The following is a 115,343-nucleotide window of genomic DNA, read 5'->3' as shown; positions in this document are numbered from 1 at the left end:
CACTCAAAAAACTGAGTGCCGCTGATTTTATCGAACTTCAACTTGAAGGACGGCTTGCGCCAGAGGCTCAATTGGTCATCCGCATCCAGGCCAGCCAAGGCGGCCGCGTCCGTTCACTGACGCCCCCCCTGCCCTTGCAACCAGCCGATCAGATCTCACCCACAGAGCAAGGTGTGCTGATTCAGCTCAGTGGCAACAGGCCGCTTCACCACTCATCAGCACAGCCTGAAAACGCCTTCACCCTAGAATAGATCGACTTCGCCCACTTCTGGCTTGTACTCGACCTGTTTCAAGTAACGGCTTTCGCGCTCGATCAGCGTGTTGTTATGCAGGCTGTTGATCTTCTTCAGCATGACACGCCCAGTGCGTGGAAAAAAATGCACCTTGCGCGGATAGGTATTCAGCACATCCTGCGCCGCAACGGGGATGCCCTCATCACGCAGATGCTGCATCACAAAGCGCACATTACGCTCGCCAACATTGGCAAAACTAAAATCTTTAATAACGCGACCACCACCAAACACCTTGGCTTCAAGCCTTTTTCTTTGTGCACCAAGCTTTAAAAGATGGTTCACCAACAGCTCCATCGCATAAACACCATAGCGCGCAGATTCAGTCAGTGGAGAAGCATCAGCAGAGCGGTCTTCTGGCAGCAGAAAGTGGTTTAACCCGCCGATGCCTGAAGAGCGATCGCGCAAACACACGGCGACACAGGATCCGAGCACTGTGACGACCATTTCTTCACCCTGGGTCGCATAGTACTCACCTGGCAAAACCTTCACTGCTTCAGTCTCGAAATGACGATCATAATAGTGAGAGAGCGCAAAGTGCTTGTCTATCTCCATGCTAGCCTACCCGAGCGCAAGCTTTACGCCCACCCTGCTCAAACGTGAGTTGTGTTGTCAGGCTCTTCACCAGCTGAAGACCTCGCCCAGACAAGGCATCCTGTGGCTGGGCCAGCACCGCTTCTGCATCAAAGCCAGCGCCACTTTGTTCAACCTCAATTTCTAAATAGGCCTGCTGCTGATCCCTGACCCAGGCCAGAGAAAGGCGCAGCTGATCCTGTGCAGTCAGCTGATTCAACCTTTCCAAACGCTGAATATAGTAGTGAGAAAAGCCATCCAGATCATTCTTTAAACTCGAAGACAAACCCAGGATACCGTGATCGATCGCATTATTGACCAGCTCACTGATCACCGTAAAAGCACGCTGACAAAAGGGCTGATTCAAGCCAAAACCTTGCAGCATATCGTTACACAGAGCTGGCAGCTCCTGATCACCTATCTGTCGCCCTTGCAAGGTCAACGACCAGACAAAGGGATCGATACGCTGCCGTTGCTGTGTCTGCTGATCCATCTCTTGTTGCTGCTGCACAAAATGCGCCAGCTCACCAAAATGAAGATAAAAGAGCGAAACATCATCATCAAAATGCGGCAGACCAGAAAATTCTTTTAAATCAGCAATCAAGCTACTCATCATGCTATGACGCGAACAGCCCGCCAAACGCTGCTGCAAGCGCGACTGAGCAAAGCTCTCCCCCTGTGCATTACACTGCTCCAGCAGGCCATCACTACAACCAAAAATCCCGCCACTTTTCGGCAGAGGAAAGCGATCTACCGCTGAATCAAAATCAGCATTACTGAGCACCCCTAGCGCCATAAAGCGTGATGGATAGCTAGCTTCTACCTGCCCTTGCTCAGACAACAAATAGATCGGCGGCATGCCACCATTCCACAAGCTCACCTGATCATGGAGCAGATCCACCTCGATCAAACTGGCCGCCACAAAGCGATCAGGGGGGAGCTTATAGTTCAGCTTACGGTTCATCTCGCGCACGATCATCGGCAGGGCATAGCCCTTATCCACCATGCTGTGAAAAATATCGACCAACGGCAGCAGAGTCACTGTCGCAGATAAGCCATGTCCCATCGCATCCGCATGCAACACAAAAGTGCTGCCAGAAGGCGAGCTTTTGGCCAGCACCAGATCACCGCAAAAATCAGAACTGGAGTGAATATAGCGATTAAAACCCAGCAGGTGATCCGAGACCTGATCCAGCAAATTATTGTAAAAGAGATAGGAGGCCATCTCGGCTTCACGATGGCTATGCTCTAATAGGCGCTCAAGATACTGACTTTGCTGATTCAGCTGACGACCCAAACACACTCGCTCGGCCAAAGAGCGCGCCTTCAGCAGCAAATGCGAGGCCAAAATCGGCTTATGCAGCACATCATCGATACCGAAAAAGGTGCAACGTAGATAAAGTGCTTCATCTGGCTGAGATTCCGTCAGTAACAACACTGGAATACGACCAAAAGCAGGATGATGGGGCAAGGTTGCCAAGAGTTGGCGTAGCTGAACCTCCTCTAACGCTTGATCAATAATCAGCAAATCGGCTGTTTGCTGCTCAAGCAAGGTCACTGTGTGCGACCAGCCACAAGTGCGTAAAGCAAAATGGGGCGTCAAGGCATGCAGATAGTCCGCATTCGGCTGCTCGGTAATAATCAGAACCGAATAGACCAGATCAGTATCAGTCATGAATTTCTATAAACTGGGCAATATTGGCGACCTTAAGAATATCCTTGGCCGTCCCATGAGCATGTTGAATGATGACTTTACGCTGCACTGCCTTGGCCTTTTTTTGCAGGTAGATCACCATCCCCAACGCCGCGCTATCGAGATAATGCACGGTTGAGAAGTCCAGCGCGATCACGGTGACTTCTGGGTCCTTCAATAACTGGTCTGTCTGAGCGTTAAAGTTCTTATGACAGGAAAAGTCGAATTTTTCAGGTACACGTAATACTTTTTGTGTCATGGGTATTCTCACAGGAAATTAGAAAAGATCGATATCGCCACTGCTCATCGAGCTACTCGACACAGGGTTGGATTTACGCGCTTCACGCGCACGACTAAAGGCTTCAACACTCTGACGCAGTGCCTCGTGGAAGCGATGGGGATCATCTGCACCCTGCCTGAGTGCCTCGACCAGCAAGAGAAGATGCTGCTGTTCTGCCACCGTATGCTGAATCGTCTGCGAACTCATATCCTCAAACTGCATGGCACGCATGGCATCATATAGAGCGCTTTCCAAACCTTGTGAGAGCTGTTCCAGCTCCTGAGTCACCAGCTGATCACTTTGTGATTTGCTCATCAGCAGCTGGATCGCGCCTTCCACTTCTTTTTTGGCATGCAGAATAAAACTCATATCCTGTGAGGCGATTTTACCCACATCCTTCACCAGAGTTTCAATGCGGCGATTCATGGCATTCAGATTATCTTGAATGGTACGGCTGAACTCTGAGGAGCGCCCTGAGAGGGTGCGCACTTCATCGGCCACCACCGCAAAGCCTCGCCCATGCTCACCGGCACGCGCAGCCTCAATGGCTGCATTCAAGGCCAGCAAATTGGTTTGCTCGGCAATATTGTCGATATCATCTAAGGCCCGCATCAATTCCGGCATCCCTTCAGATAACTCGGAAACACGATCGAGCATTTCCATCAGGTCTGCGCTGGTCTGAACAGAGCTTTCAACAAAGTTATTCAGTGTTTTCATCGTGTCTTCGGCAAAGTTGCTCATCTGTTTATGAGCTGAATTCTGTGCCTGGGCATCCGACTGATGACTTTCACTGCTGCCATACAACAAGCTATGCACTAGACTCTGCTGCTGATCAAGATCAGACTTGAGTGCATTAAAAGCCTGACCAAGAGTCGCCAAGGCATCACTTTGCATAGATTGCAACGCATCCATATCGTGCAAGGACTCTTTCACCACTTCAGAAATCGTCTGCCCTACCTGATGATAGTCTTCCTGCAAGTCCACCTCAGAAATACCGATCACCTGTTTTTCCGGTATTCTCTGTGTTTGGACCTCTTCAGAAACGCAAGACAAGGCCTGTCCAAACAGTCCCCCTGCAAAAAGACCGAGAAGAGCCATCAACCAACCCGCCGCCTGCTGCATGCCTAGCCAAATCAGCAGGACCAGCAGCGCCATCGAGAGTCCAAGCAGTATCTTATTGACCTTCATATCCATACCTTCCTTTTAGACCCGGTTCATTCTTTGTCCAACCCGCTCGATGACCGCTGTGGCAAGCTGATTCAAAGGCAGTACCCGATCAACACCACCCGCTGCAATCGCTTCTTTGGGCATCCCAAAAACAATACAACTGGCCTCATCCTGCGCTAAAGTATAGGCACCCGCCTGATGCATTTGCAAAAGCCCTTGCGCGCCATCCCGCCCCATCCCAGTCATAATGACACCGATGGCATTTTGCGCGACCACCTGTGCCGCTGAGGCAAAGAGCACATCAACAGCAGGACGATGCCGGTTCACCAGCGGCGCATCGCTTAAACAAGTCAGATAATTGGCGCCACTGCGCTGAATAGACAGATGCTGGTTACCGGGCGCAATATACACATGACCAGGCAGCACCCGCTCACGATGCTCTGCTTCTTTAACGCGCAAAGAGCAGAGGCTATCCAAGCGCTCGGCGAAGGTACGCGTAAAGTTTTCAGGCATATGCTGAGTAATCAGAATACCCGGCATGTCGGCAGGCAAATCGATCAGAAACTCCTTAATGGCTTCTGTACCGCCTGTCGAAGCACCAACAAAAATCAGCTGCTCGGTTGAACGGTAGCCTAACTGAGGACGTGGTGATGAGGCAGGTGCTTTATGGTACTGAGAGCCCACCTTAGCCTGAGCACAGATGCGAATTTTTTCAGCGATCTGCTCTGCATAGGCTGTCAAACCTGAGGCAATATCAATCTTCGGTTTGGCGATATAATCCACAGCACCCAGTTCCAGCGCACGCAGCGTGACCTCAGAGCCCTGCTCAGTCAGTGATGACACCATCAATACCGGCATCGGGCGTAAGCGCATCAAGCGCTCAAGAAAATCCAGGCCATCCATGCGCGGCATCTCAACATCCAAAGTCAATACATCCGGGTTATGGCGCTTAATTAACTCGCGCGCGACCAACGGATCTGGCGCTGTATCGACAACACACAGATCAGGTTGATCATTAATAATTTTAGTCAGTAGCTGGCGAATCAAAGCCGAGTCATCGACGACAAGGACACGCGTTTTATTTTTGCTTTTCATTCGCTAAACAACTCGATATTCCCTGAAATATGAACCTGGAGCAATTGCTCACAATAGGCCGCCTCACGCTCAAAAATAGTATTATTATTCAATCTTTTAAGCTTTTTGACCAGCACCCGCCCTGTAGCGGGGAAAAAATAGATCTTTTGTGGGTAGGGACCAAGCAGACTTTCACTGATCAGCGGGATCTGCTCTGCTGCCAAATAACTGCGCATAAAGTCGACATTGCGCTGCCCGATCATTTGGCTGTCTGGTGCGGCCAACACATCACCACCACCAAAGGCTTTGGCCTGCAAGCGCTCGCGCACTGCCCCACGCTTAATCAACTGATTGACTAGAATTTCAAGCGCATAACCACCATACACCAGCCCTTGGTCAATCAATTTAGGGGCCCCAAAATCCAGTGGACACATAAAATGCGTCATGCCACCTAGGTTCAAGTGTGGATCACGCAAACACACCGCAACACAGCTACCTAACACTGTCACCAGCATTTTATCCTGCCCAGTGACATAGTACTGACCTGGCAGGAGCTTCACGGCTGGCTGGTCAAAATACGGGTCGTGATAAGTGGTCGGCGTCAGTATATGCGCTTCTGGCTGTCCATCCACACGCGCGCTCCAACTAGAGTCCTGCACGCACTGGTGCAAACACAGTTTTACCCTTGAGCTTGAACAAATCAGCCGCATGCTGGAAGCTTTCTGAGTGCCCAGCATAGAGCAAACCCTGCTCAGTCAACAGGGGATGAAAGCGCTGTAATACCTGATACTGCGTTGGCTTATCAAAATAAATCATGACGTTACGGCAGAAAATCGCATCATAAGGCCCTTTCAGCGGCCACTGGGGCGCGAGAAGATTCAACGTATTAAATTGCACCAACTGGGCGAGCTGTTCACGCACCTTGACCTTGCCAAGACGGGAGCCTTTGCCCTTCACAAAGAAGGTTTTGATGCGCTCTTTCTCGAGCTTACTGATTCGATCCGCTTCATAGATGCCCTGTTGAGCATGACGCAGCACTTGCGTATCCACATCAGTCGCCAAAATCTTCACTGGGGGCGTCCAGCTGCCAAAGGCTTCAACTGCTGTCATCGCCAAAGAGTAGGCCTCTTCACCTGTGGAGCAGGCGCTTGACCAGATCTGAATCGGGCGCTTAAGCCCCACCTCTGCCAACTGCTGTAGCTGCTCACTCAGCAGATCAAAGTGATGCGCCTCACGAAAGAAGGCGGTCAGATTCGTAGTCAGCGCATTAATAAAATCCTGCGCTTCATGCTCTTCCTGCTCTAAATAATGCAGGTATTCTTCAAAGCGGGTTAAACCCAAGCTACGCAAACGACGTGCAATACGGCTATACACCATATCGCGTTTACGGGGGCTTAAGAAAATACCGGCTCGCTTATGGGCAAGAATACGAATCCGATCAAAATCCTTATCTGTAAAATCAAACTCGCGTTGTTTTTCTGTCACTGCGCTCTCGCTCTTAATCTAACAACCTCAGAATTCTTCCCACTCATCGTCCTGATGACGCTGAGGTGCCGGTACGGGGGCTTTTTTGGCTTGGGGCAAGGCGGCTGTCCTCGACTGAGCTGGAGCGGCAGCTGAACGCTGAGCGCGTGACGGCGCAGCAGAGCGCATCTTTGGGGTTGGCGCGAATACCGCAGGTTTTCTTGGTGCAGGTGCGCTGCGCTGAACATCCTGCACTTTGAAGATCGACACAGCTGCTGCGAGGCTTGAGGCCTGCTCCTCCAGTGATTCAGCTGCTGCAGCGGCTTCTTCAACCAGAGCGGCATTCTGCTGTGTCACGCCATCCATTTGCATCACCGCCTGATTAACCTGCTCGATACCTTGGCTTTGCTCATCTGAAGCCGCTGAGATCTCACCCATAATATCGGTCACACGCTGTACCGAAGTGACGATTTCTTCCATCGTTTCACCGGCATCCTTCACAAAACGGCTGCCACGGTCAACGATCTCACCATCAATACGAATCAGCTCTTGAATCTCTTTGGCTGCACTGGCCGAACGCTGCGCTAAGGAGCGCACCTCGCCTGCCACGACAGCAAAACCTCGACCTTGCTCACCCGCCCGCGCCGCCTCCACAGCGGCATTCAGCGCCAGAATATTGGTCTGAAAGGCAATGCCATCTATCACGGAGATAATATGGCTCATCTTCTCGGCGCTGGCCTTGAGTTCATCCATCTCGCTGACAGCCAGACGGACTTTATCACCGCCTGCCGTTGCCACCTGACTGGCACTGGCGCTCAGCTGATTGGCCTGACGGGCATTATCGGCATTTTGGCGCACAGTGGAAGTCAGCTCTTCAAGGCTGGAAGCGGTTTCTTCAAGGCTCGAAGCCTGTTCTTCAGTACGCTGAGATAAGTCTGTATTGCCTGTCGCAATTTCTTGTGCCGCCGTTGTGATGGCATCCACCGAGCCTTTAATCTCTGTGACCAGCTCACGCAGCCGGGTTTGCATCGCATCCAGTGCTTTCAGCACCCGACCAATTTCATCATCGTTATCGATCTGAATGCGATTATTCAGATTACCCTGTGCGATCTGGTCAAAATAAACGACTGCACGCTCTAAGGGACGTGCAATAGCACGAATCAGCAACCAGCCCACCAGGCTGGCCAGCAGGATACCGACAACGATCATGATGATGGCGAGATTTCTTGTGGCCTGATATTCAGCGATGGCTGCACGGTACTCTTGTTCTGCAACCCGTTGCTGTAAATCCATTAAAGCATTTGCAGCCTGATAGGCTTCAGTAAATGCAGGGTTCACAACGCGAACCATATGCATATTGGCAGCCATATAGCGTCCAGCTTCAAAATCCTCTATGGCGGGCAGCAAGCCTTGATCAATAAACTGCTGATTTAAGCGCTCTAACTCTGCGGCCAGCCTAGTCTCTTCCGGCGTCAGGTAGGTCTGAAGGTAGCGTTGCCAAATATCTTGTGCACTTCTTATATTGGCGCGCACACGATCAGTATGCTGCTGTATTGGATGATCATGCAGCACATGCTCATCGAGTCGCGGGTCATGCATTCCCGCCAGCTGCAGTTCAATAATATTACGCTGCATCATCACTTCAATAGCAGCGATTTGATGGCTGGGTATGAGGCGGTCTTCATAGACGGTGGCCAGACGCTGAGAAGCATGATCCATCCCTCTGAGCCCCATCAGGCCCATCACGACCAGCAACAAAGACAAGAAACCGATCACAAAGATCAGGCGTGCTTTGACAGTCAGTTTATTAAGCATGCTTCTGTCCTTTTTAGAGTTAGACTTATACCTGCCAAACCAGCCCACTTTTCTGGCTAAGACCGATCAACAGATGCCGCTGAGTTTAGGCCGAGGCCACGGCATCCACCAGTCCCATTTCTTGGCTGGTCATCAGACGTTCAATATCCACCACGATGACCATGCGCTCTTCCATACTCACCAGCCCTTTGATGTACTGGGTATCCAGCGCAGCACCAAACTCAGGCGCTGGCCGAATCTGCTCAGCATTCAGCGCAACAACATCAGAGACGCCATCGACCACCATGCCCACAACTCGCGCACCCAGATTCAGGATAATCATCACGGTAAACTGATTGTAAGTTGCCTCGCCAACATGAAACTTCAAGCGCATATCAACCACAGGCACGATGACGCCACGCATATTGATCACCCCCTTGATATAGTCGGGTGTATTGGCAATACGCGTGACGCCGTCATAACCACGAATTTCCTGTACCTTCAGAATATCAATGGCATATTCTTCTTCACCAAGCGTGAAGGTGAGAAACTCTTGTTGCCCACTGGCGATAAAATCCTGTTCTTCCATTACTTCACTCATACGTCACCCCAAACTAGCTTGTGCCTGCATCAACGGACGGTTCATCCGTGCGAGTTGCTCTATATCGATAATCAACGCCACACGCCCATCACCCATAATCGTGGCCCCCGAGATCCCTTGGACCTTACGATAGTGGGCCTCTAGGCTTTTGATCACCACCTGCTGCTGCGCAATCAGTTCATCCACAAAAAGTGCTAGTTTGCCTTCAGCACTTTCAACCACCACCAGGATGCCTTCTTCTGGACGCGTCACACGAGATTCCAAGCTAAAGACTTGATACAGCGGCACCAGCGGTAAATACTCACCACGAATATGGACAACACGGCCCTTGCCTGAAACACTCTTGAGCTGACTTGATGTCGGCTGCAGGGATTCGATGATTCTGGTCAGAGGCAGAATAAAGACCTCTTCACCAACTCGCAGCGACATCCCATCCAGAATCGCCAAAGTCAGTGGCAAGCGCAGCCCAAGGCGCGTCCCAACACCTGGCTCGGAATCAATTTCTATCTGGCCTTTCATTTCGGTGATATTGCGCATGACGACATCCATGCCCACGCCGCGCCCTGACACATCGGTGACTTCCTTGGCTGTAGAAAAACCAGCCGCAAAAATCAGTTGCCAGACTTCTTTATCGGTGGGATTTTCGCTCAGTGGGATGCCTTTTTCCTGCGCTTTTTGCAGTAGCTTTTCGCGATTGAGGCCAGCACCATCATCGATCACCTCAACCAAAATACTGCCACCTTGATGGCTGGCACTGAGGGTGATGGTCCCCTGCTCAGGCTTACCCGCCGCCAAGCGGGCTTCAGGTGTTTCGATACCATGATCAATCGAATTACGCACCAAATGGGTCAAGGGATCAGAGAGCTTTTCAATCAAGCCTTTATCCAGCTCGGTTTCTTCTCCAATCATCTTCAGCGCGACCTTCTTCTCCATTTTATGGGCCAGATCGCGGACCACGCGAGGAAAGCGCCCAAAAACAAAGTTGATCGGCAGCATACGGATCGACATCACCGCTTCTTGCAGATCACGCGAATTACGCTCTAAATTGGTGAGGCCATTATGGATGGCTTCATATTCGATGGGATCAAGCGCAGAGGCGGATTGGGCCAGCATTGAGCGAGTAATCACCAGCTCACCGACCAGGTTGATCAGCTGATCCACCTTTTCAACGCCTACACGGATCGAGGTTTCAGCCGGCGCCGCTTTGGCAGGTGCTGCAGTCTTGGCTGGAGAGGCTTTCTTTGGGGCCGAGGTAGCCAAGGCCGCAGGCGGCGACACTTCAGTTTCCGCTGCTGACGATACGGGCAAACTCGCCTCATCGACGAAAAAGCCAAAACCCTGCGCCTCTTCCTGAACCGCCTGTTGTGCGGGCAATTCTGCCTGATCAACAAAAAAACCGAAGCCTTGATCATCCTCTTGTGCGCTTTGCTGCGCGGGGAGTTCCGCCTCATCAACAAAAAAGCCAAAACCCTCTTCTGCTGAGTCTGCTGCACCAGCCGTGACATCATCCAGCGGAGCAAAGAAACCAAAGCTCTCGTCTTCGATGACTTCAGGCAGGATCTGAATCTCCTGCGCCTGACACACATAGCTAAACACTTCTTCTATCGCCGCACGATCTTGTGACGTAGTTAAACGCCAGAGTGCACACCCCTGATTCAGCGGTTCAAGCAATTCAAGCTGACCCAGGGCAGCCAAGTCAGCGTTTAAAGCGTCCCAAGAAGCGCCTTGGGTAAAAATATCTTGCTCTGGAGAGAGGCGCAGCTGCCAGACTTGCTGGGGTAGATCGGATGGAGTGGTTTGGCTTACAGCCGCTGAAGCGGCTTCTCCTGCGGCCAGACCGATCAGGCGTGCTTTCATCTCTTCACGTGGGGCCGCTTCAAACTCGGTTCCTTGTTGATGCGCATCAAGCAAAGAGCCGAGTAAATCACAGCAGCTGAGGAAGGCATCGATCATCTGCTCAGTGGGATCCAACTCTTCCTTGCGCAGACGATCCAGAAGGGTTTCTAGCGCATGAGTCAGATCGGCGATATCAGTAAAACCAAAGGTTCCTGCGCCCCCTTTAATGGAATGCGCCGCACGAAAGATCGCATTCAGATCATCCAGGCTTGGCGCACTCAAATCCAATGCAAGCAAGAGCTGCTCCATCGTCGCCAAGTGTTCATAGGCCTCATCCATGAAGACTTGGTGAAACTGGCTTAGATCGACACTCATCCGTTCAACCTCGTTGATTTAGGGGTGGAATCAGCCTCAGCCGATCACTTTTTTAACAACATCGATCAGCTTTTGTGGATCAAAGGGCTTCACCAGCCAACCTGTCGCGCCAGCAGCACGCCCTTGCTGCTTCATCGCATCGCCTGCTTCGGTGGTCAGCACCAAAATCGGGGTGCGGCTGTAAGCTGGCAGAGTGCGCAGATTTTTGATCAGCGTTAAACCATCCATGTTGGGCATATTCTGATCTGTCAGTACCAAATCAAAACGCCCAGCCTTGGCCTTATCCAACCCCTGTTTACCATCCACGGCTTCCACCACAGTGTAGCCTGCGCCCTTTAAAGTAAAAGACACCATTTGACGAATGGATGCTGAGTCGTCAACTGTGAGTATCGTTTTTGCCATAACCAAATGATCTCCAATGATTTTTTATTGCGGCAAGATGATCCCCTATCTCACCGATAACTGCAAATACTGACGGATCAACTCTGCTCTATCGATGCTGAAACGGTAAAGCTCGCCACAGCTTCACGCAAGGCGACGGCCTGCTCTTCAAGCGACTCAGCGGCGGCAGCAGCTTCTTCGACTAAAGCGGCGTTTTGCTGCGTGACATTATCCATCTGCAGTACAGCTTGATTCACCTGCTCTATACCTTGACTCTGCTCGACTGAGGCCGCCGAAATCTCCGACATAATCTGACTGACCTGCTTCACCGAGCCTAGCGTAGCGGCAATGGTGTCGCCAGTCGCATCGACTAATCCGCGTCCTTGCTCTACCTGCGCAACCGAGGCATCGATCAACTGCTTAATATCTTTGGTCGCTGCAGCCGAGCGCTGAGCCAAAGCACGAACTTCGGCTGCCACTACGGCAAAACCACGGCCTTGCTCGCCAGCACGCGCGGCCTCTACCGCTGCATTTAAGGCCAGAATATTGGTTTGAAAGGCAATGCTATCAATCAAGCTGGTGATATCGGCAATCTTGGCAGAAGAAGAGGAGATGGCTTCCATCATCTGTATCGCCTGTTGTGACTGCTCACCGCCCTTCACTGCATTCTGATGCGCCTGCATCGCCAACTGCTTCGCCTGACCGGCATGCTCAGCGTTATGCTTCACTGTTGCTGTGAGCTCTTCAAGGCTTGAGGCTGTTTCTTCCAAACTCGAGGCCTGCTCCTCGGTGCGCTCTGATAAATCGGCATTGCCTGCCGCAATCTCTTGAGCCGCGATCGTGATGGTGGAGACGGAGGCCTTCACATCCGCCACAACCATCTCTATTTTGCCAACAAAGTGATTGAAGTGCTGTGAGAGTTCGGTAATCTCATCCCGGCCTTGCACAGGCAGCCTCACCGTTAAATCACCATCTCCTTGGCTGATTTCTTCTAGCGTGCGCGCCACTTGCCGCACTGGCCTGATAATGGCCAGGCTCAGCCAGAAAGCAAACACAGCGCCAACCAACGTAAAGATCAAGGTGGTGAGCAAAAGTGTCCATCTCAGTGCCACCAGCCCTGCCAGCACCTCTTCTTCTTGGGCGACCACAGCCAACACCCAGCCGCGTTCAGGCAAGCGCACGGCGCCGACCCATTGACGCCCAGTGTGACCCGTCATCTGCACGACCAGTTGATCTTCTGCCAACAGGCGACGATAAGCCTCTCGGTTCACTTCATCCGTTGCACTGAGCGCCTCCATCGGACGCTCTTGGGCCATCACCCGCTCGCGATCAGGCGAGGCGATCAGCTCACCACGCTGATTCAACATAAAGGCTGAACCTTGCTCACCCAAACCTAAATCATCGGTAATATCACTGAGCAAGGTAGCATCCATCCGAGCAATCAACACCGCCACAACCTCGCCCTGATGCTCAATCGGCGCAGCCAGCATGATCACCGGACGGTTAATGACACGGCTAATCAGCACTTCTGAAATATTGGCCTCTCCAGCAAAAGCGCGCTGTATGTAATCCCGCTGGGCCAGATCGGCGGTGGTGCCATCGGGATAGTGTGCGACACCCTGACGATCGACCCAACCCATACCGAGATAACCCAGGCGCGCCGAGCTGGCCTCCAAAAAGGCCATCTTGCCAGCACTGCCTGCCTCAATCAGCATTTCACGACGGGCCAGCTCGCTTAAACGCCCGAGCTGAGTCTCGATCCGACTTGAAACCAACCGAGCGGCATCCTGTGCCATCAGGGGCAGCGTTTGCTCGACTTGATCGATCAACGCACTCGTGGCCCTTTGTGTGGCCATCCACCCTAGTCCACCCGAGGTCGAGAGCAACAGCAGCAGCAAACCCAGCATTAAGCGCTGGCGCAGACTCAAAGACCAACGCCAAGAAGGCGGCACTGCTTCTAAAGAAGATAAACGCGTCATACTGTCCCCTGTTTGCTATCGACTGGTTGACCTTCATGCGACCTAGGTCGAATAAAATGAGCGCACTATAGCAAAAAAATGAGCGCCCTAGTCAAAAGTCAGATAAAAACAAGGGACTAAGCGATTAAAACTCCTCCCACTCATCTTGATCTTGACGGACTGGAGGAGGCGGGACTTTCTTGGGACGCGCCACGACCGCTGTAGGACGAGGTGCTGTAGCAGGCACAGCTCTCTGGGGTGCGGCTGCGGCTGAAGGCGTGCGCCGTGCCGGGCTCTTGGCCTGTGTTTTAACATCACGGCTGATTTTAAACATCGCCACGGCATCACTCAGGGATTGCGACTGCTCTTCCAAAGACTCAGCCGCTGCCGCCGCTTCTTCAACCAGCGCGGCATTTTGCTGGGTCACATCATCCATCTGGATCACAGCCTGATTGACCTGCTCTATCCCTTGACTTTGCTCATCTGAAGCAGCCGAGATCTCACCCATAAGATCCGTCACACGCTGAACCGAAGCCACAATCTTCTCGATCGTCTCTCCCGTTAAGCGGACCTGATCGCGACCGTGACGCACTGTTTCGACCGAATCAGTAATCAGCTCTTTGATTTCTTTGGCCGCTGCCGCAGAGCGCTGTGCCAACACGCGGACTTCACCCGCCACAACAGCAAAACCTCGCCCTTGCTCACCGGCGCGTGCAGCCTCAACAGCGGCATTCAGCGCCAGAATATTGGTCTGAAAGGCAATGCTATCAATCATGGTGGTGATATCCGCAATCTTGTCCGAGCTGGCGCTGATCTGCTCCATGATCGTCACCACCTTGCGCGCGCCCTCACCCCCTTGAGTGGCAACCTGACTGGCATCTTGCGACAGCTGGTTGGCCTGACGGGCATTATCGGCATTTTGGCGCACCGTCGAGGTCAACTCTTCAAGGCTGGAGGCTGTTTCTTCAAGACTGGAAGCCTGCTCTTCTGTGCGCTGCGAGAGATCGGTATTACCAACCGCAATTTCTTGCGAGGCAAGGGTGATCGCGCCCACAGCTTCTTTAATCTCGGTCACCAAATCTTCAATCTTTTGCACAAAGGTATTAAAGTGCGTGGTCATCGCCGTGACTTCATCGCGCCCATCGGTGTTCAAACGTACTGTCAGATCACCGTCGCCAGAGCTAATTTCTCTCAGTGCTTCGGCTGTCTGACTGATCGGACGGATAATCGAGCGCGCAATCAAGGTGGCAAAAACCAGCATCACCACCAACACAGCCAAGGCAATACCCAGCAAGGTGATCAGGCTATTACGGAACATCTGATCCAGATCATCGATATAAACACCCGTGATCAAAATCCAATCCCATTGGGTGTTGTGGCGCGCAACAGAGAGCTTAGGAATCAGGTCGTCATTGCCGGGACGGTTCCATAGATAAGGCACCACAGAGCTACCCTGCTGCACCGCGCCATCAGCCAGCGCGCGAACAAAATAAGCACCAGTTGGATCTTGAATGCCAAAGGAAGGATTCCCACGTAAGCGGTCGCTAGGATGCACCAGCATGATGCCCTGACGATCAAGCACCCAAATATAATCATCTTCTGGGCCAAAGATCATTGCGCCTAGCGTGGCCGAAGCCCGGCGCTGAGCTTCATTCAGAGACAGCTGACCACGCTGCACCTGTTGCTGGTAAGACGCGATAATACCCTCTGCTGTATCGAGAATATTATTTAGCTCCTGAGTCTTCATCGACTCCATATCGGCATACTGACGATTCATCGCGACCGTCAGTATGACCAGCATACCGATAACCGCGAGCAGGTTGATAATCCAAATACGGTGATTGATCTTCAAGTTTCTTAGCAGCATGTTATTCATCTTTCATCTGGTGAAGATACATTGACGCTCAACGACTTAACCTCTAGTCAATGACGCATCCCTGGCGATTCTATTCAGGTTCAGTATAACGATTTCATGACAACAGCCCAGTTAGCCTTTAGCACTAGCTCTGCTCACAAGCCTTGGTTTCTACTGACATTTCTGAGCAGCCATGTCAAACGACGATCAGCTGGTGTTATCCCTTTGCTTCGGCTCTCTCATCCACAAGCTCCCAATAAAAGAGTATAATCGACACCAGCTTGGCTTTTTTAAGCCCAGCTGGCAAGGCAAGTCCTCCGATGCGGCACCTTGCCTCGTCTCCTTAATGCGCTACGTCCGTTAGACTCGCTGTTCTTTTCTATTATTTTGGATTTCGGCATGACTGAATACTTTTTACTTTTAATCAGTACAGTGCTAGTCAACAATTTCGTTCTTGTCCAGTTCTTGGGCCTCTGTCCTTTTATGGGTGTCTCCAACAAGCTGGAGTCGGCGTTGGGTATGGCCTTGGCGACCACCTTTGTTTTAACTCTCGCTTCGGCACTTAGCCATCTGGTTTATCACGGCCTGCTGCTGCCTCTCAATCTGGAATATCTGCGCACGATTAGCTTTATTATCATGATTGCGGCAGTGGTGCAGTTTACTGAGCTGCTGATCCAAAAAACCTCACCTGTCTTACACCAGACACTCGGCATTTTCTTACCGCTGATCACCACCAACTGCGCCGTACTGGGTGTTGCGCTGCTCGCCGTAACACAAGAACTGAGCTTTGTTCAATCGATCGTCTATGGCTTAGGAGCCGGCCTGGGTTTTGCGCTGGTGCTGGTGATGTTTGCTGCCTTAAGAGAAAGAATTGCGCTGGCCGATGTTCCCCTTCCTTTTCAAGGGGCGGCTGTGGCAATGATCACAGCGGGAATGATGTCTCTAGCTTTTATGGGCTTGACCGGCATGATTCAGCTCTAGCGCTTGAGCGCACTGATGAGCTGGGACTCTGCTGATTTTTTACTCGACCAATAGAAACACTGAACATGCCATTTGCTTCTTTACCATCTTTACACCCCTTGCTTGCTGCGCTACTGGTGCTAGGTCTGCTCGCGCTGTTGATTGGGCTGCTGCTCGGCTATGCGCAGGTGCGCTTTTATATTGCCGGTGATCCTCTGGCGGAGAAGATTGATCAGCTGCTGCCTCAGACGCAATGCGGCCAGTGCGGCTACCCGGGCTGCAAGCCCTATGCTGCGGCCATTGCGCAGGGCGAGGCCATCAACAAATGTCCTCCAGGCGGTGAAGAAACCATGCTGAATCTGGCCGACCTGCTTGGCCGAGAACCACTGCCATTGGAAGAAACCACCGCAGAACTCGGCGGCAAAAAGGTGGCCTGGATTCGTGAAGAAGAGTGTATTGGCTGCACCAAATGTATTCAGGCCTGCCCCGTTGACGCTATCTTAGGGGCCGCCAAGCAGATGCATACGGTGATTGCCGAGGAGTGTACTGGCTGCGATCTTTGCGTTGCGCCCTGCCCGGTGGATTGCATTGATATGCTGGATATCACACCGCCTCGCTATCCGCGCCCTGCTGGCCCTTGGTCCAGCCAGCAAGCGCGACTGATTGCCACCGACCTCTCGCCCTTAGGGAGCCAGCCATGAGTCTTTCCGTGCGCCGTCAGCCCATTGGCCGCTTTCATGGCGGCATCCATCCCGCTGAACACAAGGCCATCTCAGCCAAGTCCCCCTTGCGCTCTGCCCCACTGGCAGCAGAAGTCATCCTGCCGCTAGGCAAGCGCCCTGATCGTCTTGCTACGCCCTGTGTGGCGATCGGAGAACAGGTTCAGCGCAATCAAGTCATCGCCTCCAGTGACCAGCTGGATATCCCCTGGGTGCATGCCAGTCTCAGCGGAGAAGTCATCGCGATAGAAGCTCGCCCTGTTGCTGGCAGCGCACAACCTCTGCCCTGTATTGTGCTGCACAGTGATGGACAGGATCTCGCCCGACCCAGTCAGCCTCTTGCCGCTTGGTCAACCGCTGATCCTGCTGAGTTATGGCGACGGATCATGCAAGGCGGACTCAGCGGCCTTGGCGGTGCAGCCTTCCCCAGTGCGCTCAAGCTACAAGGCGCGCACCAGCAGGGCATCCGTGCGCTGATCATCAATGCCGCTGAGTGCGAACCCTATATTACCGCCGACGATGCGCTGATGCGGACGCGCCCAACAGCGCTCCTCGAGGGCATGGCGATCCTCAATCATCTACTGCAACCTGAGCAGCTGATGATCGGCATTGAAGACAACAAGCCAGAAGCCATCGCGGCACTAGAAACCGCCTTACAAACAGAAGACTGGCAAGCTCTGGCCGCGAAAACCCAGCTGGTGATCCTGCCCACCCTCTATCCTTCTGGCGGTGAAAAACAGCTCATCCAACTGTTAACTGGCGAGGAAGTCCCTGATCGAGGCCGACCTCTGGATCTGGGTCTACTCTGCCATAATGTCGGCACTCTGGTGGCCCTTGCCGATGCGGTGATACGCGATCAACCGCTGATCGAGCGACTGGTCACCGTCACAGGGGCGCAGGTCGCCCATCCCGGCAATTATCTGGTTCGTCTGGGAACGCCGATGCAGCACCTTTTGGACCTGGCTGGCTATCGGCCCAGCCCAACGCCTCGCCTGATTCTCGGTGGCCCGATGATGGGGCAGGCGCTGCCCAGCAGCCAGTTTCCGATCACGCCAGGCTGCAACTGCCTTTTGCTGCCTTCAGTGCAAGAACTCCCACTGCCTGGGCCAGAGCTGCCTTGTATTCGCTGCAGCCGCTGCGAAGAAGTCTGTCCGGCTCAGCTTTTGCCACAGCAGCTGTACTTCTATGCCAAGGGGCAGGACTGGGAGCAACTGCGCGCCCAGCAGCTCCAAGCCTGTATCGAATGCGCGGCTTGCGCCTGGGTCTGCCCAAGTGAAATCCCCTTGGTCGACTACTATCGCCATGCCAAGGCTGAGCTGGCGCAGCGTGATCAAGACGCATTGAAAGCCGAACAGGCCAAACAGCGCTTTGAAGCTCGCCAAGCTCGTTTAGAACGCGATGCCGCTGAAAAAGAAGCCAAGCGCCAAGCTCGTGCCGCAGCCGCGCAGGCTGTACAGCAGCAAGCCGCGCCAGCCGTCAAGGCCGTCACGCCAACCACCACGGCCGCTGTCTCGACACCACCCAGCGAGGCCGCAGCAGCCATCAAAGAAAAAACGAGCGCGACGTCGACGATCCAGCCTCAAACGCCCCCCCAGACAGTCGCTGCTTCAGCGCCGGTGGATGAAAAACGCCTCAAGCAGCTGAAAATCGCTCAGGCTGCTGCACAAGTTGCGCTGAAAAAAGCACGCAAGACCCTGCAGAATCTGCAAGCGGATAGCCATACACCCGCTGAGCAATTGGCAGAACAAGAAGCACGCGTCGCCGCTGCAGAAGCCCAGGCGGCCAAAGCCGCCGCTCAACTGGCTGAAGCCGAGACAACCACAAGTGAGACTCCCTGATGCGCTGGATGCAACTTGCCTCTCCCCACACTCTGCATAGCCTGACGACAGCACAGGTGATGCGCCAAGTGATGCTCGCCTGCCTTCCTGGCATTGCCGCATTGAGCTTTTTCTTCGGGCCAGGTGTGCTGATCAACATCCTGCTCGCCTGCTTGAGCTGTGTCGCGTCTGAAGCGCTGGTTCTTTACTGGCGTCAGCGTTCGTGGCGCTGCCTGCATGATGGCTCAGCCCTACTCACCGGCTTGCTGCTGGGGATTTGCTTACCCGCCACGGCACCTTGGTGGATTCCAATCAGCGGTGGTTTTTTTGCCATCCTCTGCGCCAAACAGCTTTTTGGTGGTCTGGGCCAGAACCCCTTTAATCCGGCCATGGCCGCCTATGCACTGCTGCTGATTAGTTTTCCGCTGCCGATGAGCCAATGGCCACTGCCCTTGACGCTGGATTCTATCGAGGGCTGGCGCTCTGTCGCACAGCTGGATGGCTGGACAGGGGCCACAGCCCTCGATGCCTGGCGGAACAAGGGCCTGTTGATGGCCGATGAATTCTGGGCCAGCGGGCAGCTTTTGCCAGAGATGCTCCATGCCTGGGCCTGGATCGCCGGTGCTTGGTGCCTCGGGGGTGGCTATCTGCTCTGGCGTCGACTCATCCCTTGGCAGACTCCCGTGGCTTTTTTTGCCACTATTTTTCTTGCCGGAGCGCTGGTGTGGGGATGGGATACCAGTCACCAAGCCCCGCCTTGGCTTCACTTTGCGGCTGGCTCTGTGGTCTTTGCTGGCTTTTTTATTCTGACCGATCCAGTCAGCGGTGCCACCAGTCTGCGCGGCAAGGTCTACTTTGCGATGGGTGTGGGCCTGCTGGTGATCAGCATTCGCACCTGGGGCAGCTACCCTGATGGCGTGGCCTTCTCGGTACTCTTGATGAATGCCGCCGCACCAGCACTGGATTACTTCACACGTCCGCGCACCTATGGTCAACGCAAGGCGGCGCGCACAATGGGGCATCGGGAGCCAAAAGAATGAGCAACACACCTCCACAACTGGGTCGCAGCCTCTGGCAAAGCAGTCTCAGCCTGGTCGTCTTTGCACTGGTCACCGCAGGGCTGGTCGCCAGCACCGCCCTGCTGACCAGTGAACGGATCAGCGACAATCGCGCCCAGGCGGCGGCCCGTCTGATGCATGAACTCCTGCCTGAAGACCAGCAATATCAGCTCGATTTGCATCACCCGCTGCAACTTCCAGCCGCCCCCACTCTGGGACAAGACCAGCCATTTCAGGCTTATCTTGCCCGATCGGCTAGAGACGCCACCCAGAGCGCGCTGATTTTGCCACTGATCGCCCGCGATGGTTATAGCGGCCAGATCCATCTGCTGATCGCGCTGAATTCACAAGGCGAAGTCCTTGGCGTGCGGGTGGTTGAGCATCAGGAAACCCCAGGCTTAGGGGATAAGATCGAAAGGCAAAAATCAGCCTGGATCTTAAGCTTTAACGGACGCAGCCTCAGCAACACTTCAGGCTGGGCCGTGCAGCGCGATGGCGGCGAGTTCGATCAGTTTACCGGCGCCACCATCACCCCGCGCGCGGTCGTCCGCGCCGTGCACCGTGCCTTGATCTGGCAGGAGCAGCACTCAATGCTACTCGATTCAGCCTTAGCTGACTGGCAAGCCGAAGCCGAACGGCGCGATCAGGAGACATCACCATGACGCACTACAGCAAAATCGCACAAGAAGGCTTGTGGAAGAACAACCCAGCTTTAGTGCAACTGCTTGGCCTCTGCCCGCTACTTGCGGTTACCAATAGTCTGGTCAATGCACTGGGCCTTGGGCTGGCGACCCTACTGGTGCTGCTCGGCTCTAATCTGGTGATCTCTCTGTTACGCCACCAGATTCCTGCCAGTGTGCGCCTCCCTGCTTTTGTGATGATCATTGCTTCTTTCGTGACCTGTGCCGAGCTGCTGATGCAGGCCTTCACCTATGAGCTATATCAGATTCTGGGGATCTTCATTCCGCTGATTGTCACCAACTGCATGATCTTAGGGCGAGCAGAGGCCTTTGCGAGCAAAAACACCCCTTGGGCAGCCCTATTTGATGGCCTGATGGTCGGCTTGGGCTTTGCGGCTGTGCTACTGCTTTTGGGTGGTCTGCGTGAAGTCTTGGGGCAAGGCACGCTATTCAGCGGTATGGATTTGCTGCTCGGGGCTTGGGCAGCTGACATGCAGGTCACTTTATGGAGCGATTTTCAGGTGCTGATTTTTTTGCTTCCGCCAGGTGCTTTTTTTGGCATGGGTTTATTAATCGCCGCCAAAAACGGTATCGATCTGCGCCGCAAAGCCAAGGCTGCCAAGTCGATTCTCGCCAGTGATCGGGATACCGCCTTATGAATGCACAAAAGCGCTATCAAATTTTTAGTCGGCTCAGAGAGGCCAATCCACATCCCACCACCGAGCTCAACTGGACCACACCCTTTGAATTGCTGACAGCCGTTCTTCTTTCTGCGCAGGCGACGGATGTGAGCGTCAACAAGGCCACAGCCAAGCTCTTTGTACTGGCCAATACTCCCCAAGCTCTGCTGGATCTTGGTTTAGAAGGGCTAAAGGAGCAGATAAAAACCATCGGCTTGTATAACACCAAGGCCGAAAACCTGCTCAAAACCTGCCGCATCCTGCTGGATCAACACCAAGGCGAGGTGCCCAAAACCCGTCGTGCGCTTGAGGCCCTGCCCGGTGTCGGTCGCAAAACGGCCAATGTGGTGCTCAACACCGCCTTTGGTCAGCCTACTATCGCGGTGGATACGCATATTTTTCGCGTTAGTAACCGCACGGGCATCGCGCCGGGTAAAAATGTCGATCAGGTTGAGCAAAAGCTGCTGCGTCATGTGCCGCGTGAATTTAAGCAGGATATCCACCACTGGCTGATTCTGCATGGGCGCTACACCTGCTTAGCGCGCAAGCCTCGCTGTGGATCGTGTCTGATTGAAGATTTATGTGAATTCCAAGATAAAACTGAGTAAGATAAAACAATGCAAAAGGCCTTGACGCTTGGCCTTTTTTTATGACTGTGATCCAACAAAATCCATGAGGCCCACCGTGAACCAACAACAACTCGCGACTGCTCGCCGCTCACGCGCGATCACCACTGAAGAAGTGCTGCTGATTTTGTGCCACTCAGTAACTCAGGTATTAAATAACGCCGGAAACGAGCAGGTCACCTACTCCCCAATGGTGCAAAAGATCAATAAAACCTGCTTACGTCCAGATATCGGCTGCTTTGTGCTGTTTGATGGTGGTTTTTCTGGCTTGGTCATCATCAACTTTACCGCTGAATCTGCGATGGAAATCTATCGCAAATATCTGCTCAGTATGGGCATGCCAGAAAGCGAACTGGCCCAGTTTCATACCGCTGATGAAGTGGGCAATGTGATGGGTGAGATCATGAACCAGATCGTTGGCGACTTCACCAACAAGGTTCGCGTTCAACTGCGCACTTCAATCACCCAAAGCCAGCCCAAGATGATGGCGATCAATAAACAGGTGCAGATTTCGGTCAACACCACGCTGGATCAGCCTCAATCACGCCGAGTGACTTTCAGCACTGAAAACCATAATATCTTCTATCTCGAGTTATCTATGGATAAAACTGAATTTATCAAACTCCATGATTTTGAAGATTCAGAGCTTGAAAACCCAGATGATATTCTTGAGGAAAACCACCGAGATCGTCACTCATCATCTCACGCCGCTTCTCGCGACGATGCACACGATGATCTGATGAACGACCTTGGTATCTAATATCCGCGCCTCACAAGGGCGCATCCAAGCTGTGATATAAGGAAAATAAGAATGGCTACTGCATTTGGTACTGTTTTTATGCCAGAAATGGCAAGAGTTGATTTTAATGGTCAAGAATGGGGCCGCGCAGCCATGGTGCCGAGCGACCAGCTCGTCCTCCACCCCGGTGCACATGTATTACACTACTCCAGCACCTGCTTCGAGGGGCTAAAAGCCTTTCGTCACCAAGATGGCTCTGTCCATGTGTTCCGCATGGATCGCAATATCGCACGTTTAGCACAAAGCAGCCGCCTGCTGGCACTGCCTGAGATCGATGAAGCACAGGTGGCCCAGATGATTCGGGACACTGTGGCACGCTTTGCCGATGAAGTGCCTGCCCCCCCTGGCTCACTCTATATTCGTCCTACGCATATTGGTACAGAACCCGCCATCGGCAAGGCTGCCGCGCCTTCTACCCAATCCTGCCTCTATATTCTTGTCTCACCTGTTGGCGATTATTTTGCAGGCGGGGCCACAGCACTGCGCTTGTTACTCGAAGATCAAGGCATGCGTTGTGCGCCTCATATGGGCATGATCAAAAGTGGTGGCAACTACGCCAGTGCACTGCGCCCGATCACCCAAGCGCGCGCCGAGCAGCAGGCGGATCAAGTGCTCTTCTGCCCCAATGGCGATGTGCAAGAAACCGGCGCGGCCAACTTCCTGCTGATTGATGGCGATGAAATCATCACCAAAGCGCTGGATGAAAGCTTCCTGCATGGTATTACGCGCGATTCGATTCTCACCCTCGCGCGTGATCTTGGTATGCGTGTTTCCGAGCGCCAGTTGACAGTCGATGAGCTGCTGGAAAGAGCGGCCAAGCCTGAGTGTGAAGCCGCCTTATCCGGCACAGCCGCCGTGCTGACGTCGGTTGGCACGCTGATTCATCACGGTCAGGAATATGCTGTCGGCAGCGGCCAGCCAGGACCGATCACCGCCAAGCTACGCCAAGCACTGAATGCAATTCAGTGGGGCGAAGCAGAAGATCGTCATGGCTGGTTAACGCGGATTTAATCCTCGCGAATCAGCACCCGTTCTCCGCTCTCCACCTGATCAAAAAGTGCCACCATGGCATCAGGATGGAGACGGAGACAACCATGCGATAAGGGCACGCCCAGAGGTTGATCATCGGGCGTGCCATGAAGATAGATATACCGCCTTTGCGTATCCACCTGCCCGCCACGATTCACACCCACTTCCTCCCCACACAGCCACAGAATCCGACCCAGTATCCAGTCACGCTCTGGATGCGCTAGGCTCAATTCTGGCGTCCAGATCTCTCCGGTTGGACGACGCCCGACCAGCACCGCGCGCGGATCTAAACCAGCACCGATACAGGCGCGAATCCGATGCCAGCCACGCGGAGTTTGCCCGCTGCCCTGCTGCTCTCCAGCCCCAGCCAAGCCGCTGGACACGGCGCAGGACCAGATCACCCGACCCTGGGCATCTAGCCGCTGCAAGCTTTGCTGTGCAAGGGAGATCTCCAGCATCTAAGCCGCTGTTTCCGCCATGCGTGGCGGCTGAGGTGGTACAGGGGCATGCATGGCCGCAGTCACCACAGGTAAGAAGCGTGCAACCAGATCCTTCACACGGATTTTCTCATCATAATCACTGGCGGCAATATCTTTCAGCGCATCCAGTGATGACAGGGTAAAGACCACCGAACCCAGCATAAAGTGCAAACGCCAGAAGCGCTCAGCATCCGGCAGTTCAGGCGTCGCGTTTTTCAACAGCTGGGCAAAGCGATTAAATGCCTTTCCATAATGCTGTTGTAGATAGCGCCGCATATGCCCCTGCGCCTGGGTATAGGCCAAACCCAGCAGACGCATAAAAATCGACAAGCTGCCTTTTTGTGCAGGAATACTCAAGGTGGTGCGTGCGAGAGTTTCGAGTAAATCCTCCAAAGTCAGGCTTGGGCGGCGCTCCAGCACCTCCAGCTGAGCATTAAATTCTTCGCAGAAAGGATCCAGATAGCGCGCGAAAACCGCCTGAATCAGGGCCTTTTTAGACCCAAAATGATAGTTGACTGCCGCCAGGTTAACCTTGGCTTTACTCGTAATCGTCCGCAATGAGGTTTCGGCGAAGCCTTTTTCTGCAAAAAGCACTTCGGCCGTATCCAAAATACGGACGACTGTTTCTGATTGTGCCATGATGACTCCACTTGAAACGTTTGTTTGAAACATTATCCTTTCAAGTGAAAAAAGCGTCAAGCCACATCTTGTCCGGCCAGACGATCACGCCAAGCCTCGACGCCCGCCAGCAAGGCCGGAATCACCAATAAAACAAGCAAGGTGGCCACCCCTAAACCAAACACCAGCGACGTGGCCATCGGGATCAAAAACTGCGCTTGTACCGAGCGTTCAAACAACAAAGGTACCAGACCGACAATGGTGGTCACGGAAGTAATCAGCACCGCTCTTAACCTTTGACAGGCCGCCTCGACGATGGCCAGCTCTCGCGCCAGCCCTTGATCACGCAACACTTGATAGAAGCTGACCAGAATAATCGAGTTATTGACCACGATCCCCGTCAGGCCAAATAAGCCAAACAACGAAAGAATCGTCAGCTCAAGCCCCAACAGGCCATGCCCGATCACCGCGCCCAAGAGACCAAAGGGAATAATCGCCATCACCACAAGGGGCAGTAAATAGCTGCTAAACATCCAGGCGAGCACCACAAAAATCGCCACCAGCGCAAACAACAAGCCCATCTGCATATCGCCTAGGGTTTCCTGCTGATCCACCGCCCGCCCCTGAAAAGACCATTCAACACCATAGCGCTGGGCCAAATCAGGCAGCACTTGCGTAGCCAGCCCCTCACGAATCTGGCCTGCATTGCCCTGCGCTCGATCAACCTCGGCAGAAACATGAATCGCCAAGCGCGCATCCGCATGACGCAAGGTTTCAAAACCAGGCTGATAATCCAGCGTCATCAGTTGATCGAGTGGAATCCAGCCTCTTTCTGCCTGCTGCAAGGGCAGCGCCAGCTGTTGCAGGATTGCTGCATTGTGGCGCTCATCATCCGGCAGGCGCACGCGCACCTCGATTTCATCCAAACCTTCTTGATAGACCTGCACCACACTGCCATCAAAAAAGCCGCGCAGCTCAGCCGCCAGGCTAGCGGGGGTGTAGCCTAGATGCCAAGCTTCAGGGCGCAGGCGCACCAAGAGCTGTTCACGACCATAGGGCGTATCATCCTCAATCGCAAAAAGGCCCGGGATATCCTCCATGCGTCCGGCCAGCTCCAAAGCGGCGCGCTTGAGCGTCATCGCATCAGCACCGGTTAAGCGCACATCCACATCACGCCCAGGCGGACCACCCGTGACCGCAGTGATGATCACCGCATCCAGACCCGGCGCACTGGGCAGGCGTGCATTCCACGCATCAATCAGCGCCTGATTGGTGACCTCGCGCCGATCCGGTGAGACCAGCTCAACCAATAAGGAGGCAAACTGATCCCCCTGCGCACCACCGCCTTCAGCACTCAACAGCTGTCCAAGGCGCACCACCTGGGTTTGTACCAGCCCACCTCCCAGCTCAGCTTCGGCCTCGCGTAACGCAGCCTCAAGACGCTGCATCAGATTCTCTACCTGCTCAGGCGAGGTACCGGCCACAAAAGACACATTGGCACGCAAGGTGGTGCCATCAGGACTGGGAAAGAAGGTGAAACCCACCCGCCCACCGGCAAGCAGGCCAATCGAGACAATCAGCAAGCCAGCCGCGCAAGCCAGCGTCAACCCCCGCTGCGCTACGGCACGGGTGACCAGACGCCGAAAACGCCCATCACGGAAATGAATCAAACGTCGCTCAAAAGCAGCTGAAATCGGGTTTTTAGTTTGGGTGGCAGGATCTTGCTCCAAGCCTTTTTTGAGCTGGTGCGGCAAAATCAAAAAGCTGATCACCAAAGTCGCCAGAATCACGCAAATCACCACCAAGGGGATCTCAAACATGATCTTGCCGATAATGCCGCCAACCAGCATCAATGGGAAAAAAGCCGCGACGGTCGTCAACGAAGAGGCAATCACTGGGCCCAGCATCCGCAAAGCACCTGTTTCGGCGGCCTCTTCTGCACTCTTGCCCTCTGCGCGCAGCGTATAGGCATGCTCGGAGACCACGATCGCATTATCGACAATAATCCCCAGTGCCATAATAAAGCCGAACAGAGACATCATGTTGATACTGCCGCCAAACAGCCACAGCGCGATAAAAGCAGCGGTAAAGGCCACCGGAATACCCAGCGCCACCCGCACCGCCAACTGGCCGCTTAAAAACAAAAACAGAATACCCACCACCAGCACCAAGCCCGTCAAACCATTCTTGAGCAGCAGGCTGATACGTTCATCAATCAACTCCCACAGCTGGTCATAGACCACCAGTTGCAGATTAGGAGGCAGCTGCGCTTGAGTTTCTTCCAACCAGAGTGCAAATAGGCGTGCAGCGGCCAAGGCATCAGTGCTTTCTGTACGCTGCAACAGCAGCTCCACTGCGGGCTGACCTTGATAGCGCACCAGCGCCTGACCATCCCGTGGGCGCTGCTCAATCTGGGCGATATCCCCTAAGCGCACATAGCCCTCACGAGCAGAGGACTGCACAGGCAAGCGTGCAAAATCTGACCAGCTACGCGCCTGCTCCAACAAGCGTAACTGACGCGTCCCTTGGTCTCGCCCAACCAGACCCGCTGGCTGATCCTGAGTAAAAGCGCGCAACTGCTGCGCCAGCTGCTGAGGCGTCATCGACAGCGCCAGCAGCTCAGCTAAGGGCACCTCGATCGCGACCACCTCCTCTGGCAGTCCACCAAGATCCACACGCTCAATACCACGATCGAGCAAAGCCTGTTCAAACTGGCGTGCCACAATGCGCAACTCATCCATTTCGGCCAAGCCAGTCACCAGCAGGCGCGCAATCGGCTCATAGCGCACCACACGCGACACCACCGGGGTTTCTGCGGCTTCGGGTAGCTGGCGCAACTGCGCCACCCGATCCTCAACCTGCGCGAGGGCCTGCGTCATATCCGTGCCGTCGTAAAACTCCAGCGTAATCGCGGCAATCCCCAAGGAAGAGGTCGAAGTCATGGATTTCACGCCATCCACACTACGCAGACTGTTCTCTAGTGGCAGAGTCACGCCCAGCTCGACATCCTCAGCACTGGCACCAGTCCACACCACGCGCACCGTGATAAAATCCAGCGAAAAGTTGGGAAAGAACTGCGTATTCAGCTTCAATAAGGCCCAGCTGCCAGAAATCAGCATCATCACGATCAACAGCTGACTGGCCAGACGATGACGTAAAAACAGCCCGATCAGCTTCATTCGCCTTGCTCCTGCCGCACGAGCTCAGGCTGCGCACTGCGCTCACTGACAATCTCAACCAGCAATCCGTGCATCGCATTCGGCAAGCGTGTTGCCAACAGCTGATCTGCAAAGGCCAAACCGGCTCGGCTCACCAGCACACCCGGCTGACCATCAAGACGATGCTCACCCAACAGCTCCACCTGCAAGGATTCAAGACGCCCATCCTGCACGCGATAAACACGATTACGCCCCTGCACCGCCTCCTGCGGTAACCAAAAGACCGATTCGAGCACCGGCAAGGCCAACTGCGCATCAATAAAGCGTCCTAGCGCCAGTCCTTCAGCTCGACCTTGCTCGAGCACAAAAGTCGCCATCACGCCCGCGCCCTCGGTGGTCAAACTCGCCAGATTCTGCAAGCGAAACACCAACGACTGACCATCCAGTTCTGTTGTTGCATACACCGCCGTCTGTTGATCCAAAGCCGCGCTGACCTGAGGCAAGGCCGAGATGGGAATACGCGCTTCTAGCTCCAGTTCATCGGGTCGATGCAGGCGCACCAGCGGCTCATGAGCCGTCACCCTATCCCCTTCTGCCACCAGGACTTCTTGAATCCGCATCGCGGCAGGCGCACGCAGTTGGGTGGCGGCCAGATCACGCGCGGCAACCTCCAGCTGCGCACGCGCACGGCGTAACTGGGCCTCCAACTGCTGCACCTGAGAAGGGAAATAAGCCAAGGCCAGCTCACGCTGCAGGCGGGTCAAACGCTGCTGGCTCAAGGCTTGCGCGGCTTCTTCAACCTGACGCGCAGAGGCACGATCGGCCTGAGCTAACTGCTGCTGACGCTGATACTGACGCTCAGCAAGGCGATAGAGGAGTTCTTCTTCTTCCAAGGCTTGTTGATCGATCTGCTGCTGAAGGCGTCTTTGCTCTAGCTGGCTTTCCAGCTCCTGTACCTCGGCCTGACGCTGACGATAAAGTGCCTGGGCATCGAGATCCTCCAGCACCAGTAAGAGCTGCCCCGCCACCACCGCTTCACCACCGCGAACCAACACCTGAGCCACATCACCCGCTGTACGCGCACGCAATTGAATATCGCTTGAACTGACCAACTGACCAAACAAGCGCAGCTGGGGTGCAAGATCCTGCGGTACCAGATTGAATACCGCGATCGGCCAGCGTCTTTCTTCATCACCGGCTGGAGGCGGCTCAGGCCGTGTGGCGCGCAGCAAGATAAAGATCAGCACTGCCAGCAGCAGAATCAAGACGGGGAGCAGACGTTTCAGCAGCGACATAAATAAGAAATCCTTAATGTAATAAAGGGAGCAAGGTTAAACCAAGGATCAGCATCAATCTAGAGACGGCTCATCAAGTTACAACTTGATCCACAAAAAGACTTAGGTATAGGCTGAAAGACGATTTCGCCATGGAGAAAAGACACGATGACGCTTGAAGATCCCCATTTACAGCTGCGCCACCTGAAGAAAAAAGATTATACACAACTCAAACACCTCATGGACAAGGTTTATGATGACATCGGTGGTGCCTGGCCTGAACAGACCATCAACAAGCTGGTGCGTGACTTTCCAGAAGGCCAGATCGCGATTGCTGATGATGGCAAGCTAGTGGGTGTAGCGCTCAGCCTGCTGGTCGATTATGCCACCTTCTCTGAACCCCACAAATACAGTGCATTGATTGATGAACAGCATTGCATTCGCCATCAGCGCCGTGGTGATGCCTTGTATGGTTTGGATGTGCTGATTGATCCTGCCTATCGTGGTCACCGTCTTGGACGCCGCCTCTATGAAGCTCGTAAAGAACTCTGCCGCGCGATGAATCTTCGCGCTATTTTAGCTGGCGGTCGTCTCCCCGGATATCAGGAGCAGGCTACTGAGCTCAAGCCTACCGAGTATCTGGATCAGGTCGCCAGACGCGAGCTGCATGATCCGATCCTATCGTTTCAGCTGGCGAATGATTTTCAGGTCAAGCGCCTAATGCGCGGCTATCTGCCTGAGGACGACAAGTCACTGGGCTATGCCACCTTACTGGAATGGAACAATATTCTGTTTGAGCCTGAAGCCAATCTGATCGAAAGCAGTCGAATGGAAGCCCGCGTTGGCGCGGTGCAGTGGCAGATGCGCGAATTTGATTCGGTTGAGGCCGTGCTCCAGCAGGTGGAATACTTTGTCGATGCCCTTTCTGACTATCAAAGCGATTTTGCCGTCTTCCCTGAGCTGTTTAATGCCCCCTTGATGGGCCTGACGGATCAATCCGATTCGCTGCAAGCGATCCGCTTTTTGGCCACCTTTACCGAAGCCTTCAAGACCGAGCTGCTGCGCATGGCAGTGAGCTACAACATCAACATTATCGCTGGCTCCATGATTGAGGAAGGCGAGGATGGACGCCTGTATAACGTGGCCTATCTGCTGCGCCGCGACGGGACACTGGAGCGTCAGACCAAGCTGCATATCACGCCACAAGAAAAGCGTGACTGGGTCATCGAGGGTGGACATGATCTGCAAGTCTTCCAAACCGATGCCGGTCGCATTGGCATGCTGATTTGCTATGACGTGGAATTCCCCGAACTGGGTCGTCTGCTCGCCGATGAAGATATGGATATTCTCTTTGTGCCCTTCTGGACAGACACTAAAAATGGCTATCTTCGCGTACGCCATTGCGCGCAGGCCCGCGCTGTTGAGAACGAATGCTATGTTGTCATCTGCGGCAGTGTCGGCAACCTCCCTTCGATTGAAAGCCTGGATATTCAATACGCCCAGTCTGCCGTCTTCTCGCCGTCCGATTTTGCCTTTCCTCATGATGCCGTGCTGAATGAAACCACGCCCAACACCGAGATGATCTTCTTCTCTGATCTGGATTTCGCACGCCTCAAAATTGTGCGCAATGAAGGCTCAGTCACCAACCTGAAAGACAGACGCTTGGATCTATTCAGCCTGAAACGCCGGATGCATAAGAAAAAAACACCCGCCGCACTCAGCGCCGCCTCAACCCATACGGCTTCGTCAGCGCCAAGCGATGCTGCCTCAGCTTCCACTCAGCCAGTATCACCCAAGCCAGCACGCAAAAAGAAAAAGGCCACGCCCAGACGTAAGAAAAAACATCACTCTTGATCCGAAGACAAACAGTAAAGCTTCTCATCAAGATTCGCTTGCTTTCTCCTGAAAAAGAATTATTATTGTTTGCAGTGAGATTTTTCGGGAGAAAAGCAATGTACGTTTGCATTTGTCATGGCATTACAGATTCGCAAATTCGCCAAGGAGTGCAGCAGGGCATGCAGCATGTGCGTGACCTTTACCAGCAGATGTCGCTGGGCAGCCAATGTGGTAAGTGTGTCTGCACCGCCAAGCAAGTGCTCAGTCATTGCCAGAGCGAGGCCGTAACAACGCTTTACCATCAAGCCTAAACCACTCAGCTCATCAGGCGACAGCCCATCGGCGACAGCCTCTTCCTTGCTCTACCTGTCTTAGATAGGTGGAGCTTTTGTCTTGCGTTTAACCTAGCAAAAAGCTAGGCTTATCTCCGTTACTTCGGCAAGCCATCTCCTTTTGCTTAGCCAGCCGAGTCGCCTCCCACTATGCACAACTTCTTCTGTAAAAGGAGCTTGAATATGCAAGGCAACAAAGCCGTCATCGGCCTGCTTAACAAGGTGCTCACCTATGAGCTCACCTCGATCAACCAGTATTTTCTTCATGCGCGCATGTTTGGTAACTGGGGCTTTGAGAAGCTCAATAAAGCCGAGTACAAGAAATCTATCTGCGATATGAAGCAGGCCGATGCGCTGATTGAGCGCATTCTATTCCTCGAAGGCCTCCCAAATCTTCAACATCTTGAGCGGCTGCGCATTGGTGAAAATGCACCAGAAATGTTCAACTGCGATATGGAGTTCCAGAACGAGCAGCTGGCCTTATTACGCCAAGCCATTGCAGCCTGTGAAGAGCATCAAGATTATAATAGCCGCCATCTGCTTGAAGAAATCCTAGAAGATGAAGAAGAGCACCTCGACTGGCTTGAAACGCAGCTGCACCAGGTCGAAGCGCTGGGCTTGGAAAACTACCTTCAATCTACGATCAGCAACGACTGATCTTGACCTTCACTGATCGTTATTGAACAGAGGATGACACTATGAAAGGCAACAAAAAAATCATCGCCGCACTCAACAAGCTACTGGCTGGCGAGCTCACTGCAATGGATCAATACTTCATCCACTCACGCATGTATCAGGACTGGGGCCTGAACAAGCTGTTTGAGCGCATCGACCATGAATTTGATGATGAGAAGGGCCACGCAGCGGCATTGATTGAGCGGATCTTATTTTTAGAAGGCACACCTGATCTGGTGACTCGCGAGCCCATCAAGGTCGGCAAAGATGTGAAAGAGATGCTCGAAAACGACCTCGCATTGGAATATGCCGTCGTGCGAGATCTGAAAGAGGTCATGGCACTGTGCGAGAAAGAGCAAGACTATCAAACTCGTGAAATCCTGCGTCAAATGCTTGATGACACTGAAGTGGATCATGCCTACTGGCTAGAAAAACAGCTGGGCCTGATCGAGCGCTTGGGTATGAAAAACTACCAGCAATCTCAGCTTTAAGAGCAAGTGCTGCGCACTATCAGCATCACAAAAAACGGGCGGCCTTGGCAGCCCGTTTTGCTGAACAGCTAAAACCAGCTCAACTTCCTGCCCAAACCCTAAAACCTGGCTCAATCATTAGCTGGCGTATATCAATACCCACTCATTATCAACAACAGCCGACAATAAAATCGCTTATTGTTCATGTAGGCCGCAAGTTCTCACGCATGGCGCGGTAGTTGGCCGGCCCCATGTTCCAACGCTCACGATCATTGAACTCAAAGTCGATATGAATGTTTCCGACTGAAGTCATCTGAATCAGCAGCTGTACAAATTCATACTCACAGGCTTGTCGAATGGCTTCACGGAATTCAAGTATTTTATTATCCAGCGCCATCATATCAAATTCAGGCCTAGCTGATGCAGGGATCACCTTATCGCCGACATAGATAAAACCTGAATTGGCCATATGGCCATCCCCCACATCAAACACAAAAGCCAAGGCATCCCAGCTCTCTGTTTCAACAACATCCTCACAACGCAAAATCAGCTCGCCTAACTCTTGTATATATCTTGAATCTATATTCATTATTTCCAATCCTTAGCGTAGCACCACACGCGGCAATCCCACGACAGCGTTGCCCTGTTGCTGCCAGTTTTAATAAGGCGATGGCTTGTTGTTCGGTTAATGGCTCCACTCTGTGATTACAGCCTAGCCAGTTTGCCAATGTCCATCATAATTTGGCGATCAGCGAGCCCTGCCAAAATAACTAAATGCTCCACCGCTGATAGTTTCTGTAAGTTCTCAAGCTTCGCTAAGCCGCCTAACGCCAGTGCAGGTACAAAGCCGTATAGAGTGTTGTGGTCCAGTTTGCCTAAGGCTGAAAGAGCACGCTCGAACAGGGGCGTTTCGTTGATGTCCTCAAAATCCATATATTCTTTGTGCAAAGAAGTAAAAAAGACTTCTAAGCATTTATCTGCACCATATTTCAATAAGCGCCCCCTACAATCATTAGGATAAATTTTCGAATAACAGGGTTGAATAGTTAAAGAATCACCGCTTTCTCGGCCCCATAAATACAGCTCTCCAAAGGCACTGCGCGCAATCACATAATATTCGTCTTGCTCCATAAAAGGCGTATCGCCTATCCAGGCTTCGAGCGCCGGCTCCCATTCATCCGGGTCGACTGTCCAGAATAAGCCTTTAGCGTAGCCACACCAGCCATAAGTTTGCCAATACTCCAGCAGTTTATCCGGCAACTTGCCACGAAAGCGGGCTATTTTATCAGAGGGCACAACCTTACTTTGCATCGCTGGGCCAAAGCCCGCATAGTCTAAAAAATCTTCTTCAAAACGGTTCATTCAGTTTCCTTAACTGTCGAATTCCAGATGATCAGATCTCATTCAAGAGTAATCCTTTGCTTGCAATCAAAAATGACCTGTTGCAACGACGCCATCAACCCAAGCAGTCGGTTTGGCTGTGCTAGAGTTGAAGCTGTTGAGAATGCGCAGCTTCTTTGTATGCATAATATCATCTTGATTTCTCACATTATCAGGAGTCTAGTATGCGTCATCTACTGATCATCTCTCATGCGCCCTCGCCGAACACTCAGCGCCTTCAAACAGCGCTGCTCGCAGCCGCAGACCATCCTGATCTTGATTTAACACTGCGCTGCCTCTCGCCTTTTGACGCCGCACCGCAGGATGTTCTGGATGCTGCTGGCGTGCTGCTGTTCACACCAGAGAATTTTGGCTATATGAGCGGCGCCATGAAGGACTTTTTTGATCGCTGCTATATGCCCTTGCTTGAACAGACTCAAGGGCTCTCTTGTGCCGCGCTGGTGCGTGCTGGCATGGATGGCACAGGAACCTGCCGCGCACTAAAAAGCATCACCAGCGGCCTGAAATGGCGCTGGATTCAAGAACCCAAGGTGCTACAAGGAGAGTGGCAAGATCACTGGCCGGAAGAAGCCACCGAACTGGCGCTGACTTTTGCTGCCGGATTAGAAGCCGGGCTCTACTAAGGAGCCTCGAATGAACGTCATCCAGATAGATGAGCTAAAAAAACCGCGCTCAACCAGCTGGTTCAGCGCGGTTTGTTAGTACTTTAGATCAACAATCTGATCAACTCAGACGCGTTGGCGTCAAGGCTGACTGGGCAAGGATCGCTTAATCTTCGAGCGTCAGGCGCTCTAGCCCACCCATATAGGGGCGCAGCACTTCAGGAATGACCACTGAACCATCTTCCTGTTGGTAGTTTTCCAACACGGCCACCAAACAGCGGCCAACGGCCAGACCCGAGCCATTCAGCGTGTGTAGCAACTCAGGCTTGCCTGTTTGCGGATCACGAAAACGGGCCTGCATACGGCGCGCCTGAAAGTCTTCACAATTCGAGACAGAGGAGATTTCACGATAGGTTTTCTGGCTGGGCAACCAAACTTCTAGATCATAGGTTTTCGCCGCACCAAAGCCCATATCACCGGCGCACAAGGCCATAACACGATAAGGCAGCTTGAGATCCTGCAAAATCCGCTCGGCATGACCGACCATTTCTTCGAGCGCCGCATAGGACTGACTGGGGTGCACCAGCTGCACCATTTCGACCTTCTCAAATTGATGCTGGCGAATCATGCCGCGTGTATCACGGCCATAAGCACCCGCTTCTGAGCGGAAGCAGGCACTCAGCGCAGTCAGTTTCACGGGCAGTTGTTCCGCCGGCAGGATCTGATCTCGCGCTAGATTGGTCAAGGGCACTTCAGCCGTCGGGATCAGGTAATAAGGCTGCTCCTGTTCCAAATCCAGACGGAATAAATCCTCAGCAAACTTGGGCAGCTGGCCGGTGCCAAACAGGCTATCACCATTGACGATCAACGGGACTGCGCATTCTTCATAACCATGCACATCAACCTGCACATTCAGCATCCATTGAGCCAAGGCGCGGTGCAAGCGCGCCACACCGCCGCGCATCACATTAAAGCGTGAGCCGGTGAGCTTGGCTGCCATTTCAAAATCCAGCTGACCGCTGGCTTCGGTGAGATCGACATGGTCACGAATCTCGGCCGTGGCTGGCCGTGGCTCACCCCAGCGACGCACTTCTTGATTATCGGCTTCATCCCGCCCGGAAGGCACAGAAGCATGTGGCAGATTAGGCAGGCTTGCTAGCAGCGATTGATAGGCTTCTTGCACCTGCACCAGTTCCTGCTTGGCCTGATCAAGCTGATCGCCTAGATGGGCCACATCGGCGAGCAAGGGTTGGATATCCTCACCTGCCGCCTTGGCCTGACCAATCAGCTTCGAGCGGCTATTGCGCTCGGCCTGGAGCTGCTCGGTTTTGACTTGCAGCGCCTTACGCTGCTCTTCCAAAGCACTAAAAGCTGCTTGATCAAGCATAAATCCTCGTGCGGCTAAGCGCGTGGCAACCTGTTCGAGTTCGGTGCGGAGTAACTTGGCATCTAACATAATTTATCCATTCATTTCTATCGAGCGCGAGCGGCGCAGTGGACTGACCTTGGTCTTCTTGGCACGCCCCTTGGGGGCGGCCTCAGTTTCGGTTTCTTGATCGGTTTCTTTTTCAGCTTCTTTATCACGAAGCTTTTCAAGCCGCTGGGCTATTTTCCCATAAAGCGTGTTTTTCGGCCATTGGCCCTCGGCATTTCTCTGACCAGCCGCCAAACCCAGTAGCAGCTGTATCGCTTCTTCAACCTGACTCACCGCCCAGATATGAAACTGACCTGCGGCGACGGCATCACGGACATTCTGGCGCAACATCAACTGCACAACATTCTGACGCGGGATGATCACACCCTGCTGCCCTGTCAGGCCTCTGGCTTGGCAGACTTCAAAGAAGCCTTCGATCTTTTCATTCACGCCGCCTATCGGCTGGACTTCGCCAAGCTGGTTGATCGAACCGGTAATCGCCAGTTGTTGATTCACTGGCTGCTCTGCCATCGCGGATAAAAGCGCGATCAGCTCACCCAGCGATGCCGAATCGCCATCGACCTGACCATAGGACTGTTCAAACACCAAACTAGCATCCAAGGGCAGACTGTCCTCAGCACCGAATAGACCGCATAAAAATCCGGTGAGGATCATGACACCCTTGGAGTGCAAAGCGCCGCCAAGATGGACGCTACGTTCAATATCCAGCACTTCACCATGGCCATAGTGAACCCGTGCGGTAATACGCGATGGCTGACCATGATAAAAATCATGGCTACCCACAACCGTCAGGCCATTCACCTGTCCGACACGTTCACCCTGGGTCGCAACCATGATGAAATCATCACAGATGGATTCCAGCACCTGTTCTGGGTAGCGCCCCGCGCGACGACGTCTGGCCGCCAAGGCTTCCTCGATATGCACAGCACCGATATCAGGACTCAGCTCTTTTGTGGCCAGATAATCAGCCTCGCGCAGCAGATGATTGAGTTCAGCTGCATTCAGCGAGATTTTTTTCTGATGCTCAGCAGAGCGCACGGCCTCTTCAACCAAACGCATCACACCATCTTTGGCAACGGGCAAGAGTTCATCACGCGCCACCATGCTGGCAATCAAGCGCGCATAGAGGCGCTGGTTTTCAAGTGAGCGCGGCATCTCGGTTTCAAACTCAGCCACAATTTTAAACAGCTCAACAAACTCTGGGTCCTGCTCTTGTAGCGCATGCAACAGCTCATAATCACCCATCAGCGCGACGGTGCAGTTCAGCGGTATCGGCTCAGGTTCTAAGCTCACACTGCCAGAAACAGACAGCTGCCGTTCCAGCGTGTCGATACGGAGCGTGCCAGTGCGCAGGGCCAGCTTCAAACCATCCCAGGCATAGGGCTGATTGAGAAGGCGCTCGGCATCCAAGAGCAAAAAGCCACCATTGGCTCGATGCAGCGCACCAGGGCGAATCAAGGAGAAATCCGTGGCAACGGTGCCTTGATAGGTCACATTCTCAACATGCCCGACCAGATTGTTATGGGTGGGCAGGGCTTCTTCAATCACTGGCGCTCGCCCTTGAGCCGCATGGGTTACCAGCAGATTGACTTGATAGCGTGTTGGAATGCGCTTATTGGCTGACACACTGGCTACAGCCTCACTTTCTTCGTCAAAGTCTTCAAGAAACAGCGCCAGATGGTCGTGGATATCGCGATACAGCGCGGTCAGATACTCCTGCAATCGAGGATGCTCACCAAAGCTGGCCTGAAGTTCCGCAAAGCTCTCACTGAGGGCATCATCTGTGACTTGCACATTCAGCTTTTGCTGCTCTTGGCGACTGGTTTTTTCTAGCTGCGCCAACTCACGCAAGACCAGACGCAGTTTTTTCTCCATCTTGTCGATCTGAACACGCAAGGTCTCGCGTTGCTCTTCCGGCAGGCTGGCATACTGCCCAGCTTCCATCGGCTGACCTTCTTCATCAGCAGGAACGAACATATACCCGCCGGGTGTTTGCAGCACCAGCTTCAAGCCCTGCGGCTCTGCCTCTTGTGCCAAGGCCTTAAGCTGCTGGCTTTCTTGCTCAGCAAAGTGATCCTTGATCTTCTCTGCCCGCTCAAAGAAGCCTTCATTATCAAAAGCGGCTGGAATCGCCTGCTTGGCTTCAAGAATAAATGCCTGTAAGGCATCGGCAAAAACCTGACCCTGTCCAGCCGGCAGACGCACAGCCCAAGGACGACGCGTATTGGTAAAGTTCTGTAAGTACAGCCAGTCTGATGGTGATTCCAACTCGCCCGCCTTCTGTTCTAGAAAACGACGCAGCATCGTACGTTTTCCCAGACCGGCCTGTCCTACCGCAAAGAGGTTATAACCCTTGCGCTGAACACTGGTTGCAAAACTAATCGCTTCTTCAGCGCGGGCCTGACCAATAAAGCGATCCAGTGGCGGCAAGCGGCGCGTATCATCAAACGAAAAATCCTTGGCTCGACAAGGTTGGTACAATTTACTAGAAGGAAGGGGTTTGGGTGTTCTCATGCTTTTCCTTGGCGATCGACATCATGCTCAATAAAATCAAGACCGAATCGAAACAAATTGAATAAGATCAAGGCGACCAACTGTAAAAATTCATCGATTGAAAGAGCGCAAGGGTAACAGTCCAGCAGCAAAAGAGCGATAGGCAAACACGAGGACAGCAAGTAAGATACCCTTGATCTTAAGCCACCCGATCTGTTGCCAAGAGTGAGTGCATGAAGCATTTAATAGCGCGTTTCGCCTTCTTTTACCTGCTGACGACCGTATTTGGATTGAGTCTGCTCAGCGCCCAGGCCAGCCAATCTGAGCTGCCGATGAGTCAGTTCAACTTTCAAGGCTTTGTTCCTGAAAGCCGTCATGAGCGTGGCCGTGATGAGCCAGCCGATCTGATTCGATTGGCTGTTGATCCTGATCTTGAATGGGTCTTGCATCGCGTGATTGACCGCTATCAGGAAAACAGCCAGCGCCCTTTTCGTATCCATGTTGGTCATCATCAGCAGGTCGAAGATTTTTTAGATGATGGCGAAGTTTTTGACATCATTATTAGCGGACGCATGCGTGATGCACACCAGTTTGTACGCCGTGGCTTGGCCACTGAATCCCGTGTCTGGGCAGTCGGGCGCGTCGCCCTCTGGGCCCCTTTAGAAACCGTGCGCAGCACTAGCGTATTGCGTCTTCAGAACCAGGCCATAGGCTTGCCTCCAGCGACCTCACCCTACCATCAAGCCGCGCTAGATATTCTTGAGCGCCATGAAATGCTCGAAGAAATGCAGCCTCGCCTTCAGGAAGTCTCGCCTTTTCAAAACTATTTTGAGCTGATCCGTACACGCGAGATCCCGATTGGCTTTTTACCCTATCAACGTACCGTTGAAGGGGGTGTTGCCCAGCAGCGTGCAGTGCTCAAAATGCAGGCTAACCACCATGCACCGATTATTCATGCCGCAACACTGATGCGCGCAGGGCAGAATAGAGAAGAAGTCGCTCTTTTCTGGGCGCACCTCTTTGGTCCAGCCACCGCCAGCATCCTGCGCGAAGCTGGGTTGGATTAGGGCAGGCGACCCGAAACTTCCTGAGTGAGCGACTCAAGATGAGGCGTGACCTGCTGCGGGTCCCATAAGAGCAGATCACGAATCAGCTGCACCTGATTCCAATCGCTGGCCGCCTCCTCGACTGGATACAAGCGCAGCGCCTGCTGCTGATGTTGAGGCAGGCCCAGATACTCGGCCAGCACCTGAAACAGCCAGATCTCGGCATCCCATTCTGGATAATGCTGCTGTTGATAGGCCAAAGCACTAAGCGGCTCCTGACTGTCCAGCACATCCAGATACAACCCCTCAACGGCCTGCTTCATCAACGGCCAGCCTGTCTCGACCTGCGTTTCTGCTTGCTGCTGACTGGGTGCGGCCTGTTCGCTGAATCTTGCTGTAGGATGTTGCAAGGCAGGCAACTGATGGAGATGCTGCATCAAGGGCTGCTGTTGGAGATCCTCCAGCGTCAAGGCCGCGGCAGGCAGCAAGGGTGCGGCCACATTCAACCATGCGGGGGGCTGCAGCTGCTGTGCATAGTTAGGCAGCGAATAATTGGGATGTTCCTTCAAAAAGCTGAGCATGCCCTGCGCCAGAAGACTGCGAGCCTGCTGCTGGCGCCAGCGCGCCATCAGCTCGATCAAGCGAGCCTGAACACTTCTTAAGCTGGCGTAGTGACGACTCACCTGCTGCTGCAACTGGCTAACCAATAAGCGCCGCAAGGGGCCAGAGCCTTCGACTTCTTCAATCAACTGGGCAAAATCAATCAGCGCTAATCCATCGAGCAAGCGGGTAATCTGCTTTTGTGCACGCTCATTTTCGCGGATTTTATCACTCAGGCGAGTGACAAAACCAAAGTCACTGTTGAGCCGCTTCCAGAGACTATCGATAGCGTCACTGAGACGGCTATTCAGATGATCCACTTCCTGCACTAAACGACGCTGATGCTGATCCTGCAACAGATAATCACCGCGATGCTGGGCTTCACGGTAGGCCTGAATCAGCAGATGAAGTTTTTCCAGTGTTTCGCCCACATCGGCATGCACCTGACGCCTTTGCTCATCGGCCAGCATTTCCGCCAATAGATCCGCCACACGGTGACTCAGCTTCAAACCGGGTTCATCCTCTGCGCGCCAGAGAATACGGGCCGCCAAAAGCTTCTTCAGCGCCGCATCGCTCAAGTCGGCCTCACTGATGGGTTCACCGAGGTAGGCGCGCATCAGCAGCTTGGCATGCTTACCCAGCAGAGCAAGGCGTGCTGCGCCCGCTTGGAGCATCTGATCTGTCCACTGCGCCATTAAAACCTGACCTCTTGTTGCTCTGGCTCATCCAAGGGCAGCTGCTGTTCATCACGAATAAAACGCAGCATGTCGAGTAGATAGTTCACCTTGGTGGTCACCACAAAATAACCCCGCTCCTGATGCGGCTGAACCAAATAGCCCTGCTCTTTCATCCTTTTAAAAATCAACTTGATTTGTTGATCCAGCGCCTCACTCTGGGAGTTAAAAAAGCGATCATTGGCCAGCTGCTGCACACGCGCTCTCAGCGCCTGATGCTCTTCGCAACGCTGTAGAAATTCAGAGGTGCGCAGCAGATCACCGGCATTGAGCAGCGCATCTCGGCCAAGCGCCTCCTGCACCAGCTGCATCCATTCCAGCACAGGAATCAAGCTCAGATAGAGGTGGTTGAGCTGTTGTTCAAGCTGTTGGCGAGCCGTTGGAGTGAGCTGCTTCCAGGCCAGATAAAAAACCTGCTCCTCACTGTCTGTAGCCAGACGGCGGTTCAAAGGCTGTAAATAGTGATTGATCTCTTCTTGTAAATCCGGCTCACTCAAACGACGAAAAGCCTCTTCATCAGTGACGGCACAGATAAACTCTCCCGCCAGCAGGCGCTCAACAAGACTCCCTAAAACCGACATCAAAGCTTCTCCTCTGCGAGCTGGCGGGCTTGCAGCTTGGCCGCAAGACGACTGAGTTGTGGTTGAATCCGCTTGAGCTGACGCAGATGCGGACGCTGCTGGTCACGGTCAATCAAATAGCGCTGCTGAAAGAGCATCAACACCTCTGATTCAGGATTCGGGAAGGCTCCGACAATGCTGATCTGGTGTTGATCACAGGCTTGAAAGAGCTTTTCAACATTGTGATAGGCCAGCGTGCCGATCTCATCAATCGGCCAATGAATCACCACCTGAGCCGAACCACGCAATAAGCGTGTAAAAGCCAAGAGGAACTTGCACAAAATCAGATAGGCCATACCGTGGCTCGAAGATTCCAAAAGCTGACGATCATTACGAATAATCAGATCACTGCCGCCTTCATTCAGGTGTAGCTCCAGACGCAGCAAACTGGCAAAACTCAGCTCTTGATCACTGCGCAGCAGCTCTGCCACTTCAGAGAGGGCATCCAGATAGGCTTCTTCTGGAAGTGGATGACCCGCCGCACGCCATTCTTGGTAGAGCTGGGAAAAATGCTGTAGCGGCTTCCAAAAACCCAGCTCATCAATCGTTGATTCGATTTTGACCTCGGCCTTTTGTATCCCCTCTAACAGCAGATCATCCGCCACCTCGGCACTGAGTCGGCGACTCTGCTCACCGATGCGGCGATTTAAATCACGAAAAACAGTAAAGAACTGGCTTAAATCTTCACCATAGTTGCGCCCTGTCAGCAAGAGGCTCGCCTGCTGGCTGGCCAGCACCTGAACACAATCTGCGAGCAGCGCCAGCCACATCTGCGCGGTGACCGGACCTGCCGCTTCAAGCTGCTCTTTTTCTTTCAGCAAAGCGGCACTAAAGTCGGCACTGGCCTCTTTGAGCAGCTGTCCTTCAAAGGCACTCAAGGCTTGACGCTGCTCCTGAGCGCGTTTTTGCTGATCTTTCAAGGCTTGGCGCGTTCGATCCAGCAGCTCGGCGCTCGAACGTGGCGGGTCGATCTCGGCGACCTGAAGGCCAGTCAGCTCCAACGCGCGCCATTGATCGCGCAACTGGATCAGCTGATCAATAAGGATGCGCTGCTGTTGAGCTTGCTTCTGCGCTTGATGGAGCTGCTTGTGGCACTGCTGCTCTTGCTGCTGCTGTTGTTGCTGTACGCTGCGCAGTGTCTCTTCGACTTGCCAGAGCTGGCTTTTCAGCTCTTCTTCTTGCTCTAGCCACTCAGGTTTGAGCTGCTGCCAATCCACACGGATAAATTGCTGATAATCCAGTAGCTCGGCCTTGCGGGCGCGCGTTTTCTGGATGCGCTGTTGGCGTTGCTGAATCCGCTGGCGCACTTGACGCAGGGTGTCAGGATCAAGTTCACGCTGCTGCAGCTGTGCATCACAGGCCGCTTGCAGCTCTTGTTCTTGCTCACGCTGGGCCTGCTGAAAATCAGCCAGCGCTTGCTCCAGTTGCTGCCAGCGTTGTTGAAATTCGGCCCGCTGCTGCTGAGCATCAGCTTCAAGTTCCAGACGCTGCGCCTCGCGCTGCTGATCCAGAGCTTGAAAGGCTTGCTGGGCCTCGGCTTCCAGCGCTTGAATCTGCGCCCAACAAGCCTGATGCTGTTCGCGCAATTCAGCCTCTAGCGCGCGCTCTTGTTCGGCCTGCTCATCCACTAAACGCTGCCAAGCCTCCTGCGCATAGATCAACTGCTGCTGGGCCTGCTGCTCAACCAGTTGCGCCTGATCAAGCGCCTCTTGCGCCGTCTTGACCTCCTGCTCGGCCTGACGCAAGTGCACTTCTGCCTGCTCCAGCTCAGCTTGGCGGGCCTGCCGCTGGGCTTGGGCTGCGGCTATCGATTGCGCCAGCATCAGCTCTTCCTGTGCACCAGGCGCACAAGGCAGGTTGCTCAGATCCAGCTCAAGGCCATAGCACTGCGCTGCAGCTGACTCGGCTAATTGCGGCGCGAGATCACGACGTTCCAACAATTCATCACGCAACACCTTGCCCAGATGCTGCTCCCACCCTGGATGTTGTTCACGCAAAAAGGCGCGCAGACTGCCTGCACTGGGGTGACGCTGGCGCTCTAAATCAGCCAGCTGGTCTTCGCTTTCATTGAGTGCACGCCGACAAACAAGCTGCTGCTCGGCGGCCTGCTCACGGCGTTGCTGCTGGCGTCTGAGCAAACTTGCCTGCTGCTGCACTTGTTGCTGATGCTGTTCTCGCTGCTGCCGTGCCTGCTCAACACGCTGCTGCGCAGCTTGCAATGCCTGACGCTGCGCCGGATCACTGCTGGGGTAATCAAGGCGCGCTTGTAGGCTGGCCAGTTGCTTTTCGAGCTGATGCTGTTGCTGTTGATAGGTGGCACTGACATCCTGAAGCCGCTGCAGTGCTTGCTCTTGCAAAGCCTGATGCTGCTCTTGCTGATGCAGCTGCTGCTGTTGCTCCTGTGCGCGCAGGGCATCACGCTGTTGTTGATGCTGCTGCTGAAAAGCCAGCTGGGCTTCAGCCTGCTGGAGGCGTTGCTGCTCAAAAAAGCGGCTCACATCCTCGGCCTGACGCTCAAGAAGCGCCAGATGCTGCTGATCCTGCTCAACCTGCTGCTGCCAGACTTCAAGCTGCTCCACATCAGCAGCGAGGCTGGTCATCCCTGCATCCTGATATGCCGCATAACGCTGGTGCACATCATCTAAACGCAGGCTGATCTGTTTTAAATCACTTTTAAGCTGGCTGAGCTGATCCTGATACTGAGTCTTCTGAATCTGATAGTGCTGCTGCGCCTGCTGCATGTGTGCTTCCAGCGCTGAGATCTCTTCTTGTGCGCTGGCTTGGGTCTGCTGGGCATCGCTCAGCTGGGATTCGACCAGTGGCCCCAGCGCCTGTAACTCGGCTTCAAGCCTCGCGAGCTCCTGTGCGCCCTGCTCAAGCTGCTGCAGCTGGGCCTGCAAACCTGAAAGGCTGCGCGATTGACGCATGGCCTGAATCCATTCGCGTACACGACTGGCGCGTAGCTGGGTGCTGGGCAGTTCAACGCCTTCTTCTTCAAAAATCGCCGCCAACATGGTCCGCAGCGTATCCATCTTGCCCTCTTTGGCATGGACAGCAGAGACGAGCTTTTCCATGTGTCGCAAACGCTGCGCGCCAGAAACCAAACTAAAATCCTGAGCCAGACGACGTAACTGCGATTGGGCGGAACGCGGTTGAGCACGCAAAAAAGAAAAATCATTTTGCAGCACGCTGCGATACTCAGAAGTAGCGCTGATTTTGGCAGAGGCGCGCCTTTGTTGCTGGCGGAGATGGCTGGCCCAATCACTATACTGGCGTGCAACCAGCCCTTGATCTTGCTGCAAAAGATACAGGCTCGGCTCATAGGCACCGGGCACAAAGCGATAATCCACGCCCCCTTCGGCACGGCGGGTTAACACCACCTGACACAGATCACCCTGTTCACGCTGATATTCATAAACCAGATAGCTATTGGTGTGCGGGAGATAGAAATCATCAAACTTCTTCCGTGTTTTTGGCACCACCTTATTCGGCAGCTCGCCATAAAACACCGGAATCAACCGCTGGAGCGTCGTTTTGCCCGAGGCATTGGTGCCACAGATATTGGCATGGCCTTGCAGATCCAGCTCTACGACCCCTTCCAGATGGGTATGAATTAACACAATACGCAGTAAGCCTGCCATACACTTCTTCTCTCTATTCAACAGTGAAGGACCACGCGGGACTTAAGACGAACGCGCGGCACTCAGCAGCACCATCGCCTCACTATGGGCTGTCTGTGGGAACATATCCATCGCGCCCCAGCGCTCGATCTGATACCCCTGTTGCTGTAACAAAGCCACATCGCGCGCCAAGGTCACGGGATGACAAGAGATATACAAAATCCGTGGGATTTTTGGCAGGGCGGGGAGCTGTTCAATCACCGCCTGCGCACCTGCGCGCGGCGGGTCCAGCACCAGCACATCCCACGTCATCTGCATAAAGGGCTGATCGGCAAGGGGCAGGCTTAAATCGGCACAGACAAAGCTGGCCTGTGTCAGCTGATGGCGTTCGGCATTGCGCTGCGCCTGCGCCACCTGAGCAGGAACGACTTCAACACCCAGCACCTGCGCGGCTTGTTGGGCCAGTGGCAGTGTCAGATTACCAAAGCCACAAAACAGATCCAGCACCCGCTCTGTGCCTTGTAAATTCAGCCAGTGCAACGCTTGATCCAGCATCGCCTGATTAATCGCGGCATTCACCTGCACAAAGGCACCGGGCGTCAGCTCAAGCTGTAAAGGACCGCGTGGCCCAATCAGCGGCAGATGCAGTGGCTGGGAGGCCAACAGTGTCTCGCGCTGTTCGCCATCATCCAATAACAGCACCAGTTGATACTGGCGCGCAAAATCCTGCCACAGCTGGCGATCCTGCGAGGCCAAACGCACCAGTGGCCGCAAAAGACGCACCAGCAGAGCACGACCATCTGGCGTGGCGAGCAGTTCAAGATGACCAAGATGCTTCCCCCCGACCAGCTGCGGAATCAGCTGATAAAGTGGGGCAAGAAGCGCGTTGAGCTCAGGTTCGAGCACCAGACACTGGTGGATTTCGGCCAGATGGGACGATCCGGCCTCACGAAAGCCCAATAGCAGACGACCATCACGACGCCACTTCACCCCAAGGCGGGCACGACGACGATACCCCCAAGGCTCGGCGCTCAGCATCGGCGCTGGCGCGAGCGGCACGGGCATCAGCGGCAAGAGCAAACTCGCCAACTGCTGCTGTTTTTGTTGCTGCTGAGCACTGGGCGCAAGATGCTGCAATGGACAACCGCCACAGGTTTCGGCATGCACACAAGCGGGGGTCACCCGATCTGGCGAGGCCTGCACCAGTGTCTCTAACTGCGCCTCATCATAGCGCGCGTGCTGCTTGGTCACACGATAGGTGACTCTCTCCTGCGGTAAGGCACCCGTGATAAACAGGGTTTTCCCTTCAGGGCTGCGCGCCACACCACGGCCTTCATGGCTTAAACGCAGGATATCGACACCGGGTCGATCATCCACAGGAGGAGAGGATGCACGCTCGGCAGCAGGCGAGGTCACAGCAGGCGCTGTTTTGGTGCGGGCAGGTCGGGGTTTTTGGCGCAGTAGAGACATAGCTTTCCACAATCAACAGAAAAAAGCGGATGAGCCTCGCCCACCCGTGGGAGCGAAGCTTACCATAGACCGAGACTTTGGCAGTAGAAGCCGCGCAACAGAGCAGATGAAGCGCGGCGGAGTAAAAGATTGGAGTAGAAGATTAAGGCGCGGGGTAATCTGCCCAAACAGCCAAATGCTGGCGAGCAGGATCAAAGCTCAGCACCTGATAAGCATCCACACGGCCTGTTTCCATCCCAGGCGAGCCATGCGGCATACCTGGCACAGCCAAGCCCAGGATACGCGGACGCTCACGCAGCAGGCGTAGAATCTGCTCAGCAGGAACATGGCCTTCTATCAGATAACCATCCATCACCCCTGTATGACAAGAAGCCAGTTGCGGCGGTACGCCCAGTTCTTGCTTCTTGTGATTGAGGTGAATCAGATCCACCGCTTCCACTTCAATACCTGCCTCACGAACGTGATCAATCCAATCATTGCAACAGCCACAGGTTTCCGATTTGTAAACGGTCATGGTTTGGGCCAGCAGGCTGCTGGACAACCCCAGCAGCACGATAGATAACAGCAGTGATCTCAGTCTGTTCATTTTTCACCCCTCACTTCACCAGGATGCTGGCCATCATGCCCAGCTCTTCGTGTTCAATAATGTGGCAGTGGAACATCCACTCCCCCGGCTGTTCAAACACCAGACGAATTTTCTGACGCTGATTCGGCTTCAGGTTGATGGTGTCTTGCCAGCTGCGCCATGCTGGTGGCTGCCAGTCACCCCCGGCATCCTGTACCGCCACCACCTGAAACTGAGTGCCATGAACATGGAAGGGGTGATCCATATGAGACGCATTAAAGACTTCCCACTCTTCCACCTGCCCAACACGCCCCTCAAACAGGATGCGTCCTGGCTGGAAGGTTTCATCATTGATCATAAAACGAATGGGGGGACGCTCAGCCAGCATGCCGTGATCGCCATGCCCACCAGCCATCATCCCGTGACCGCCATGCCCAGCGTGACCAGCGTGACCAGCGTGACCAGCGTGACCAGCGTGGACGTTATGATCAGAGTGCTGCGTCTGGCCACCATGAGCGGCATGATTATCCGTTGCACCACCCACGCCATGACCGGGCATCTCCTCACTCAATACCACTGTGCGTTGCACTGCTGGCTCACCCAATGAAGGAATAGACGTTAACCGAGCCGGCAAGGGGATGGCAGGTTGCACATCGGCATTGGAGGTATGCAGGGTCAGCAGGGTTTCGGTTCGGGTATAGTGGGCAGGTACCGGCCCCATCCAGTCGCGGTCATAAGGCAGTTTCTGCAGGGCAAACGTCTGCCCCTTACGCTCACTGGCACGTACCAGCAGATCACAACGCTGACCAGGCACCAGCAGCAGCTCGTTCAGTGCCACTGGCTGCTCCAGATAACCACCATCCGTACCGATCAGTTGCAACCCATGATCTTCCAGCTGCAGACGCAGATAACGACCAGCGCAGGCATTCACCATCCGCAAACGGAAGGTGCTGCCGGGTGCCACATCCAGACGCGGATTACGTTGACCATTCACCAGCAGAATCTCGCCTTCACGGCCATTCATCCAGTCTATAGCGGTATGGGGAGCAACCCGTGCATTGGCATCCAGTCGCAGGTCAGTGACCATCAACAGGTAAGAAGGAATGGCTGCTGGCATGGGGTCCTGCTTCGGACGCACCAGCAGGGCACCGGCCAGACTGTGTGCAATCTGTTCGGCCAGGTAATTATGGGGGTGTGGATGAAACCAGTGCAGGCCTGTATTGCCCTCCGGGACGGTGAACCGATAGGTGCGGCTACCGTGAGATGGAATCAGATCATGGGGACCACCGTCTTCACTGACAGGCACTTTGACACCGTGCCAGTGAATGGTGGTGGGTTGCTCCAGATGGTTGTTGGCCACCACCTCCACCTGATCCCCTTCGGTGATTTCAATCAGGGGTGCCACCTTGCCGTTGTAGAGCCACAGCTCGGTACGCACATCCGTAGTCAGCGGCACCTGGGTCGGCTGTATGTTTAAAGTGGCACGAAACTGTGGCGCACTGGCCTGATTGGCAATGCGCGGCAAGGCTTGCAGGGGTTGATGCTGGGGTAAGAGTGCAGTCCAGTCCATTTCTGGAGCGATGCTATCTACCGCAGAAGATGAGTGATCATGCCCTTTCGGCAAACAGGCGGCCAAAGGAGTGAGCATAAAGCCCAATGCGCTTAAGCGCAAAAAATCGCGACGTTGCATAATAGATACCTCGTTGATCATAAAAGAGAGAAGCGAGCGATCAATGAGGTTTGGGAGGCCGTTCGAGAAGAAAGAGGGTCGATTGAGGTTGAGCCACAACAGCCAGTGAAAAAGAGCCGACAGGGCGCGGGCATTCTCTAGGCGTTGCTGGCAGTAAGCCAGCACAAAAATGACATTGCCAGCACCCAGACCCAAGCTCGCAACAATCTGATCCGTGATCCAAAAGCTGCGCCACTGCTTGATCAGATTCGCTGGCAGCAGCTCGCTGGCTTAAGCAGGGTGGGCTGAGTTCAGCAGAAAGCGCTGTCGCTTCTTGTATGGCATGTGATGCCGCGATGGGGGAGACCAGCGCCAGGCTGAACGGCGCCCACAGCAATACCAGCAGTGCCATCAATGCGCACAGAAAAGGCTGGTGCTGGGAGCGTAAATCAGACATAGATTGGTCTCTATTTTAATAGACTGATTCAGTCTATCACAGTGGCCTCTAGTGGTCTCAGCCACTCAACCTCCACTGGCGTTAAAGCACGCCACTGTCCCGGCTGTAGGTGGGGATCGAGTTCGACAGGGCCAATGGCCTGACGATGCAAATCCACCACCTTGTTCCCCACCGCAGCGAACATCCGCTTCACTTGATGATAGCGCCCTTCATGAATAGTTAACCAGGCCTGATGCGGATGGATGACTTGCAAGGTCGCAGGACGGGTGGTCAGATTTTCATAAGCAAAATAAATGCCTGCACGAAACACTGCCTCTGTCTCTGGCGCAATCGGATCACGCGTGGTAACAAGATAGGTTTTGGGTAGCTCAGATGTCGGCAAAGAAAGAGCACGCGACCAGTGTCCATCATTGGTCAAAAGCAGCAAACCCGTGGTGTTAAAATCTAGCCGACCCGGCAGATGCAAGTGCAGAGCGGCAGCAGGTTCAACCCAATCCATCACGGTCGGGTGGCGTGCATCCTGCGTTGCGCTGACACATCCCTTGGGCTTGTGCAGCATCAGATAGCAGCGTGGCGCACCAGCTTGGAGCGTTTGCCAAGAGCCATCAGCGGCTTGCAGCTCAATCTGGCTCCACTGATCCACCGGATGCAGCCCATCCTGCACGCTTTGGCCCCCGACCCTCACGCGTCCAGCGAGTAAAAGCTGGCGCGCTTTTTGACGACTGAGTTCAGGGCGATGAGTTAAAAAACGATCTAGACGCATATCGGGCTTCGCTAGGCAATCGATGCAGAAGATGAAGATAAGGGCAATAAACAGGCCGCCTGCTCTGGGGTGATCACCCCGCGATAGCGCAACCCCGCCACACCTTGCAAACCGCCGGTATGCCAGAACACCAAACGGCTACGGGGCGGTAAGGGCTGAGTTTGATAATGGCGCAATAAGCCACGCAGGGCTTTGCCGGTGTAGACAGGCTCCACACCCAACCCAAGCTGCGCGCTGGTCTGCACACAAAAATCCAGCAGTTCGGGATCACAACGGGCATAGCCTGCGCCCACCTGATCTGTAATCAGCTGCCAGTTGGTCTGATACGCTGTCCACTCTTGTAGGCGTGCGAATAGGCTTGCATCCTTGACCACCGCCACACCCAGCACCTTGAGCTGAGGATGCCCCAAAGCCAAGCCAGCCAGTGTGCCACCACTGCCCGTGGCTGTGGCGATATGCGTTGCCGGGCCTGCTGGGGTCTGATGTAAGTCCAAACGGGCCACACCCGCCACTGCGGCCGCACTGCTGCCTCCTTCAGGCACCCAAAGGTAATCGGCATAGTCTGATTGGAGCTGGGCAAGAAAAGCTGGATCATGACGTTGGCGATACTGCTGCGGCGTTAAAGCACGCAACACCATGCCCTGTTGATGGCAAAAACTCAGTGTAGGATTCGCCCTATCCAGCGCCTGAAAACTGCGCACCCAGCCCACAGAGGCCAGTCCCAATTGCGCACAGGCCGCTGCGGTGGCCGCCAGATGATTGGAGAAGGCACCGCCGAAGGTCGCCAGTCCGCGACGGCCTTCCGCCAACGCCTGCTGTAAGGGCCGATCCAGCTTGGCCAGCTTGTTCCCTGATAACACACGGCTTGGCTCTTGCAGCTGATAAATCCAACAATCGACCTGCTGCGCCGCCCATTGCGGATGCTGCCAGCGCCGCCAATGCCCACGCTCAGGCGACCACCAGGGCCAGTCTGCTGGCAAAGAAGCCGAAGCCAACATCAGTGATTGCCGTGGCTGGCAGCGACAGCAGAGGTGCAAAAGCAGGCCGGATCTTGCACGACCTGCAGGCTTCGCCAATCGGCACGCAAGGCATCATAGGTGAGCAGGCGACCCACGCTGGGCGTCCCAACCTGCGCCAATAGCTTGAGTGCCTCCACCGCCTGCAGGCTGCCGATCACCCCCACCAGCGGCCCCAGCACACCACTGGTTGAGCAGTTGAGTTCTTCATCTGCGGCCTGCTCATCATACAGGCAGGCATAACAAGGGCTGGCCGCTTGGCGCGGGTCCATCACCAGCAGCTGACCAGAGAAACGAATCGCGGCCCCCGACACCAGCGGGCGACCTTGCTCGACACAAGCACGGTTCACGGCAAAGCGCGTTGAAAAACGATCACTACAATCACACACCAGATCGGCGGCTGCCACCGCCTCGTTCAAAGCCGAACCCGTCAAACGCTGCGCTGAAGTGATCACGCGTGTACTAGAAGATAAGGCCGCCAGACTCAAAGCAGCTGAATCCACCTTTGCCTGCCCGACTTGATCCTCGCGATGAATAATCTGCCGCTGCAGGTTCGTGATATCCACCTGATCATCATCAGCCAGATGCAGTGTGCCCACACCCGCTGCTGCCAGATACATCGCCACTGGAGCGCCCAAGCCACCCGCACCAATGATCAAAACACGGCTATTCAGCAGGCGTTGTTGGCCCAGCACATCCAGCTCAGGCAGTAGAATGTGGCGGCTATAGCGAAGGAGTTGTTCGTCGTTCATATCTTCTCAATATTGCTGCTTCCACTGGCCTGACCAGCCGCTACGAGGGTGCGCTCCCCGCTTGTGCAGGCCGCTAGGCGTGATGGGTTAGCTTTTAGTGGTCTTCAAATTCTTCTAAGGTGGGGACATAAATAGAGGCATCTTCTTTTACCTCCTCCATCACCACATAACTTTTGGATTCTTTTACGCCGGGCAGGGTGAGCACCACATCCCCCAACAGCTGGCGATAGGCGCTCATTTCAGGGATACGACATTTGAGAATATAATCAAACTGGCCTGAGACCAGATGACACTCCTGAATTTGCGGCAAGCGTGCCACGGCCTTACGAAACTCATCAAAAACCGTAGGTGACTGGGTTTCAAGACTCACCTCAACAAACACCAAGAGATTAGCGCGCAGATAACGCGGATTGAGCAGAGCTTTATAGCCTTTGATCACCCCATTCCGCTCAAGGCGTTTCACACGCTCTAGACAAGGGGTAGTCGACAGCCCAACCTTATTGGCGAGGTCGACATAAGAGATACGGGCGTTTTCTTGCAGGGCTTGCAAGATTTTTAGATCGATTTTATCGAGCGCATGCGGCTTGCCGTGTTTCATAATCAGATGACCTTTTTATTGTTGTGCACTGGATACAAAAAGGCGCTCAAGCAAAAAATCTCACTTCTTACGCCCTGTATTTCAGTTTTTTTATCATCTTCTTTGCTGCTTGACCAGCCAATCTCAGTCGAAAGCGCCAATTTGCGCTTAGCCTGCACGCTGTCCTAGCGTGATGCGCCACTGACCAGCCCAATCTCGTTCACTGCGTACCTGCACCAATCCTGCCTGCACAAAAAGTGCGTGCACGGCCTCAGCCTGATCATAGCCATGCTCAACCACCAGCCAACCTTGCGGCGCTAAACGCTGATCACAGGCGGCCAATATCTGCTGATAGGCCGCCAAACCCTGCTGCGCGGCCACCAACGCTGTATGCGGCTCATAACGCAGATCGCCCTGCTCTAAATGTGGATCATCAGCACGAATATAAGGCGGATTACTGACGATCAGATCAAAAACCCCAGCGGGCACGGCCTGCCACCAATCCGACACAGTGATAGAGACCGCTAACTGGTGCGCCAGCGCATTACGTCGCGCCAGCTCCACTGCCTCGGGGATCAGATCGACCGCCTGCACCTGCCAAGCGGGGCGCTCTTTTTTCAACGCCAACGCCAGCGCGCCTGTCCCTGTTCCTAGATCGATCACCTGCGCCTTGGCGGGCAGATCCAGCGCCAGCACTTGCTCCACCAAGGCCTCGGTATCGGCACGCGGAATCAAGGTGGCCGGTGAGACGGCCAAAGCCATCCCCCAGAAGGACCACTCGCCCAACACCCAAGCCAATGGCTCACCTTGGCAGCGGCGCGTCAAATCAGACGCCAGTTGATCGAGCTGAGTTGGAGTCAACTGGGTTTCTGGATAGGTATAAAAATAAGCCCGACCCCGCTTGAGCTGATGTTCAAGCAGGCATTCGGCTTCAAAACGGGCTGCCTCGACCCCCGCCTCCACCAGCCTCTGGGTGGCAGAATTCAGCCAAAGATCCAGCTGCATCCGCTTACTGGGCTCCCATCTGCGCCAGCAACTCGGCCTGCTGCTCACGCGCCAGAGCGCCGACCACCTCGCCTAAATCACCTTGGATAATTTCATCCAGCTTATACAGAGTGAGGTTGATACGGTGATCCGTGACACGCCCCTGCGGGAAGTTGTAGGTGCGTATCCGCTCGGAACGATCACCACTGCCCACCAGGCTGCGGCGCGTATCCGATTGGTTTTTGTGTGCGGCATCTTCGGCCTGCTGCTTCAAGCGCGTGGCCAACCAAGCCATAGCTTTCGCCTTGTTTTTATGCTGCGAACGCTCTTCCTGACATTCGACCACCAGCCCCGTTGGAATATGGGTGATGCGGATTGCCGAATCGGTGGTGTTGACGTGCTGCCCCCCCGCACCAGAGGAGCGATAGGTATCAATACGCAGCTCAGCGGGGTTGATTTCGATCTCGCTCACGGCATCGGCTTCAGGCATCACCGCCACGGTACAGGCAGAAGTATGAATACGCCCTTGCGATTCAGTGGCCGGTACACGCTGCACGCGATGCGCACCAGATTCAAACTTCAGATGGGAATACACATCCTTACCGATAACACGCGAGATAATCTCTTTATAGCCACCCATTTCGCCATGACTGGCGCTGATCACCTCAACCTGCCAGCCCTGCTGCTCGGCATAGCGGCTGTACATACGAAAAAGATCGCCAGCAAAAAGCGCGGCCTCATCTCCGCCTGTTCCAGCACGCACTTCAAGATAGACGTTGCGGCTGTCATTCGGATCACGGGGCAAAAGCAGACGCTGGATCTCGGCTTCCAGCTCAGGCAAAGCGGCTTGTACGCGCTCGATCTCTTCTTCGGCCATCGCGCGCATATCGGCATCGCTATCCTGACGCATCAGCTCAGCTTCTTCCTGCTCGACCAACAGGGCCTGACGCTGCTGATAGGCTTGAATCAAGGGCTCAAGCTCTGCGTATTCAATCGAGAATTGGCGAAACTTATCCTGCTGACCCAGCACTTCTGGATCTGACAGCAGCGCAGACAGCTCTTCAAAACGCTCGGCCAGTTTTTCTAGCCTTTCTAAAAGCGATGTTTTCATCATTTTTACTGATTAAACCTTATGCGTGGAGAAAAAAGGGCAAGGCAGCAGCAGTGCTAAGGCTGCTGGGTTGAGGAGGCCACTGGGGAGGCAGGCTCACTCGGTATTAAATCGCTCAGATTCAGCAGCTCCACTGCCGCACCCAACAGCTCATGACGCTGATCAGCAGAGGCTTCACGCAATTTGAGCGTAGGATGATGCAGCCACTTGTTGGTCAGCTGGCGCGCAAAACGGCGCAAGATTGCCTCGGCATCCTGTCCTTGCTGCAGCTGCTGCAATGCCTGCGCCAGCTCTTGCTGGGCGAGCTGCTCAGCCTGCTGACGAAAGGCACCGATGACACGCCCAGCATCTCTGACTCTTTGCTGGCGCTGATATTCGGCAACGCCCTCAACAATCAGGGTTTCCGCCTGGCGTGCCGCATCGCGGCGAGCCGCCAGATTCTCATCAATGACCTCTTGCAGATCATCCACTGTAAAGAGGTAGATATCCTCCAGCTCACCCACCTGGGGTTCGATATCGCGCGGGACAGCAATATCCACCATAAAGACAGGCTGATGGCGGCGTAGGCGCAAGGCGCGCTCCACCATGCCTTTACCCAGAATTGGCAGAGGAGCCGCGGTTGAACTGATGACGATATCCGCTTTAACGAGCTGATCCGGAATGGCGCTCAAGGCAACGGCTTCCGCCTGCACCTCATCCGCCAGCTGTTTTGCTTTTTCAACCGTTCGGTTGGCAATCACCAGCTCACGCACCCCCGCCTGACGCAGATGCCGAGCAACCAGTTCAATGGTTTCACCTGCGCCGATCAAAAGCGCACGACTGGTGTGCAGATCAGCAAAGATTTTTTGCGCCAGATGCACCGCCGCATAGGCCACAGACACGGGATTCGTGCCTATGCCGGTTTCAGTGCGCACGCGCTTGGCCGTTGCGAAGACTTGCTGAAACAAGGGCTCCATCAAACGCCCCAACAGACCTTGCTGCTTGGCGGTTTCATAGGCTTCTTTAATCTGCCCCAGAATCTGCGGCTCGCCCAGCACGAGAGAATCCAGCCCACTGGCCACACGCATCAAATGACTGATCGCTTGTTGATCTTGATGCAAATAGGTGTAACGTGCGATGTCTTCCAGCGGAATTTGATGAAAATCACTCAGCCAAGTCAGCACGCTGCGCGTTTCTTGCGCGGCCAGCAGCGCATAGATCTCAGTGCGATTACAGGTAGAGACAATCGCCACTTCTTTGATAGTCTGGTGATCTTTGAGGGCAGCACAGGCCGCCTGCATCTGCTCTGGAGGAAAGGCGACGCGCTCACGGATCGCCACTGGGGCGGTTTTGTGATTGATTCCTAAGGCGATCAATTGCATAGGCTGCACTGCGGGCAAGGTCAAACGTCACTCCAAGAAGTCGATCAGCTCGGCTTGGCTTATCAAGTTAAAACAGTGGCCACTCAGCGGCGTGCTTGAATCAAAGCACTTGTTTCAGCAGCACTTTAAAACAATTTAGATGCAGCCGTGAGCCTGCGAAGCGGCTATGATAGCACATAGAAAAAGTACAGGTATGTTCGAATGATCCACTCGCTTCGACTCTTTTTGACGCACCTTCCACTGCTGCTGAGCATGCTGCTGATCCTTGGCTGCGCGACCCCTTCCAGCCCGCCCACTGCTGAGCCAGCACAGATCCGCCCCAAGAATATAGCGCAGGAACCCAGCCAGCTGACTCAGTTGGACCCAAGCCAGTTCCCGGCATACAGTGGCTTGAACCAATCTCTGCTGCTGGCCTTATTAAGCGCCGAGATCGCTGGGCAGCGCTATGCTGTTGATCTGGCGCTTGAGATCTATTTTGAACTCACTCTCGCCACTCGCCATCCGGCTTTGGCTGAGCGCACCACCTGGATCGCGCAGTTTGCAGAGCAGCCTGAAATTGCCCTTGATGCCGCCCTGATCTGGGCCAGTCAAGCAACAGAGAACCCGGATGCGCAGCGCGCGGCGGCCGGCCTATTGCTCCAGAACGAACAATACCTTGATGCTTTTGAGTTTCTCTATCGCTTTGAGCAGCTCGGCGGGGGCAGCAACTACACGCTGCTCGCCAGCTCGATGATCGACAGCCAGCAGCCGGGGATCAGTGATCTTTATCGTCTTTTAGAAGCCGCCACGCCTCATCCAGAAACACCATCCAGTGATTACACTGCTGCGCTGGCCTTACTCAGCTATGAGATGGGCGATCTGAATCAGGCACGCACCCATATTCAGGCCACGCTGAGCAGCGATCCTCGCCATCTGCGCACACTGCAACTCCAGGCTCGACTGCTGCGCGAGACAGGCGAACTCGATCAAGCCCAAGCCCTGCTCAGCCGCGCACTGACTGAGCAGCCGGATCAAATTCATCTCTGGCTTGAGCTGGCCCGTACCCAGCTGGCGGCGCGCCAATATGAAGCCGCAGAGGCCAGTTTTGACCAGCTGATTCAGATTGAGCCAGACCACCCACCCGCCTATCTCGCACTGACCCGTATTCAGCTTGAGCTGGGCGAATATGCCCGCGCCGAACAAACGCTGCTACGTTTGGTTGATCTAGATCCACATCAGGATCAGGCCTGGCTGCTGCTTGGTCAGCTCGCCGAGCGTGAAGATCAAACCCAGCAGGCCCTGCACTACTATCGTCAGGTGGGTGGCGGCCAAGCCTTACTGGATGCCAGTTTTGCCACCCTGCGCCTGCTCGATACACCACAACATACGCCCGAGCTACTGCGTTTCTTACGCCTTAAGCAGGTGCAACACCCAGAACTCGCCCTCGAACTGACCCTAATCGGCGAGTATCGCCTGCGCAGCGAAGCCGCCTATCAGGCCGCGCTCGACTGGCTCGACGAGTCAGCCCAGCGCTTTCCCGAGATCGCATCAAAAAGCGAGCTACTCTATAGTCGCGCCATGCTCTTCTACTTTTTGAATGACCTCAGCGCAATGGAAGCCGAACTACGCGAAATACTGCACCACGAGCCTCACCATGCTCAGGCGCTGAACGCGCTTGGCTATACACTTGTTGATCGCACAGACAGGATTCACGAAGGGCTACTGCTGATTCAACGGGCGCATGCTCTGGATAGCACGGCACCAGAGATACTCGACTCTCTTGGCTGGGCCATGTACCGCCTAGGCCGCTACGAAGAAGCCCGCGAATATCTCGAAGAAGCCTATGCCCGCTTACAAGATGAAGAAATCGCACTCCATCTGATTCATACACTGATGGCGCTGGAGCTACCCGAAGAAGCCCAGACCTTACTTGATCGCCTGCCAGCGAGCCAACCCGCTTCGGCTGATCTAGAAGCACTCTTAGACCAATATCCAGAACTGCGCTATGCCCAACCTGCACACCAAGACAACCCCAGCACATCGCCCACCGAGTAGGAGCGACCACTTGACTAGACCGCATCCTGACCATACCCAGACAGCACAACGCGGGCTGCTGATCGGCCTGATTCTGCTGCTACTGAGCGGCTGCGCCACCCAGACCACACCACTCTCGCCAGCGCCCCATGCCACTGAGCCAAATGCAGCCCTCTGGCACTGGCAACTCCAGGCGCGCACAGCGCTGAGCCACGGCAATGAACGCCAAACCGCCAATCTGGACTGGCAACAACAAGGGCCTGACTATCAGCTGCGCTTATTTGGTCCCTTCGGCCAAGGTGCAGCCTATCTATCTGGCGCACCCTTTTTAGTCACACTGACACTCAGTGATGGCGAACAACACCAAGCCGCAACGCCTGAACAACTGCTCACGCGCGAACTCAACTGGCCACTCCCTTTATCCAACTTGGTTTACTGGGTGCGCGGCCTGCCTGCACCTGGCCCTTATCGCCGCTTAGAAGATCAACAGATCGAACAGGATGGCTGGCAGATCCGCTGGAGTCGTTTCAGCCAGCAAGGTGACTGGCAACTGCCTGGGCTGATCGACCTGCATAATCCACCCCTGAGTATCCGCATGGCCATTCATACCTGGCAACCCGGCCGCCAACAGATGACTGAGGAGCCCAACCCATGACGCCCGCGCTGACTGAGCTCAGTCTGGCTGCACCGGCCAAGCTGAATCTTTTTTTACAGATCACCGGCCAGCGTGCTGATGGCTATCATCAGCTGCAAAGCCTGTTTCAATTTATCGATCTGCATGACACCCTGCACCTGCGATTGCGCCAAGATGGACAAATCCACTTTCACAGCCAGCTCCAGCTTGATGATCCACAAGAAACCAACTTGGTAGTGCGTGCCGCCGAAGCATTAAAAGCCGCAGTGCCGATGGCAAAACGCGCCCAGCTCGGGGTGGATCTTCGGCTGGATAAATGCCTTCCGCTTGGCGGTGGCGTCGGGGGAGGCAGCTCAGATGCGGCCAGCACACTCCTTGGACTGAATCACTTGTGGCAGCTCGGGCTCTCTCTCCAGCAGCTTGCCGCCATCGGCCTGCAACTCGGTGCCGATGTGCCTGTTTTTATTTGGGGCCACAGCGCTTGGGCCGAGGGGATAGGCGAAGAGCTGACACCCTGCTCGCCACCTACACCTCAGTATCTACTTTTTTCTGTCGGGAGCCACTGTCATACAGGCAGGATGTTTGCCGAGGCAGACCTAGAACGCAATAGTCCGCGCTGCCAAGCAGAAGAAGCCCTCCAGCAGCTGGGCCACAATGCATTTGAGCCGATTGCTCGCCGCCTTTATCCCGACATCGAACTGGCTTTTCAATGGTGTCAACGCCATCAACTCCAGCCGGCGCTCACCGGCAGCGGTGCATTAATCTATGCGCCCTTGGCCGAGCCAGCTCTTGGGCCTCAGCTGCAACAGGCTTTCTTGCGCAGCTTCCCACGCGCCCAGGCCTGGATCGCCCAAGGACAAAATCGCTCACTGGCCCACCAACAGCTGGCTGCGCTTGACGCTGCATCTAGCGACTGCGCGCCCCATCCAAGCTGAAGCAGGCCAGTCTAAAAAAAAAGCACATCAAGGGCTTGACGCTCTGATGATCCTTGCTATAATTATGCCCCGAAATGCTGGGGTGTCGCCAAGTGGTAAGGCAGCTGGTTTTGGTCCAGCCATGCGTGGGTTCGAATCCTTCCACCCCAGCCAATCTATTCGAGTGAACAACTCCTCAGGCAGCAATCTCTCGCTGCCTTTTTCTTATCCTCTCAGTTCAATCAGGGTGATCCGGTGTCAAACTTGATGGTGTTTTCGGGCAATGCCAACCCGGAACTAGCACGCAAAGTCGTTGATTGTCTCGATATCCGTATGGGTGATGCGACAGTTGGCCAGTTTAGTGATGGCGAAATTGCGATCGAAATCAACGAGAATGTGCGCGGCAAAGATGTCTTTGTCATTCAATCCACCTGCGCCCCCACCAATGACAACCTGATGGAACTGATTCTGATGGTCGATGCACTGCGTCGTGCGTCCGCCCATCGTATCACGGCCGTTATTCCTTATTTTGGCTATGCCCGCCAAGATCGCCGTGTCCGCTCTGCACGCGTACCTATTTCAGCCAAAGCCATTGCCGATATGATGTGCGCCGCTGGCGTTAACCGCGTGATGACAATGGATCTGCATGCTGATCAGATTCAGGGCTTTTTTGATGTCCCTGTCGATAACATCTATGGCTCACCGATTCTGCTCGACGATATCGAACGTCAGGGTTATGAGAATATGGTTGTCGTCTCCCCCGATGTTGGCGGTGTTGTCCGTGCGCGCGCCATAGCGAAAGAGCTGAACGACACAGATCTGGCGATTATCGATAAGCGTCGCCCACAGGCCAACCAAGCCCAGGTGATGCACATTATCGGTGATATCGAAGGCCGCACCTGTCTGCTGGTCGACGATATGGTCGATACCGCTGGCACACTCTGCAAAGCCGCTGAAGCGCTGAAAAACCGTGGCGCCAAAAAGGTGGTGGCCTATGCGACTCACGCCGTTCTCTCTGGTGCCGCCTTAAGCAACCTGGCTGGCTCAACCCTGGACGAACTGATCGTCACCGATACGATTCCACTGACTGATGAAGCCTTAAAAACAGGCAAAATTCGTCAGCTGACGATTTCTGGATTGCTGGCTGAGGCCGTACGCCGCGTCAGCAACGAAGAATCCATTAGCGCAATGTTCCGCTAAGTTTTCTGCTCCCCTTCGGGAGAACCCATAGCACTGCTCTGCTTGGTCGCGGGCGAGCCGTGTTTTTACCTTTAGCGTCCACGAGGACTCACCATGACACAATTTAAATTTGAAGCTACAGCACGTAACGACCTGGGTAAGGGTGCGAGCCGCCGCCTGCGTCGTGAAAACAAGTACATTCCTGCCATCGTTTATGGCGGTGAAGAAGCGCCACAAAGCATCGCTTTAGAGCAGCGCGAGTTCTACCGCGTTCTGGCCATTGAAGAGTCAGTTTATTCTTCTGTATTGCTGCTCAACATCGATGGCAAAGAGCAACAGGTTGTCATCAAAGACATGCAGCGTCACCCCTTCAAGCCGACTGTCATGCACATGGATTTCCAGCGCGTTGATGCAACACACACAGTCAGCATCCTGGTGCCTTTCCACTTCCTGAACGAAGAAACCTGCGTTGGCGTGAAGCAGCAAGGCGGCATGATCCAACACCTGCTGAACGAAGTTGAAGTGACTGCACTGCCACAGAACCTGCCTGCTTCTATCGATATCGATGTCGCTGAGCTGAAAGAAGGTGAAACCATTCACCTGTCTGATCTGAAACTGCCAGAAGGCGTGAGCATCACTGCTCTGGCCCACGGCGGCGACACTGGCGTTGTCAGCGTACACGCCAAGAAAGGTGGCGCACAAGAAGCTGAAGGTGAAGAAGCCGCTGAATAAGCCGCTCTTTGCAACAAAGACCCAGAGGCCTGATCAGGCTTCTGGGTTTTTTCACATCTATGCGCTGCATTTTGATTGCCCCACTCCCTTTATCCGCTCACTTCTGAGCCCAACACTAAGCACAGTAAGATGACGCTACCGATTAAGCTTCTCGTCGGACTCGGCAACCCAGGTGCTGACTATGCCGCCACCCGCCATAACGCTGGTGCCTGGCTGATAGAAAACCTGGCCGCAGAATTGGGCTGCCAGCTCAAAAGCAGTAAGTTTCACGGCTTACACTGCCAAACCAGCCTGCAAGGACACGCCCTTCACCTGCTGGTGCCAACGACTTTTATGAATCGCAGTGGCCAGGCGATTGCCGCCCTCGCGCACTTTTATAAAATTCTTCCCGAGCAGATTCTGGTGGCACATGACGAGCTCGATCTTCCCGCTGGCGTTGTCCGCCTCAAGAAAGGCGGCGGTCACGGTGGGCATAATGGGCTACGTGACACCATCAGCGCCTTGGGCAACCAAAAAGATTTTTACCGCTTGCGCCTAGGCATAGGTCACCCAGGACACGCCAGCCAAGTCACTGGCTATGTCCTTGGTAAACCACCCAGTGCGGAACGTGAGGCCATAGAAGCGGCGATTCAGGCAACGCGCCAGCATCTGCCGTTGATTCTCGAAGGCCAGTTCAACAAGGCCATGCAAAGCCTGCATGCCTTTCAGGGCTAAAGGCCAAGCCTTCTATTTTATCATTGCGCAGCAGCATCGACTGCCACGCCATCCAGTATCAAGGAGAACATCATGGGTTTTAATTGCGGCATTGTTGGCCTGCCCAACGTTGGTAAATCAACACTCTTCAATGCACTGACACAATCAGGCATAGACGCTGAGAACTTCCCTTTTTGCACCATTGAACCCAATACCGGCATCGTCCCCATGCCCGATCCCCGCCTGGATGTGTTGGCTGAAATCGTCAAACCAGAACGCGTCCTGCCAACCACGATGGAGTTTGTGGATATCGCGGGCTTGGTCGCCGGTGCCTCTAAGGGCGAGGGGCTAGGAAACAAGTTTCTGGCCAATATTCGTGAAACCCAAGCCATCGCGCATGTCGTGCGTTGCTTTGAAGACGAAAACGTGATTCATGTCGCCAATCGCGTTGATCCTGCCAGCGATATAGAAATCATCAATATGGAACTGGCACTGGCCGATTTGGACTCAGTCGAAAAAGGCATTCAAAAGCTGGCCCGCTCTGCAAAAGGTGGCGATAAAGAAGCCATCGCGCAAAAGGAGATTCTTGAGCGCATTCAACCCCATCTCGCAGAAGGCCAACCCCTGCGCAGCTTTGGACTGAGTGAAGCAGAAAAACAGCTGGTGAAAAGCTATGGCTTCCTCACCCTGAAACCCACCATGTATATCGCCAATGTTAACGAAGAAGGCTTTGAGAACAACCCGCACCTCGACACAGTGCGCGCCATCGCTGAGCGTGAGCAGGCGCTGGTTGTCCCCGTCTGTAATAAGATCGAAGCTGAAATCGCTGAACTGGACGACCCAGAAGAAAAGGCCATGTTCCTTGAAAGCATGGGACTGGAAGAGCCAGGCTTAAACCGCGTGATTCGCGCAGGCTACGCACTCCTTGGGCTACAGACCTACTTCACCGCTGGCGTCAAAGAAGTGCGCGCCTGGACAGTCAAGCAAGGCGCAACCGCTCCTGAGGGTGCCGGTGTGATTCATACCGACTTCCAGAAGGGCTTTATCCGCGCTGAAGTGATCGCCTATGAAGACTTTGTGCAGTACAAGGGCGAGCAAGGAGCAAAAGAAGCTGGTAAGTGGCGCTTAGAAGGCAAGGACTACATCATCAAAGATGGTGATGTGATGCACTATCGCTTTAACGTTTAAGCCTGCGCTTTCCGAGCTAAAGTCTTGACACTGGCTGCCTGACTGTTAAAATACGCCCCACTTTGTGCTTCGGCACAAATGGCTATGTAGCTCAGCTGGTTAGAGCACATCACTCATAATGATGGGGTCCCCTGTTCAAATCAGGGCATAGCCACCAAAGAATCAACCCCTTAAGCTTCGGCTTGAGGGGTTTTTTTATGCCTGCCTGCTGAGACTAAAACACCCAAACCAGACTAAAGTGCATAGAGACAAGATGCCAAGCCTTGTATCCTTGATTTTTGGGAGGGTCGTTTATGAAAATACTGGCATCTCTATCACTACTGCTCAGTCTCGCCATCACACCGGCTTGGGCCAGCGTGGTTTGGCAAGGGCATTGCCGTGACCGAACCCCGTTCATCTGGGTCACACCCACGGGCTGCTCTGGGCCAGGCATAGAGGTGATCAATATCGCCATAGAGCGCCTCGGCCATCGCGTTGAATGGAACCCTGTCCCTTGGGCGCGCACCCTTGCCTTTGCAAGAAGCGGTGAGGTGGATTTAATTCCATTACATTCAATGGATGCTGAGCGCGAGGCCTTCCTCGACCCCATTCTGATCGGCTATGCAGAAAGAACACTGCACTTCTTTAAAAACGCCGACAACCCACTCCAAATCAGCCATGCGGATCAACTGAGCAATCTCAGCATTGGTGCCTTGAACTCAAGCTTTTATTCTGAAACCTTTAACCTGTCGATGGCCTCACTCAATATGGTGTTTGTGACCCAGACAGAGCAACTTGTACAAATGCTCCAAGCTGGCTACATCGATCTTGTTGTGACCTCAGAACAACACGGACTGGAGATTTATGAGCAGAGCGCTGGCCTGGCAGCAGTGGCCTACCAGGAAGTCAGCCTGAACGGGCGTTATTTCAGCGTCCCTTTGGGTTCTGCGCACCATCAATATGTGCCAGCGTTACGAGCTGAGATTGAAAAAATGCGTGCCTCTGGTGAGATCACCGAGATTTTTACGCGCTTCGGTGTTGTAGCTCCGGTTTCTGGTCTTGGATTCAAGACAAGAATACCCCACTCTCTTGATTCTTTACCGAACATCATCCCTCAATCCTTCAACCCCATGAGCTGAAGAACCCCAGCAGGAACTTTTGCTCTGCTGAGGAGTCCAGCTTAAGATACGCCCTCGCAACCTTCTTCTGGCTGTTGAATGGATAATCTGATGACCCCAACCCTCTTCTCAACTTCTGCACGCTGGCTCCGACTCGGTTTGATGCTCTTCAGTCTGCTGCTGATCACCCTTGCTGAAGCACAAGCCTCTGCATGGAACAACAATACGCCAGGACGCTTTTCATCCTGGCTCAGCAATGGCAGCAGCCCACAATTCTTACCCGCTGAGCGGGCCTTTCAACCTGAAGCCTGGATTGAAGGCCGTCAAGTTTTTGTACGCTGGAGCATCGAGCCCGGCTACTACCTTTATCAACATAGCCTTGCCTTAGAAAGCGACGCGGACAGCCAGTGGCAGCTCGGCGAGTTGAGCTATGCGCCCAGCATAGCGCACCATGACGAATACTTTGGCGAGAGCCAGGTCTACTATCAGCAGGCAGAGATCCGTGCTGAACTGCAGCCCCAGACGGATCTGGCGCTTGGCCAACCTATCGAGATCACGCTGCGCTACCAAGGCTGTGCGGATGCTGGGCTCTGCTATCCACCTCAACAGCAGCGCCTCAGTCTTGCCTCCAGCGGCTTTGCTGCTGATGCCAACTTGCAGGTTTTTGCAGCCAGCGAGTCGGTTACCAGTTCACGCGCGGCCCCACCAAGCAATACCAGCAGCCAACTGACGGAGCGTCTGGCCTCGAGTTCGGCCTGGGTGATTGTGGCAGTTTTTGTATTGGCCGGTCTGGCCTTAACCTTTACCCCTTGCGTTCTGCCGATGCTGCCTATTCTGAGCGCGATCATTCTTGGCAAGGGCGAAAACCAAGCCCCCCCTTCTGCACGCCGTGGTTTTTTGCTTTCCAGCGCTTACGTCCTGGGGATGGCGCTCACCTATGCCCTGATTGGTTGGCTGGTCGGCTGGTTTGGTGCCGGACTCAACCTGCAAGCCACCCTGCAATCACCTTGGCTGTTAATTCCTTTTGCCCTGCTTTTTGTGTTGCTCGCGCTGGCGATGTTTGGTGTGTGGCAGCTGCGCCTACCCGGCTGGCTTGATCAACGCTTACAAGCACTTCAACAACCCCGTGGCTCCACCTTTTTTCATGTTGCGCTGATGGGGGCCATCTCAACACTGGTGGTCTCACCTTGTCTCACCGCACCCTTGGCGGGGGCACTGGCCTTTATTGCCGCAACCGGTCAAGCCACCACAGGGGCACTGGCCTTATTTGCGATGGGGCTGGGCATGGGGATTCCGCTGATCATCACCGGCACCTTTGGCGCACGCTGGCTACCCAAAGCAGGCGCATGGATGAATCAAGTCAAACATTTCTTTGGCTTCTTACTGCTGGTGGTCGCGCTCTGGCTGGTTGACCGTTTGCTACCACCAAGTGTATCGCTGATCGCCTGGGGGGTTCTCCTTCTGGCCGCTGCCTTGGCTTTAGGTGCCCTGCACTGGCAGCAAAGACAAGGCTGGGCCTTGGTTCGTTTGACGCTGGCCATTAGCCTGCTGGTGTATGCCCTCAGCCTCATGATCGGCGGTCTATCAGGAAGCCAAAGCCTGCAACAACCCTTAGCCGGACTCACATCCTCAAGCAGCCATTCAGCGGCCGCGCCACCAGCACCTCGACTGAACAGTCTTGATCAGCTAGAACAGCTCATCAGCCAGCAGGCAAATCAAATGCTGCTGATCGATTTTTATGCTGACTGGTGTATTTCATGTCGGATTATGGACACGCAGGTGTTTCCACAACCTGAGATCCAAGAGCAGCTTAATCATATTCAACGCGTGAAGTTTGATCTGACCCAGATCGATCCGGCTACCCGCCAGTGGCTGCAAGAATATGAGGTTTTTGGCCCACCCACATTTATGTTCTTCTATCAAGGTGAAGAGTGGCGTGATTGGCGAGTCGTCGGTGAGATGAACACCCGCCAGCTTAGTACACATCTTCAGGCGCTGAATCAGGCTTGGCGCTGATCACACCCGACGCGCCCCTTGCTGCGAAATCCAGCAAACGGGCGTTTAAATTCGGAAAAAAGTCAACAAACTGTCATCGATGCCTAGACAAAAAGTACGACTTTAGGCACACTTTATTGAATCTGCTGCCTCAAGTCGTCTTTGACGACTTTTTTCTTTATAAGGGCAGTAGATCGCAGCATTTTTTTACACTTGATTGCATTTAACCTCTGGTTTCTGAGCGCCGCCTTCATCATGACTAAAATTTTGTTGTTACAAGGGCCTAATCTCAACCTGCTCGGCACCCGCGAGCCTGATGTCTATGGCAAAGAAACACTCGAAACCATCCATCTGCGCTTGCAGCATCAAGCCCTGACACTCGGTGTACAGCTTGAATGCTATCAAAGCAATGCCGAACATCAGCTGCTGGATAAGATCCATCAAGCCCGCGCAGAGCAGGTCGATTTTATTCTGATCAATCCAGCCGCTTTTACCCATACCAGCGTGGCACTGCGCGATGCGCTGGCCGGTGTGGGAATTCCGTTTATTGAAATCCATCTGTCGAATGTTCATGCGCGCGAGCCGTTTCGACGCCATTCCTATTTCTCAGATCTTGCCGAGGGCGTCATTTGCGGCCTTGGCAGCTTAGGCTATGACCTGGCCTTACAAGCCGCCTATCAGCGGTGTGAGCAGCACATTTCATCTTAACTAATAACTAACGATCATTGCAGAGAGTTGAAAAATGGATATTCGTAAAGTCAAAAAACTGATTGAACTCCTTGAAGAGTCCAACATTAGCGAAATCGAGATCAAAGAAGGCGAAGAAGCGGTGCGGATTAGCCGTTATAGCGCACCACCCGCTGCACCTTATTATGCACCTGCCGCCGCTCCAGTAGCCGCTGCACCTGTTGCAGCCGCAGCGACACCCGCAGCTGAAGCCCCAGCACCTGTTGCCAGTGGCCACCAAGTGCTGTCTCCCATGGTCGGCACCTTCTATCGCTCACCCGCTCCTGGTGCCAGCGCCTTTATTGAAGTTGGCAAGGCAGTTAAAAAAGGCGACACCCTGTGTATCGTTGAAGCCATGAAAATGATGAATCAGATTGAAGCCGATAAAGATGGCGTAGTCGAAGCCATTCTGGTGGAAGATGGACAGCCTGTTGAGTTTGATCAGCCGCTGGTGGTTCTGGTTTAAGCCACTGCCCAACTGTCTTTCCATCTTGCTGCTGCGGCATTTCGGTGCCGCATCGAGGGATCACCATGCTTGAAAAAGTCGTTATTGCCAACCGCGGTGAAATTGCACTGCGTATCCTGCGTGCCTGCCGTGAACTTGGCATCAAAACTGTCGCCGTCCACTCTAAAGCGGATCGTGATTTAATGCATGTGCGTCTGGCTGATGAGGCGGTGTGTATCGGCCCTGCCCCTTCGACCCAGTCCTATCTGAATATTCCTGCGCTGATTGCCGCCTGTGAAGTCACAGATGCCACGGCCATTCATCCTGGCTATGGCTTCTTGGCAGAAAATGCCGACTTTGCAGAGCAAGTTGAGCGCTCTGGTTTTATCTTTATTGGCCCCAAGGCAGAAACCATCCGCTTGATGGGCGACAAGGTTTCTGCGATTGCCGCCATGAAAAAAGCGGGTGTACCCACCGTCCCAGGTTCTGACGGCCCACTGCCCGATGATGGTGATTACATCCTCAGCATGGCACGCAAAATCGGTCTACCCGTGATTATCAAAGCGGCCGCTGGTGGTGGTGGACGCGGTATGCGCGTGGTTCACACTGAAGGCGCGCTTTTAAATGCCGTGCATGTCACCAAAACCGAAGCCAAGGCCGCTTTTGGCGATGGCACTGTGTATATGGAGAAGTTCCTTGAGAACCCTCGCCATGTTGAGGTGCAGGTTTTGGCAGACGGCCAGGGTAATGCCGTACACCTTTATGACCGTGATTGCTCCTTGCAGCGCCGCCATCAGAAGGTTATTGAGGAAGCGCCTGCCCCCCTGTTAGATGAAGAAGCACGTCGCCAGGTACTCAAAGCCTGTGTCGAAGCCTGTAAAACCATCAATTATCGTGGTGCAGGCACCTTTGAGTTCCTCTACGAAGATGGGCGCTTCTATTTTATCGAGATGAACACCCGCGTGCAGGTAGAGCACCCAGTGACAGAGATGGTCACTGGTGTGGATATCGTCAAGGAGCAATTGATGATTGCCTCGGGTCAGCCTTTGCGCCTGCGCCAAGAGAACATCCAAGTGATGGGCCATGCTTTTGAGTGCCGGATTAACGCTGAAGATCCGAAAAACTTCCTTCCTTCTCCGGGTAAGATCACGCTGTTTCACGCGCCTGGTGGCTTAGGTGTGCGTATGGATTCGCATATCTACAGCGGCTACACCGTACCGCCTCACTATGACTCGTTGATTGGCAAGCTGATCACCTGGGGTGTGGATCGCGAAGCCGCACTCACCCGTATGCGTGGCTCTTTAGATGAACTGCTGGTCGAAGGGATCAAAACCAATACCGATCTGCATAAAGATCTGGTGCGGGATACCCATTTCGAACGAGGTGGCGTCAATATCCACTATCTGGAAAAGAAACTCAGCCTCTAGGCTAAGCTTGTCTTTTTCCATCCGCTGCCTGTCTGGTCATCATGCCAGCAGGCAGTTTTTCTTTAATGCCCCTCTGTTGCTGAAAGGAACCTCTTCCATGTCCTGGCTACAAATCAAAACCCTGATCCACCCTGAGCAAGCAGAAGCGCTGGAAACCTGGCTGCTCGAAGCGGGGGCCTGCGCCATCACCCTCACTGATGCCGAAGACAATCCGGTTTTTGAACCCATCCGTGGCACCACGCCCCTCTGGCAGCTCACCCAGCTGACTGGACTCTATGATGGCACGATGGATATAGACCGCTTGCAACAGGCTCTGGCCGCCGACTGGGCTGAGCGCTTTGCCGATCAACCTCAGCCACAACTGCATGTCGAGATTTTGGAAGACAAGGACTGGATTCGCGAGTGGATGGATTCCTTCCATCCTCTGCAAATGGGCTCGCGCCTGTGGGTGGTGCCTAGCTGGAGAACCGCGCCTCAGCCAGAGGCGGTCAACCTGATTCTTGATCCAGGTCTGGCTTTTGGCACAGGGACGCACCCAACAACCGCGCTCTGCCTCCAATGGCTGGACGGTCTGGATTTACGCAACAAAAGTCTGCTTGATTTTGGTTGCGGCTCTGGCATTCTTGGTATCGCAGGTTTACTGCTCGGTGCAGATCAGGCGTGGGGCATCGATATCGATCCACAGGCCCTGCAAGCCAGCCACAGTAACGCTGAGCGAAATCAAATCGATCTGACGCGCTTTCCGGTTTACTTTCCGGAACAAGCACCACAAGTCACCTGTGATGTGCTGGTCGCCAATATTCTTGCTGGGCCACTGATTGATCTTGCTCCCTTGCTGGCCAAGCAGGTCAAAAACGGCGGACTGATGGCGCTTTCTGGTATTCTGGCGCATCAAGCTGAAGCAGTCAGCCAAGCCTACCAGCCTTGGTTTGATCTTGACCCAATTCAGGAGCGCGATGGCTGGATCCGCATCACAGGAACACGACGCGCTGAACAAGACTCTTAACCCAACAGAGACGAGATATGGAGATGAATGCGCACACCAAGCTGGCTCGCTGCCCCCATTGCGGCAGTACCTTCTCGGCGACCGAAGCCATTTTAGAGCAGGCTTTTGGTGCAGTGCGCTGCGGTGAGTGCTTAAAGATTTTTAATGCCTACCATCATCTTCTGCTCGTCGATGCCCCCGTCGAGCAAGAGCTGCATTCGGCGACAGCTTCATCGACAGCCGATATCAACTTATCGACAACCTCAGTCCACAGTGAACATTGGGCCGAACCAGCTGGACCCAGCTCCGCAGGCGCTCTGACTGCCTCTCACACTCAAGTCGAGCACAAGGGCGCTCAGGCATTCAGCACCGAGCTTTTCGCTAACGAGCCAGAAGCTGCTGAGACAAGTCAAACAGAGGCCAGCGATACTGAGCCACTGAGCACGGAAGCCCGCCCTCCAAGCGCCCAGCCCGCGCCTTGGATGGCCAGCGCACGTCACTGGTGGCAGTCTCAGATGCGTCCACATCCTTGGCGCTGGGGAGTAGGGGCACTTTTGGCCCTGGTGCTGCTGGTTGGACTGAGCCAACTGTCCTTCACTCCCGCTAATCCTTATCTGCTGCGCGAGGTACGCTTTGCACCCAGTCAAGAAGCAGGCTGGCTGCAAGTGGAATTTGAGTTGAGCAACCCGGGCGGACGCACACTCCCCCTACCTGCGCTCCAGGTCGATTTACTCAACCTGAGCCAGCAGAGTCTCAGCAGTCAGCGCTTTAGCCCTGATGATCTGCGACTGAATCAACAACAGCTTGAACCCGGAACCGCCGTCATGATTCAACTTCAGGTTCAGCGGCCGCGCACACTGGTGCATTCAGTGCGTGTGACGGCTGAATAGAGTTTTTAGTCAGATGCCTTTTACCCTGTCGCCGAAAGGGGTAAAATGCACGCCCTTTGCACTGGCAACCCTGACACAATGAACGGCAAGACTCAGATTGGCTTTTCAATCGGCCCTTATCCTATAGAGAATGGCCTGGTACTCGCCCCTATGGCGGGGGTGACAGATGCGCCTTTTCGCGCCCTGTGTCGCCAACAAGGTGCTGGTCTGACGGTCGCTGAAATGGTCACGGCAGATCAAACGCTCTGGCATACCCGTAAATCCCGCTTGCGCCTGCCTCATCTCGATGAGCCAGAGCCACGGATGATTCAGATTGCGGGGGCTGATCCACAGATGCTGGCCGAAGCCGCCCAAGCCAATGTTGCGCTAGGCGCGCAAATCATCGATATCAATATGGGCTGCCCAGCCAAAAAAGTCTGCAAAAAAGCAGCGGGGTCAGCGCTGATGCGCGATCCTAAGCTGGTTGAGCAGATACTGCATCAGGTGGTGCGCGCGGTCGATGTGCCTGTCACCTTAAAAATGCGTACGGGTTGGTCAGCCAGCGAACGCAATGCGGTTGCCATCGCTAAGATTGCTGAGCAAGAAGGGATTCAAGCGCTCACCGTGCATGGGCGCACACGAGAAGACAAGTTTCAGGGTGAGGCAGAATACGCCACGCTGGCGGAAGTCGTGCAGGCGGTGGGGATTCCCGTCATCGCCAATGGGGATATCACTTCAGCGCGTAAAGCGCAGGAAGTGCTCCAACTGACCCAAGCACAAGGCTTGATGCTGGGACGCGCTGCGCAGGGACGGCCGTGGATTTTCAATCAGATACATCACTATCTTGCCCAAGGCGAAGAACAGCAAGACCCCAGCCTGGCCGAGCAAGAGCAGATGATTTGCACGCATTTACAAGGCTTGTATGCCACCTATGGTGATATAATGGGCGTACGCATTGCCCGCAAACATCTTGGCTGGTACCTGAAGGAGCAGGGACAAGCTGAACGTCGCCATGCCTTTAACCTGCTTGACAGCCCCGAAGCACAACGCCTTTGGGTTGCTGAACAGATGAACCTACTACAAAGAATGAAACACTGTGACTGAAACCAGCAATATCCATTCAAGCCCGACAGAACAACCCCGTCCGTTACGTGAAAGCGTGATGGCCGCCCTTGACCAGTATTTTGTCCAGCTGGAAGGGCAGCCGGTGAACAATCTGTATGACATGGTGCTTGAAGAGGTTGAAGCCCCCCTCTTAGAAGCCGTGATGCGCTATACCGAGCACAACCAAACCAAGGCCTCCAATCTGCTTGGACTCAATCGCGGCACCCTGCGCAAAAAACTCAAGCAATATAATCTTCTCTAAGCTGCCGAAGGAGCTTTAGGTCTATGCCTACCTCTCAACTTGCCCCCCTGCGTCGTGCGCTGATCAGCGTTTCGGATAAAACAGGAATCGTCGAATTCGCCCGCGCCTTGGCTGAGCGTGGCGTCCACCTGCTCTCTACTGGCGGGACTTTCAAGCTACTGCAAGCAGAGCAGATTCCGGTCACTGAGGTTTCTGAACACACAGGTTTTCCGGAAATGATGGATGGCCGCGTAAAAACCCTGCACCCTAAAATTCACGGGGGCATCCTGGGTCGACGCGGACAGGATGATGCAGTGATGGCCGAGCATGGCATTGATCCGATTGATCTGGTCGTCGTCAACCTCTATCCCTTCCAGCAAACCATTGACCGGGATGATTGCACCCTCGAACTGGCAATTGAAAATATCGATATCGGCGGCCCAACCATGGTGCGTTCTTGCGCCAAGAACCATGCGCACACCACGATTGTGGTGAACAGCACTGACTATGAGACCATCCTTGCTGAAATGGATGCCCATCAAGGCCAGATCAGCGGCGCAACTCGCTTTGATCTTGCCGTGAAGGCTTTTGAGCACACCGCAGCCTATGATGGCGCCATCGCCAACTACTTGGGTCGCCGTGTAGAAGGGGGTAATGAGGACTTCCCACGCACCTTTAATAGCCAGTTTGTGAAGCGCCAAGAAATGCGCTACGGCGAAAACCCTCATCAAAAAGCCGCTTTTTATGTAGAAGCGCAACAAAGCGAATCGAGCGTATCCAGTGCCGTGTCTTTGCAGGGCAAGGCCTTGTCCTACAACAATATTGCCGATACTGATGCCGCCTTTGAGTGCGTCAAAGCCTTCCAAGAACCCGCCTGTGTGATAGTCAAACATGCCAATCCCTGTGGTGTGGCGGTGGATCAGGATCTATGCAGCGCTTATGATCGCGCCTTTAAAACAGACCCCACCAGCGCCTTTGGCGGCATTCTGGCCTTTAACCGCACACTTGATGCCTTAACTGCGCGCACTATTGTTGAACGCCAGTTTGCTGAGGTGATTATTGCCCCTGGTATTGAAAAAGCCGCACAGGAAATCCTTGCTACCAAGCCTAACCTGCGCGTATTGGATGCCAGCGCCTTCTGGCCAGGTGAAGATCAGGTCGCGCTGGATTTCAAACGCGTTACTGGCGGCCTGCTGGTGCAGGATAAAGACCTGGGTGTGGTCGCTGAAGATGATCTTAAGGTGGTCACTGAGCGCGCCCCAACCGAACAAGAGCTGAAAGATCTGGCTTTTGCCTGGAAGGTTGCCAAGTATGTGAAATCCAACGCGATTGTTTATGCCAAACAGGGCATGACCATCGGTGTCGGCGCAGGGCAGATGAGCCGCGTCTACTCAGCCAAAATTGCGGGCATCAAGGCCGCTGATGAAGGCTTAGAGGTCGCGGGTTCGGTGATGGCCTCTGATGCCTTCTTCCCCTTCCGTGATGGGATAGATGCGGCAGCAGCAGCCGGCATCACTGCGGTAATCCAGCCAGGTGGTTCCATGCGGGATGAGGAAGTCATCCAAGCTGCGAATGAAGCCGGTATTGCGATGGTCTTCACTGGCATGCGCCATTTTAGACACTAGGCCAAACCTGCCCAGCACAACCCGCCCCCGTGGCGGGTTTGTTTTTTTGCCGCCCGCCGCTTCTTGATCTGTGCGATAAGAAGCCTTATAAGCTTTGTTGAATTGATCAGAGACCCAGACGAGCATGAGCCAAGCACAGCGTCAAGCCAGAATCCTCGAACAGATTCAGCTCAAGGGCTACCAGAGTATTGATGAGCTGGTGGCGACCCTTCACGTCACACCGCAAACCATCCGCCGTGATCTGAATCAGATGGCAGACAGAGGGGAGCTCGAGCGTCATCATGGCGGTGCTGGCCCCATTTCCAGCACGCAGAATGCGGCCTATCAGCTGCGTCAACGCAACGCCACAGCAGAAAAACAACGTATTGCGGCCTGTATTGCGCGCCAGATTCCGGATCAAGCTTCGTTATTTATTAATCTGGGGACCACTAACGAGCTGGTGGCTCAGGCGCTACTCGGCCACCGCGAACTCAAGATCGTCACCAATAATCTGATCGTGGCCTCCATTTTGAGTGCCAAAGCCGATTTCAGCGTGATTATTGCCGGTGGCGAGGTTCGGCATCGTGATGGCGGCATCGTGGGTGAGGCCACCCGCGATTTCATCCATCAGTTCAAACTCGATTACGGCATTATCGGCATCAGCGGGATAGATGAAGATGGTAGCCTGCTCGATTTTGATTATCAGGAAGTGCGTATTGCTCAAGCGATCATGAGCAATTCACGCGCTGTTTTTCTGGCCGCCGATCACAGCAAATTTGGTCGTCGCGCCATGGTCCGCCTGGGGCATCTCCAGCAGTGCACAGCGCTGTTTACTGATCGCACACCGCCAGCTGCGATCAAGGATCTGCTCCAGAGAGAAAATATTCGGCTCCATATCGCCGAATAAAGAACATTATCGAACGCAAAGACTTGTCTCCAATACTTAATCAGCCTTATATTGTCCAGATCGAAGCCAGAAAGTTGAATTTATTTTCGTTTCTTTTCATTTTGATGACAAAAGGAGGGCAGCATGGAGTCAAGGCACTATGATGTGCTGGTGATCGGTGGCGGCATCAATGGCGCGGGCATCGCAGCAGATGCGGCAGGTCGCGGACTCAGCGTCGCACTGCTGGAGGCTGAGGACTTGGCCAGCGGCACCTCAGCCTGGAGCTCAAAGCTGATTCATGGTGGATTGCGCTATCTGGAGCATTATGAGTTTCGCCTGGTCCGCGAAGCACTGGCCGAACGCGAAGTCCTGCTGCGCATAGCCCCCCATCTGGTCACTCCACTGCGCTTTCGTCTGCCGCACCATCAAGGCCTCCGCCCCGCATGGATGATCCGCGCCGGACTTTTTCTTTATGATCATCTCAGCCGCCGTGTCAGCCTCCCAGCTTCACACGCCATCACCTTTGATGCTGACTCAGCACTGAAACCTGAGTTTCATCAGGGCTTTGAGTACAGTGATTGCCGTGTTGATGATAGCCGTCTGGTCGTGGCCAATGCACAGCTTGCCGCTGAGCAAAGGGCCAGTATCCTCACGCGTCATAAAATGCTTCGCGCTGAACGCCAGCCTGGTGGATGGCAGGTCGAGGCACTGAGTCCCTCCGGCAAAACACTGACGCTCTTGACCAAGACCTTGGTCAATGCCGCTGGCCCATGGATTCGTCAGGTGCTGGATCAAATACAGGGCAGCCAGAGCAATCAGGATGTCAGATTGGTCAAGGGCAGCCACCTCATCGTCCCCCGTCTTGATGCCAGCGATGCAGCCTATATTCTGCAACATCAGGATGGACGTATTGTCTTTGTCATCCCCTATGGCGAGGCCTATTCACTGATTGGGACGACCGATGTTGACTATCAAGGTGATCCACGCGCTGTACAGATTGATGCCCAAGAAATGGATTATCTGCTCACCCTCGTTAACCAGTATTTCACCACTCAGCTGAAGCCTGAGGCTATCCTATGGAGCTTCTCCGGCGTGCGTCCGCTGATGCAGGGCGAGCAGGCAGGACAAGCTGCGGCCAAGGTCACGCGGGACTATCACTTGGAACTCGAACAGCCCGCTGGACAAGCACCACTGCTGTCGATCTTTGGCGGCAAGCTCACCACCTATCGCAAACTGGCAGAAGCGGCCTTAGCCAAGCTCCAGCCTTTTCTACCCCAGATGGGGCCCGCCTGGACAGAGCAGGCACGCTTACCAGGCGCTGAATCCATCTCGAGCCTCTCTCAGGCTCAGGCAGAGCTTCAGCAGGCTTATCCCTTTCTGCCACCAGCGACGGTCAAGCGCTTAATACAGGCCTATGGATTACGTGCTCACCACTGGCTCAATGGGGCGCAGTGTCTTGCTGATCTCGGCCCCAGCTTTGGGCCGCTCTTTGCCCGCGAGGTGGATTACTTAATCCGCCATGAGTGGGCGCAGACAAGCGAGGACATCCTATGGCGGCGCTCAAAAGCAGGCTTAGGACTCAAGGAACAAGATCGCCTCGCACTGGAAGCCTACCTCACCCAGAAGCCACCTGCCTAGCTTCCTAGCTTCCTAGCTTCCTAGCTTCCTAGCTTCCTAGCTTCCTAGCTTCCTAGCTTCCTAGCTTCCTAGCCCGCCAGCTTCACTAAATCATACCCACACACCAGCTTGCTGCTCGCTGACGCCCTCGGATCAAGGGCGCTCGGCTGAGTCAGCTGCGCGTCACGGATGACTTGCCATCTTCGCTCAACAAAACAGTCATCAAACTGTTGTTTGAAATTCATCTTCCCTCTCTAGTCTCAGCCCTCTACTTCTCTTCCTTCCAATAAATGAAACAAGAGCTACAGGGAAAAAACATGAACAAGAGCCGACTTTTAGGCGCGTTAATGCTGAGTGTTGCTTGCGGACAGGCCATGGCGACCACCACGCTGCACTGGTGGCATGCAATGGGTGGCGAACTGGGTGAAAAAGTAGAACAGATCGCCGCTGATTTTAATGCCACACAAAATGAGTATCGCGTTGTTCCTAGCTTTCGCGGCACCTATGCTGAGACGATGACGGGCGCGATTGCGGCCTTTCGCGCGCGCCAACAGCCCCATATAGTGCAGGTATTCGAAGTGGGCACAGGCACCATGATGGCGGCAGAAAGCGCCATCTATCCAATTTATCAACTGATGAATGAGCAGGGCTATCGCTTTGAGCAACAGGCTTTTCTGCCCGCGGTAGTCGGCTACTACACGGATCCACAGGGCAATATGCTGTCCTTCCCGTTTAACTCATCAACGCCAATCATGTATTACAACCGCGACGCTTTTGTCCGTGCTGGCCTCGATCCTGATCAGCCACCACGCACCTGGGAAGAGATGGCCGTGGTATCGCGCCAGTTACGTGATACGGGCGCCAGTCGCTGTGGTTTTACCACTTCTTGGCCCAGCTGGTTAATGCTGGAGAACTTCAGCGCTTGGCACAATTTGCCTTTAGGCACCCGCGCCAATGGTTTTGGTGGTTTTGATACCGAACTGGTCTTTAATAACCCAACCGTGGCCCGTCATTGGGATAACCTGAAAACCTGGCAGGATCAAGGCCTCTTCCGCTGGGGTGGCCCAGGTCCAGGTGCCGATGCGGCACCGATGTTCTACTCAGGCGAGTGCGCGATGTTCTTCGGTTCCTCTGCCAGCCGCGCGGGTGTACTGGCCAACGCTCAGTTTGATGTCGGCTTTGGTTTCCAGCCCTACTACAGTGATGTTGAAGGCGCACCACAAAACAGCATTATCGGTGGCGCGACCCTTTGGGTCCTTCGCGGTCATCGTCAGGCTGACTATGCTGGCGTGGCGGCTTTCTTCAATTACCTGTCTCAGCCAGAAGTGCAAGCCGCTTGGCATCAGGATACCGGATATCTGCCGATCACTCAGGCCGCTTACAGCTTGAGCCAAGAGCAGGGCTACTACGCAGCCAACCCAGGTTCGGACACCTCGATCCGTCAGATGACACTCAATCCACCAACAGAAAACTCGATGGGGCTGCGCTTTGGTCAATTTGTGCAGATCCGCGACATTATTTCTGAAGAGATGGAAGCGGTGATGACTGGGCGCAAAACTGGCCAGCAAGCCGCTGACGCCGCCGTTCAGCGTGGCAACCGCCTGCTGCGCGAGTTTGAAGCCACCCACCGCTAAATGCATTTTTGAGTCTGCCCCCAGCCAACTGGGGGCTTTTATTTGTCTTGGATTGTTCGTTTTTTCACTATTTGGATTCGCTATGCAAACCAAACGTATGACCTTTCAGCACCGCTGGCTACCCTATGCGCTGCTCGCTCCTCAGGTCATGATCACGCTGATCTTTTTTATCTGGCCGGCTTCCCAGGCTCTTTACCAATCCGTGCTCAGGCAGGATGCTTTTGGTATTCATACCAGCTTTGTTGGTTTCAAGAACTTTATGGATTTGTTGACCGATCCGCTTTATCTGAACTCGATGAAGGTCACGCTGGTTTTTGCACTGAGCACCACCTTGCTGTCGATGTCTGTCGCGCTGCTGTTTGCGCTGCTGGTCAACAAGATGCTCCGTAGCCGCGATGTCTATACAACCCTGCTGGTCTGGCCCTATGCCATTGCGCCGGTCATTGCTGGGGTGCTCTGGTGGTTCTTATTTAATCCCTCTATTGGGATCATGACCTATCTACTCCAAGGCCTGGGCTTTGAATGGAATCATCGCGCCAATGCCAACCATGCTATGGCTTTGGTCGTCATTGCCGCCGCCTGGAAGCAAATCTCCTATAACTTCCTGTTTTTTCTTGCTGGCTTGCAATCTATCCCACAATCCTTGATTGAGGCGGCCGCCATTGATGGCGCAGGCCCCTTCAAGCGTTTCTACAGCCTGATCCTGCCTCTCTTATCGCCGGTGACCTTTTTTCTGCTGGTCGTCAACATAGTCTACGCCATGTTTGACACCTTCGGGGTCATCCACGCCACCACCGAAGGCGGGCCAGCACAAGCCACCAACATTCTGGTGTACAAGGTGTTTCGTGATGGCTTTATCGGCATGAATCTTGGCTCATCGGCAGCCCAGTCAGTGATTCTGATGCTGATTGTGATCGGGCTGACCGTGGTGCAGTTCCGCTTTATTGAACGCAAAGTGAACTATTGAGGCTCAAGTTATGGTAGAGAATCGTCCGTGGGCCAATATCCTGGCTCACCTGCTTTTGATCAGCGGCGTGGCACTGGTTGCCTTTCCGATCTATGTCGCTCTGATTGCGTCCACCCATCCAGCAGGCAGCTTTGTTTCAGGCAGCATGCCGCTGTTGCCCGGCGGGCATTTCTGGGAGAACTACACCACCGTGATCCAGGAGGGGCGTTCACGCGCAGGCACACCACCCATCGGCCTCATGCTATGGAATAGCCTGCTGATGGCGCTGGCAATCACCCTGGGCAAGCTGGCTGTGTCCCTGCTGTCGGCCTTCGCGATCGTCTATTTTCGCTTTCGCTTTCGGATGGTGTTCTTCTGGCTGATCTTTCTGACGCTAATGCTGCCTGTCGAAGTCAGGATTGTGCCAACCTTTCAAGTGGTGGCCAATTTAAACCTGCTCAACAGCTTTGCCGGCTTGTCTATCCCGTTGATTGCCTCTGCTACCGCCACCTTCTTGTTCCGTCAGTTTTTTATGACCGTGCCAGAAGAAATGCTCGAGGCTGCACGCGTCGATGGCGCAGGCCCGTTTAAGTTTTTAAAAGATATTCTGCTTCCGCTTTCGATCACCAATATCGCAGCCTTGTTTGTGATCATGTTCATTTATGGCTGGAACCAGTATCTCTGGCCCCTGCTGATCACCACCGATCAAAGCTACTACACCATTGTGATGGGCATACAGCGCATGGTGACGGCAGCTGATAGCGAACCCTTATGGCATCTGGTGATGGCGACCGTCATTCTTGCCGCACTGCCCCCAACCCTCGTCATTTTGCTGATGCAGCGCCTTTTCGTGAAAGGCCTGACTGAGACAGAAAAATAATTGGAGAACAACAAGATGGCAACGATTCAGATTCAACAACTCGCCAAAACCTATGCGCAGGATGTGCATGCCGTGAAGGGGATCGACCTAGATATCGCCGATGGCGAATTTATTGTGCTGGTTGGCCCCTCCGGCTGTGGCAAGTCGACGCTGCTGCGCATGATTGCTGGCCTTGAAACCATCACCAGCGGACAGCTCCATATTGGTGATCGCCAGGTTAACCATCTCGAACCCTCTGAGCGGGATATCGCGATGGTGTTTCAAAACTATGCGCTCTATCCGCATATGACCGTGTATAACAATCTTGCTTATGGCCTGAAAAATCGCGGCTATCGTCAAGCCGAGATAGAAGAGCGGGTACAAAAAACAGCCAAGATGCTTGAAATTGAGCCCTTTCTGGCACGCAAACCTAAGGCTTTATCCGGCGGACAACGCCAGCGTGTTGCCATGGGGCGAGCCTTAGTTCGTGAACCCGCCGCCTTTTTACTGGATGAGCCACTCTCGAATCTGGATGCCAAACTACGCGTCCAGATGCGGGTTGAAATCAAACAGCTACAAAAGCGTTTGCACACCACGACCCTCTATGTCACCCACGATCAGCTGGAAGCCCTCACCCTGGCAGACAGGTTAGTCGTCATGAACCAAGGCCGCGTTGAGCAGGTCGGCAGCCCGATGGAAGTTTACAAGCGACCTGCCAGCCTGTTTGTTGCCCAGTTTATCGGCTCACCCGCGATGAACCTGCTGCCGATCGAGGCACTGGCCAGCAGCGAAGTGGCCAAGCTGGCCTCACTGCCGCCAAAAACAGATATTCTGGGTGTGCGACCAGATGCACTGAGCTTGAGCTGCCCACAAGAGCCAGCCCTGGCGCTGGCCTGTCACTGCACCCTCTTTGAACCCGCTGGGGCAGAAAGCCACCTGTATCTGACGCTGGATCAGCAGCAGCAACCTCTATGTGTGCGTGTTGAGAGTGACTGTGCTATTCGAGAAGGTGAGGCCGTGACCCTCTATCTGCCGCTGTCACAGATCCATCCCTTTAATCAGCACACGGGGCAGCGCACTGATTCAGACCCAGCGACCTCCTCCCCCAAAGCCTCTCCGTCACAGCAGCATGATCTGGCAACGCAATGGCAGGCGCAAGCGCGTCCAGCACTAGAGATCAGGTGATAAAAAAATTAAGGCAGTGAGGATCAAACGCCAAGCCCTGCAAGCCCTCGGACTGACATAGATCCTTGAGGGCTTGCGTGGCGTACAGATGCAAACAGCCTTCAATCTGAGATTTAAACACCCATTGACCGCGCGCATCCTGCGGATCAAACACCAATCTGGTCAGCTCACCGGTTCGAGGACAAACTTGAGTCTGGCTTGGGTCTTCACGCCAGAAGGACAAGACACGCGCCAGCGTCGCAGGCTCTCCATCAACCTTGAGCGGCAAGAACTCGACATCTGCAGCCAACTGAGCACGTACAAGCTGCTCGGCACGTGAGTTAAGTAGCAGAAAAGCCCCCCATACAGCCAGATCCGGCCGTTGAGTGCTAGAGCTATCACGCATCACCCAGCGTGCAGAACCCGCCTCCCAAACATCGGCCAGCGGCTGTGGATCCTGCGCCTGATGGCGTAAACGCCGCAACAAAGCCAGATCTTGCTTCTCAAACGCGCGCTGATAGAGATCAAATTCGAGGTGGCAATCCGCCTGCTGCGCATTTTTCAATAAATAGTGATGCATGCTCATCCGTCATTTAACTGATACAAACCCTGCCCTCAGGGACAAGGGGAGCTTGTTCCTGCTGCGCAGCTTGGCGCGCACGGCGACGCTCCCAGATCTTCTCGTGAATATGGTAAGCCACGGTATTCACCGCCGGTTCAATGATCGCTGCCAGACTGCTGATCAGCAAATCCCCGGTCATCAACCAAACAACAGTAAAAGCAACACTGAAATGGGTGATCGCAAAAGTGATGGTCTTGGTCATGGTGGATCTCCTCTTATTCATTGATCAGCGGCCGCAGCCGATAAGTGAATGATACTCATTCTTATCAATAAATCGAGAAAATCGTTATCATCAAAAAGATAGCTAGAAGCTATTTAGAGGAGCGCATCCAGTCCAGCAGCAGGCAGCAGATGACCCAGACCTGAGTCTGGGCCAGCACAGGGTCTTAGAAACCAGCGCGCAGGTAAGCGCCGACATAGGGGCCGCTGAGCGTCAGATCACCATAGGTGTCATCCAAGTCATCTAGCTCAAGGCTCATACGACGATAACCCAGCTCAACACCCGGTTTAATCAAAGGTAAGGCGTTGTATTGATAACGCAGATAGGCGCTCATATCGCTGAGGCTGTTACCACTATAGCCTATCGCATTCACCTGCCCACCCACAGAAAGATTCAGTGGCAGATCTAGGCGGCCACCTAGGTAACCCATCGGCACTGGCGCGCTCAGGCTGATGCTTTCGCGTGCTTGCTCGCCGTTACTATTGCTACCTTCAACGGTAAACTCACCATCGAACAGGCGCAGAGTCACACCTAGCTCAAGGCGCGCCGTCACCAAAGGCAAAAAGGAGGTGACACCATCCAACAGACGATAGTAGGCCGTGACATCGGTATGCGATAAGTCGACTCGGTTATTCAACTGGCCGTTAAATTCGGTGCCATTGAAGGTAAAGTTGGCAGTGCGCTGCCCGGTCAGATCAAGCTGGGTTTGGCTCAAACGCAGATTCGGCAGCACCGGCAGGAAGTGATCAATCTGCAGGCTCAGGGCTGTCGCGCCTTCACTAGAAAGACCAAGGCTGTCTTTCAGCGCAATCGGATCTTCAGTGCTTAAACCTTGAATCTCACCTGAAGGACTGGCATTCCAGTACTGACCGGCTAAAGAAACATTCAACTCAAGAGCCTGAGCGCTTGTTGCACCCAGTAAGGAAGTCGCAGCAACAGCCAGTGCGAGAAGGCGCATAAAAAAATCTCCGCTATCAAGGTTAAGAATAGCGGAGATCTTAGCGGCTTAGGTTAAGCAATACCAGCGCTTCAGTTGGGCTTTGTTTAGCTGGTCACAGGATATAAAAAAAACAGCAGATACAAGGCCGTCAAAAGACTGCTTAACCCCAGTGCAACCCAGACAAAAAGCTCACCGGCATAATGCTCAGGAGATCGACGGATCGAGCGCAATGCATAAAGGGCCGCACCGATGGCAAAGGGTAGAAACCAAGGGCCAAAAGGAATGGCCGCAAAAGCAAACAAGAGCGCAATAATCGACCAGTTATGATTGATACGCTGTTGCGGTTCCTTCTGCTGTTCATTGATCATGATCAAAACTCAACAAGTGGCTAAAAAGTACACCTTTTCACTCGAGATCGCGCTTGGCACTCAGCGTGATGGACACCGAATCAGAAAAACGCAAAGCATGCGGCTTATCGACTTCAACCTGCGCCCAGAGCACCTGCTGATGCTCCATGACCAGATCGAGCAGCTCACGGGTCAAGCGCTCTAAAAGCGCAAAGCGGCCCTGCTCAACATGCTGAATCAGCTTTTTGGTGATGGTGCGATAATTGAGGGCTTCATCGATCTGGTTAAAAGCTACAGCACGATCCGCTGGGTATTTTAACACCACGTTGATCACAATATCCTGCTGGTTTTGTATCTCGTCTTCTTTAATTCCGATATAGGTGCGCAGGCGCAGATTTTTAATTCGGATGGTGGCCAGGGCATCAGCATCACTCAGCGGCATCATCTATTCCTCTTGATCATCTTATGACATGCTTGACTCTGGCTGCGCCATCACTTCACGCAGCCACAAGGACAGGGATTATTCCACCAGTTTAAGAAACTCTTGGCGGGTCATGGCTGAGCTTTTTAACTGCCCCAGCATCACTGAAGAACGCATGCTGGCATTTTGTTTTTCAACGCCACGCATCATCATGCACATATGCTTGGCTTCGACAATCACACCCACACCGGCCGCACCAGTCACTTCTTCGACTGCCTCAGCAATCTGTTGCGTCAGCTGCTCTTGAATCTGCAAGCGGCGCGCAAATAGATCCACAATACGTGCAAATTTAGACAAGCCCAAAACCTTGCCTTGGGGGAGATAACCAATATGGCAATGACCAATAAAAGGCAGTAGGTGATGTTCGCACATCGAATAAAACTCAATATTCTTCACCACCACCAGTTCATCTGCACTGGAGCTAAACACGGCACCATTAGTGACTTCTTCCAGCGTCTGGCGATAACCTTTGGTCAGATAATTCATCGCCTTGGCAGCCCGCTTGGGGGTATCCAGCAAACCTTCACGCTGCGGATCCTCACCCAGCTGAACCAACAGCTGCTGATAAAGAGGTGTAATGGCTTCTATTCTTTGTTCATCCGCGTTGACATTAAGGCTTAGGTTAGGCGTAGGCAGGGTCATCTTTTATACCTTGTTCGTTCTTGGTACAACTACTGTATATGTTTTGTCTGGCAAGAGCCAGCCTTTTTCTGACTAAAAGAGTCAAGTTATTCTATCATCATTGCTTATGCGCAGGGCGAGCTGAAGAAACTCAGCCAATAGGTTAACAGATGCGTCAAATTGACATGAAACATCACGCGCGGGTGTTTGCTATAATCGGGCGATCTTTATTCACCATTCACCGAACTGGATTGAATCATGAAAAAAATTGCAACAAGCCTTCTTCTTGCCAGTTGTTCCTTTGGTCTCCTTGCTGACACCAGCCTTCCTCTTGCCAGCGGCTTACAGCTCGAAGGTGAGGTACTCAGCCAAATCGAGTTGAGCGATGGGCAACGCAAAGAGAATGTCTGGTTCTCGATCAATACCAGCCAAGTTCAGGGAAGTTCCAGCGAATCGCTGTCGAATTGCATCCTGACCAGCCACCTGAGCCTACAGCAAGGCAGCTTGCAAGCCCAACCTCAGCAACTACGCTGCATTACACTAGAAGGCGAAGTCTTCACCAGCCCAGCTGGATTTCCGGCTCGCTTGAATCTGGCAACAGCGGATGTCTGCACTTCTTCTGGCGCTAGCTGCACACAGGTAACACTGCAACCTCAGGCCACCTATCTGTTTCAGCTCAGCGCGAACACGCAGCTGAATGCTGAATATAATGCAACACGCGAACTCAATCGTATGCGCTTAGAGCTAGAGCCTGATCAAGCACCTTGATCTCGCCCTTGCCTCTCGCTCACCCCAGCCATCGCTGGGGTTTTTTGTGCTTGAGAAACAAAAGCGCGAGCGCATGAGCTCAAATTGCTGCTAACGTGCAGCCAAAGCCCGATAGCGCTGCTGCGCCTCAGTGACCTTGCGAATATAGCCGCGTGCTTCAGCCGCAGGGTGGTTGTGGTGCAAGCGGTGATAGACCTGCTCAGGCGTCAGCTGATTAATCACCTGCACCGCCTGACGACGATCCGAGTGGAAGGTTCGTAGCACATTACCCGCGCCACCATTGTAGCCAGAGATAATCGCATACTCGCGCGACAGCGGGTGGGTGATATCCTTCAAGTAGATATCACGCAGGATCGAAATATAAGCCGCACCCATATCAATATTGTTCGCGGGATTAAAAAGATACTCACGTGTTGGCTGGTCATTGCGCTGTTTGATGCGCTGGAAGACATCACGCCCTGCTGTTGAGGGAACGATCTGCATTAAACCATAGGCCGGAATATGGCTGGTGGCGTAGGGGTTGAAATGGCTCTCGGTCTCCATAATCGCGTAGATCAGCGTTTCATCCACGTTATAACGCTGGCTGGCCTGACGCACCAGATTTTCAAACTGCTGCCCACGAACCTGCGTATGGTTTTCAACCAGAGGGATTTCTACACGATAGATGGTGCGCCCATCGCGTTGCACTTCTTGTAACTGGTTCTCGACCAGATAATCGGCATAGCGATTGGCGCGCCACTCCCAGCGCACTGGCACACCCTCATGGTCAAGCACCTGTCCAGCGAGGAGTGCAGGCCCCGTGTAGGTGATCGCGCGATCTGAATAGATCTCTGGATTCTCGGCATCAAAAGGCGTCAAGAGAGTGGTCACGATGGCCTCTCTGAGTCTTTCGCGCGGCTGATTAGGGTCCAGTGTTTCGACCACTACGCGCCCTTGATCAAAATCCATCGCGCCACGACTTTGGAAGGCATCCGTATATTTCACAAACTGATGTGCATTGGTCGCAGTGGCGGCGGCCTCACCCCAGCGCTGGCTAACCTGCTGCTGCAACTCACTCAGACGCTGCTGATATTGACGCAGTTCCTGCTCCAGCGCCTGAATGGTTTCTTGATGGCCTTGTAAGTCCTGCGCCAGATTAGGGTAGCGCGCCAGCCAGCTGGGCGTCTCTTCCTCTGTGGGCTGAGATTCGCGTTCTGGTGCAGCAACCGGCAACGGAGCCAGGGGCGCAGGCACACTCGATCTCGTCGGTGAGGCTGCGGGGGGTGGCGGCGTCAGCTCAGGGCGCGGCAGACTGATGACTTCGATCTCGGCATCATCCCCTAAAGGCACACCCTGCTGTGGATTCGCGGGCAGCACCTGCACATGCGTCACAGGCGCGGCCGTAGAACGAGGCTCAGGGGCCGGCGTGGGTGCAGGACGCGCTGGCGCCGGCGGCGAAGGCCGACTCTGACTCTCTGCTGCGCGCGGCACTGCTGGTGTATGCATCACCCCTGTTGGCCCTTCAGTACGGCCTACAGCCACATGCCCAGAAGTCCCATGATTGATTCCGCCCTGACAGCCTACCAACACCAGACTGACCGATAGACCTAGCCAGCGCCACTGACGACTCCGCCTCACACTCACATCTCCTTGGGTCACCCACAGGGGCCCGACTTCTGATTCAGCGTTGACTGACCAAACCGATCCCGACAGGCAACTCTGCCTTCGAAAAGCCGACCTGATCATAAACGGCCGATTATAAACCAAAGAACAAGACAAGCGCCCAAGGCTGGTCTAAAATCTTTGTAAACAAAAGCAACAGACTCGTCGGCAGCGGGTTCTCAGTGAAGTTTTGTGTACTGCGGCCGATACCTGAGACTCTACCTGCCCCGCTGTTACAGCAAGGGCCTAGATCTTGGATTCAATATGGTCATCAACACCTCTCACTTACAGCCCAGCTTCACCAGCTTGGCACGCCCTAAGTCTGCGACTAGCGCAGAGACGTCTTCGGCTTTTGCTGCTGAGTTGAGCGCTGCCGCGCCAGCGCTACCACGCCAAGAAGTTCAACCAACACAGCTTCATGCCCAACAACAAAGCGAAGAAGCCTTCTGGTCTCAACTCGCCTTCAATAGTGCGCCCAATGAAGAAGCAGCCGAAGAGGAAGAAGCTGTACTTAACTATCGCACCAATGAAAAGCAATTTCGGCCACCTCTGCCGATCAGCTTTGCTTTTGGTATACCAAGGCCACGCGCTGTGGCGGTGATGATGCGCCACCCGATTGTTGGCAACGAAGCACCAGCCAGTCGCGCACAAGCCATACTGGAAACGCTACAACTGGCCGCAACCGACCGCCTGCCCTATCTAAAAGGTGCAGGCTTTTATGTGGCGGCCTGATCAGCCCGCTTTATCGCTTCGCGCTCTGACCCCTGCGATCCCTTTTCATTCTTCACAAGCACAACGCCAGGTCATCAATTCGGCTTGACACTGCTGAGAATATCGCCTAAGTTTCAAACATACGTTTGAACACTCAGCTCAACGTAGCTAAACAAACAATAACGAGTCTACCCTGTGAGGTCTTTCTATGCCGACTTATAAAGCCCCTTTACGCGACATTCGCTTTGTGATGAATGAGCTGCTGAATTTCAATGGCCACTACGCAGCCCTGCCAAATGGTGAAGAAGCCATTGAAGTAGTGGATGCGATCCTCGAAGAAGGCGCTAAGTTTGCCGAAAATGTGCTCACGCCCTTGAATCAAATTGGTGACCAGCAAGGCTGTACTTTAAAAGATGGCAAGGTCATTACGCCTGAAGGCTTTAAAGAAGCCTACCAGCAGTATGTCGATGGTGGCTGGCCCTCCATGACTCAGAATCCTGAGTACGGCGGCCAAGGTCTGCCCCACTCTTTGGGTCTGACCCTGAATGAAATGATCTGCTCTTCTAACCTGGCATGGGGCATGTACCCAGGCCTGTCTCACGGCGCCATGAGCGCACTGGAGCACCATGGTACAGAAGAACTCAAGCAAACCTACCTGACCAAACTAGTAGAAGGTCGCTGGACAGGCACCATGTGTTTGACCGAGCCTCATTGTGGTACTGACTTGGGCCTGATCAAAACCAAAGCCCTGCCCCAAGAAGATGGCAGCTTTAAAGTCACCGGTACTAAGATCTTTATTTCTGCTGGTGAGCATGAGCTGTCTGAAAACATCGTTCATCTGGTGCTGGCGAAGCTGCCAGATGCGCCAGAAGGCAGCAAGGGTATCTCCCTATTTGTGATTCCTAAGTTCATGCCAGATGCACAAGGCGAAGCTGGCGAGCGTAATGCTGTTTCTTGTGGTTCTTTAGAGCACAAGATGGGTATTCACGGCAACTCGACTTGCGTCATGAACTTTGATAACGCCACTGGCTTTATGGTGGGTCAGCCCAACAAAGGTCTGGCGGCGATGTTCACCATGATGAACGCTGCACGTATCGGTGTTGGTATTCAGGGCCAGGGCCTGATTGAAGTCTCCTTCCAGAATGCGTTGGCTTATGCACGTGATCGTCTGCAAATGCGCGCTCTGTCTGGCGCCAAAGCACCAGAAAAAGCCGCTGATCCAATCATCGTTCACCCTGATGTACGTCGCATGCTGCTCACGCAAAAAGCCTTTAGTGAAGGTGGTCGTGCGCTGATTCTTTATACTGCTCAGCTGATCGATCTGGTTGAAGCAGGTAGCGATGAACAGAAGAAAGAAGCCGATGAGATCCTGGGCCTGCTGACGCCTATCGTCAAAGCCTTCCTGACTGAAGTCGGCTTTGAAGCCACCAACGAAGGTCTTCAAGTCTTCGGCGGTCATGGCTTTATCCAAGAGTGGGGCATGGAGCAGTTTGTACGCGATGCGCGTATTACCCGTCTCTATGAAGGCACCACCGGTATTCAAGCACTGGATCTGCTCGGCCGTAAAGTACTGATGAACCAAGGTGAAACTCTGCGTAAATTCACCAAGCAGATTCACAAATACTGCCAAGCCGCTGAAGCCAAAGAAGGCATGAGCCAGTTCACTCAACCCCTAGCTGAGCTGAACAAAGAGTGGGGCGAGCTAACGATGAAAATCGGTATGAGCGCCATGCAGAACCGTGATGAAGTTGGTGCGGCCTCTGTCGACTACCTGATGTACGCTGGCTATGTGCTGCTGGGCTACTTCTGGGCACAGATGGCAGAAATTGCGCAACAGAAACTGGCTGAAGGCACCAACGAAGCCGCCTTCTACCAAGCCAAGCTGGACACAGCTGTGTTCTACTTCAAGCGTCTGCTACCACGCACTAAGACTCATGCTACCGCCATGACTGCGGGTGTTGATTCTTTGGCTCGCATGGATGCTGATGCCTTTGGCTTAGGTTTTGAAATCTAATCCCTGATGTTCCTTTGTGTTTGAGTCTTTTGGGCAGCCCTGTGCTGCCCTTTTTTATGCCTGATCAATACGCATTTCTAACATAACCCTAAAAGTTCAAGGGATTTCTACTTCTTCGCGCTTGCAACCTGAGCTTCATCAAGCCAAGCTAGACTCAACTGACTCAACCCAGCGCCACATCAACAAGACTTATAGGTCACACACTAGACTTGTCGAGCGAAAGGTAAAGTCAGTAAGCTTGTTGGATCAATCAGTTAAGGAATTTCTGCGACAGTACTGAGCATCTTGCACCAGTGGCATAGCCTCAGACGCTGCTCGGGCATTCCTTAAGTTCATCTAGGATAGAGGTATATCATGGCAAAGTATAAGGCCCCCCTGCGTGACATGCGTTTTGTTTTAAACGAAGTTTTTGCAGCTGATCAACTCTGGGCTTCGATGGAAGCGACTCAGGAAGTGACGCCTGATCTGGCCGAAGCGATTTTAGAAGAAGGCGCTAAGCTGACTGAAAATGAGCTGTTCCCGCTCAATCTCAGCGGCGATGCAGAAGGCTGCCGCTTTGAGAATGGCCAGGTATTCACGCCTAAAGGCTTTAAAGAAGCCTATCGCGCGCTCGCCGAGGGTGGCTGGATGGGCCTAGGTGGTAATCCTGAGTTTGGCGGCCAAGGCATGCCAAAAATGATGACAGTGCTCTTCGAAGAAATGCTCTACGCTTCCAATGCAGCCTTTACCCTCTATCCTGCGCTGAACTCTGGCGCCGCGCTGCTGCTCGATTCCCACGCCAGCGAAGAAATCAAGGCCAAGTACCTCTCCAAGCTCTATGAAGGCCAATGGATCGGCACCATGTGTCTGACTGAGCCTCATGCAGGTACAGATCTCGGCCTGATTCGCACCAAAGCAGAACCCAATGGCGATGGCACCTACACCATCACCGGCAATAAAATCTGGATCACTGGCGGTGAGCATGATCTGGCTGAGAACATCATCCACCTGGTGCTGGCAAAACTGCCTGATGCCCCTGCAGGAACACGCGGCATTTCTCTGTTCTTGGTTCCCAAATTCAAGATTCATGAAGATGACAGCCTGGGTGAGCACAACCTGGTCAACTGTGGCTCCATCGAGCACAAGATGGGTATCAAGGGCTCGGCCACCTGTGTGATTAACTTCGATGGCTCACAAGGCATCATGATTGGCGAACCTCATCGCGGCTTGGCGGCCATGTTCACCATGATGAACTACGAGCGCCTGTCGATTGGTATCCAAGGCTTGGGTCTGGGTGAAGTGGCTTATCAAAGCGCGATGGACTTTGCGAAAGAGCGCATCCAATCTCGCGCCCCTAAAGGTCCACAGCAGCCTGAAAAAGCAGCAGATCCTATTCTTGTGCATCCTGATGTGCGCCGTATGGCCTTGAATGTGCGTGCCTTTAACGAAGCCAGCCGCGCCTTTGCTTCTTATGTCGGGATGCAGCTGGATATCAGCAAGTACCATGCTGATGACACTCAACGCCAACATGCGGCAGATCTGGTTGCCCTGCTAACACCTGTCGCCAAGGCTTTTATTACCGATCGTGGTTTTGATGCGACTGTCGAAGCCCAGCAGATCTACGGCGGTAGCGGCTATTGCTCTGAATGGGGTGCTGAACAATATGTGCGTGATGCGCGTATTGCCCAAATTTATGAAGGCACCAACGGCATCCAAGCGATGGACCTGATGGGCCGCAAGATCTTTGCCAATGGTGGCAAGTTCCTCAACATCTTTACCAGCGATGTCCGTCAGTTCTTGGCTGAGCAACAAGGCCAAACAGGCATGCAAGACTGGTGTGCCACTCTAGAGGTCGAACTGAAGCGTCTTGAGTCGGTCACTGAGCAGGTCATGCAGATGGGCAAGGAGAACCCAGAAGAAATCGGCGCCGCCGCGGTGGATTACCTCAACCTGTTTGGTTATGTTGCCTATGCCTATATGTGGGCGCGCATGGTTGCTGTTGCGCAGCCCAAAGCCACAGGCGCAGCGGATGACTTCTACACCAGCAAGGTCAAGGTGGGTCAACACTATCTGAAGCGGATTCTGCCACGTACGCTGGCTTTAGAAGCACAGATTCAGGCCGGTGCCGATGTGCTGATGAGCTTGGATGAGCAGGCTTTTTACGCTGAGTAAACACCTGCACACCTAAGGAGCCTCTGATTAACGTCATGAGCGCAGGTCAAGGCAGCATCACCCAGCGCAATAGTGAATCAGAGGTTTCCTAACCAGTCTATGCCAAGAGCCCTCGATGATGAGGGCTCTTTTTTTGAATCGGACTTAGCGTTCAGCAAAAGACGCAAGCACCGCATCCACATCCGCCGCCGCATGTCTTTCTTTCAGCTGCGGCCCCTCGCCCCAAGCTAAATTCACGATTCGACCACGCTGCACAGCAGGACGCGCGGCAATCTGCGCAGCCCAGCGTTGCAGATGCGAATAATCCTGCACCTGTAAGAACTCCGCTGCGTTATACAGCTCTCCCAGTGCCAGCACACCATACCAAGGCCAGATTGCTATATCGGCCAGCGTATAGTCTGCGCCAGCGATATATTCCCGCTCTGCCAACAGGCGATCCAGGACATCCAATTGACGCTTGGTTTCCATCGTATAGCGATCAATGGGATATTCAAACTTCTGCGGGGCATAAGCATAAAAATGACCAAAACCACCGCCAACAAAGGGAGCACTCCCCATTTGCCAGAACAGCCAGTTCATCACTTCAGTACGCAGGCTGGCAGGTAAAAACACACCGTGTTTTTCTGCGAGATAAAGCAGAATCGATCCCGACTCAAACACTCTCACTGGCTCAGAGCCGCTGAGATCCAGTAGCGCAGGGATTTTGCTATTGGGGTTCAAGGCAACAAAACCACTCGAAAACTGCTCTCCCTGCTGAATATCAATCAACCAAGCATCATACTCTGCCTCTGCAATACCCAAAGCGAGGAGTTCTTCCAACAGGATGGTGACCTTGACGCCATTCGGGGTCGCCAAAGAATAAAGCTGTAACGGCTGCTCACCTTGCGGCAGGCTCTGCTGATAGCGCGCTCCCGCTTCTGGACGATTAATCGCAGCAAACTGCCCACCCGATGGCTTGGCTTGCCAAACCCGAGGGGGTTGATAGATTTCGGACATCGGACACCTCTTTAATAAAACACCAGATCGATTTTGCAATCCCTTCTCAATACAGCTAAAGTCGACTTTTCTTTTCTGTACTAGGTCTTTCTATGAAGCACAAGCTTGTTGATTTAATCGCTGCCTGCCCCAAAACCGAGCTGCACCTGCACCTTGAAGGTAGCTTAGAACCCGCCATGGTCTTTGCCCTGGCTGAACGCAATGGCGTGATTCTGCCCTACGCCAGTGTGGCCGAACTCCAGGCCGCCTACCAGTTTAACAATCTACAAGAATTTCTGGATGTCTACTATGCAGGGATGTCCGTCCTGCTGCATGAGGCCGACTTCTATGATCTAACCTGGGCTTATCTGCAGCGTGTGCATCAAGATGGCGTGGTTCATGTTGAAGTCTTCTTTGATCCTCAAGCGCATCTAGAGCGCGGTATCCCTCTGGCAACGCAAATCCATGGTATACGTCGTGCGTTAGAACAAGGCCAAGCCGAACTGGGGATCAGTTTTCGCCTGATTCTTTCTTTTTTACGCCATCTTTCTGAGGAGAGTGCTTTTGCCACTCTGGCACAAGCAGAAGACTTCTTCCCGCTGATTGATGGCTTTGGCCTCGATTCTTCTGAGAAGGGTCATCCACCAGAGAAGTTTGCGCGGGTGTTTGCGCGCTGCAAAGAGCTGGGCTTTAAGATCACTTTGCATGCTGGTGAAGAAGGCCCAGCAGACTACGTCTGGCAAGCGCTGAATCTGCTCCATACGGATCGCATCGACCATGGCAATCGCTCTCTTGAAGATCCACAGCTCATTCAAACCCTGGCTGAGCGCCAAATGACACTGACGGTCTGCCCTCTGTCTAACCTGAAGCTGCGCGTTGTGCAGCAGATGGAACAGCACCCGCTGATTCAGATGCTCGATTCAGGCTTAAAAGTCACGATCAACTCCGATGATCCAGCCTATTTCGGTGGCTATATGATGGATAACTATCGCGCTTTGATCGAAGCCTTACCGCTGACAAGCGAACAGCTGCATCAACTGGCACGCAATGCCTTTACTGGCTCTTGGCTCAGCCCTGAAGAGCAGCAGCCTCATCTTGAACAAATTGATGCTTTATTTGCCGCATTCCAAGCCTAAAACGAGAACACTATGACACCTATTGCATGGATTGTATTTGGTCTTTTTCTGATTCTCACTGAGCTTCTCGCCACCAGTATCGTGGCGGTTTTTCTTGGTTTAGGCGCACTGATCACCGGCCTTTTGCTCCACCTTGGTTGGATCGAATCCTCAGCCATGCAGATGCTGGTCTTTGGCAGCAGCAGCTTGGCCTTGCTGCTGATCGCTCGCAAAAAACTGAAGCGTTATTTTGTCGGAGAAACCCGCTCCGAGAAGAAAAACACGCTGCACTTTCAACAGGAAATCGGTCAACGTGTGACAGTGGTCACTGATTTCCAGCAAGGCAGCGGACGCGTCAGTCTGAATGGCGTACACTGGCATGGCCTCAGCGATGAGGATTTAAAAGCCGGTGAAGTCGCTTGGGTGGTTCGCAACCAAGGTATAGAACTTTACCTGTCGCGGACACCACCCTCTTCACCCGATCAGGGCAGATCCCATGAAAAGTGAAACCCTGAAGCACCAGAGTCACCCCTCACTCATCGAAACCACACAGGATGTTTTTACTATGTTCGATATCGGCACTATTTTAGGACTAGGCTTTGCGCTTTTTGTCATTATCACCATCATCAAAACAGCGCGCATTGTTCCACAAAGATCCAATTTTATCGTTGAGCGGTTAGGTCGCTACCACCGCACCCTCGACTCAGGCTTCCATCTGCTGATTCCTTTTATTGATAAAGTGGCTTATGTTCACACTTTAAAAGAAGAAGTCATCGATGTTGAGCGTCAGGCTTGTGTGACCAAAGACAACATTCAGGTCGGCATCAATGGCGTGATGTATATTCAAGTTGTCGATAGCCATCAAGCCAGCTACGGCATCAACAACTATCGCTATGCGGCCTCTCAGTTAGCACAAACCACCATGCGCTCGGTGATCGGGCAAACGGATCTGGATAAAACCTTTGAAGAGCGTGCCAAGATCAATGAGGAAGTCGTTTTAGCCTTAGATGACGCGGCTAAACCTTGGGGAATCAAGGTCTTACGCTATGAAATCTCAGACATCGAGCTGCCTGCCAGCATTAAAGATGCGCTCGAACAACAGATGCGCGCTGAGCGTGAGCGCCGCGCCGCCATCGCCAAGTCAGAAGGTGAGCGCCAAGCCATGATCAACGTTTCTGAAGGTCAGAAACAAGAAGTGATCAACATGTCAGAGGCCGAAAAGCAGAAACAAATCAACGAGGCTGAAGGTCGCGCCAAGGAAATTGAACTGGTCGCCGAAGCCACCGCAGAAGGTCTGCGCAAAATTGCTCTGGCGATCAAAGAAGAAGGCGGGATTGAGGCGGTCAATCTGCGTGTTGCTGAGCAGTATGTCAAAGAATTTGGCAACCTGGCGAAAACCAACAACACGATGATTATTCCTGCTGAACTGGCCAATATCGGTGGCGCTGTTGCCGGCATTACTGAAATGCTCAAGTCCACCACTCAAGCAAAGAAATAACGCGCCAGCATCACCAAACAGAGCGTGACTAATAAGGGGCGAATCAAGCGACTTCCGCCCCTGATCACCGCGAGGGTGCCGAGCCAGGCACCCAGCATCTGCCCTAAGAGCATCACCCCACCTAAGATCCAGACGACCTGACCACTGGCGACAAAAATCAGTACGGCACCCAAATTAGTAGCGAGGTTTAACCATTTGGCCTGCACCGTAGCTTGCAGCAAGGTCATCCCCCGCAAAGCCACACCTGATGTCGTGTAAAAAGAGCCTGTGCCAGGGCCAAACATCCCATCATAAGCACCGATCGCAGGCAACACAGCGCGTTGGTAAAGCTGAGGGCTGACCCTTGGCTGGGTTTCCAACTCTCCAGCCTGGGGGCTCAGTAGATAATACAGCGCTATCGCAGCTAAGACACAGGGTACTATAAAACGCAGCCAGTCCGGGTTGATCCAGTGTACCGCCAGCGCGCCGCTCATCGATCCAAGAAGCGCTATCAGAAAAACTCCTTTTAAAGCACGCCAATCCAGCCAGCCACGGCGTATCAAAGTCACTGAGGCCGTTAACACACCAAACACACTTTGCACCTTGTTGGTGGCCAGCGCGGCTAAAGGCGGCACACCAGCCAGCAGCAAGGCTGGGATGGTTAACAAGCCGCCGCCACCGGCGAGGGTATCAATAAATCCTGCAGCCAGAGCGGCAAAAAACAAGATCAGCAAAACAGTGGTCGAAATATCCATACTCTTTTTTCACGCTTTTTACATGAGTTAAAATTGATTTTTGTGCTCTGAATGAGAGCACGCAAGGGCAAGGGCATTAAGCCTGTAAGTGCTTTAAAGACACCTGCGTCTTATCCACCACCTTGCGCATCACAAAGCTGGAATGCACGCCAGTCACGCCTGGAATCTGGGTAATAGTATTGAGTAAAAACTCCTGAAAATACTCCATATCCGGCACGATCACCTTGACGGTATAGTCAGCAGATTGCCCCGTAACCAGCGCACATTCGACCACCTCTGGACAACGACTAACCACCCGATCAAACTCAGCAAAGCGATCTGGCGTATGCCGATCCAAAGCCACCTGGATGTAGGCAGTCAGCTTTAATCCTAGCTGCGAGGTATTCAAGCGGGCGCTATAACCCTGAATATAGCCTGCCTCTTCAAGCTGCTTGACCCGACGTGAACAAGGTGAAGGAGACAACCCAACCTGTTCGGCCAAATCCTGATTACTTAAGCGACTATCACGCTGCAACACTTCCAGGATACGCCGGTCTATTCGATCTAAATCCATCTTCTCCCCCTTTGTGCCCAGTCTGCTGCGCTTTGGTGCATCAGACCATTCAAAAACCAGATAAGCTAATTTGATTTGCAGATTCTACGCTTTCTGCGCAACTTTTAGCTAACAATAAAGCCAAGACTAAATAATCATGGCAAAAAAAATCTTTCTGACGACCTTTTTGCAATCTTTCACCCTTTGTCCTGAGTTAGACTAGCCCTATCTTAGGCTTTTCTTCCCTGGACTCTTTTTGCGACACAGAGGTTATTTATCATGTCCAATTTTGATCATACCAAGTACCGCCCTTTTACCCCTGTCCGCTTAACCGATCGCCAATGGCCCGACCGTACACTGGATCAAGCGCCGATCTGGTGTAGTGTGGATTTAAGAGATGGCAACCAAGCACTGGTTGATCCAATGACGGTGGCGCAAAAAAAACGCCTGTTTGCCTTGCTGGTCAAAATTGGCTTTAAACAAATTGAAGTGGGCTTTCCGGCCGCCTCCCAACCTGATTTCGATTTTGTACGCGAGCTGATCGAAGAAAACCTGATTCCTGACGATGTGACGATTCAGGTACTGACCCAAGCCCGTGAACATTTGATTGATCGCACCATTGAGGCCTTGCAGGGAGCAAAAAAAGCCATCATTCACGTCTACAACTCGACTTCTACCGTGCAGCGTGAACGCGTGTTTCGGATGAGTCGTGCCGAAATTATTGCCATCGCGGTGGAAGGTGTGAAGATGGTCAAAGAGCGTGTTGCACAGCATCCAGACACAGACTGGCGTTTGGAATACTCGCCTGAAAGCTTTACCGGTACTGAACTGGATTTTGCAGTCGAGATCTGCGATGCCGTTGTGCAGGCTTGGGGCCCGACTCCCGAGAAGAAGATTATCCTCAACCTGCCCGCCACGGTCGAGATGTCGACACCGAATGTGTTTGCCGATCAGATCGAATGGTTCTGCCGTCATATCCAGCAACGCGAGTTGATCGAAATCAGCCTGCATACCCATAATGACCGGGGCTGTGGTATCGCTGCCGCAGAGCTGGGCCTGATGGCAGGCGCAGATCGTGTTGAAGGCACCTTGATGGGCAATGGCGAGCGCACCGGCAACATGGATGTGATTACACTGGCGATGAACTTCTACAGCCAGGGAGTTGATCCACAGCTTTATCTGGCCGAGGTGGATGAAATTATCGAGGTGGTCGAGGCCTGTACGCAGATCCCCACCCATCCACGCCACCCCTATATTGGTGAGCTGGTGTATACGGCCTTTTCTGGCAGCCATCAGGATGCAATCAAAAAGTGCCTGAGTCAGCAAAGTGCTGAAGAAGGCTGGCAGGTGGCCTATCTGCCGATTGATCCGCAGGATTTAGGGCGCTCTTATGAAGCCGTGATCCGCATCAACAGTCAATCTGGCAAGGGCGGTGTGGCCTATGTTCTCGAAGCCGACTATGGCTTGCAGTTGCCACGCTGGCTGCAAATTGAAGTCGCGCGTGCGGTGCAGGCCAAAACAGAAGCCTTGGCACGCGAGCTAAAGCGAGAAGAAATCTGGCAAACCTTTGCTGAGCAGTATCTCGCCACCGAGCAGCAGGCGCACTTGATCAGTTATAAGTTAGAGCGCAGCGATCGTGATCAGCTCGAAGCCGTGATCCAGCATCAAGGCGAGCACTTTACACTGAAAGGTGAAGGCAAGGGCGCATTACATACCCTGACCCAGGCCTTGAGTAAGCGCTTAGGCCAAGCCATCGAGATCAGCGAATTCAGCGAACATGCTTTAACCCAGGGCAGCGCAGCACAGGCGGTGACCTATATTCAACTCAGTCTGGGTGAGACGCGTTTTGTGGGTGTCGCAATCAGTGAAGATACAGTGGCCGCTAACCTGAATGCAGTACTGGCCGCATTAAGCCCTGCTTTAGCTCAACAGCGCGAATTGGTGGCTGCCGACTAGTCGGCTACTGACCCATCAACATAAAGCCCACTCAAAAGTGGGCTTTTTAGTGCGTGCTGCCAACCTCGGGGCGGCTCTTCACTCAACCAGCTGCGCAAAAATCAGCCTCGGCTTTGACGCGCTCTTTCTTTGCCTGCTATGACCGCGCGCTGAATATCGGATTGAAAGGCATCCTCTTCTTCCTCAGCCTGCATGCCATCAGCTAAGAGGTTCGGGCCTTGGTTCAGCTCCTGCTGTGCCAGTGGTTTGATGCGATCCAGCGTCGCCCGGACATCATTGTAAACATCACGGAATTCAGATTGATCTGTACCGCGATACTTCTTTAATTCTTTGAGGATATTCTGATAGTAGATCATCGCCGCACGGTACTTCTTGGCCTCTAGCTGCTGCTCGGCCTGAGAGAGATTCATCTCCACCACCACCTGTGTAGCCGCATGGCGCAGGCTGGTTAAATACTCCTGTCCTTTGGCCTCGCTCAGCTTGCCCTCGCGATATTCTTTCATAATCAGATACTGCACATTCTTCAGCAGATTCAGAGCTTCTTGCCCTTGTTTATTATCGGCAATACGCTGAACCTGAGGCTGACTGGTGCTTTTGATCTCACTGACTAGCTGCTCTGCTTCCTGCAAGTGGGCCTGAAAAGCCTCGCTCTTATCACCAAGATCACGACGGTTGTGCAGAATACGGATCCAGCGCTCGGCCAAAGCCGCACGCAGATCGTAAGGAAGAAGATGGGGTCTTAAACGGGTCAGCAAAGGCTCAACACGCTTGGCTTGCTGCTCTAATTCGCGCACAAGACGCTCAAACTGTATGCGTTTTTCCTCTTGTGCCTTACGATGATGCACAAAAAAGATGGTTACAAAAGCCAGCACCACGACCAAGCCCAAAAAGATGAAAATCAGCATGGTTGTTTCCATTCCAGTGATGAATTAAAGGGCTCTGAATATACCCCTTATCTGCACCAGTGACCAGTTTTGCTTGCTCCTTGATGCGTTTCGGCCCACTCAAGCGAGTCGGCCGAAACTTCTTAACCCTGCAACTTAGCCCTGCAACAGATCACGCGCAATGATGACTTTTTGGATCTCGCTGGTGCCCTCATAAATGCTGGTGACACGAATATCCCGTGCATAGCGCTCTAGCGGATAGTCCTGCATATAGCCATTGGCTCCCATCAGTTGCAAAGCCACATAGCAAGCCTGATTGCCCTTTTCACTGGCCATCAACTTGGCCATAGAAGCCTGCGTCGCAAAAGGCTGTCCTGCTTCTTTCAGCATTGCCGCTTGCAGGGTCAATAACCGCGCGGCTTCCATCTCGGTGTACTGCTCGGCCAGCATCCACTGCAATCCCTGAAAATCAGCCAAGGGGCGGCCAAACTGCTGGCGCTCTTGAATGTAATCCCGCGCATAATCCAGTGCCGCGCCAGCCACACCTAAAGCCAAAGAAGCAATGCCGATCCGTCCTCCAGCCAGCTCAGTGACTGCGATTTTAAAACCCTGATTCTCAGCCCCCATCAAAGCATCGGCAGGCAGGCGGCAATCAGTGAAGAGCACCTCATGGGTTCCCGATCCCTTTTGGCCCATTTTTTTCTCAGCAGCTTGAACCGTCACACCCGGCGTATTGGCAGGCACTAAAAAGCACGAAATACCCTTGCCTTTGGGCGCTTCAGGATCAGTCACTGCCCAGACCACAAAGACCCCTGCGATCGCCGCAGTCGAGATCCACACCTTGCTGCCATTGAGCACCCAGTCTTCGCCTTCTTTGACGGCGCGGGTTTTCATCGCCGCAGGGTCTGAACCCGCTCCTACTTCACTCAGGCAAAAGCTGCCGCCATACATCTCGCCAGCGCAGAGCTGAGGCAGGTAGCGACTTTTTTGCTCTTCAGTACCTATGGCCTGAATCACCTCAGCGACCATATTGCTGACCGAGACCGTCACCGCCGTTGAGGCACAAGCGCGTGCAAGTTCAGTGATCGCCAGAGAAAAGCTCACCGTGCCAACATCAGCGCCGCCATAGGCTTCATCAATATTCAATCCCATAAAACCCAGCTCAGCGAGCTGACGCAGATGGCTTTTCAGTATCTCAGGATCACCTGTTGCATCTAAGGCGGCGGCCTGAGGTGCGAGCACACCCGTCGCAAAATCTCGCGCCGTCGTTTGGATCAGGCGTTGTTCTTCATTCAGCATCCAACTCATTCTTGACTCCTTACACCATGCGAATGGCGCCATCCATACGGATCACTTCGCCATTGAGATAGGTGTTTTGAATAATATGGCCGACTAAAGAGGCAAACTCTTCTGGCTTGCCAAGGCGCTTGGGAAAGGGCACGCCGGCTTCGAGTTGCGCCCGTGCTTCATCTGGAATGCCACTCATCATCGGCGTGCCGCACACACCAGGAGCAATGGTCATCACCCGAATCCCATGCCGCGCCAGTTCTCGTGCAATAGGCAGGGCCATACCCACCACACCAGCTTTGGATGCGGCATAGCTGGCCTGCCCGACCTGCCCATCAAAGGCCGCGATCGAAGCCGTATTGATCAGCACACCGCGTTCGCCATCTTCTAAGGCGCTGTTCTTCGCCATCGCTGCGGCAGCCAGACGCATCACGTTAAAGCTGCCAACCAGATTGATCTGTACGCCACGACTAAAGGCATCAAGATCAGCGGGGTTCAGCTCTCGATCTAGCAGCTTCTGCACAACCACCACACCAGCACAATGGATCGCGCCACGCAGTGGGCCAAAGTGGTTCTGCGCTAGATCGACGGCCTGCTGTACATCGCTGGCCGAAGTTACATCGCACGCACTAAACAACGCGGCATCACCCAATTCTGCAGCCAAGGCTTCGCCAGCTGCCTGATTCAAATCCGCCAGCACAACCTGTGCGCCTTGAGCAACCAGATAACGGGCTGTTGCCTCGCCCAGACCTGAAGCGCCACCGGTAATGACAAAGCTGCCTTGTGCAATTTGCATAGTCTTTCCTCTTTGTTCAGTTTCACAATTCACTGGCTGGAGGTGTGTATCCAGCCATCACATTTTCAATAGCAAGCTCGATCAACTCTCTTTGGCTCGAGCATCGGCAATGACTTCTGGCGCATCCTCGACATGGATCGGCTCTTCAGGTTCGACCGCCTTGGCACCGCGACCACGAAACTCAATCAACATGTAGAGGACAAAACCTGCGGCCAAACCCCAGGCCGCACCATGCACCGCCAGCACAACACCCATCAAACCTGCGACGCCCATCGAGGTGGCGTTATCGATCTGCTCGACCGCCACTGCAATACATAAAAAGCCGGTAATCAACAGGGTGATCGACAGGGCAATCGGTAGAGCGGGCTTAAAGAAGGTGACCAGTGGCAACAAGAACATGGCAAAAAAACCGACGATCCAGAATACCCCTGCACCTGAATAGATGCTGTCCATGGCTCCACGGCCATAGCGGTAACGCTCAGCAATGGTTGCCATCACGCCAGTAAACAGCGGACCGGCCAAACCAGGATAGGGTGCAAAGAAGGAGTGCATCAGGTTGCGGATACCGGTCACCAGGTGCACACGGTCCACATCAACTTCGATTTTTTCATCTGGGCGCAGGTGATCGACGCGCTTGATCAGACTCTGTCCCACAATAATGTCACCAAAAGCAATGATATAAGCGATGATGGCCGTTGGGACTGCCGCAATAAACACTGCCATCGGGGGGAAGCCCAAGGTCATTGGCAGATAGTCCCAGGTCGCGGCAAAATCAGGCAGATCGATACCCCAGCGCACATCAGGCAGTGGATATTCACCGATGGCCCAAGCAATCGCCATGGTGACCAGAATCCCGGGCACCATGCCATAACCTGCAATCACCTTGGCCCAGCGGTGTTCTTCTGTCCATTGGCGAAACGAGAGCGAAAAAAGAACGTAAGCCGTCACTAACCCACCAATGGTGAGCGAAATAGGCGTGGTGTGCAGCCGCCCACCTGTTGCGATTTCTCCTGAGATGGCAGCAATACCCGCGCCCAGTAGAATGCCGGCCTTAAATGAGTTGGGGATATTGTTGACCAGCGTACTGCCCAGCCGCGTGACCGCCATAAAGAGAAAAATAAAAGTCACCACCAGCTGCAAGGCAACCAAAGCACGAATCGCATCCGGGCCTGGTTCAAACTGGCCGATAAAGAGCAACACCACTGGTAAGGCTGGGGTAATCCAGCCAGGCACAAAGGGTACACCCAGCAGATTGGGCAGCATAAAGCCGATCCCACAAATCACGACATAGGCCAGCGCAACTTCATAGGGCAGTGCCAGATACTGCTCCAACAGTGGGATGGCCGACATAGCAACCACAAACATCACCAGCGCCTGAATGGTTTCTGGCCACTCCCAACGGTAGTGAATAAAGGGTAAACGGATTTTGAACGGGCCAGCTGGCCAGTAGGGGTGCTCTTCGCCATATTTTCGTTTTTGTAACACGATGCACGACCTCAGGTGGATTTTAAAGTCAAGGGACCCGGTGAGGACCACCCGAAGGCGGTCCACGCGGTCTTTTTGTTGGTACTGGGCTGATACCGATTAAGAAGCGACAGCCTCTTCAGCCTGCTTGCGCAACAGGAAGCGCTGAATCTTGCCGCTCGGTGTTTTGGGCAGGGCATCAACAAACTCGATTTCACGCGGGAAGGCATGGGCTGAAAGGCGTTCGCGCACCAGTTGCTGGATATCCTTGACCAGCTCGTCGCTCGGCTCATAATCGCCTTTGAGCACCACATAGGATTTGATCACATAGCCGCGCAGCGCATCCGGCTTGCCAACGGCAGCCGATTCCGCAACCGCAGGATGCTCCAGTACGGTGTTTTCGACATCGGTGGGGCCAACGCGATAACCTGCTGTGGTGATGATGTCGTCATCCCGACCGGCAAACCAGAAGGTGCCATCCGCATGCAGCTCAACCACATCCCCTGTTAGGTAGTACTTGTCGTGGAAGGGCTTCTTCTCTTGCCAGGTATAGCCTTGGAAGAAGAAAGCCGGTGAAGCCTCCATATCCACCGCCAGCTGCCCTGTCTGCCCTGCTCCCAGCTCTTGATACTCAGCATCCAGGATGACCAAACGATAGCCAGGCAAGGGCTGCCCCATGGAACCGACAGGCGTTGCATGGGTTAAGGCATGATGGCAACAGCAGGTCATGCCGGTTTCAGTTTGTCCATAGTGATCCATCACGCGGCAACCTAAATGCTGAGAAACCCAGTTCACCACTTCGGTATTCAAAGGCTCACCGGCTGAACTGGCGACACGCAAGGCCAGCGTATCGGCCTGCCCATCCAGTACACCGCTGGATTTCATCATCCGATAGGCTGTGGGTGCAGAAGCCAGATTGGTAATCTGATGCTTTTGTAAGAAGGCCAGCGTATTTTCTGCTGTAAAGCCCGCCTCATTAAAGTGAGTGGTCGCGCCCAGCAGCAAGGGGCCGGTAATCGCATAATAAAGACCATAGGCCCAGCCCGGGTCTGCCATGTTCCAAAAGAGATCACCCTCTTGTAGATCAACCGCATAGCGCATGTAGATATAAAAAGCAGGCAAGGCTTTGAGCGGCACCGCGACACCCTTGGATTTTCCAACCGTGCCAGAGGTAAACATTTGCAAGAAGGGCTGCTCAGCATCAAGGATCACTGGTGCGCACTCACTGGATTGCTCAGCCAACAGGCCCTCAAAATGAGCATCACCCCAATGGGCCGCCTCTTCTGCGCTGCCGATCAAGACAAGGCGCGGCAGTGTGCTGATCGGCGCAAACTTATCGCGGTTGACGGTATCAGTGACCACCAGCACCGTCTTGGCCTGCGTGAGTCGATAATCGATCGCCTCATAGCCAAAAGCGGTAAACAAAGGCTGATACACCGCACCAAGACGCCAAGTCGCCAGAATCAGGCCGAGCAGCTCTGGTGTCCGTGAGAGCATCGCCGCCACACGATCTCCAGGTTGCACGCCTTGGCTTTTAAGTAGATTGGCGATGCGACCACTGAGCTGATCCAGTTCAGCATAGCTATAGCGTGTGACCTGCCCTGCCGTATCTTCATGAACCAGTGCCGCCTGCTCGGCACGTGATCCCTCTGCATGGCGCGCGCAGCATTCGACATAGGCATTCAAGCCAGTGGCCAAACGCCCAGAGAGCTGGGATTCAATCTCACTCAGCTGAAACTGCTGGTAAAAGGCAGTGTAATCCTGAGCGGGGGCTAAAGTGGACATAGGACCTCCAGGTGTTGTTTGTTTTTCTTGTATAACCTTGACGTAAACGTAAAGTTTGACTTTTAAAAAAAAGCAGCCTGTGCTACTTTGGCAAAAACAAGCAAGCGCTCGGTTTTATGCAAGACTAATCCATGCTGCGCAGCGGAACAAGCCTTTTTTTGCGCTGCCAACTTGCACTTTTGGCGCAGGACCAAGCGCAACACAGCCTGCAGATCAGGCCAATACCAAGCAAACGCTCGGTTTCATTGACCCTGGAGTCACACGCCCTTCTAGTGTGATCCTCCCAGATCAGGCAAGCTCTGCGTTGAGATTCAAAATCGGTCTCCTCTTCATTGACCTTGTTATGTGACCAACAAAAGGAAAGATCTATGCACACTTCTCAAGACCCTATCGTGATTGTTGCTGGTGCTCGCACGCCTATGGGCGGCATGATGGGCGCACTTTCGAGCCTGACCGCCCCCGAGCTGGGCAGCGTGGCCATTCAAGCCGCCGTTGAGCGCGCAGGACTCCAGCCTGATGCTGTTCAGGAAGTCATTATGGGCTGCGTCTTACCTGCTGGGGTGAAGCAAGGTCCAGCGCGTCAGGCGATGATGCAGGCCGGATTGCCTGTTTCAACCGGAGCGACCACGATCAATAAGCTTTGCGGCTCGGGTATGAAAGCCGTGATGCTGGCACATGACTTGCTCGTAGCTGGCACCAACGAAGTGATGGTTGCCGGCGGCATGGAAAGCATGTCCAACGCGCCGCATATCCTCACCAAGGCACGTAGCGGCTACCGCCTCGGTCATGGTGAAATCAAGGATCATATGTTCCTGGATGGTTTAGAAGATGCGCGCACCGGCAAGTTAATGGGTGTTTTTGCGCAGGAAGTGGCTGACGAAAAAGGCTATACCCGTGAAGGGCTGGATGCTTTTGCGATCCGCTCTCTGGAGCGCGCTAAAAAAGCCATCGAAGCAGGCAAGCTGAAAGCCGAAACCGCGCCCGTGGTGGTCAAAGGGCGTCAAGGCGAGGTCACAGTGGTGGATGATGAGCAGCCTCATCAAGCCAAAATCGATAAAATCCCCAGCCTACGCCCTGCGTTCAAAAAAGATGGCACTATCACCGCAGCCAACTCCAGCTCGATTTCAGATGGTGCCTCGGCACTGGTGCTGATGCGCGAATCCGAAGCCTTAAAGCGCGGCCTCAAGCCCAAAGCGCGCATTGTGGCTCACGCAACACATTCACGCGAGCCCAGCGAATTCACCTTGGCACCGATTGGCTCCATAGAGAAGGTGCTCGATAAAGCAGGCTGGTCACTGGATCAGGTTGATCTTTTTGAAATCAACGAAGCCTTTGCGGTCGTGACGCTGCTGGCGACAGATGGCTTGGGGATTCCTGAAGAAAAAACCAACATCTATGGCGGTGCTTGTGCACAAGGCCACCCTATCGGCTCAACTGGCTCACGGATTCTGGTCACGCTGATGCATGCACTAGAGCAAGAAGGCAAAAAGAAAGGCATAGCCAGCCTTTGTATTGGTGGTGGTGAGGCAACGGCCGTAGCGATTGAGTTAATTTAAGGAACCACTGATCAACATCCTCAGCGCAGACCAGGCCAATTGCAACTCAGCCTTGGCAAGCGCAAGAGTGAATCAGAGTTTTTTTTAACGCTCGATCATTGATCCTGCAGCCCCATTAATAAAGCCGACTGCTGTTGCACCAGATCGCGCAAGCCTTGCCAGAGCACTTCAACTCGAGCAAGCCGCTTGCGCTCTGGCTGCGCAGCTAACCAAAAGCTGCGCGTTAGATCCAGCTGATCGGTCAGCAGGGGTTGCAAACTGGGCTCAGGGTCCGCCAAAAAACAAGGCAGGATGGCCACACCCAACCCAGCACGCGCCATCGCAAACTGCGTGACGACACTGGTACTGCGCAAGGGGGGTTCAATCTCGGGTAACAGATGCTGCATATAATTGAGCTGATCCGTAAACATCAACTCATCGATATAGCCAATCAAGCGCTGCTGCTGCAAGTCTTCCAGCGAGGCCAGACGCGGTGCCTGCGCCAAATAGGCCGGCGTAGCATAAAGCTGCAAACGGTAATCGCAGAGCTTGGTGACCACCAAGGAAGTCTGACGAGGGCGCTCAATCGTGACCGCCAGATCCGCCTCCTGACGCGTCAGCTTGACAAAGCGTGGCATCGGCAGCAGCTCAACACTCAGTTGAGGCGCAGCCGCCAGCAACTGCCCCAGATGCGGCGCAATAAAAAAACTGCCGAATCCTTCCGTGCATCCAAGGCGTACACGGCCACTGATCTGCGCATCCAAGCCTTGCAAAATTTCACTGGCTGTTAGGGCTTGCTGCTCCATTTGGCGCGCACTCGCCAAGAGAAGCTGCCCCTGCTGGGTGAGCTGATGCCCTTCAACACTGCGTTCAAAAAGACGCACACTGAGGCTTTCTTCTAAGCGATGTAGCCTTCTTGATACCGTGGAAGCATTGATTTCCAATCGCTTAGCCGCTTCACTCAATCTTTCAGTTCGTGCGACTTCCAGAAAAACACGCACATCTTCCCAATCCATCTGCATCTCCTTTTGGCCGCCATCGACTTGCTATTCAAGCCTTGCAATAATGCAATGATGCTTTGCATTTTCTGCTCTTGTCAAGCGCTGGCGAGGCTGCCTAAGATGGATTCAGTGATACCCAGGGCGTCTCTTCAAGATCCCCATAGAACCAAGACAAACAACAACAAGACACACAACCAAGAGGCTTAACATGACACCACGCCAAACCCCGATGATCATTGACGGCCAGCCGGTCATTTCTCAATCCAGCGACTGGCGCGACGTACTCAATCCAGCCACACAAGAGGTGGTGGCTCGCGTTCCTTTTTGCACCCTGGAAGAAGTCGATCGCGCGATTGACAGCGCACATAAGGCCTATGCCAGCTGGCGTCAAACCTCTCTTGGTGCGCGGATGCGTATTATGCTGAAGTTCCAGCAGCTGGTGCGCGAGCATACAAAAGAGCTGGCTGCCCTGATTACGGAAGAGCATGGCAAAACCCTACCCGATGCCGAAGGCGAAGTTGGCCGTGGGCTTGAGGTGATCGAGCATGCCTGCTCCATTCCTACCTTGCAGCTTTCCGAGCTGGCTGAAAATGTCGCCACCGGTGTCAATGTTTACACCTTGAAACAGCCTTTGGGCGTTGGGGCTGGCATTACCGCCTTTAACTTTCCGGTAATGCTGCCCTGCTTTATGTTCCCGATCGCCATCGCCACCGGCAATACCTTTGTACTCAAGCCTTCGGAGCAGGACCCCACCTCAACCCTGCGCTTGGTTGAACTGGCCCATGAAGCTGGCCTGCCACCCGGCGTATTGAACGTGGTGCATGGCGGCCCAGAAGTCGCGGCGCGCCTGTGCCAGCATGAACATATCAAGGGCGTGTCTTTTATCGGCTCCAGCCATGTTGGCGATATCATTTATCAGCTGGCCTCTCAAGCGGGCAAGCGCGCTCAGTGCATGATGGGAGCCAAGAACCACTGCGTCATCCTGCCTGATGCCAACAAAAACCAGGCCATCGATGCCTTGATCGGCTCTGCCTTTGGTGCCGCAGGTCAGCGCTGCATGGCCAATCCTGTGGTGGTGCTGGTTGGTGAGGCGCGCCAATGGTCAGCCGATATCGTTGAGCGCTCGAAAAAAATGCGCGTCGGCCCCGGCACCGATGTCACTGTCGATGTCTGCCCTGTCGTTTCCCCTCAGGCCAAAGAGCGTATTCAGCGCTTGATCACTTCTGGTGTTGAAGAAGGGGCGACCTTGGCGCTGGATGGCCGCGATTATCAAGTCAGCGGCTACGAGCAGGGCAACTTTGTTGGCCCCACCGTCTTTACCCAAGTCACACCGCAGATGCGCATCTACCAAGAAGAAATCTTTGGCCCTGTACTGTGTGTTGTTGAGGTCGAAACGCTGGATGAAGCCATCGCCTTTATCAATGCCAATCCAAATGGCAATGGGACGTCACTGTTTACCGCTTCAGGCTGGGCAGCACACAAGTTCCAGAACGAGATCGATGTCGGGCAGGTGGGTATCAACATGCCTATTCCTGTGCCTGTGGCCTACTTTAGCTTCACTGGATCGCGCGCCTCACGCCTTGGCCCACTCGGTCCCAACGGCAAGGAAGCGGTCAAATTCTGGACGCATAGCAAAACCGTAACCGAGCGCTGGTTTGAGCCTGACAGTATTTCTGCGGGCGTCAACACCACGATTTCGATGAAATAGCACCACACTGCTGATCTTGCTTCCCCCTTGATCAACACTCTGCCCTGTTGACCCCGCTACGGCGGGGTTTTTTTCGCTCAAGAGCTTTACGTTTACGTCAACTTACCTTAAAGTCAGTTTATTGGTCTGATCAACAACAATAAAAGAAGGACTCAATCATGCACGCACCTTTTCTTGAAATGAACTTTGGCTTGGAAGAAGAACTCAACATGCTGCGCCAGCAGGTGAATGCCTTTGCGGCCGCCGAAATTGCTCCACGCGCTGCCGCGATCGATCGCGAGAACAACTTCCCGATGGATTTATGGAAGAAGTTCGGTGATCTGGGCCTGCTTGGTATTACCGTGCCCGAAGAATATGGCGGCTCCGGTATGGGCTATCTTGCCCATGCGATTGCGATGGAAGAAATCTCGCGCGCCTCGGCCTCGGTGGCTCTGTCCTATGGCGCGCACTCCAATCTCTGCGTCAACCAAATCAAGCTCAATGGCAACGAGGCGCAGAAAAAACGCTACCTCCCCGACCTCTGCTCAGGCGACAAGATCGGCGCACTGGCCATGTCTGAGCCCAATGCTGGCTCAGATGTGGTCAGCATGAAGCTGCGGGCTGAAAAACAAGGCGATCACTACCTGCTCAATGGCAGCAAGATGTGGATCACCAACGGGCCAGATGCCCATACCTACGTCATCTATGCCAAGACGGATGTGAAGGCCGGTGCCAAGGGCATCAGTGCTTTTATTGTTGAGCGCGATTGGGCTGGGTTCTCGCGTCAACCCAAGCTCGATAAGCTTGGTATGCGCGGCTCCAATACCTGCGAACTGGTTTTTGAGGACTGCCGTGTCCCAGTCGAAAACCTGCTGGGTGAAGAAGGCAAGGGCGTACGCGTACTGATGAGCGGCCTCGATTATGAGCGCACCGTACTGGCTGCTGGCCCCACTGGCATTATGCAGGCGGCCTTGGATGTCGTGGTCCCCTATCTGCATGAGCGCCAGCAATTTGGTCAGCCGATTGGTGAGTTCCAGCTGGTACAGGGCAAGGTGGCCGATATGTACACCACCCTCTGCGCCTGCCGTGCTTATCTGTATGCCGTCGCGCGCGCCTGTGATCGCGGTGAAACCAGCCGGAAAGATGCAGCCGGTGTCATTCTTTACTGCGCGGAAAAAGCCACGCAGGTTGCACTGGATGCGATTCAGCTGCTGGGTGGCAATGGCTATACCAACGACTACCCAACCGGCCGTCTGCTGCGCGATGCCAAGCTCTACGAGATCGGTGCGGGTACCAGCGAAATCCGTCGCATGCTGATCGGGCGTGAAATCTTTACTGAATCCCGCTGAAGCCATCGCCCACTGTGCACTCAGTGGGCCTTTTGGCCTTCCCTTTCATTTTTCAAAAGGATATTCAGGATGAGTGTGATCTCTTCTCAGATCAATCCGCGTGATGCGCAGTTTCAAGCCAAAGCACAAGCCATGCAGGCACTGGTGGATGATCTTCATGCGCAGCTTGAGCGGGTGCGTTCCGGCGGTGGCCCAGCAGCACAAGAGCGGCATCGCGCACGCGGTAAACTCCTGCCACGAGAGCGGATCGAGCATCTACTCGATCCAGGCACCCCTTTTTTAGAGCTGTCGCAACTGGCGGCCTGGGGCATGTATGGTGATCAAGTACCGGGTGGCGGGGTGATTACTGGTCTTGGGCGTGTTGCTGGCGTGGAATGCCTGATCGTGGCCAATGATGCCACCACCAAGGGCGGCACCTACTTCCCTATGACGGCCAAAAAGCATCTGCGTGCGCAAGAAATCGCGCGCAAAAATCGCCTGCCCTGTATTTATCTGGTGGATTCTGGTGGTGCCAACCTGCCCAGTCAAGACGAGGTTTTTCCTGATCGCGATCACTTTGGGCGCATCTTTTACAATCAGGCCACCCTCTCAGCCCAAGGCATTCCTCAGATTGCGGCAGTGATGGGGTCCTGTACGGCTGGTGGCGCTTATGTTCCGGCTATGGCGGATGAGTCGATTATCGTCAAGGGTCAAGGCACCATCTTTCTGGCTGGGCCACCGCTGGTCAAGGCGGCCACGGGGGAAATCGTCTCCGCAGAAGATCTAGGTGGCGCTGAAGTCCATGCCAAGATCTCCGGCGTGGCCGACCATCTGGCACTCAACGATGAGCATGCGTTACAACTGGTGCGCCGCGCCATCAGCCGCCTCAACTGGCGCAAACAAGGCGAGCTGGATATCCAACCCTCTCGCCCGCCGTTGTATGACCCAAGCGAACTTTACGGCATCGTGGGGACGGATCTGCGTAAACCCTTTGATGTCCGCGAGGTCATCGCCCGTTTGGTCGATGGCTCAGAGTTTGATGAATTCAAGCGCTGGTATGGCGAGACACTGGTCACGGGCTTTGCACGCTTGCATGGCTACCCCATCGGCATCGTCGCCAATAATGGCGTCTTGTTTTCTGAATCAGCCCTCAAGGGAGCCCACTTTATTGAACTCTGTGCCCAACGCGGTATTCCGCTGCTGTTTTTGCAGAATATTACTGGCTTTATGGTGGGCTCACGCTATGAGCATGAAGGCATAGCCAAGCAGGGAGCGAAGATGGTCACCGCCGTGGCCTGCGCGCAAGTACCCAAGTTCACCGTGGTGATTGGCGGCAGCTTTGGCGCCGGCAACTATGGCATGTGCGGCCGCGCCTATGATCCAAATCTGATGTGGATGTGGCCCAATGCACGCATCTCGGTGATGGGGGGTGAGCAGGCCGCCAATGTGCTGGCGCAGGTCAAACGTGAGCAGTTAGCACGCCAAGGGCAGGATTGGCCTGAAGAAGAGGAAGCCGCTTTTAAACAGCCCATTCTCGATCAGTATGAAGAACAGGGGCATCCCTACTATGCCAGCGCACGCCTCTGGGATGATGGCATTCTGGATCCCTTGCAAACTCGCGATGCACTGGGTCTGGCTATTTCAGCCGCGCTGAATGCGCCGATTCAACCAACACGCTTTGGCGTGTTCCGCATGTAAGGAGCCGATGATGCAACCCGCTTCTCTACTCGATATTGATGCACGTGGCGTCGCGTCGCTGACTTTAAACCGACCAGAAGTGCACCATGCTTTTGATGATCAGCTGATCGCACGCTTGATCGATCAACTTGAAGAGGTGCGTCTGACTGAGGCGCGCTTACTGGTGCTGCGCTCAAGCGGCAAGAGCTTCTCGGCTGGCGCGGATCTGGCCTGGATGCAGCGCATGGCGCAGATGAGCCAAGCTGAGAATCTTCAGGATGCACAACAGCTGGCCCTCTTGATGGAAAGACTGGATCTCCTGCCCTGCCCCACCCTGTGTCTGGTGCAAGGCGCGGCTTATGGTGGTGCGGTAGGGCTCATCGCCTGCTGTGATGTGGCTTTGGCTAGTGATCAAGCCAGCTTGTGCCTCTCAGAAGTCAAACTCGGGCTGGCTCCAGCCGTCATCAGTCCCTATGTCCTGCGCGCCATAGGTGAACGTGCGCTGCGCCGCTATGCCTTGACCGCCGAGGTGATCAGTGCCACCACCGCCGCCGAACTGGGACTTGTCCATCAGGTCGTGGCTGCAGCCGACTTAGAACACAAGTCAGAGCAGCTGGTCCAGCGCCTGCTCAATAATGGCCCCAAGGCGTTACAAGCCTGTAAACAATTGCTGCGCTATGTGGGCGATCACCCGATCAATGCCACCACACAAGCCCGCACTACAGCGTGCATTGCTCAGCTCAGAGTAGAAGAGGAAGGACAGGCCGGCTTAAGTGCTTTTTTTGCCAAGCGGCCACCCCCTTGGCAGCCAGGGGTCTGTGAAGAGCCCCATGAAGAGACCCATGAAGAGGCCCGTCAAAAGAACTGAGTCTTTCGCCCGCCGACAACAACAATCAAGAGGGACGCCCTATGCTGGCTCATCAAGACCTGACTCTGACCAAAATACTCATCGCCAATCGCGGTGAAATTGCATGTCGTATTATTCGTACTGCCCATCAACTCGGCCTGAGCTGTGTTGCGGTGTATTCTGAAGCCGATCGCGATGCACTGCATGTCAAAATGGCAGACGAGGCCATCGCCATCGGCCCAGCCCCAGCGCGGGAGAGCTACTTGCGCGTTGATCGTATTCTCGCCGCTGCCAAGCAAACCGGCGCGCAGGCGATTCACCCCGGCTATGGTTTTTTATCTGAAAACAGTGAGCTGGTGGCCGCCTGCCAACAGGCCGGATTGATATTTATTGGCCCACCTCAGGCCGCTATTGAAGCCATGGGCAGTAAATCAGCCGCCAAAAGCATTATGGAGGCCGCCGGTGTGCCGCTGGTCCCGGGTTATCACGGTGATCAGCAAGAGCCTGAGTTTCTTGCCGCAGAAGCCGCCACAATAGGCTATCCCGTCCTGCTCAAAGCCGTCGCCGGTGGTGGCGGTAAGGGCATGCGGATCGTGCATCAAGCCAGCGAGTTTGTATCTGCACTGGCCGCCGCCCAACGCGAAGCACGCAATGCCTTTGGTGAGGACAAGATGCTGGTTGAAAAGTATCTGCTTCAGCCGCGCCATGTCGAGGTGCAGGTCTTCTGTGATCAGCAGGGCCAAGGGGTGTATCTATTTGAGCGGGACTGCTCAGTCCAAAGACGCCACCAAAAAATCATTGAAGAAGCCCCTGCCCCCCATCTGAGCGCCGAACTGCGTCAAGCCATGGGAGAAGCGGCCCTGAAGGCCGCTCAGGCAATAGGTTATGTCGGCGCTGGGACAGTCGAATTTTTGCTGGATGCCCGCGGCGAGTTCTTTTTTATGGAGATGAACACCCGCTTGCAGGTTGAGCATCCCATCACGGAGATGATTACCGGACAGGATCTGGTCGAGTGGCAGCTGCGTATTGCGATCGGTCAGCCTCTGCCTTTAAAACAAGCCGAGCTGAAAATCCAAGGCCATGCCTTTGAAGCACGCATTTATGCCGAAGATCCAGAGCAGGATTTTCTGCCTGCCACCGGCTGCTTAAGCTATCTGCGCCAACCGGCTGAATCGCGTTTTGTGCGCGTGGATACTGGCGTACTCGAAGGGGATCAGATCAGCATCTATTATGACCCCATGCTGGCCAAGCTGATTGTCTGGGGGCCAGATCGCCAAACCGCACTCCAAAGGTTGATTCAAGCACTGGGCGAATACCGGATTGCTGGTCTGACCACCAATATCGATTTTCTCCAGCGGCTCGCCAGCAGTGCACCCTTTCATGCTGGTGAAGTGCATACTCACTTTATCGAGCAGCATCAAGCGCTGTTGTTTCAACCCCGCGCCCAGGCCGAGGATCACACCCTCGCTCTGGCCAGCCTCTACGCGCTGTTGCGGCTGGCCCAAGAAAGGCAGCAGGAGGCTGCAGGCTCACTCGATCCCTATTCACCCTGGCATGCGGCCAATGGCTGGCGATTGAATCAACCTTCTCAGCTGCCTTTGCGCTTTGCATTGCACGACGGCAGCCAGATGGATATCCAGGCCGAGCAGCTGAGCCAACATCGCCCCCAATGGCGTCTTCACTGGCAAGAGCAACAGCTACTGGTCGAAGGCCGCCTTGAAGGCGATACACTCGAAGTGGTCATCAATGGTCATCGCCAGAGTGTGCCCTTTGCAGCACTGGATACAGCGCTGACCTTCTTCACGGCCGATGGCATTTTACGCTGTCAGTGGCTGCGCCCAGATCAACAACGCCATGAATATGATGAGGTCGCCAACAGCCTGAATGCGCCGATGAATGGCTCAATCGTGACCCTGTTGGTCGCTGCGGGAGAGACAGTTAAAAAAGGCGAAGCCCTGATGGTCATGGAAGCCATGAAGATGGAACATACCCTGCATGCCCCGGCGGATGGGCAGGTCGAGCGCTTCTTGTATCAAGCTGGAGATCTGGTCGAACAAGGCGCAGAACTGGTGCACTTTGCCGCCAGCGAGTCGGCCGCCGATGCCCCTGCCTCCACCCAGCGAGAGGAGACCCACCCATGAGCCTGCCTGCCTCTGTCCGTCTGGTGGAAGTCGGCCCGCGTGATGGCTTGCAAAACGAAGCGCGCCAGATTGATACCGCCACCAAAATCGAACTGATCGCGCGGCTGAGCAGCGCTGGCTTACGCCATATTGAAGCCGCGAGCTTTGTCTCGCCGCGCTGGGTGCCACAAATGGCCGATGGCGCACAAGTCATGGCGGGCCTCTCACGCCAGCAGGGTGTCACCTATGCCGCCCTGACACCCAACCTTCAAGGCCTGGAAGCTGCTTTGGCGGCCGGTGTCGATGAGGTGGCGGTGTTTAGCGCCGCCTCAGAAAGCTTTACCCAAAAAAATATCAACTGCTCGATTGCAGAATCCATCGAACGCTTTGTGCCAGTGATCGAGAGAGCACAAGAAGCAGGTATCCAGGTGCGCGGCTATGTCTCGACGGTGCTGGGCTGCCCCTATCAAGGCGAGATCGCCCCCGAGCAGGTGGCTGCAGTCAGCCGCGATCTTTACCAGCTGGGCTGCTATGAAATCTCTCTTGGCGATACCCTCGGCTGCGGCACACCCATCGCCGCCAAGCGTATGCTGGAAGCCGTACAGCGCGAAGTGCCGCTGACCCATCTGGCCGCACATTTTCATAACACCTATGGGCAGGCACTGGCCAATCTCTATGCCCTGCTAGAAGAAGGGTTGAGCATTATTGATAGCTCGGTGGCGGGGCTCGGCGGTTGCCCCTATGCCAAGGGGGCTTCGGGCAATGTCGCCACTGAAGATGTGGTGTATCTGCTCCACGGTCTTGGCATTCACACGGGCGTTGATCTC

105 protein-coding genes and 2 tRNA genes (2 of these 107 running past the window's edge) are annotated in these 115,343 nt (G+C 54.0%); 56 read left to right on the top strand and 51 right to left on the bottom strand.

The annotated features are described in order from the left end of the window. Positions 1-251 carry the final stretch of a PP2C family protein-serine/threonine phosphatase gene (locus V6U78_RS10095; RefSeq protein WP_405340077.1) on the top strand. 1,513 nt of this gene lie to the left of the window's left edge, so the window shows 251 of its 1,764 coding nt (coding positions 1,514-1,764); its start codon lies off the left edge, out of view; the stop codon is at positions 249-251. Here V6U78_RS10095 and cheD (V6U78_RS10090) read toward each other — a convergent pair. The 13 genes from cheD (V6U78_RS10090) to V6U78_RS10030 all read right to left on the bottom strand — a co-directional run bounded on the left by cheD (V6U78_RS10090) (position 243) and on the right by V6U78_RS10030 (position 15,353). Beyond that, entirely contained in the window at positions 243-845 is a 603-nt protein-coding gene (gene cheD, locus V6U78_RS10090; protein WP_405340074.1) for a chemoreceptor glutamine deamidase CheD, read from the bottom strand. The genes V6U78_RS10095 and cheD (V6U78_RS10090) overlap by 9 nt on opposite strands. A 1-nt stretch (position 846) precedes the next feature. Further along, a complete protein-coding gene (locus V6U78_RS10085; RefSeq protein WP_405340071.1) occupies positions 847-2,538 on the bottom strand; it encodes an ATP-binding SpoIIE family protein phosphatase in 1,692 nt (563 codons plus the stop codon). After that, the gene (locus V6U78_RS10080) at positions 2,531-2,815 is read right to left on the bottom strand and encodes an STAS domain-containing protein (RefSeq protein ID WP_405340068.1); all 285 of its coding nucleotides are present in this window, start codon (positions 2,813-2,815) and stop codon (positions 2,531-2,533) included. The genes V6U78_RS10085 and V6U78_RS10080 overlap by 8 nt, the downstream gene beginning before the upstream one ends. A gap of 18 nt (positions 2,816-2,833) precedes the next feature. Then, positions 2,834-3,493 carry a methyl-accepting chemotaxis protein gene (locus V6U78_RS10075; protein WP_405340161.1) on the bottom strand — a complete coding sequence of 220 codons (660 nt, stop codon included), beginning with the start codon at positions 3,491-3,493 and terminating at the stop codon, positions 2,834-2,836. Between the two features lie 546 nt (positions 3,494-4,039). Then, positions 4,040-5,098, bottom strand: coding sequence for a protein-glutamate methylesterase/protein-glutamine glutaminase (locus V6U78_RS10070; protein ID WP_405340065.1), 1,059 nt, complete (start codon positions 5,096-5,098; stop codon positions 4,040-4,042). Beyond that, positions 5,095-5,736 carry a chemoreceptor glutamine deamidase CheD gene (gene cheD, locus V6U78_RS10065; RefSeq protein WP_405340062.1) on the bottom strand — a complete coding sequence of 214 codons (642 nt, stop codon included), beginning with the start codon at positions 5,734-5,736 and terminating at the stop codon, positions 5,095-5,097. Before cheD (V6U78_RS10065) ends, V6U78_RS10070 begins: the two co-directional genes overlap by 4 nt. After that, complete coding sequence (locus tag V6U78_RS10060) at positions 5,723-6,562, bottom strand: CheR family methyltransferase (RefSeq protein WP_405340059.1); 840 nt, start codon at positions 6,560-6,562, stop codon at positions 5,723-5,725. Before V6U78_RS10060 ends, cheD (V6U78_RS10065) begins: the two co-directional genes overlap by 14 nt. 27 nt (positions 6,563-6,589) lie before the next feature. Further along, positions 6,590-8,356 carry a methyl-accepting chemotaxis protein gene (locus V6U78_RS10055; RefSeq protein ID WP_405340056.1) on the bottom strand — a complete coding sequence of 589 codons (1,767 nt, stop codon included), beginning with the start codon at positions 8,354-8,356 and terminating at the stop codon, positions 6,590-6,592. Positions 8,357-8,441: 85 nt separating this feature from the next. After that, positions 8,442-8,936, bottom strand: coding sequence for a chemotaxis protein CheW (locus V6U78_RS10050; RefSeq protein ID WP_405340053.1), 495 nt, complete (start codon positions 8,934-8,936; stop codon positions 8,442-8,444). 3 nt (positions 8,937-8,939) lie between these two features. After that, the gene (locus V6U78_RS10045; RefSeq protein ID WP_405340050.1) at positions 8,940-11,147 is read right to left on the bottom strand and encodes a chemotaxis protein CheW; all 2,208 of its coding nucleotides are present in this window, start codon (positions 11,145-11,147) and stop codon (positions 8,940-8,942) included. 36 nt (positions 11,148-11,183) lie between these two features. Then, positions 11,184-11,549 (bottom strand): response regulator, encoded by a 366-nt coding sequence (locus V6U78_RS10040; RefSeq protein WP_405340047.1) that lies wholly within the window; start codon positions 11,547-11,549, stop codon positions 11,184-11,186. Positions 11,550-11,626: 77 nt separating this feature from the next. After that, a complete protein-coding gene (locus tag V6U78_RS10035) occupies positions 11,627-13,507 on the bottom strand; it encodes a methyl-accepting chemotaxis protein (protein ID WP_405340044.1) in 1,881 nt (626 codons plus the stop codon). Positions 13,508-13,631: 124 nt separating this feature from the next. Continuing rightward, positions 13,632-15,353, bottom strand: a complete 1,722-nt coding sequence (locus V6U78_RS10030; RefSeq protein WP_405340041.1) for a methyl-accepting chemotaxis protein — start codon at positions 15,351-15,353, stop codon at positions 13,632-13,634. Positions 15,354-15,740: 387 nt separating this feature from the next. Between V6U78_RS10030 and rsxA the strand changes: the two genes are divergently transcribed. From rsxA to V6U78_RS09985, 9 genes are all read left to right on the top strand, one after another. Continuing rightward, entirely contained in the window at positions 15,741-16,322 is a 582-nt protein-coding gene (gene rsxA / locus V6U78_RS10025) for an electron transport complex subunit RsxA (protein ID WP_405340038.1), read from the top strand. A 65-nt stretch (positions 16,323-16,387) separates the two neighbouring features. Further along, on the top strand, positions 16,388-17,002 hold the full coding sequence (rsxB, locus tag V6U78_RS10020) for an electron transport complex subunit RsxB (protein ID WP_405340035.1): 615 nt from the start codon (positions 16,388-16,390) through the stop codon (positions 17,000-17,002). Next, positions 16,999-18,858 (top strand): electron transport complex subunit RsxC, encoded by a 1,860-nt coding sequence (gene rsxC / locus V6U78_RS10015; RefSeq protein ID WP_405340032.1) that lies wholly within the window; start codon positions 16,999-17,001, stop codon positions 18,856-18,858. Before rsxB ends, rsxC begins: the two co-directional genes overlap by 4 nt. After that, the gene (locus V6U78_RS10010) at positions 18,858-19,877 is read left to right on the top strand and encodes an RnfABCDGE type electron transport complex subunit D (RefSeq protein WP_405340030.1); all 1,020 of its coding nucleotides are present in this window, start codon (positions 18,858-18,860) and stop codon (positions 19,875-19,877) included. Before rsxC ends, V6U78_RS10010 begins: the two co-directional genes overlap by 1 nt. Beyond that, positions 19,874-20,557, top strand: a complete 684-nt coding sequence (gene rsxG / locus V6U78_RS10005; RefSeq protein WP_405340027.1) for an electron transport complex subunit RsxG — start codon at positions 19,874-19,876, stop codon at positions 20,555-20,557. Before V6U78_RS10010 ends, rsxG begins: the two co-directional genes overlap by 4 nt. After that, complete coding sequence (locus V6U78_RS10000; RefSeq protein ID WP_405340024.1) at positions 20,554-21,234, top strand: electron transport complex subunit E; 681 nt, start codon at positions 20,554-20,556, stop codon at positions 21,232-21,234. Before rsxG ends, V6U78_RS10000 begins: the two co-directional genes overlap by 4 nt. Next, entirely contained in the window at positions 21,231-21,863 is a 633-nt protein-coding gene (nth, locus tag V6U78_RS09995) for an endonuclease III (protein WP_405340021.1), read from the top strand. The genes V6U78_RS10000 and nth overlap by 4 nt, the downstream gene beginning before the upstream one ends. 76 nt (positions 21,864-21,939) lie before the next feature. Further along, positions 21,940-22,641 carry a DUF3334 family protein gene (locus V6U78_RS09990; protein WP_405340018.1) on the top strand — a complete coding sequence of 234 codons (702 nt, stop codon included), beginning with the start codon at positions 21,940-21,942 and terminating at the stop codon, positions 22,639-22,641. 51 nt (positions 22,642-22,692) lie between these two features. Beyond that, positions 22,693-23,691 (top strand): branched-chain amino acid aminotransferase, encoded by a 999-nt coding sequence (locus tag V6U78_RS09985; protein ID WP_405340015.1) that lies wholly within the window; start codon positions 22,693-22,695, stop codon positions 23,689-23,691. Here V6U78_RS09985 and V6U78_RS09980 read toward each other — a convergent pair. Genes V6U78_RS09980 through V6U78_RS09965 form a run of 4 tightly spaced genes read right to left on the bottom strand, consistent with a single transcriptional unit; the run spans position 23,688 to position 29,259 of the window. After that, positions 23,688-24,167 (bottom strand): L,D-transpeptidase family protein, encoded by a 480-nt coding sequence (locus V6U78_RS09980; RefSeq protein WP_405340012.1) that lies wholly within the window; start codon positions 24,165-24,167, stop codon positions 23,688-23,690. The two genes, V6U78_RS09985 and V6U78_RS09980, sit on opposite strands and share 4 nt — an antisense overlap. Beyond that, a complete protein-coding gene (locus tag V6U78_RS09975; RefSeq protein WP_405340009.1) occupies positions 24,168-24,827 on the bottom strand; it encodes a TetR/AcrR family transcriptional regulator in 660 nt (219 codons plus the stop codon). A gap of 56 nt (positions 24,828-24,883) precedes the next feature. Then, complete coding sequence (locus tag V6U78_RS09970) at positions 24,884-27,985, bottom strand: efflux RND transporter permease subunit (RefSeq protein WP_405340006.1); 3,102 nt, start codon at positions 27,983-27,985, stop codon at positions 24,884-24,886. Further along, positions 27,982-29,259 carry an efflux RND transporter periplasmic adaptor subunit gene (locus V6U78_RS09965; protein ID WP_405340003.1) on the bottom strand — a complete coding sequence of 426 codons (1,278 nt, stop codon included), beginning with the start codon at positions 29,257-29,259 and terminating at the stop codon, positions 27,982-27,984. The genes V6U78_RS09970 and V6U78_RS09965 overlap by 4 nt, the downstream gene beginning before the upstream one ends. Before the next feature lie 147 nt (positions 29,260-29,406). Between V6U78_RS09965 and V6U78_RS09960 the strand changes: the two genes are divergently transcribed. The 4 genes from V6U78_RS09960 to bfr (V6U78_RS09945) all read left to right on the top strand — a co-directional run bounded on the left by V6U78_RS09960 (position 29,407) and on the right by bfr (V6U78_RS09945) (position 32,572). Beyond that, positions 29,407-31,092, top strand: coding sequence for a GNAT family N-acetyltransferase (locus tag V6U78_RS09960; protein ID WP_405340000.1), 1,686 nt, complete (start codon positions 29,407-29,409; stop codon positions 31,090-31,092). Positions 31,093-31,190: 98 nt separating this feature from the next. Then, positions 31,191-31,385, top strand: a complete 195-nt coding sequence (locus V6U78_RS09955; protein WP_405339997.1) for a (2Fe-2S)-binding protein — start codon at positions 31,191-31,193, stop codon at positions 31,383-31,385. A 204-nt stretch (positions 31,386-31,589) separates the two neighbouring features. After that, the gene (bfr, locus tag V6U78_RS09950; RefSeq protein WP_405339994.1) at positions 31,590-32,063 is read left to right on the top strand and encodes a bacterioferritin; all 474 of its coding nucleotides are present in this window, start codon (positions 31,590-31,592) and stop codon (positions 32,061-32,063) included. A 41-nt stretch (positions 32,064-32,104) separates the two neighbouring features. Beyond that, entirely contained in the window at positions 32,105-32,572 is a 468-nt protein-coding gene (gene bfr / locus V6U78_RS09945; protein WP_405339992.1) for a bacterioferritin, read from the top strand. 181 nt (positions 32,573-32,753) lie between these two features. Here the strand turns inward: bfr (V6U78_RS09945) and V6U78_RS09940 are convergent, their stop codons facing one another. Together V6U78_RS09940 and V6U78_RS09935 are read right to left on the bottom strand one after the other, a co-directional pair. Continuing rightward, positions 32,754-33,140, bottom strand: coding sequence for a hypothetical protein (locus tag V6U78_RS09940; RefSeq protein WP_405339989.1), 387 nt, complete (start codon positions 33,138-33,140; stop codon positions 32,754-32,756). A 116-nt stretch (positions 33,141-33,256) separates the two neighbouring features. Continuing rightward, the gene (locus V6U78_RS09935; protein ID WP_405339986.1) at positions 33,257-33,913 is read right to left on the bottom strand and encodes a GAD-like domain-containing protein; all 657 of its coding nucleotides are present in this window, start codon (positions 33,911-33,913) and stop codon (positions 33,257-33,259) included. Between the two features lie 203 nt (positions 33,914-34,116). Here V6U78_RS09935 and V6U78_RS09930 point away from each other — a divergent pair, with 203 nt between their 5' ends. After that, positions 34,117-34,575 carry a flavodoxin family protein gene (locus tag V6U78_RS09930; RefSeq protein ID WP_405339983.1) on the top strand — a complete coding sequence of 153 codons (459 nt, stop codon included), beginning with the start codon at positions 34,117-34,119 and terminating at the stop codon, positions 34,573-34,575. A 145-nt stretch (positions 34,576-34,720) separates the two neighbouring features. Here V6U78_RS09930 and serS read toward each other — a convergent pair whose 3' ends face one another. Continuing rightward, on the bottom strand, positions 34,721-36,010 hold the full coding sequence (serS, locus tag V6U78_RS09925) for a serine--tRNA ligase (protein WP_405339980.1): 1,290 nt from the start codon (positions 36,008-36,010) through the stop codon (positions 34,721-34,723). Between the two features lie 3 nt (positions 36,011-36,013). Beyond that, entirely contained in the window at positions 36,014-38,503 is a 2,490-nt protein-coding gene (locus tag V6U78_RS09920; protein ID WP_405339977.1) for a Lon protease family protein, read from the bottom strand. A 212-nt stretch (positions 38,504-38,715) separates the two neighbouring features. Here V6U78_RS09920 and V6U78_RS09915 point away from each other — a divergent pair, with 212 nt between their 5' ends. Next, positions 38,716-39,549, top strand: a complete 834-nt coding sequence (locus tag V6U78_RS09915) for a substrate-binding domain-containing protein (RefSeq protein ID WP_405339974.1) — start codon at positions 38,716-38,718, stop codon at positions 39,547-39,549. On the opposite strand, the gene V6U78_RS09910 is transcribed toward V6U78_RS09915, so the two are convergent. The 14 genes from V6U78_RS09910 to hemA form a co-directional block, all read right to left on the bottom strand. After that, complete coding sequence (locus tag V6U78_RS09910) at positions 39,546-40,823, bottom strand: hypothetical protein (protein ID WP_405339970.1); 1,278 nt, start codon at positions 40,821-40,823, stop codon at positions 39,546-39,548. The genes V6U78_RS09915 and V6U78_RS09910 overlap by 4 nt on opposite strands. Next, positions 40,823-41,443, bottom strand: coding sequence for a condensin complex protein MksE (locus tag V6U78_RS09905; protein ID WP_405339967.1), 621 nt, complete (start codon positions 41,441-41,443; stop codon positions 40,823-40,825). The genes V6U78_RS09910 and V6U78_RS09905 overlap by 1 nt, the downstream gene beginning before the upstream one ends. Beyond that, entirely contained in the window at positions 41,443-45,123 is a 3,681-nt protein-coding gene (locus V6U78_RS09900; RefSeq protein WP_405339964.1) for an ATP-binding protein, read from the bottom strand. Before V6U78_RS09900 ends, V6U78_RS09905 begins: the two co-directional genes overlap by 1 nt. 42 nt (positions 45,124-45,165) lie before the next feature. Next, positions 45,166-46,572: a 23S rRNA (uracil(1939)-C(5))-methyltransferase RlmD gene (gene rlmD / locus V6U78_RS09895; protein WP_405339961.1), complete on the bottom strand. Its 1,407-nt coding sequence runs from the start codon at positions 46,570-46,572 to the stop codon at positions 45,166-45,168. 142 nt (positions 46,573-46,714) lie between these two features. After that, the gene (locus V6U78_RS09890) at positions 46,715-47,158 is read right to left on the bottom strand and encodes a DUF411 domain-containing protein (RefSeq protein WP_405339958.1); all 444 of its coding nucleotides are present in this window, start codon (positions 47,156-47,158) and stop codon (positions 46,715-46,717) included. A gap of 10 nt (positions 47,159-47,168) precedes the next feature. Then, positions 47,169-48,827, bottom strand: a complete 1,659-nt coding sequence (locus V6U78_RS09885) for a multicopper oxidase family protein (protein ID WP_405339955.1) — start codon at positions 48,825-48,827, stop codon at positions 47,169-47,171. A 40-nt stretch (positions 48,828-48,867) separates the two neighbouring features. Continuing rightward, complete coding sequence (locus V6U78_RS09880) at positions 48,868-49,263, bottom strand: hypothetical protein (protein WP_405339953.1); 396 nt, start codon at positions 49,261-49,263, stop codon at positions 48,868-48,870. Positions 49,264-49,291: 28 nt separating this feature from the next. Then, positions 49,292-50,026, bottom strand: a complete 735-nt coding sequence (locus V6U78_RS09875; RefSeq protein ID WP_405339950.1) for a pseudouridine synthase — start codon at positions 50,024-50,026, stop codon at positions 49,292-49,294. An 11-nt stretch (positions 50,027-50,037) separates the two neighbouring features. Next, a complete protein-coding gene (locus tag V6U78_RS09870) occupies positions 50,038-51,024 on the bottom strand; it encodes a 1-aminocyclopropane-1-carboxylate deaminase/D-cysteine desulfhydrase (RefSeq protein ID WP_405339947.1) in 987 nt (328 codons plus the stop codon). Continuing rightward, positions 51,024-51,794 carry a HesA/MoeB/ThiF family protein gene (locus V6U78_RS09865; RefSeq protein WP_405339944.1) on the bottom strand — a complete coding sequence of 257 codons (771 nt, stop codon included), beginning with the start codon at positions 51,792-51,794 and terminating at the stop codon, positions 51,024-51,026. Before V6U78_RS09865 ends, V6U78_RS09870 begins: the two co-directional genes overlap by 1 nt. A gap of 94 nt (positions 51,795-51,888) precedes the next feature. Beyond that, a complete protein-coding gene (lrp, locus tag V6U78_RS09860) occupies positions 51,889-52,392 on the bottom strand; it encodes a leucine-responsive transcriptional regulator Lrp (protein WP_405339941.1) in 504 nt (167 codons plus the stop codon). Positions 52,393-52,539: 147 nt separating this feature from the next. Next, positions 52,540-53,376: a peptide chain release factor N(5)-glutamine methyltransferase gene (gene prmC / locus V6U78_RS09855; protein WP_405339939.1), complete on the bottom strand. Its 837-nt coding sequence runs from the start codon at positions 53,374-53,376 to the stop codon at positions 52,540-52,542. A 4-nt stretch (positions 53,377-53,380) separates the two neighbouring features. Continuing rightward, positions 53,381-54,466 (bottom strand): peptide chain release factor 1, encoded by a 1,086-nt coding sequence (gene prfA, locus V6U78_RS09850; RefSeq protein ID WP_405340159.1) that lies wholly within the window; start codon positions 54,464-54,466, stop codon positions 53,381-53,383. Between the two features lie 56 nt (positions 54,467-54,522). Continuing rightward, positions 54,523-55,827 (bottom strand): glutamyl-tRNA reductase, encoded by a 1,305-nt coding sequence (gene hemA / locus V6U78_RS09845; protein WP_405340156.1) that lies wholly within the window; start codon positions 55,825-55,827, stop codon positions 54,523-54,525. 201 nt (positions 55,828-56,028) lie between these two features. Between hemA and V6U78_RS09840 the strand changes: the two genes are divergently transcribed. From V6U78_RS09840 to ugpC, 25 genes are all read left to right on the top strand, one after another. Continuing rightward, positions 56,029-57,861, top strand: coding sequence for a tetratricopeptide repeat protein (locus V6U78_RS09840; RefSeq protein WP_405339936.1), 1,833 nt, complete (start codon positions 56,029-56,031; stop codon positions 57,859-57,861). 10 nt (positions 57,862-57,871) lie between these two features. Continuing rightward, the gene (gene lolB, locus V6U78_RS09835) at positions 57,872-58,495 is read left to right on the top strand and encodes a lipoprotein insertase outer membrane protein LolB (RefSeq protein WP_405339933.1); all 624 of its coding nucleotides are present in this window, start codon (positions 57,872-57,874) and stop codon (positions 58,493-58,495) included. Then, positions 58,492-59,409 (top strand): 4-(cytidine 5'-diphospho)-2-C-methyl-D-erythritol kinase, encoded by a 918-nt coding sequence (gene ispE, locus V6U78_RS09830; protein WP_405339930.1) that lies wholly within the window; start codon positions 58,492-58,494, stop codon positions 59,407-59,409. Before lolB ends, ispE begins: the two co-directional genes overlap by 4 nt. Before the next feature lie 78 nt (positions 59,410-59,487). Further along, positions 59,488-59,562 (top strand) — tRNA-Gln (locus V6U78_RS09825). Between the two features lie 81 nt (positions 59,563-59,643). Beyond that, a complete protein-coding gene (locus tag V6U78_RS09820) occupies positions 59,644-60,588 on the top strand; it encodes a ribose-phosphate pyrophosphokinase (RefSeq protein ID WP_405339928.1) in 945 nt (314 codons plus the stop codon). Positions 60,589-60,681: 93 nt separating this feature from the next. Next, a complete protein-coding gene (locus V6U78_RS09815) occupies positions 60,682-61,299 on the top strand; it encodes a 50S ribosomal protein L25/general stress protein Ctc (protein WP_405339925.1) in 618 nt (205 codons plus the stop codon). Positions 61,300-61,428: 129 nt separating this feature from the next. Beyond that, positions 61,429-62,013 (top strand): aminoacyl-tRNA hydrolase, encoded by a 585-nt coding sequence (gene pth, locus V6U78_RS09810; RefSeq protein WP_405339922.1) that lies wholly within the window; start codon positions 61,429-61,431, stop codon positions 62,011-62,013. A gap of 72 nt (positions 62,014-62,085) precedes the next feature. Beyond that, positions 62,086-63,180 carry a redox-regulated ATPase YchF gene (gene ychF, locus V6U78_RS09805; RefSeq protein ID WP_405339919.1) on the top strand — a complete coding sequence of 365 codons (1,095 nt, stop codon included), beginning with the start codon at positions 62,086-62,088 and terminating at the stop codon, positions 63,178-63,180. Positions 63,181-63,260: 80 nt separating this feature from the next. Beyond that, positions 63,261-63,337, top strand: a tRNA-Met gene (locus V6U78_RS09800). Between the two features lie 136 nt (positions 63,338-63,473). Continuing rightward, positions 63,474-64,298, top strand: a complete 825-nt coding sequence (locus tag V6U78_RS09795) for a substrate-binding periplasmic protein (RefSeq protein ID WP_405339916.1) — start codon at positions 63,474-63,476, stop codon at positions 64,296-64,298. 90 nt (positions 64,299-64,388) lie between these two features. Next, positions 64,389-66,293, top strand: a complete 1,905-nt coding sequence (gene dsbD, locus V6U78_RS09790) for a protein-disulfide reductase DsbD (RefSeq protein WP_405339913.1) — start codon at positions 64,389-64,391, stop codon at positions 66,291-66,293. Positions 66,294-66,527: 234 nt separating this feature from the next. Continuing rightward, positions 66,528-66,980: a type II 3-dehydroquinate dehydratase gene (aroQ, locus tag V6U78_RS09785; protein ID WP_405339910.1), complete on the top strand. Its 453-nt coding sequence runs from the start codon at positions 66,528-66,530 to the stop codon at positions 66,978-66,980. 34 nt (positions 66,981-67,014) lie between these two features. Then, entirely contained in the window at positions 67,015-67,464 is a 450-nt protein-coding gene (gene accB, locus V6U78_RS09780; RefSeq protein WP_405339907.1) for an acetyl-CoA carboxylase biotin carboxyl carrier protein, read from the top strand. A 65-nt stretch (positions 67,465-67,529) separates the two neighbouring features. Then, positions 67,530-68,870 (top strand): acetyl-CoA carboxylase biotin carboxylase subunit, encoded by a 1,341-nt coding sequence (gene accC, locus V6U78_RS09775; RefSeq protein WP_405339904.1) that lies wholly within the window; start codon positions 67,530-67,532, stop codon positions 68,868-68,870. A gap of 97 nt (positions 68,871-68,967) precedes the next feature. Continuing rightward, complete coding sequence (gene prmA, locus V6U78_RS09770) at positions 68,968-69,876, top strand: 50S ribosomal protein L11 methyltransferase (RefSeq protein WP_405339901.1); 909 nt, start codon at positions 68,968-68,970, stop codon at positions 69,874-69,876. Positions 69,877-69,893: 17 nt separating this feature from the next. After that, the gene (locus V6U78_RS09765) at positions 69,894-70,745 is read left to right on the top strand and encodes a DUF3426 domain-containing protein (protein ID WP_405339898.1); all 852 of its coding nucleotides are present in this window, start codon (positions 69,894-69,896) and stop codon (positions 70,743-70,745) included. Positions 70,746-70,823: 78 nt separating this feature from the next. Further along, on the top strand, positions 70,824-71,828 hold the full coding sequence (gene dusB / locus V6U78_RS09760; RefSeq protein ID WP_405339895.1) for a tRNA dihydrouridine synthase DusB: 1,005 nt from the start codon (positions 70,824-70,826) through the stop codon (positions 71,826-71,828). Then, the gene (gene fis / locus V6U78_RS09755) at positions 71,821-72,090 is read left to right on the top strand and encodes a DNA-binding transcriptional regulator Fis (RefSeq protein ID WP_405339892.1); all 270 of its coding nucleotides are present in this window, start codon (positions 71,821-71,823) and stop codon (positions 72,088-72,090) included. Before dusB ends, fis begins: the two co-directional genes overlap by 8 nt. Before the next feature lie 23 nt (positions 72,091-72,113). Continuing rightward, complete coding sequence (gene purH / locus V6U78_RS09750; RefSeq protein WP_405339890.1) at positions 72,114-73,694, top strand: bifunctional phosphoribosylaminoimidazolecarboxamide formyltransferase/IMP cyclohydrolase; 1,581 nt, start codon at positions 72,114-72,116, stop codon at positions 73,692-73,694. A gap of 124 nt (positions 73,695-73,818) precedes the next feature. Next, a complete protein-coding gene (locus V6U78_RS09745) occupies positions 73,819-74,580 on the top strand; it encodes a DeoR/GlpR family transcriptional regulator (protein WP_405339888.1) in 762 nt (253 codons plus the stop codon). Positions 74,581-74,703: 123 nt separating this feature from the next. Next, entirely contained in the window at positions 74,704-76,197 is a 1,494-nt protein-coding gene (gene glpD / locus V6U78_RS09740; protein ID WP_405339886.1) for a glycerol-3-phosphate dehydrogenase, read from the top strand. Positions 76,198-76,493: 296 nt separating this feature from the next. Further along, positions 76,494-77,810 (top strand): sn-glycerol-3-phosphate ABC transporter substrate-binding protein UgpB, encoded by a 1,317-nt coding sequence (gene ugpB, locus V6U78_RS09735; RefSeq protein WP_405339884.1) that lies wholly within the window; start codon positions 76,494-76,496, stop codon positions 77,808-77,810. 82 nt (positions 77,811-77,892) lie between these two features. Further along, positions 77,893-78,777 carry a sn-glycerol-3-phosphate ABC transporter permease UgpA gene (gene ugpA, locus V6U78_RS09730; protein WP_405339882.1) on the top strand — a complete coding sequence of 295 codons (885 nt, stop codon included), beginning with the start codon at positions 77,893-77,895 and terminating at the stop codon, positions 78,775-78,777. A 10-nt stretch (positions 78,778-78,787) separates the two neighbouring features. Next, complete coding sequence (ugpE, locus tag V6U78_RS09725; RefSeq protein WP_405339880.1) at positions 78,788-79,636, top strand: sn-glycerol-3-phosphate ABC transporter permease UgpE; 849 nt, start codon at positions 78,788-78,790, stop codon at positions 79,634-79,636. A gap of 15 nt (positions 79,637-79,651) precedes the next feature. Beyond that, the gene (ugpC, locus tag V6U78_RS09720) at positions 79,652-80,800 is read left to right on the top strand and encodes a sn-glycerol-3-phosphate ABC transporter ATP-binding protein UgpC (protein WP_405339878.1); all 1,149 of its coding nucleotides are present in this window, start codon (positions 79,652-79,654) and stop codon (positions 80,798-80,800) included. Here the strand turns inward: ugpC and V6U78_RS09715 are convergent. From V6U78_RS09715 to folE, 6 genes are all read right to left on the bottom strand, one after another. Beyond that, entirely contained in the window at positions 80,793-81,359 is a 567-nt protein-coding gene (locus V6U78_RS09715) for a hypothetical protein (protein WP_405339876.1), read from the bottom strand. The genes ugpC and V6U78_RS09715 overlap by 8 nt on opposite strands. A 13-nt stretch (positions 81,360-81,372) precedes the next feature. Further along, complete coding sequence (locus tag V6U78_RS09710; protein WP_405339874.1) at positions 81,373-81,603, bottom strand: DUF2061 domain-containing protein; 231 nt, start codon at positions 81,601-81,603, stop codon at positions 81,373-81,375. Positions 81,604-81,787: 184 nt separating this feature from the next. Further along, positions 81,788-82,579 (bottom strand): TIGR04219 family outer membrane beta-barrel protein, encoded by a 792-nt coding sequence (locus V6U78_RS09705; protein WP_405339872.1) that lies wholly within the window; start codon positions 82,577-82,579, stop codon positions 81,788-81,790. A gap of 86 nt (positions 82,580-82,665) precedes the next feature. Beyond that, positions 82,666-82,929, bottom strand: coding sequence for a hypothetical protein (locus tag V6U78_RS09700; protein ID WP_405339870.1), 264 nt, complete (start codon positions 82,927-82,929; stop codon positions 82,666-82,668). A 37-nt stretch (positions 82,930-82,966) separates the two neighbouring features. Further along, the gene (gene folX / locus V6U78_RS09695; RefSeq protein WP_405340154.1) at positions 82,967-83,350 is read right to left on the bottom strand and encodes a dihydroneopterin triphosphate 2'-epimerase; all 384 of its coding nucleotides are present in this window, start codon (positions 83,348-83,350) and stop codon (positions 82,967-82,969) included. Between the two features lie 78 nt (positions 83,351-83,428). Further along, positions 83,429-84,031 carry a GTP cyclohydrolase I FolE gene (folE, locus tag V6U78_RS09690; protein WP_405339868.1) on the bottom strand — a complete coding sequence of 201 codons (603 nt, stop codon included), beginning with the start codon at positions 84,029-84,031 and terminating at the stop codon, positions 83,429-83,431. Between the two features lie 237 nt (positions 84,032-84,268). On the opposite strand from folE, the gene V6U78_RS09685 reads away from it, so the two are divergent. Further along, complete coding sequence (locus V6U78_RS09685; protein ID WP_405339866.1) at positions 84,269-84,778, top strand: hypothetical protein; 510 nt, start codon at positions 84,269-84,271, stop codon at positions 84,776-84,778. A gap of 90 nt (positions 84,779-84,868) precedes the next feature. On the opposite strand, the gene mltC is transcribed toward V6U78_RS09685, so the two are convergent. Further along, entirely contained in the window at positions 84,869-86,395 is a 1,527-nt protein-coding gene (mltC, locus tag V6U78_RS09680) for a membrane-bound lytic murein transglycosylase MltC (protein ID WP_405339864.1), read from the bottom strand. Positions 86,396-86,683: 288 nt separating this feature from the next. On the opposite strand from mltC, the gene V6U78_RS09675 reads away from it, so the two are divergent. The 3 genes from V6U78_RS09675 to V6U78_RS09665 all read left to right on the top strand — a co-directional run bounded on the left by V6U78_RS09675 (position 86,684) and on the right by V6U78_RS09665 (position 91,295). Further along, positions 86,684-87,151: a hypothetical protein gene (locus V6U78_RS09675; RefSeq protein WP_405339862.1), complete on the top strand. Its 468-nt coding sequence runs from the start codon at positions 86,684-86,686 to the stop codon at positions 87,149-87,151. A gap of 187 nt (positions 87,152-87,338) precedes the next feature. Then, a complete protein-coding gene (locus V6U78_RS09670; RefSeq protein WP_405339860.1) occupies positions 87,339-89,144 on the top strand; it encodes an acyl-CoA dehydrogenase C-terminal domain-containing protein in 1,806 nt (601 codons plus the stop codon). 354 nt (positions 89,145-89,498) lie between these two features. Next, positions 89,499-91,295, top strand: coding sequence for an acyl-CoA dehydrogenase C-terminal domain-containing protein (locus V6U78_RS09665; RefSeq protein ID WP_405339858.1), 1,797 nt, complete (start codon positions 89,499-89,501; stop codon positions 91,293-91,295). 144 nt (positions 91,296-91,439) lie between these two features. Here V6U78_RS09665 and yghU read toward each other — a convergent pair whose 3' ends face one another. After that, positions 91,440-92,291 carry a glutathione-dependent disulfide-bond oxidoreductase gene (yghU, locus tag V6U78_RS09660; RefSeq protein ID WP_405339856.1) on the bottom strand — a complete coding sequence of 284 codons (852 nt, stop codon included), beginning with the start codon at positions 92,289-92,291 and terminating at the stop codon, positions 91,440-91,442. Positions 92,292-92,383: 92 nt separating this feature from the next. Here yghU and V6U78_RS09655 point away from each other — a divergent pair, with 92 nt between their 5' ends. Genes V6U78_RS09655 through V6U78_RS09645 form a run of 3 tightly spaced genes read left to right on the top strand, consistent with a single transcriptional unit; the run spans position 92,384 to position 94,883 of the window. Further along, a complete protein-coding gene (locus V6U78_RS09655) occupies positions 92,384-93,406 on the top strand; it encodes an adenosine deaminase (RefSeq protein WP_405339854.1) in 1,023 nt (340 codons plus the stop codon). A 12-nt stretch (positions 93,407-93,418) separates the two neighbouring features. Continuing rightward, positions 93,419-93,892 carry an NfeD family protein gene (locus V6U78_RS09650; protein ID WP_405339852.1) on the top strand — a complete coding sequence of 158 codons (474 nt, stop codon included), beginning with the start codon at positions 93,419-93,421 and terminating at the stop codon, positions 93,890-93,892. After that, a complete protein-coding gene (locus tag V6U78_RS09645) occupies positions 93,882-94,883 on the top strand; it encodes an SPFH domain-containing protein (protein WP_405339850.1) in 1,002 nt (333 codons plus the stop codon). The genes V6U78_RS09650 and V6U78_RS09645 overlap by 11 nt, the downstream gene beginning before the upstream one ends. Here the strand turns inward: V6U78_RS09645 and V6U78_RS09640 are convergent. Continuing rightward, positions 94,868-95,617, bottom strand: coding sequence for a TSUP family transporter (locus tag V6U78_RS09640; protein ID WP_405339848.1), 750 nt, complete (start codon positions 95,615-95,617; stop codon positions 94,868-94,870). The two genes, V6U78_RS09645 and V6U78_RS09640, sit on opposite strands and share 16 nt — an antisense overlap. Before the next feature lie 76 nt (positions 95,618-95,693). Then, positions 95,694-96,170, bottom strand: coding sequence for an Lrp/AsnC family transcriptional regulator (locus V6U78_RS09635; protein ID WP_405339846.1), 477 nt, complete (start codon positions 96,168-96,170; stop codon positions 95,694-95,696). Positions 96,171-96,428: 258 nt separating this feature from the next. Here V6U78_RS09635 and leuA point away from each other — a divergent pair, with 258 nt between their 5' ends. Next, entirely contained in the window at positions 96,429-98,105 is a 1,677-nt protein-coding gene (leuA, locus tag V6U78_RS09630) for a 2-isopropylmalate synthase (RefSeq protein ID WP_405339844.1), read from the top strand. 101 nt (positions 98,106-98,206) lie between these two features. Here leuA and V6U78_RS09625 read toward each other — a convergent pair whose 3' ends face one another. From V6U78_RS09625 to V6U78_RS09605, 5 genes are all read right to left on the bottom strand, one after another. Continuing rightward, the gene (locus tag V6U78_RS09625) at positions 98,207-99,010 is read right to left on the bottom strand and encodes a hypothetical protein (RefSeq protein ID WP_405339842.1); all 804 of its coding nucleotides are present in this window, start codon (positions 99,008-99,010) and stop codon (positions 98,207-98,209) included. 135 nt (positions 99,011-99,145) lie between these two features. Continuing rightward, positions 99,146-100,297: an acyl-CoA dehydrogenase family protein gene (locus tag V6U78_RS09620; RefSeq protein ID WP_405339840.1), complete on the bottom strand. Its 1,152-nt coding sequence runs from the start codon at positions 100,295-100,297 to the stop codon at positions 99,146-99,148. 10 nt (positions 100,298-100,307) lie between these two features. Then, the gene (locus V6U78_RS09615; protein ID WP_405339838.1) at positions 100,308-101,072 is read right to left on the bottom strand and encodes an SDR family NAD(P)-dependent oxidoreductase; all 765 of its coding nucleotides are present in this window, start codon (positions 101,070-101,072) and stop codon (positions 100,308-100,310) included. Positions 101,073-101,153: 81 nt separating this feature from the next. Continuing rightward, positions 101,154-102,557 carry a xanthine/uracil/vitamin C permease gene (locus V6U78_RS09610; RefSeq protein WP_405339836.1) on the bottom strand — a complete coding sequence of 468 codons (1,404 nt, stop codon included), beginning with the start codon at positions 102,555-102,557 and terminating at the stop codon, positions 101,154-101,156. Positions 102,558-102,656: 99 nt separating this feature from the next. Then, the gene (locus tag V6U78_RS09605; RefSeq protein WP_405339834.1) at positions 102,657-104,321 is read right to left on the bottom strand and encodes an AMP-binding protein; all 1,665 of its coding nucleotides are present in this window, start codon (positions 104,319-104,321) and stop codon (positions 102,657-102,659) included. A gap of 368 nt (positions 104,322-104,689) precedes the next feature. Here V6U78_RS09605 and V6U78_RS09600 point away from each other — a divergent pair, with 368 nt between their 5' ends. Then, a complete protein-coding gene (locus V6U78_RS09600) occupies positions 104,690-105,877 on the top strand; it encodes an acetyl-CoA C-acyltransferase (RefSeq protein ID WP_405339832.1) in 1,188 nt (395 codons plus the stop codon). A 95-nt stretch (positions 105,878-105,972) separates the two neighbouring features. On the opposite strand, the gene V6U78_RS09595 is transcribed toward V6U78_RS09600, so the two are convergent. Beyond that, complete coding sequence (locus V6U78_RS09595; RefSeq protein WP_405339830.1) at positions 105,973-106,872, bottom strand: LysR family transcriptional regulator; 900 nt, start codon at positions 106,870-106,872, stop codon at positions 105,973-105,975. Positions 106,873-107,065: 193 nt separating this feature from the next. On the opposite strand from V6U78_RS09595, the gene V6U78_RS09590 reads away from it, so the two are divergent. The 6 genes from V6U78_RS09590 to V6U78_RS09565 form a co-directional block, all read left to right on the top strand. Further along, complete coding sequence (locus V6U78_RS09590; RefSeq protein ID WP_405339828.1) at positions 107,066-108,565, top strand: CoA-acylating methylmalonate-semialdehyde dehydrogenase; 1,500 nt, start codon at positions 107,066-107,068, stop codon at positions 108,563-108,565. Positions 108,566-108,723: 158 nt separating this feature from the next. Further along, the gene (locus V6U78_RS09585) at positions 108,724-109,893 is read left to right on the top strand and encodes an isovaleryl-CoA dehydrogenase (RefSeq protein ID WP_405339826.1); all 1,170 of its coding nucleotides are present in this window, start codon (positions 108,724-108,726) and stop codon (positions 109,891-109,893) included. Between the two features lie 69 nt (positions 109,894-109,962). Beyond that, positions 109,963-111,570 carry a carboxyl transferase domain-containing protein gene (locus V6U78_RS09580; RefSeq protein WP_405339824.1) on the top strand — a complete coding sequence of 536 codons (1,608 nt, stop codon included), beginning with the start codon at positions 109,963-109,965 and terminating at the stop codon, positions 111,568-111,570. 7 nt (positions 111,571-111,577) lie between these two features. Then, positions 111,578-112,417: an enoyl-CoA hydratase-related protein gene (locus V6U78_RS09575; protein ID WP_405339822.1), complete on the top strand. Its 840-nt coding sequence runs from the start codon at positions 111,578-111,580 to the stop codon at positions 112,415-112,417. A gap of 41 nt (positions 112,418-112,458) precedes the next feature. Continuing rightward, complete coding sequence (locus V6U78_RS09570; protein ID WP_405339820.1) at positions 112,459-114,537, top strand: acetyl/propionyl/methylcrotonyl-CoA carboxylase subunit alpha; 2,079 nt, start codon at positions 112,459-112,461, stop codon at positions 114,535-114,537. Then, a protein-coding gene (locus tag V6U78_RS09565) for a hydroxymethylglutaryl-CoA lyase (protein ID WP_405339818.1) crosses the window boundary here: on the top strand, positions 114,534-115,343 show its 5' portion. 105 nt of this gene lie beyond the right edge of the window; 810 of the gene's 915 nt are visible here — the first part of the coding sequence; its start codon is at positions 114,534-114,536; its stop codon lies beyond the right edge, outside the window. Before V6U78_RS09570 ends, V6U78_RS09565 begins: the two co-directional genes overlap by 4 nt.

It is taken from the genome of Marinospirillum alkalitolerans (assembly GCF_045055655.1).
GTDB lineage: Bacteria > Pseudomonadota > Gammaproteobacteria > Pseudomonadales > Halomonadaceae > Marinospirillum > Marinospirillum alkalitolerans.
This window is presented reverse-complemented; position numbering and strand designations above follow the sequence as displayed.

Coding starts and splice junctions, on each gene's coding strand:
- folE (WP_405339868.1), bottom strand. CDS start 84,031: ATGACCCTGCCTACGCCTAACCTAAGCCTTAATGTCAACGCGGATGAA.
- V6U78_RS09955 (WP_405339997.1), top strand. CDS start 31,191: ATGTACGTTTGCATTTGTCATGGCATTACAGATTCGCAAATTCGCCAA.
- V6U78_RS09700 (WP_405339870.1), bottom strand. CDS start 82,929: ATGATCAATGAACAGCAGAAGGAACCGCAACAGCGTATCAATCATAAC.
- purH (WP_405339890.1), top strand. CDS start 72,114: ATGCCTACCTCTCAACTTGCCCCCCTGCGTCGTGCGCTGATCAGCGTT.
- V6U78_RS10075 (WP_405340161.1), bottom strand. CDS start 3,493: ATGCTCGATCGTGTTTCCGAGTTATCTGAAGGGATGCCGGAATTGATG.
- V6U78_RS09715 (WP_405339876.1), bottom strand. CDS start 81,359: ATGCATCACTATTTATTGAAAAATGCGCAGCAGGCGGATTGCCACCTC.
- V6U78_RS09645 (WP_405339850.1), top strand. CDS start 93,882: ATGAAAAGTGAAACCCTGAAGCACCAGAGTCACCCCTCACTCATCGAA.
- V6U78_RS09865 (WP_405339944.1), bottom strand. CDS start 51,794: ATGAACGACGAACAACTCCTTCGCTATAGCCGCCACATTCTACTGCCT.
- yghU (WP_405339856.1), bottom strand. CDS start 92,291: ATGTCCGAAATCTATCAACCCCCTCGGGTTTGGCAAGCCAAGCCATCG.
- V6U78_RS09640 (WP_405339848.1), bottom strand. CDS start 95,617: ATGGATATTTCGACCACTGTTTTGCTGATCTTGTTTTTTGCCGCTCTG.
- folX (WP_405340154.1), bottom strand. CDS start 83,350: ATGCCGCTGAGTGATGCTGATGCCCTGGCCACCATCCGAATTAAAAAT.
- aroQ (WP_405339910.1), top strand. CDS start 66,528: ATGACTAAAATTTTGTTGTTACAAGGGCCTAATCTCAACCTGCTCGGC.
- V6U78_RS09795 (WP_405339916.1), top strand. CDS start 63,474: ATGAAAATACTGGCATCTCTATCACTACTGCTCAGTCTCGCCATCACA.
- prmC (WP_405339939.1), bottom strand. CDS start 53,376: ATGCAGCTGGATCTTTGGCTGAATTCTGCCACCCAGAGGCTGGTGGAG.
- V6U78_RS10010 (WP_405340030.1), top strand. CDS start 18,858: ATGCGCTGGATGCAACTTGCCTCTCCCCACACTCTGCATAGCCTGACG.
- V6U78_RS09605 (WP_405339834.1), bottom strand. CDS start 104,321: ATGTCCACTTTAGCCCCCGCTCAGGATTACACTGCCTTTTACCAGCAG.
- ugpB (WP_405339884.1), top strand. CDS start 76,494: ATGAACAAGAGCCGACTTTTAGGCGCGTTAATGCTGAGTGTTGCTTGC.
- hemA (WP_405340156.1), bottom strand. CDS start 55,827: ATGCAATTGATCGCCTTAGGAATCAATCACAAAACCGCCCCAGTGGCG.
- V6U78_RS09570 (WP_405339820.1), top strand. CDS start 112,459: ATGCTGGCTCATCAAGACCTGACTCTGACCAAAATACTCATCGCCAAT.
- accB (WP_405339907.1), top strand. CDS start 67,015: ATGGATATTCGTAAAGTCAAAAAACTGATTGAACTCCTTGAAGAGTCC.
- V6U78_RS09650 (WP_405339852.1), top strand. CDS start 93,419: ATGACACCTATTGCATGGATTGTATTTGGTCTTTTTCTGATTCTCACT.
- leuA (WP_405339844.1), top strand. CDS start 96,429: ATGTCCAATTTTGATCATACCAAGTACCGCCCTTTTACCCCTGTCCGC.
- V6U78_RS09975 (WP_405340009.1), bottom strand. CDS start 24,827: ATGGCACAATCAGAAACAGTCGTCCGTATTTTGGATACGGCCGAAGTG.
- V6U78_RS10045 (WP_405340050.1), bottom strand. CDS start 11,147: ATGAGTGTCGATCTAAGCCAGTTTCACCAAGTCTTCATGGATGAGGCC.
- dusB (WP_405339895.1), top strand. CDS start 70,824: ATGAACGGCAAGACTCAGATTGGCTTTTCAATCGGCCCTTATCCTATA.
- V6U78_RS09575 (WP_405339822.1), top strand. CDS start 111,578: ATGATGCAACCCGCTTCTCTACTCGATATTGATGCACGTGGCGTCGCG.
- bfr (WP_405339992.1), top strand. CDS start 32,105: ATGAAAGGCAACAAAAAAATCATCGCCGCACTCAACAAGCTACTGGCT.
- V6U78_RS09900 (WP_405339964.1), bottom strand. CDS start 45,123: ATGGCAGGCTTACTGCGTATTGTGTTAATTCATACCCATCTGGAAGGG.
- pth (WP_405339922.1), top strand. CDS start 61,429: ATGACGCTACCGATTAAGCTTCTCGTCGGACTCGGCAACCCAGGTGCT.
- prfA (WP_405340159.1), bottom strand. CDS start 54,466: ATGAAAACATCGCTTTTAGAAAGGCTAGAAAAACTGGCCGAGCGTTTT.
- V6U78_RS09685 (WP_405339866.1), top strand. CDS start 84,269: ATGAAAAAAATTGCAACAAGCCTTCTTCTTGCCAGTTGTTCCTTTGGT.
- ispE (WP_405339930.1), top strand. CDS start 58,492: ATGACGCCCGCGCTGACTGAGCTCAGTCTGGCTGCACCGGCCAAGCTG.
- V6U78_RS09665 (WP_405339858.1), top strand. CDS start 89,499: ATGGCAAAGTATAAGGCCCCCCTGCGTGACATGCGTTTTGTTTTAAAC.
- V6U78_RS10000 (WP_405340024.1), top strand. CDS start 20,554: ATGACGCACTACAGCAAAATCGCACAAGAAGGCTTGTGGAAGAACAAC.
- V6U78_RS09910 (WP_405339970.1), bottom strand. CDS start 40,823: ATGGCGCAGTGGACAGATCAGATGCTCCAAGCGGGCGCAGCACGCCTT.
- ugpC (WP_405339878.1), top strand. CDS start 79,652: ATGGCAACGATTCAGATTCAACAACTCGCCAAAACCTATGCGCAGGAT.
- V6U78_RS09625 (WP_405339842.1), bottom strand. CDS start 99,010: ATGCTGATTTTCATCTTTTTGGGCTTGGTCGTGGTGCTGGCTTTTGTA.
- rsxA (WP_405340038.1), top strand. CDS start 15,741: ATGACTGAATACTTTTTACTTTTAATCAGTACAGTGCTAGTCAACAAT.
- ugpE (WP_405339880.1), top strand. CDS start 78,788: ATGGTAGAGAATCGTCCGTGGGCCAATATCCTGGCTCACCTGCTTTTG.
- V6U78_RS09870 (WP_405339947.1), bottom strand. CDS start 51,024: ATGTTGGCTTCGGCTTCTTTGCCAGCAGACTGGCCCTGGTGGTCGCCT.
- V6U78_RS09840 (WP_405339936.1), top strand. CDS start 56,029: ATGATCCACTCGCTTCGACTCTTTTTGACGCACCTTCCACTGCTGCTG.
- V6U78_RS09970 (WP_405340006.1), bottom strand. CDS start 27,985: ATGAAGCTGATCGGGCTGTTTTTACGTCATCGTCTGGCCAGTCAGCTG.
- rlmD (WP_405339961.1), bottom strand. CDS start 46,572: ATGTCTCTACTGCGCCAAAAACCCCGACCTGCCCGCACCAAAACAGCG.
- V6U78_RS09615 (WP_405339838.1), bottom strand. CDS start 101,072: ATGCAAATTGCACAAGGCAGCTTTGTCATTACCGGTGGCGCTTCAGGT.
- V6U78_RS09985 (WP_405340015.1), top strand. CDS start 22,693: ATGGCTACTGCATTTGGTACTGTTTTTATGCCAGAAATGGCAAGAGTT.
- serS (WP_405339980.1), bottom strand. CDS start 36,010: ATGTTAGATGCCAAGTTACTCCGCACCGAACTCGAACAGGTTGCCACG.
- V6U78_RS09980 (WP_405340012.1), bottom strand. CDS start 24,167: ATGCTGGAGATCTCCCTTGCACAGCAAAGCTTGCAGCGGCTAGATGCC.
- ychF (WP_405339919.1), top strand. CDS start 62,086: ATGGGTTTTAATTGCGGCATTGTTGGCCTGCCCAACGTTGGTAAATCA.
- V6U78_RS09705 (WP_405339872.1), bottom strand. CDS start 82,579: ATGCGCCTTCTCGCACTGGCTGTTGCTGCGACTTCCTTACTGGGTGCA.
- V6U78_RS10030 (WP_405340041.1), bottom strand. CDS start 15,353: ATGCTGCTAAGAAACTTGAAGATCAATCACCGTATTTGGATTATCAAC.
- V6U78_RS09960 (WP_405340000.1), top strand. CDS start 29,407: ATGACGCTTGAAGATCCCCATTTACAGCTGCGCCACCTGAAGAAAAAA.
- V6U78_RS09745 (WP_405339888.1), top strand. CDS start 73,819: ATGAGCCAAGCACAGCGTCAAGCCAGAATCCTCGAACAGATTCAGCTC.
- V6U78_RS09580 (WP_405339824.1), top strand. CDS start 109,963: ATGAGTGTGATCTCTTCTCAGATCAATCCGCGTGATGCGCAGTTTCAA.
- V6U78_RS09890 (WP_405339958.1), bottom strand. CDS start 47,158: ATGAACAGACTGAGATCACTGCTGTTATCTATCGTGCTGCTGGGGTTG.
- V6U78_RS09815 (WP_405339925.1), top strand. CDS start 60,682: ATGACACAATTTAAATTTGAAGCTACAGCACGTAACGACCTGGGTAAG.
- accC (WP_405339904.1), top strand. CDS start 67,530: ATGCTTGAAAAAGTCGTTATTGCCAACCGCGGTGAAATTGCACTGCGT.
- V6U78_RS09935 (WP_405339986.1), bottom strand. CDS start 33,913: ATGAACCGTTTTGAAGAAGATTTTTTAGACTATGCGGGCTTTGGCCCA.
- glpD (WP_405339886.1), top strand. CDS start 74,704: ATGGAGTCAAGGCACTATGATGTGCTGGTGATCGGTGGCGGCATCAAT.
- V6U78_RS09765 (WP_405339898.1), top strand. CDS start 69,894: ATGGAGATGAATGCGCACACCAAGCTGGCTCGCTGCCCCCATTGCGGC.
- V6U78_RS09915 (WP_405339974.1), top strand. CDS start 38,716: ATGAAGCATTTAATAGCGCGTTTCGCCTTCTTTTACCTGCTGACGACC.
- V6U78_RS09595 (WP_405339830.1), bottom strand. CDS start 106,872: ATGGATTGGGAAGATGTGCGTGTTTTTCTGGAAGTCGCACGAACTGAA.
- V6U78_RS09585 (WP_405339826.1), top strand. CDS start 108,724: ATGCACGCACCTTTTCTTGAAATGAACTTTGGCTTGGAAGAAGAACTC.
- V6U78_RS09635 (WP_405339846.1), bottom strand. CDS start 96,170: ATGGATTTAGATCGAATAGACCGGCGTATCCTGGAAGTGTTGCAGCGT.
- V6U78_RS09620 (WP_405339840.1), bottom strand. CDS start 100,297: ATGAGTTGGATGCTGAATGAAGAACAACGCCTGATCCAAACGACGGCG.
- rsxG (WP_405340027.1), top strand. CDS start 19,874: ATGAGCAACACACCTCCACAACTGGGTCGCAGCCTCTGGCAAAGCAGT.
- V6U78_RS09655 (WP_405339854.1), top strand. CDS start 92,384: ATGAAGCACAAGCTTGTTGATTTAATCGCTGCCTGCCCCAAAACCGAG.
- V6U78_RS09670 (WP_405339860.1), top strand. CDS start 87,339: ATGCCGACTTATAAAGCCCCTTTACGCGACATTCGCTTTGTGATGAAT.
- prmA (WP_405339901.1), top strand. CDS start 68,968: ATGTCCTGGCTACAAATCAAAACCCTGATCCACCCTGAGCAAGCAGAA.
- V6U78_RS09965 (WP_405340003.1), bottom strand. CDS start 29,259: ATGTCGCTGCTGAAACGTCTGCTCCCCGTCTTGATTCTGCTGCTGGCA.
- V6U78_RS09930 (WP_405339983.1), top strand. CDS start 34,117: ATGCGTCATCTACTGATCATCTCTCATGCGCCCTCGCCGAACACTCAG.
- V6U78_RS09590 (WP_405339828.1), top strand. CDS start 107,066: ATGACACCACGCCAAACCCCGATGATCATTGACGGCCAGCCGGTCATT.
- dsbD (WP_405339913.1), top strand. CDS start 64,389: ATGACCCCAACCCTCTTCTCAACTTCTGCACGCTGGCTCCGACTCGGT.
- V6U78_RS10055 (WP_405340056.1), bottom strand. CDS start 8,356: ATGCTTAATAAACTGACTGTCAAAGCACGCCTGATCTTTGTGATCGGT.
- V6U78_RS10035 (WP_405340044.1), bottom strand. CDS start 13,507: ATGACGCGTTTATCTTCTTTAGAAGCAGTGCCGCCTTCTTGGCGTTGG.
- V6U78_RS09940 (WP_405339989.1), bottom strand. CDS start 33,140: ATGAATATAGATTCAAGATATATACAAGAGTTAGGCGAGCTGATTTTG.
- V6U78_RS10040 (WP_405340047.1), bottom strand. CDS start 11,549: ATGGCAAAAACGATACTCACAGTTGACGACTCAGCATCCATTCGTCAA.
- V6U78_RS09675 (WP_405339862.1), top strand. CDS start 86,684: ATGGTCATCAACACCTCTCACTTACAGCCCAGCTTCACCAGCTTGGCA.
- rsxB (WP_405340035.1), top strand. CDS start 16,388: ATGCCATTTGCTTCTTTACCATCTTTACACCCCTTGCTTGCTGCGCTA.
- V6U78_RS10070 (WP_405340065.1), bottom strand. CDS start 5,098: ATGAAAAGCAAAAATAAAACGCGTGTCCTTGTCGTCGATGACTCGGCT.
- rsxC (WP_405340032.1), top strand. CDS start 16,999: ATGAGTCTTTCCGTGCGCCGTCAGCCCATTGGCCGCTTTCATGGCGGC.
- cheD (WP_405340074.1), bottom strand. CDS start 845: ATGGAGATAGACAAGCACTTTGCGCTCTCTCACTATTATGATCGTCAT.
- bfr (WP_405339994.1), top strand. CDS start 31,590: ATGCAAGGCAACAAAGCCGTCATCGGCCTGCTTAACAAGGTGCTCACC.
- ugpA (WP_405339882.1), top strand. CDS start 77,893: ATGCAAACCAAACGTATGACCTTTCAGCACCGCTGGCTACCCTATGCG.
- V6U78_RS09880 (WP_405339953.1), bottom strand. CDS start 49,263: ATGTCTGATTTACGCTCCCAGCACCAGCCTTTTCTGTGCGCATTGATG.
- V6U78_RS09905 (WP_405339967.1), bottom strand. CDS start 41,443: ATGTCGGTTTTAGGGAGTCTTGTTGAGCGCCTGCTGGCGGGAGAGTTT.
- V6U78_RS10050 (WP_405340053.1), bottom strand. CDS start 8,936: ATGAGTGAAGTAATGGAAGAACAGGATTTTATCGCCAGTGGGCAACAA.
- V6U78_RS09885 (WP_405339955.1), bottom strand. CDS start 48,827: ATGCAACGTCGCGATTTTTTGCGCTTAAGCGCATTGGGCTTTATGCTC.
- lrp (WP_405339941.1), bottom strand. CDS start 52,392: ATGAAACACGGCAAGCCGCATGCGCTCGATAAAATCGATCTAAAAATC.
- V6U78_RS09600 (WP_405339832.1), top strand. CDS start 104,690: ATGCACACTTCTCAAGACCCTATCGTGATTGTTGCTGGTGCTCGCACG.
- V6U78_RS09920 (WP_405339977.1), bottom strand. CDS start 38,503: ATGAGAACACCCAAACCCCTTCCTTCTAGTAAATTGTACCAACCTTGT.
- V6U78_RS09710 (WP_405339874.1), bottom strand. CDS start 81,603: ATGACCAAGACCATCACTTTTGCGATCACCCATTTCAGTGTTGCTTTT.
- V6U78_RS10085 (WP_405340071.1), bottom strand. CDS start 2,538: ATGACTGATACTGATCTGGTCTATTCGGTTCTGATTATTACCGAGCAG.
- V6U78_RS10080 (WP_405340068.1), bottom strand. CDS start 2,815: ATGACACAAAAAGTATTACGTGTACCTGAAAAATTCGACTTTTCCTGT.
- nth (WP_405340021.1), top strand. CDS start 21,231: ATGAATGCACAAAAGCGCTATCAAATTTTTAGTCGGCTCAGAGAGGCC.
- V6U78_RS09875 (WP_405339950.1), bottom strand. CDS start 50,026: ATGCGTCTAGATCGTTTTTTAACTCATCGCCCTGAACTCAGTCGTCAA.